Source organism: Streptomyces sp. JHA26 (genome assembly GCF_002005565.1).
In the GTDB taxonomy this organism is placed as follows: Bacteria; Actinomycetota; Actinomycetes; order Streptomycetales; family Streptomycetaceae; genus Streptomyces.
Window position 1 is genome coordinate 1 of record NZ_BDJC01000023.1, and the last position, 100142, is coordinate 100142.

At 72.2% G+C, this 100142-nt stretch carries 94 protein-coding genes, 5 tRNA genes, 2 pseudogenes and 1 riboswitch; of the genes and pseudogenes, 26 read left to right on the forward strand and 75 right to left on the reverse strand.

Annotation, left to right across the window (positions count from 1 at the left end; translation table 11 throughout):
- Positions 1-510: pseudogene (locus JHAT_RS15995) on the reverse strand (ATP-binding protein); the annotation flags it as partial.
- Positions 511-759: 249 nt separating this feature from the next.
- Between JHAT_RS15995 and gabT the strand changes: the two are divergent.
- On the forward strand, positions 760-2094 hold the full coding sequence (gene gabT, locus JHAT_RS16000) for a 4-aminobutyrate--2-oxoglutarate transaminase (protein ID WP_077798854.1): 1335 nt from the start codon (positions 760-762) through the stop codon (positions 2092-2094).
- Positions 2095-2538: 444 nt separating this feature from the next.
- On the opposite strand, the gene JHAT_RS35740 is transcribed toward gabT, so the two are convergent.
- Positions 2539-2673 carry a hypothetical protein gene (locus JHAT_RS35740; protein ID WP_290439806.1) on the reverse strand — a complete coding sequence of 45 codons (135 nt, stop codon included), beginning with the start codon at positions 2671-2673 and terminating at the stop codon, positions 2539-2541.
- Between the two features lie 59 nt (positions 2674-2732).
- On the opposite strand from JHAT_RS35740, the gene JHAT_RS16005 reads away from it, so the two are divergent.
- The gene (locus tag JHAT_RS16005; RefSeq protein WP_077798855.1) at positions 2733-3407 is read left to right on the forward strand and encodes a phosphatase PAP2 family protein; all 675 of its coding nucleotides are present in this window, start codon (positions 2733-2735) and stop codon (positions 3405-3407) included.
- Here JHAT_RS16005 and JHAT_RS16010 read toward each other — a convergent pair.
- The 8 genes from JHAT_RS16010 to JHAT_RS16045 form a co-directional block, all read right to left on the reverse strand.
- A complete protein-coding gene (locus tag JHAT_RS16010; RefSeq protein WP_077798856.1) occupies positions 3346-5172 on the reverse strand; it encodes a chitinase in 1827 nt (608 codons plus the stop codon). The two genes, JHAT_RS16005 and JHAT_RS16010, sit on opposite strands and share 62 nt — an antisense overlap.
- Before the next feature lie 87 nt (positions 5173-5259).
- Positions 5260-5718, reverse strand: a complete 459-nt coding sequence (locus JHAT_RS16015; RefSeq protein ID WP_077798857.1) for a hypothetical protein — start codon at positions 5716-5718, stop codon at positions 5260-5262.
- Positions 5719-5843: 125 nt separating this feature from the next.
- A complete protein-coding gene (locus tag JHAT_RS16020; RefSeq protein WP_077798858.1) occupies positions 5844-7271 on the reverse strand; it encodes an FAD-binding oxidoreductase in 1428 nt (475 codons plus the stop codon).
- A gap of 12 nt (positions 7272-7283) precedes the next feature.
- Positions 7284-8105: an ABC transporter permease gene (locus JHAT_RS16025; protein ID WP_077798859.1), complete on the reverse strand. Its 822-nt coding sequence runs from the start codon at positions 8103-8105 to the stop codon at positions 7284-7286.
- Positions 8106-9035, reverse strand: a complete 930-nt coding sequence (locus tag JHAT_RS16030) for an ABC transporter permease (protein ID WP_077798860.1) — start codon at positions 9033-9035, stop codon at positions 8106-8108.
- Positions 9035-10210 (reverse strand): ABC transporter ATP-binding protein, encoded by a 1176-nt coding sequence (locus JHAT_RS16035; protein WP_107481941.1) that lies wholly within the window; start codon positions 10208-10210, stop codon positions 9035-9037. Before JHAT_RS16035 ends, JHAT_RS16030 begins: the two co-directional genes overlap by 1 nt.
- A 5-nt stretch (positions 10211-10215) precedes the next feature.
- Entirely contained in the window at positions 10216-11463 is a 1248-nt protein-coding gene (locus JHAT_RS16040) for a spermidine/putrescine ABC transporter substrate-binding protein (protein WP_077798862.1), read from the reverse strand.
- Positions 11464-11518: 55 nt separating this feature from the next.
- Positions 11519-13054 carry a gamma-aminobutyraldehyde dehydrogenase gene (locus tag JHAT_RS16045; RefSeq protein WP_077798863.1) on the reverse strand — a complete coding sequence of 512 codons (1536 nt, stop codon included), beginning with the start codon at positions 13052-13054 and terminating at the stop codon, positions 11519-11521.
- Between the two features lie 245 nt (positions 13055-13299).
- On the opposite strand from JHAT_RS16045, the gene JHAT_RS16050 reads away from it, so the two are divergent.
- A complete protein-coding gene (locus JHAT_RS16050) occupies positions 13300-13875 on the forward strand; it encodes an NADAR family protein (protein ID WP_171990917.1) in 576 nt (191 codons plus the stop codon).
- Between the two features lie 117 nt (positions 13876-13992).
- Here JHAT_RS16050 and JHAT_RS35305 read toward each other — a convergent pair whose 3' ends face one another.
- Positions 13993-14928 carry a hypothetical protein gene (locus JHAT_RS35305; RefSeq protein WP_253195507.1) on the reverse strand — a complete coding sequence of 312 codons (936 nt, stop codon included), beginning with the start codon at positions 14926-14928 and terminating at the stop codon, positions 13993-13995.
- A 166-nt stretch (positions 14929-15094) separates the two neighbouring features.
- On the opposite strand from JHAT_RS35305, the gene JHAT_RS16060 reads away from it, so the two are divergent.
- The 3 genes from JHAT_RS16060 (at position 15095) to JHAT_RS16070 (ending at position 18214) form a co-directional block, all read left to right on the forward strand.
- A complete protein-coding gene (locus JHAT_RS16060) occupies positions 15095-16156 on the forward strand; it encodes an adenosine deaminase (protein WP_077798865.1) in 1062 nt (353 codons plus the stop codon).
- The gene (locus JHAT_RS16065; RefSeq protein ID WP_077798866.1) at positions 16156-16899 is read left to right on the forward strand and encodes a glycerophosphodiester phosphodiesterase; all 744 of its coding nucleotides are present in this window, start codon (positions 16156-16158) and stop codon (positions 16897-16899) included. The genes JHAT_RS16060 and JHAT_RS16065 overlap by 1 nt, the downstream gene beginning before the upstream one ends.
- A 124-nt stretch (positions 16900-17023) precedes the next feature.
- Positions 17024-18214 (forward strand): serine hydrolase, encoded by a 1191-nt coding sequence (locus tag JHAT_RS16070; RefSeq protein WP_077798936.1) that lies wholly within the window; start codon positions 17024-17026, stop codon positions 18212-18214.
- Positions 18215-18248: 34 nt separating this feature from the next.
- Here JHAT_RS16070 and JHAT_RS16075 read toward each other — a convergent pair whose 3' ends face one another.
- Both JHAT_RS16075 and JHAT_RS16080 read right to left on the reverse strand, forming a co-directional pair.
- On the reverse strand, positions 18249-18806 hold the full coding sequence (locus JHAT_RS16075; RefSeq protein ID WP_077798867.1) for an HXXEE domain-containing protein: 558 nt from the start codon (positions 18804-18806) through the stop codon (positions 18249-18251).
- Between the two features lie 172 nt (positions 18807-18978).
- Positions 18979-20418 (reverse strand): gamma-aminobutyraldehyde dehydrogenase, encoded by a 1440-nt coding sequence (locus tag JHAT_RS16080; RefSeq protein ID WP_077798868.1) that lies wholly within the window; start codon positions 20416-20418, stop codon positions 18979-18981.
- A 184-nt stretch (positions 20419-20602) separates the two neighbouring features.
- Here JHAT_RS16080 and JHAT_RS16085 point away from each other — a divergent pair, with 184 nt between their 5' ends.
- The 7 genes from JHAT_RS16085 to JHAT_RS16115 all read left to right on the forward strand — a co-directional run bounded on the left by JHAT_RS16085 (position 20603) and on the right by JHAT_RS16115 (position 27530).
- On the forward strand, positions 20603-21118 hold the full coding sequence (locus tag JHAT_RS16085; RefSeq protein ID WP_107481940.1) for an Lrp/AsnC family transcriptional regulator: 516 nt from the start codon (positions 20603-20605) through the stop codon (positions 21116-21118).
- A gap of 2 nt (positions 21119-21120) precedes the next feature.
- A complete protein-coding gene (locus tag JHAT_RS16090) occupies positions 21121-22494 on the forward strand; it encodes an aspartate aminotransferase family protein (protein WP_077798870.1) in 1374 nt (457 codons plus the stop codon).
- 236 nt (positions 22495-22730) lie between these two features.
- Positions 22731-23498 (forward strand): ABC transporter ATP-binding protein, encoded by a 768-nt coding sequence (locus tag JHAT_RS16095; RefSeq protein ID WP_077798871.1) that lies wholly within the window; start codon positions 22731-22733, stop codon positions 23496-23498.
- Positions 23499-24410: 912 nt separating this feature from the next.
- Complete coding sequence (locus JHAT_RS35955; RefSeq protein ID WP_375603566.1) at positions 24411-24941, forward strand: hypothetical protein; 531 nt, start codon at positions 24411-24413, stop codon at positions 24939-24941.
- A 120-nt stretch (positions 24942-25061) separates the two neighbouring features.
- A complete protein-coding gene (locus JHAT_RS16105) occupies positions 25062-25469 on the forward strand; it encodes a VOC family protein (RefSeq protein ID WP_077798872.1) in 408 nt (135 codons plus the stop codon).
- A 26-nt stretch (positions 25470-25495) separates the two neighbouring features.
- The gene (locus tag JHAT_RS16110; RefSeq protein ID WP_077798873.1) at positions 25496-26650 is read left to right on the forward strand and encodes an LOG family protein; all 1155 of its coding nucleotides are present in this window, start codon (positions 25496-25498) and stop codon (positions 26648-26650) included.
- Positions 26651-26819: 169 nt separating this feature from the next.
- Positions 26820-27530, forward strand: a complete 711-nt coding sequence (locus tag JHAT_RS16115) for an LAETG motif-containing sortase-dependent surface protein (RefSeq protein WP_077798874.1) — start codon at positions 26820-26822, stop codon at positions 27528-27530.
- A gap of 61 nt (positions 27531-27591) precedes the next feature.
- On the opposite strand, the gene JHAT_RS16120 is transcribed toward JHAT_RS16115, so the two are convergent.
- The 10 genes from JHAT_RS16120 to rpsB all read right to left on the reverse strand — a co-directional run bounded on the left by JHAT_RS16120 (position 27592) and on the right by rpsB (position 38417).
- On the reverse strand, positions 27592-28428 hold the full coding sequence (locus JHAT_RS16120; RefSeq protein WP_077798937.1) for a maleylpyruvate isomerase family mycothiol-dependent enzyme: 837 nt from the start codon (positions 28426-28428) through the stop codon (positions 27592-27594).
- A 24-nt stretch (positions 28429-28452) separates the two neighbouring features.
- Positions 28453-29472 (reverse strand): ABC transporter ATP-binding protein, encoded by a 1020-nt coding sequence (locus JHAT_RS16125; RefSeq protein ID WP_077798875.1) that lies wholly within the window; start codon positions 29470-29472, stop codon positions 28453-28455.
- 2 nt (positions 29473-29474) lie between these two features.
- Positions 29475-31076, reverse strand: coding sequence for an iron ABC transporter permease (locus JHAT_RS16130; RefSeq protein ID WP_077798938.1), 1602 nt, complete (start codon positions 31074-31076; stop codon positions 29475-29477).
- Positions 31077-31168: 92 nt separating this feature from the next.
- Positions 31169-32260, reverse strand: a complete 1092-nt coding sequence (locus JHAT_RS16135) for a thiamine ABC transporter substrate binding subunit (protein WP_077798876.1) — start codon at positions 32258-32260, stop codon at positions 31169-31171.
- A 79-nt stretch (positions 32261-32339) separates the two neighbouring features.
- Positions 32340-32445: riboswitch (TPP riboswitch) on the reverse strand.
- A 38-nt stretch (positions 32446-32483) separates the two neighbouring features.
- Positions 32484-33596 (reverse strand): 23S rRNA (adenine(2503)-C(2))-methyltransferase RlmN, encoded by a 1113-nt coding sequence (gene rlmN, locus JHAT_RS16140; RefSeq protein WP_253195508.1) that lies wholly within the window; start codon positions 33594-33596, stop codon positions 32484-32486.
- Between the two features lie 171 nt (positions 33597-33767).
- Positions 33768-34916, reverse strand: coding sequence for a phosphatidate cytidylyltransferase (locus JHAT_RS16145; protein ID WP_077798878.1), 1149 nt, complete (start codon positions 34914-34916; stop codon positions 33768-33770).
- Positions 34916-35473 (reverse strand): ribosome recycling factor, encoded by a 558-nt coding sequence (gene frr, locus JHAT_RS16150; protein ID WP_077798939.1) that lies wholly within the window; start codon positions 35471-35473, stop codon positions 34916-34918. The genes JHAT_RS16145 and frr overlap by 1 nt, the downstream gene beginning before the upstream one ends.
- Positions 35474-35654: 181 nt before the next feature.
- Positions 35655-36413, reverse strand: coding sequence for a UMP kinase (pyrH, locus tag JHAT_RS16155; protein ID WP_077798879.1), 759 nt, complete (start codon positions 36411-36413; stop codon positions 35655-35657).
- A 202-nt stretch (positions 36414-36615) separates the two neighbouring features.
- Complete coding sequence (gene tsf, locus JHAT_RS16160) at positions 36616-37452, reverse strand: translation elongation factor Ts (protein WP_077798880.1); 837 nt, start codon at positions 37450-37452, stop codon at positions 36616-36618.
- A gap of 95 nt (positions 37453-37547) precedes the next feature.
- Complete coding sequence (rpsB, locus tag JHAT_RS16165; RefSeq protein WP_077798881.1) at positions 37548-38417, reverse strand: 30S ribosomal protein S2; 870 nt, start codon at positions 38415-38417, stop codon at positions 37548-37550.
- Between the two features lie 271 nt (positions 38418-38688).
- On the opposite strand from rpsB, the gene JHAT_RS16170 reads away from it, so the two are divergent.
- Positions 38689-39312 (forward strand): murein hydrolase activator EnvC, encoded by a 624-nt coding sequence (locus tag JHAT_RS16170; protein WP_077798940.1) that lies wholly within the window; start codon positions 38689-38691, stop codon positions 39310-39312.
- 164 nt (positions 39313-39476) lie between these two features.
- Here the strand turns inward: JHAT_RS16170 and JHAT_RS16175 are convergent, their stop codons facing one another.
- From JHAT_RS16175 to JHAT_RS16255, 17 genes and pseudogenes are all read right to left on the reverse strand, one after another.
- Complete coding sequence (locus JHAT_RS16175; RefSeq protein ID WP_077798882.1) at positions 39477-40034, reverse strand: TetR/AcrR family transcriptional regulator; 558 nt, start codon at positions 40032-40034, stop codon at positions 39477-39479.
- A 116-nt stretch (positions 40035-40150) separates the two neighbouring features.
- Positions 40151-40993 (reverse strand): RNA polymerase sigma factor WhiG, encoded by an 843-nt coding sequence (gene whiG / locus JHAT_RS16180; protein WP_077798883.1) that lies wholly within the window; start codon positions 40991-40993, stop codon positions 40151-40153.
- 285 nt (positions 40994-41278) lie between these two features.
- Positions 41279-42454 (reverse strand): DNA-processing protein DprA, encoded by a 1176-nt coding sequence (gene dprA / locus JHAT_RS16185; RefSeq protein WP_107481942.1) that lies wholly within the window; start codon positions 42452-42454, stop codon positions 41279-41281.
- A 98-nt stretch (positions 42455-42552) separates the two neighbouring features.
- Positions 42553-44178 (reverse strand): YifB family Mg chelatase-like AAA ATPase, encoded by a 1626-nt coding sequence (locus tag JHAT_RS16190; protein ID WP_077798885.1) that lies wholly within the window; start codon positions 44176-44178, stop codon positions 42553-42555.
- The gene (locus JHAT_RS16195; RefSeq protein WP_171990918.1) at positions 44178-44540 is read right to left on the reverse strand and encodes a YraN family protein; all 363 of its coding nucleotides are present in this window, start codon (positions 44538-44540) and stop codon (positions 44178-44180) included. The genes JHAT_RS16190 and JHAT_RS16195 overlap by 1 nt, the downstream gene beginning before the upstream one ends.
- Positions 44541-44628: 88 nt before the next feature.
- Positions 44629-44937, reverse strand: coding sequence for a DUF2469 domain-containing protein (locus JHAT_RS16200; protein WP_003965949.1), 309 nt, complete (start codon positions 44935-44937; stop codon positions 44629-44631).
- 56 nt (positions 44938-44993) lie between these two features.
- A complete protein-coding gene (locus tag JHAT_RS16205; protein WP_077798887.1) occupies positions 44994-45515 on the reverse strand; it encodes an NUDIX hydrolase in 522 nt (173 codons plus the stop codon).
- Positions 45505-46281, reverse strand: a complete 777-nt coding sequence (lepB, locus tag JHAT_RS16210; protein WP_077798888.1) for a signal peptidase I — start codon at positions 46279-46281, stop codon at positions 45505-45507. The genes JHAT_RS16205 and lepB (JHAT_RS16210) overlap by 11 nt, the downstream gene beginning before the upstream one ends.
- 91 nt (positions 46282-46372) lie before the next feature.
- Positions 46373-47365 (reverse strand): signal peptidase I, encoded by a 993-nt coding sequence (lepB, locus tag JHAT_RS16215; protein ID WP_253195510.1) that lies wholly within the window; start codon positions 47363-47365, stop codon positions 46373-46375.
- Positions 47259-48338, reverse strand: a pseudogene (gene lepB / locus JHAT_RS16220) (signal peptidase I); the annotation flags it as partial. The pseudogene lepB (JHAT_RS16220) and the gene lepB (JHAT_RS16215), both read right to left, overlap by 107 nt.
- On the reverse strand, positions 48331-49059 hold the full coding sequence (gene lepB / locus JHAT_RS16225; protein ID WP_077798891.1) for a signal peptidase I: 729 nt from the start codon (positions 49057-49059) through the stop codon (positions 48331-48333). The gene lepB (JHAT_RS16225) and the pseudogene lepB (JHAT_RS16220), both read right to left, overlap by 8 nt.
- Positions 49060-49104: 45 nt before the next feature.
- Positions 49105-49455 carry a 50S ribosomal protein L19 gene (gene rplS, locus JHAT_RS16230; RefSeq protein ID WP_077798892.1) on the reverse strand — a complete coding sequence of 117 codons (351 nt, stop codon included), beginning with the start codon at positions 49453-49455 and terminating at the stop codon, positions 49105-49107.
- Between the two features lie 136 nt (positions 49456-49591).
- Positions 49592-50425 (reverse strand): tRNA (guanosine(37)-N1)-methyltransferase TrmD, encoded by an 834-nt coding sequence (trmD, locus tag JHAT_RS16235; protein ID WP_077798893.1) that lies wholly within the window; start codon positions 50423-50425, stop codon positions 49592-49594.
- Positions 50422-50973, reverse strand: coding sequence for a ribosome maturation factor RimM (gene rimM, locus JHAT_RS16240; protein WP_077798894.1), 552 nt, complete (start codon positions 50971-50973; stop codon positions 50422-50424). Before rimM ends, trmD begins: the two co-directional genes overlap by 4 nt.
- Before the next feature lie 86 nt (positions 50974-51059).
- Positions 51060-51299 (reverse strand): RNA-binding protein, encoded by a 240-nt coding sequence (locus JHAT_RS16245; RefSeq protein WP_005479813.1) that lies wholly within the window; start codon positions 51297-51299, stop codon positions 51060-51062.
- A 2-nt stretch (positions 51300-51301) separates the two neighbouring features.
- Positions 51302-51721 carry a 30S ribosomal protein S16 gene (rpsP, locus tag JHAT_RS16250; protein WP_077798895.1) on the reverse strand — a complete coding sequence of 140 codons (420 nt, stop codon included), beginning with the start codon at positions 51719-51721 and terminating at the stop codon, positions 51302-51304.
- A gap of 209 nt (positions 51722-51930) precedes the next feature.
- Positions 51931-52527 (reverse strand): hypothetical protein, encoded by a 597-nt coding sequence (locus JHAT_RS16255; RefSeq protein WP_077798896.1) that lies wholly within the window; start codon positions 52525-52527, stop codon positions 51931-51933.
- A 672-nt stretch (positions 52528-53199) separates the two neighbouring features.
- On the opposite strand from JHAT_RS16255, the gene JHAT_RS16260 reads away from it, so the two are divergent.
- Positions 53200-54066, forward strand: a complete 867-nt coding sequence (locus tag JHAT_RS16260; RefSeq protein ID WP_077798897.1) for a class I SAM-dependent methyltransferase — start codon at positions 53200-53202, stop codon at positions 54064-54066.
- Positions 54067-54142: 76 nt separating this feature from the next.
- Here JHAT_RS16260 and ftsH read toward each other — a convergent pair whose 3' ends face one another.
- From ftsH to JHAT_RS16290, 6 genes are all read right to left on the reverse strand, one after another.
- Entirely contained in the window at positions 54143-56086 is a 1944-nt protein-coding gene (gene ftsH, locus JHAT_RS16265; RefSeq protein ID WP_077798898.1) for an ATP-dependent zinc metalloprotease FtsH, read from the reverse strand.
- A gap of 106 nt (positions 56087-56192) precedes the next feature.
- Positions 56193-57743, reverse strand: coding sequence for a signal recognition particle protein (gene ffh / locus JHAT_RS16270; protein WP_077798899.1), 1551 nt, complete (start codon positions 57741-57743; stop codon positions 56193-56195).
- A 120-nt stretch (positions 57744-57863) separates the two neighbouring features.
- Positions 57864-60293, reverse strand: a complete 2430-nt coding sequence (locus tag JHAT_RS16275; protein WP_077798900.1) for a [protein-PII] uridylyltransferase — start codon at positions 60291-60293, stop codon at positions 57864-57866.
- Between the two features lie 28 nt (positions 60294-60321).
- Positions 60322-60660: a P-II family nitrogen regulator gene (locus JHAT_RS16280; RefSeq protein WP_077798901.1), complete on the reverse strand. Its 339-nt coding sequence runs from the start codon at positions 60658-60660 to the stop codon at positions 60322-60324.
- Positions 60657-61988: an ammonium transporter gene (locus tag JHAT_RS16285; RefSeq protein ID WP_077798902.1), complete on the reverse strand. Its 1332-nt coding sequence runs from the start codon at positions 61986-61988 to the stop codon at positions 60657-60659. The genes JHAT_RS16280 and JHAT_RS16285 overlap by 4 nt, the downstream gene beginning before the upstream one ends.
- Positions 61989-62344: 356 nt before the next feature.
- A complete protein-coding gene (locus JHAT_RS16290; RefSeq protein WP_077798903.1) occupies positions 62345-63838 on the reverse strand; it encodes a hypothetical protein in 1494 nt (497 codons plus the stop codon).
- Positions 63839-64294: 456 nt separating this feature from the next.
- Between JHAT_RS16290 and JHAT_RS16295 the strand changes: the two genes are divergently transcribed.
- Positions 64295-64966: a bifunctional DNA primase/polymerase gene (locus tag JHAT_RS16295; protein WP_077798904.1), complete on the forward strand. Its 672-nt coding sequence runs from the start codon at positions 64295-64297 to the stop codon at positions 64964-64966.
- Positions 64967-65080: 114 nt separating this feature from the next.
- Here the strand turns inward: JHAT_RS16295 and ftsY are convergent, their stop codons facing one another.
- On the reverse strand, positions 65081-66295 hold the full coding sequence (gene ftsY, locus JHAT_RS16300) for a signal recognition particle-docking protein FtsY (RefSeq protein WP_077798905.1): 1215 nt from the start codon (positions 66293-66295) through the stop codon (positions 65081-65083).
- A gap of 174 nt (positions 66296-66469) precedes the next feature.
- Here ftsY and JHAT_RS16305 point away from each other — a divergent pair, with 174 nt between their 5' ends.
- The gene (locus JHAT_RS16305) at positions 66470-67921 is read left to right on the forward strand and encodes a cytosine permease (RefSeq protein WP_077798906.1); all 1452 of its coding nucleotides are present in this window, start codon (positions 66470-66472) and stop codon (positions 67919-67921) included.
- Positions 67922-68664: 743 nt separating this feature from the next.
- On the opposite strand, the gene JHAT_RS16310 is transcribed toward JHAT_RS16305, so the two are convergent.
- The 4 genes from JHAT_RS16310 to JHAT_RS16325 all read right to left on the reverse strand — a co-directional run bounded on the left by JHAT_RS16310 (position 68665) and on the right by JHAT_RS16325 (position 75017).
- Positions 68665-70083, reverse strand: a complete 1419-nt coding sequence (locus tag JHAT_RS16310) for a sugar porter family MFS transporter (RefSeq protein WP_077798907.1) — start codon at positions 70081-70083, stop codon at positions 68665-68667.
- A 201-nt stretch (positions 70084-70284) separates the two neighbouring features.
- Positions 70285-73887 (reverse strand): chromosome segregation protein SMC, encoded by a 3603-nt coding sequence (gene smc / locus JHAT_RS16315; protein ID WP_077798908.1) that lies wholly within the window; start codon positions 73885-73887, stop codon positions 70285-70287.
- Between the two features lie 267 nt (positions 73888-74154).
- Positions 74155-74367 (reverse strand): hypothetical protein, encoded by a 213-nt coding sequence (locus JHAT_RS16320; protein WP_030188592.1) that lies wholly within the window; start codon positions 74365-74367, stop codon positions 74155-74157.
- A gap of 368 nt (positions 74368-74735) precedes the next feature.
- Entirely contained in the window at positions 74736-75017 is a 282-nt protein-coding gene (locus tag JHAT_RS16325; RefSeq protein ID WP_077798909.1) for an acylphosphatase, read from the reverse strand.
- A gap of 160 nt (positions 75018-75177) precedes the next feature.
- Here JHAT_RS16325 and JHAT_RS16330 point away from each other — a divergent pair, with 160 nt between their 5' ends.
- Together JHAT_RS16330 and JHAT_RS16335 are read left to right on the forward strand one after the other, a co-directional pair.
- Positions 75178-76359, forward strand: a complete 1182-nt coding sequence (locus JHAT_RS16330; protein WP_077798910.1) for a CAP domain-containing protein — start codon at positions 75178-75180, stop codon at positions 76357-76359.
- A gap of 73 nt (positions 76360-76432) precedes the next feature.
- The gene (locus tag JHAT_RS16335; RefSeq protein WP_171990920.1) at positions 76433-76825 is read left to right on the forward strand and encodes a helix-turn-helix domain-containing protein; all 393 of its coding nucleotides are present in this window, start codon (positions 76433-76435) and stop codon (positions 76823-76825) included.
- Here the strand turns inward: JHAT_RS16335 and mutM are convergent.
- The 9 genes from mutM to JHAT_RS16380 all read right to left on the reverse strand — a co-directional run bounded on the left by mutM (position 76822) and on the right by JHAT_RS16380 (position 85961).
- Positions 76822-77682 carry a bifunctional DNA-formamidopyrimidine glycosylase/DNA-(apurinic or apyrimidinic site) lyase gene (mutM, locus tag JHAT_RS16340; protein ID WP_077798912.1) on the reverse strand — a complete coding sequence of 287 codons (861 nt, stop codon included), beginning with the start codon at positions 77680-77682 and terminating at the stop codon, positions 76822-76824. The two genes, JHAT_RS16335 and mutM, sit on opposite strands and share 4 nt — an antisense overlap.
- A gap of 79 nt (positions 77683-77761) precedes the next feature.
- Entirely contained in the window at positions 77762-78592 is an 831-nt protein-coding gene (rnc, locus tag JHAT_RS16345; RefSeq protein ID WP_171990921.1) for a ribonuclease III, read from the reverse strand.
- 7 nt (positions 78593-78599) lie between these two features.
- The gene (gene rpmF, locus JHAT_RS16350; RefSeq protein WP_003951102.1) at positions 78600-78773 is read right to left on the reverse strand and encodes a 50S ribosomal protein L32; all 174 of its coding nucleotides are present in this window, start codon (positions 78771-78773) and stop codon (positions 78600-78602) included.
- A gap of 2 nt (positions 78774-78775) precedes the next feature.
- A complete protein-coding gene (locus JHAT_RS16355) occupies positions 78776-79420 on the reverse strand; it encodes a DUF177 domain-containing protein (RefSeq protein ID WP_077798914.1) in 645 nt (214 codons plus the stop codon).
- Between the two features lie 144 nt (positions 79421-79564).
- Positions 79565-80689, reverse strand: a complete 1125-nt coding sequence (locus JHAT_RS16360; protein WP_077798915.1) for an ATP synthase F0 subunit B — start codon at positions 80687-80689, stop codon at positions 79565-79567.
- A 131-nt stretch (positions 80690-80820) separates the two neighbouring features.
- On the reverse strand, positions 80821-81300 hold the full coding sequence (gene coaD, locus JHAT_RS16365) for a pantetheine-phosphate adenylyltransferase (RefSeq protein WP_077798916.1): 480 nt from the start codon (positions 81298-81300) through the stop codon (positions 80821-80823).
- A 26-nt stretch (positions 81301-81326) separates the two neighbouring features.
- Positions 81327-81914, reverse strand: coding sequence for a 16S rRNA (guanine(966)-N(2))-methyltransferase RsmD (gene rsmD, locus JHAT_RS16370; protein ID WP_077798917.1), 588 nt, complete (start codon positions 81912-81914; stop codon positions 81327-81329).
- Between the two features lie 55 nt (positions 81915-81969).
- Positions 81970-84180 (reverse strand): ATP-dependent DNA helicase RecG, encoded by a 2211-nt coding sequence (gene recG / locus JHAT_RS16375; protein WP_077798918.1) that lies wholly within the window; start codon positions 84178-84180, stop codon positions 81970-81972.
- A 50-nt stretch (positions 84181-84230) separates the two neighbouring features.
- The gene (locus tag JHAT_RS16380; protein ID WP_077798919.1) at positions 84231-85961 is read right to left on the reverse strand and encodes a DAK2 domain-containing protein; all 1731 of its coding nucleotides are present in this window, start codon (positions 85959-85961) and stop codon (positions 84231-84233) included.
- 263 nt (positions 85962-86224) lie between these two features.
- On the opposite strand from JHAT_RS16380, the gene rpmB reads away from it, so the two are divergent.
- Complete coding sequence (gene rpmB / locus JHAT_RS16385) at positions 86225-86410, forward strand: 50S ribosomal protein L28 (RefSeq protein WP_003993230.1); 186 nt, start codon at positions 86225-86227, stop codon at positions 86408-86410.
- Between the two features lie 190 nt (positions 86411-86600).
- Here the strand turns inward: rpmB and thiD are convergent, their stop codons facing one another.
- Both thiD and JHAT_RS16395 read right to left on the reverse strand, forming a co-directional pair.
- On the reverse strand, positions 86601-87404 hold the full coding sequence (thiD, locus tag JHAT_RS16390; RefSeq protein ID WP_077798920.1) for a bifunctional hydroxymethylpyrimidine kinase/phosphomethylpyrimidine kinase: 804 nt from the start codon (positions 87402-87404) through the stop codon (positions 86601-86603).
- Complete coding sequence (locus JHAT_RS16395) at positions 87401-88369, reverse strand: thiamine-phosphate kinase (protein WP_077798921.1); 969 nt, start codon at positions 88367-88369, stop codon at positions 87401-87403. Before JHAT_RS16395 ends, thiD begins: the two co-directional genes overlap by 4 nt.
- A gap of 226 nt (positions 88370-88595) precedes the next feature.
- Here JHAT_RS16395 and JHAT_RS16400 point away from each other — a divergent pair, with 226 nt between their 5' ends.
- Positions 88596-88829, forward strand: a complete 234-nt coding sequence (locus JHAT_RS16400) for an Lrp/AsnC family transcriptional regulator (RefSeq protein WP_077798922.1) — start codon at positions 88596-88598, stop codon at positions 88827-88829.
- A 20-nt stretch (positions 88830-88849) separates the two neighbouring features.
- Positions 88850-89332, forward strand: coding sequence for a DUF3515 domain-containing protein (locus JHAT_RS16405; RefSeq protein ID WP_077798923.1), 483 nt, complete (start codon positions 88850-88852; stop codon positions 89330-89332).
- Between the two features lie 30 nt (positions 89333-89362).
- Here the strand turns inward: JHAT_RS16405 and JHAT_RS16410 are convergent, their stop codons facing one another.
- From JHAT_RS16410 to JHAT_RS16420, 3 genes are all read right to left on the reverse strand, one after another.
- Complete coding sequence (locus JHAT_RS16410; RefSeq protein WP_077798924.1) at positions 89363-90520, reverse strand: D-alanine--D-alanine ligase family protein; 1158 nt, start codon at positions 90518-90520, stop codon at positions 89363-89365.
- Between the two features lie 92 nt (positions 90521-90612).
- On the reverse strand, positions 90613-91623 hold the full coding sequence (locus JHAT_RS16415) for an NAD(P)H-dependent glycerol-3-phosphate dehydrogenase (RefSeq protein ID WP_077798925.1): 1011 nt from the start codon (positions 91621-91623) through the stop codon (positions 90613-90615).
- Positions 91620-92414 (reverse strand): 1-acyl-sn-glycerol-3-phosphate acyltransferase, encoded by a 795-nt coding sequence (locus JHAT_RS16420; protein WP_077798926.1) that lies wholly within the window; start codon positions 92412-92414, stop codon positions 91620-91622. The genes JHAT_RS16415 and JHAT_RS16420 overlap by 4 nt, the downstream gene beginning before the upstream one ends.
- Before the next feature lie 143 nt (positions 92415-92557).
- Between JHAT_RS16420 and cofC the strand changes: the two genes are divergently transcribed.
- Positions 92558-93196 (forward strand): 2-phospho-L-lactate guanylyltransferase, encoded by a 639-nt coding sequence (cofC, locus tag JHAT_RS16425; RefSeq protein WP_077798927.1) that lies wholly within the window; start codon positions 92558-92560, stop codon positions 93194-93196.
- Positions 93197-93205: 9 nt separating this feature from the next.
- Complete coding sequence (locus JHAT_RS16430; protein WP_077798928.1) at positions 93206-93409, forward strand: hypothetical protein; 204 nt, start codon at positions 93206-93208, stop codon at positions 93407-93409.
- A gap of 94 nt (positions 93410-93503) precedes the next feature.
- On the opposite strand, the gene JHAT_RS16435 is transcribed toward JHAT_RS16430, so the two are convergent.
- From JHAT_RS16435 to leuC, 4 genes are all read right to left on the reverse strand, one after another.
- Complete coding sequence (locus JHAT_RS16435; protein ID WP_077798929.1) at positions 93504-94154, reverse strand: HU family DNA-binding protein; 651 nt, start codon at positions 94152-94154, stop codon at positions 93504-93506.
- Positions 94155-94290: 136 nt separating this feature from the next.
- Entirely contained in the window at positions 94291-94521 is a 231-nt protein-coding gene (locus JHAT_RS16440) for a hypothetical protein (protein WP_077798930.1), read from the reverse strand.
- A gap of 273 nt (positions 94522-94794) precedes the next feature.
- Entirely contained in the window at positions 94795-95388 is a 594-nt protein-coding gene (gene leuD / locus JHAT_RS16445; protein WP_077798931.1) for a 3-isopropylmalate dehydratase small subunit, read from the reverse strand.
- A gap of 5 nt (positions 95389-95393) precedes the next feature.
- Positions 95394-96824 (reverse strand): 3-isopropylmalate dehydratase large subunit, encoded by a 1431-nt coding sequence (gene leuC / locus JHAT_RS16450; RefSeq protein ID WP_077798932.1) that lies wholly within the window; start codon positions 96822-96824, stop codon positions 95394-95396.
- A 197-nt stretch (positions 96825-97021) separates the two neighbouring features.
- Here leuC and ndgR point away from each other — a divergent pair, with 197 nt between their 5' ends.
- Positions 97022-97738, forward strand: coding sequence for an IclR family transcriptional regulator NdgR (gene ndgR / locus JHAT_RS16455; protein WP_010984119.1), 717 nt, complete (start codon positions 97022-97024; stop codon positions 97736-97738).
- Positions 97739-97887: 149 nt separating this feature from the next.
- Positions 97888-98535 (forward strand): MerR family transcriptional regulator, encoded by a 648-nt coding sequence (locus JHAT_RS16460; protein ID WP_077798933.1) that lies wholly within the window; start codon positions 97888-97890, stop codon positions 98533-98535.
- A gap of 46 nt (positions 98536-98581) precedes the next feature.
- On the opposite strand, the gene JHAT_RS16465 is transcribed toward JHAT_RS16460, so the two are convergent.
- The 6 genes from JHAT_RS16465 to JHAT_RS16490 form a co-directional block, all read right to left on the reverse strand.
- Positions 98582-98654: transfer RNA gene (locus JHAT_RS16465), tRNA-Glu, on the reverse strand.
- 44 nt (positions 98655-98698) lie between these two features.
- A tRNA-Gln gene (locus JHAT_RS16470) sits at positions 98699-98770 on the reverse strand.
- A 21-nt stretch (positions 98771-98791) separates the two neighbouring features.
- Positions 98792-98864 (reverse strand) — tRNA-Glu (locus JHAT_RS16475).
- Positions 98865-98926: 62 nt separating this feature from the next.
- Positions 98927-98999, reverse strand: a tRNA-Glu gene (locus JHAT_RS16480).
- Positions 99000-99038: 39 nt separating this feature from the next.
- A tRNA-Gln gene (locus JHAT_RS16485) sits at positions 99039-99110 on the reverse strand.
- A gap of 93 nt (positions 99111-99203) precedes the next feature.
- Positions 99204-99938 carry an HAD family hydrolase gene (locus JHAT_RS16490; protein WP_077798934.1) on the reverse strand — a complete coding sequence of 245 codons (735 nt, stop codon included), beginning with the start codon at positions 99936-99938 and terminating at the stop codon, positions 99204-99206.
- Positions 99939-100142: the final 204 nt, after the last annotated feature.

The following is a 100142-nucleotide window of genomic DNA, read 5'->3' on the forward strand; positions in this document are numbered from 1 at the left end:
GCCGTAGCGGCGCCAGATCTCGCTCCAGCGGCCGAGCCGGCCGACGCCGACCATGATGACCGCGGCGACCAGGACGTAGTAGGCGTAGACGGCCACGACCGCGCCGAAGCTGTGGGGCTCGGCCCAGGAGTCCGGGATCATCGCGTAGAGGGGCAGCAGCCACCAGCCGCCGAGGTAGCCGTTCCACAGCAGGGACCAGATCAGCCAGCCGACGAGGAAGGCGATCAGCGCCCCGCTCAGCAGTTGCCGGGCCGGGATCCGCTCGGGTTCCTCCTGCGGCCTGGGCCGGTGCCCGAAGCGCCACACGCCGGGCAGCGCCTCGGGGCGCGGGGTGCGCAGCCAGGTCAGGAACGCCGATCCGTCCGGCATCGGGGGCACGGTCGGTGCCCCGGGCGTCCCGGGCTCCCGCGCGGGCCGCGGCGGCACCGCGGGCACCTCGGGCGGCCCCGCCGGACGCGGCACAGGATTCGCGTGCGCACCCCGCGTGTCCCGCATCCCGTCGCTGTCCATCGCCCTGCCCCCTGACCAGCCGCTCCGTCCACCGTCAGCGAGCCAATCTAACGCCCCGACAGGGCGAGTTCACCGCTTACGCGGCCGGGCCCGCGCCGACGTGTCCCCGTGTCCCCGCACCCGTCACCTGTCCACCGCGGACAACCGGCGGCGCGGACAACGCCCACATGGAGCATGCCCGCCCCCCGTTCCCGGTCCTAGCCTGCGAGAAAAGAAGGCAAGCGTCCGAAAAGATCCACAGGAGCCCCCATGACCGCACTTCCGCAGGAGCGCCGCGTCGTCACCGCCATTCCCGGCCCGAAGTCGCAGGAGCTGCAGGCCCGCCGGACCGCCGCGGTCGCGCAGGGCGTGGGCTCCACGCTGCCGGTCTTCGTCACGCGCGCCGGCGGCGGCGTCATCGAGGACGTGGACGGCAACAGCCTGATCGACTTCGGCTCCGGCATCGCCGTGACCTCCGTCGGCGCCTCCGCCGAGGCCGTGGTGCGCAAGGCCTCCGCGCAGCTCGCCGACTTCACCCACACCTGTTTCATGGTCACGCCGTACGAGGGCTACGTCGCCGTCGCCGAGGCGCTGGCCGAGCTGACCCCGGGCGACCACGCCAAGAAGTCGGCCCTGTTCAACAGCGGCGCCGAGGCCGTCGAGAACGCCGTCAAGATCGCGCGTGCGTACACCAAGCGCCAGGCCGTCGTCGTCTTCGACCACGGCTACCACGGCCGTACCAACCTCACCATGGCGCTGACCGCGAAGAACATGCCGTACAAGCACGGCTTCGGTCCCTTCGCGCCCGAGGTGTACCGCGTGCCGGTCGCCTACGGCTACCGCTGGCCGACCGGCCCGGAGAACGCGGGCCCGGAGGCCGCCGCGCAGGCCATCGACCAGATCACCAAGCAGGTCGGCGCCGAGAACGTGGCCGCGATCATCATCGAGCCGGTCCTCGGCGAGGGCGGCTTCATCGAGCCGGCCAAGGGCTTCCTGCCGGCGCTCGTGAAGTTCGCCAACGACAACGGCATCGTCTTCGTCGCCGACGAGATCCAGTCCGGCTTCTGCCGCACCGGCCAGTGGTTCGCCTGCGAGGACGAGGGCATCGTCCCGGACCTGATCACGACGGCCAAGGGCATCGCCGGCGGTCTGCCGCTGGCCGCCGTCACCGGCCGCGCCGAGATCATGGACTCCGCCCACGCCGGCGGCCTCGGCGGCACCTACGGCGGCAACCCGGTGGCCTGCGCCGGTGCGCTCGGCGCCATCGAGACGATGAAGGAGCTCGACCTCAACGCCAAGGCGAAGAACATCGAGTCCGTCATGAAGACGCGCCTGACCGCCATGGCCGAGAAGTTCGACATCATCGGCGACGTCCGGGGCCGCGGCGCCATGATCGCCATCGAGCTGGTCAAGGACCGCGCCACCAAGGAGCCGAACCCGGAGGCCACGGCCGCGCTCGCCAAGGCCTGCCACGCCGAGGGCCTGCTGGTCCTGACCTGTGGCACCTACGGCAACGTGCTGCGCTTCCTGCCGCCGCTCGTCATCGGCGAGGACCTGCTGAACGAGGGCCTCGACATCATCGAGCAGGGCTTCGCCCGCATCTGAGCGGAGCCCCGCGCGGACCCGGACGCTCGTGCACGTGCGCGAGCGTCCGAGCTGTGGTTCGCACGGCCGGCCCGGCGACCCGCAGAGCGTGTGAAGAACGTGTGCGGGGTGGATGTCAGGACGCCGATGCCCCTGTCCTGGGCCCACCCCCTGTCGTAGGTTCTACGCAGATGAGAGATACACCCCGCCCACGGGGAACCGTGGGCGGAAGCCCAGGCCGGGGCCTCCCCAGCTTCGACCTGGTCGTGCTTCGCGCACACAACCGGAACCCGCGGGTTCCGGGTCTCCTCACCGATCGGACGGTCGCTCGCCCCAAACCCCCCGGGGCGCGCGACGTTCCGGTCAGGACGCCGCCTCGGCACCCGGGACGGTGGTTCACCGAAGGGCCGGCACACTCCCCCCCCTTGCGCCGGCCCTTCGGTGCGTCCACACGCGCGTGTCCCCTCATCCGTCTCCGGTGATGCGGCCGAGCAGGGCGCGGGCCTCCCGGGTGCGCGGACGGGCCGGGTGCAGGTTCCGCTCGCAGTCGGCCGGCGCCTGCCGGGCGGAGGTCTCCTCGCGCACACGCTCGCGTGGCATCCGCATGCTCTTCATGGGCAGGGGGCGTACGTGATCCGGGGGCCTGTCAGGCTGGGAGCATGCCGGTCTCCTCGTCTCGCCCGTTCCGCGGCCCGTCCGGGCTGCTCGCCGTTCCCGCGCTGCTCTTCGCTCTGATCACCTGGCAGGTCGTCGCCGACGGGCCGCTGGTGGGGCTGGACGAGTGGGTGAGCCGGGCGCTCGTCCACCCGGACCGGTTCTCCGAGCTGCTGGCCGACCTCGGCGACGTGCAGGTGGCGGTGCCCGTCCTCGCCCTCGCGCTGGCCGGTGTCGCGTGGCTCGGGCGCGTCAGAGGTGTGGACCGCTGGTGGCTGCCGCCCCTCGTCGGGGCCGCGGCGATGGTCCTGGTGCCCGCGCTGGTGGTCCCGTTGAAGGAGTGGACCGACCGCCCCGGCACCCCGGCGGTGCCGCCGGCGGTCGGCTACTACCCCTCCGGCCACACCGCCACCGCGCTCGTCGCGTACGGCGCGGCGACGCTGCTGCTCCTGCGGCTGCTGCGCGCGCCGGCCGTCCGCCGCCTGCTCGTCGTGCTCTGCGCCGTCCTCGTCCTCGGCGTCTCCTACGGGCTGGTCCGCCGGGGCTACCACTGGCCGTTGGACGTGGTGGCCAGTTGGTGCCTGGGGGCGGTCCTGCTGACGGGTGTGTCGCTGCTGCTCAGCCGAAGTACGCGTCGAAGTTCTTCCGGAACTCCCCGTTCGCGTACCGGTCCCAGTTGATCGACCAGGCCATCAGGCCGCGCAGCCCGGGCCAGGTGCCGTGGGTGGTGTACGTGCCGCAGTCGGTCTTCCTGGTCAGGCAGTTCAGGGCCTTGGTGACCTCGGCCGGGGAGACGTGGCCGTTGCCCGCGCCGGTGGAAGCGGGCATGCCGATGGCGACCTGGTCGGGGCGCAGGGGCGGGAAGACGTTGTTCGCGTCGCCGGCGACCGGGAAGCCGGTGAGCAGCATGTCGGTCATGGCGATGTGGAAGTCGGCGCCGCCCATGGAGTGGTACCGGTCGTCGAGGCCCATGACCGGGCCCGAGTTGTAGTCCTGGACGTGCAGCAGGGTCAGGTCGTCGCGCAGGGCGTGGATGACCGGCAGGTAGGCGCCGCAGCGCGGGTCCTGGCCGCCCCACTTGCCGGTGCCGTAGAACTGGTAGCCGTTCTGCACGAAGAAGGTCTCCGGGGCCATGGTCAGCACGAAGTCGTCGCCGTAGGTGGCCTTCAGGGTCTTCAGGGCCGAGATCAGGTTGACGATCACCGGGGTCTTCGGGTTCCTGAAGTCCGTGTCGTCGGCGTTCAGCGACAGGGAGTGGCCCTCGAAGTCGATGTCGAGGCCGTCGAGTCCGTACTCGTCGATGATCTTCGAGACGGACGAGACGAACATGTCGCGGGCCGCGGTCGTCGACAGCTGCACCTGGCCGTTCTGGCCGCCGATGGAGATCAGCACCTTCTTGCCGGCCGCCTGTTTGGCCCTGATCGCCGCCTTGAACTCGGCGTCGCTCTCCACGTTCGGGCATTCGGTGACCGGGCAGCGCGTGAAGCGGATGTCGCCGGAGGTGACCGAGGTGGGCTCGCCGAAGGCCAGGTCGATGACGTCCCAGCTGTCGGGCACGTCGGCCATGCGGGTGTAGCCGGAGCCGTTGGCGAAGCTCGCGTGGAGGTAGCCGACCAGGGCGTGGGCCGGCAGGCCGGACCCGCCGCCGTCCTGGCCCTCGGCGGTGGTGGCGGTGACCGTGGCGGACCGCGCGGACTCACCGGCGTCGTTGACCGCCGCGACCTGGAAGGCGTACGCCGTCGACGGGGTCAGGCCGGTCACGGTGGTGGAGGTGCCGGTGACCGTGCGGACCCTGGCGCCGTCGCGGTAGACGGCGTAGCCCGTCGCGCCCGGGACGGGCGACCAGGACAGGGCGACGCTGGAGGAGGTGACGGAGCCCGCCGTCAGACCGGCGGGCGTCGCCGGGGGCCGGCTCACCTCGCCGCCGGGCCCGGTCAGGGAGATGTCGTCGGCGTGGTAGGTGCCGGTGCCGTACCAGCCGTGGGTGTAGATCGTGACCTTCGTGGTGGACGGACCGGTGCGGAAGGTCGTCGTCAGGTGCTGCCAGTCGGGGGCGGACTGGACCCAGGTGGAGGCGTCCGTGGTGCCGGTGCCGCTCGCGCCGAGGTACACGTACGTGCCGCGGACGTAGCCCGACAGCGTGTACGCGGAGTCGGGCTTCACGGCCACCGTCTGCGCGCAGCGGGCGTCGTCGGCGCCGGCCGGGGTGGCCTGCAGGGCGGCGGTGCCGCCGTGCACGGGTGAGGTCACGGTCGTGCCCGCCGTGCAGGTCCAGCCGTCGAGACCGGACTCGAAGCCGCCGTTCCTCGCGAGGTCCGCGTCGGCCGCACGGGCGGCCGACGAGAGCGCGGACGCACCGGACACGGCGAGGGCCGTGGCGGTGAGCAGCGTGACGAGGGGCCGTCGGGCGAGCGGTCCGGGGTGTTCCGCGCGTACGCGTTCCACAAGTACCTCCGGGCATGGGGGAGATGGGGAGGGTGGAGCGCGCCCAACTTGGTCCAGACCAATTCGCTTGTCAACCCCTCGCGCGGCTCACCGCTCCCCCTCCCCCGCCGCGAGACCCGCCGCCGCCTCGTGCATCGCCAGTTCCAGGAGCGCGGGGTCGGTGAGGGTGCCGGACCCGTCGGGCGGGATCAGCCAGTGGACGCCGCAGGCCGACGGCCGCCCCGGGTGCGGCACCACGATCCAGGTGCCGGACCCGGCCGTCCGGATGCCGGTGCCCAGCCAGCGGGCGGCGGTGCCGGGCGGCACGAGGAAGCCCGTGCGGGCGTCGCCGGAGCCGGCGAGCACGGGACCGGGCCGGTCCAGGACGCGGGACAGCACGTCCAGGGTCGGACAGCCGAGCCGGCGCGGCAGGAAGAGCACGTCCCAGGCCTTGCCGGCGGGCAGCAGCACGACCCCCCGGGGGTTGCGCTCCCACTCCCGTCGGCAGGACCCCGGATCCGGTGCGACGGATACCAGCCACGCGACCGCCGTCTTCGCACCAGGCATGTGAAGGCCTCCCTCTCTCTCGTGGACGCGGATGCGTCACGAGGGAGAGGGAGGCCCCGGGGCGGGCATTACGCGGGTCGCCGCGACTCCTTGGAGTGAACCGGGTCGCCCCCGGTCCGGCCGGGTCAGCTGTCGAAGCCCAGGCCCAGCCTGTCCATCGTCCGCAGCCACAGGTTGCGCCGGCCGTCGTGCGCGTCCGCGCGGGCCAGCGACCACTTGGTCAGCGCGATGCCGGTCCAGGCGAAGGGCTCGGGCGGGAACGGCAGCGGCTTGCTGCGGACCATCTCCAGGGCGGTGCGCTCGGTGCGCTCTCCCGCCAGCAGGTCGAGCATCACCTCGGCACCGAACCGGGTCGCGCCCACACCGAGACCGGTGTACCCGGCCGCGTAGGCGACCCTGCCCCGGTGCGCGGTGCCGAAGAACGCCGAGAAGCGCGAGCAGGTGTCGATGGCGCCGCCCCAGGCGTGCGTGAAGCGGACGCCCTCCAGCTGCGGGAAGCAGGTGAAGAAGTGGCCGGCGAGCTTGGCGTACGTCTCCGGGCGGTCGTCGTACTCGGAGCGGACCCGGCCGCCGTAGGGATAGACCGCGTCGTAGCCGCCCCACAGGATCCGGTTGTCGGAGGACAGCCGGAAGTAGTGGAACTGGTTGGCGCTGTCCCCGAGGCCCTGCCGGTTCCTCCAGCCGATCGAGGCGAGCTGGGCGTCGGTGAGCGGCTCGGTCATCAGGGCGTAGTCGTAGACCGGGACGGTGTAGGAGCGCACCCGCCTGACCAGGTTGGGGAAGACGTTGGTGCCGAGCGCGACCGTGCGGGCGCGGACGCCGCCGTAGGGGGTGCGCACCGCCATGCCGGCGCCGTGGGGCCGCAGGGTGAGCGCCGGGGTGTGTTCGTGGATGCGGACGCCGAGGCCGAGGCAGGCGCGCTTGAGGCCCCAGGCGAGCCTGGCGGGGTTGACCAGGGCCACGCCCCGGCGGTCGTACAGGCCCGCCCGGAAGGTGGGCGAGTCGACCTGCTCCCGTACGGCCTCGGCGTCCAGGTGCTCGATGCCGTCGGCGAGGCCCTTCGACCGGATCTCCTCGTACCACTCCGCCAGCTCGCGGGCCTGGTACTCCTCGGTCGCGACGTCGATCTCGCCGGTGCGTTCGAAGTCGCAGTCGAGGGAGTACCGGTCCACCGCGGCCTCGATCGCGTCGAGGTTGCGGGCGCCCAGCTCCTCCAGCCGGTGGATCTCGCCGGGCCAGCGGCTGAGCCCGTTGGACAGGCCGTGGGTGAGGGAGGCCGCGCAGAAGCCGCCGTTGCGGCCGGAGGCGGCCCAGCCCACCTCGCGGCCCTCCAGCAGCACCACGTCCCGCCGCGGGTCGCGCTCCTTGGCGAGCAGCGCGGTCCACAGTCCGCTGTAGCCGCCGCCGACGACCAGCAGATCGCAGGTCTCGGGGCCGGTGAGGGCGGGCTCGGGGCGGGGGCGGCCGGGGTCGTCCAGCCAGTACGGGACCGGCTGGGCGTCGGAAAGGGATTTCGTCCACTCGTTGCTGCGGCTCATGGCGCTCGGGGCCATGATCTCAACTCCCTACGAATGCACTGGTGCGTCGTGTGCCTTGCGGCGGTTCCGGCGGTTGCCGATGACCATGGAGACGAGGACGAACAGCACGGCGACGACGAACATGGCCGTACCGACGACGTTGATCTGCACGGGCGTTCCGCGCTGGGCCGATCCCCAGACGAACATGGGGAAGGTGACGGTGGAACCCGCGTTGAAGTTGGTGATGATGAAATCGTCGAAGGAGAGCGCGAAGGCGAGCAGCGCGCCGGCGGCGATCCCGGGTGCGGCGATGGGCAGCGTGACCCGGACGAAGGTCTGGAAGGGACCGGCGTACAGGTCCTGCGCGGCCTGCTCCAGCCGCGGGTCCATCGACATCACGCGCGCCTTGACGGCCGTGACGACGAAGCTGAGGCAGAACATGACGTGGGCGATGAGGATCGTCCAGAAGCCCAGCCGGGCACCCATGTTGAGGAACAGGGTGAGCAGGGACGCGGCCATCACGACCTCGGGCATCGCCATCGGCAGGAAGATCAGCGAGTTGATCGCGCCCCGCGCCCGGAAGCGGTAGCGGACCAGCGCGAAGGCGATCGCCGTGCCCAGCGCGGTGGCGCCGAGCGTCGCCCACAGGGCGATCCGGAGGCTCAGGGACAGCGAGCCGCACAGCCCGGCGACCCCGCACGGATCCTTCCAGGCGTCCGTGGAGAACTGCCGCCACGCGTAGTTGAAGCGCCCGTTCGGCTTGTTGAACGAGAACACCGTGACGATGACGTTGGGCAGCAGGAGGTAAGCGAGCGTCAGCAGTCCGGCGATCACGACCAGATTGCGCTTGAACCAGGTGACGAAGGCCATTCAGACCAGATCCTCCGTGCCGGACTTGCGGATGTAGACGGTGACCATGGCGAGAATCGCGGCCATGAGGATGAAGGACAGTGCCGCGGCCGTCGGGTAGTCCAGCACCCGCAGGAACTGGGACTGGATCACGTTGCCGATCATTCCGGTGTCGGCCGAGCCCAGCAGGGAGGCGTTGACGTAGTCGCCGGTCGCCGGGATGAAGGTCAGCAGCGTGCCGGAGACCACGCCCGGCATCGACAGCGGGAAGGTGACCTTGCGGAAGACCGTGGAGGGCTTCGCGTACAGGTCGCCGGCCGCCTCGTGCAGCCGGCCGTCGATCCGTTCGAGGGACGTGTACAGCGGAAGGATCATGAACGGCAGGAAGTTGTACGTCAGGCCGCACACCACCGCGAGCGGCGTGGCCAGCACGCGGTCCCCGGAGGTCCAGCCCAGCCAGCCGGTCACGTCCAGGACGTGCAGCGTGTTCAGGGCGCCGACCACCGGGCCGCCGTCCGCGAGGATCGTCTTCCAGGCCAGGGTGCGGATCAGGAAGCTGGTGAAGAACGGGGCGATCACCAGGATCATGATCAGGTTGCGCCAGCGGCCCGCCCGGAACGCGATCAGGTAGGCGAGCGGGTAGCCGAGCAGCAGGCACAGCACGGTCGCGGAGGCGGCGTAGGCGACCGAGCGCAGGAACTGCGGCCAGTACTCGGACAGGGCGTCCCAGTACGCGGCGAAGTGCCAGGTGACCTCGTAGCCCTCCTCCAGCGAGCCCGTCTGCACGGACGTGGAGGCCTGGTAGACCATCGGCGCGGCGAAGAAGACGACCAGCCACAGGATGCCGGGGAGCAGCAGCCAGTACGGCGTGAGGCGGCCCCGCCTGCGCGGGGGCTTCTTCTCCGGCGCGGCCGGGGCGAGCGGCGGCGGCGCCTCGGTGAGGGTGGACATCAGGCGGCCTCGCCCTCGGCCGCACCGGCGTCGCCCGTCGTCCCCGCGAGCACGGACTGGGAGGCGTCCAGGCCGAAGGTGTGCGCCGGGTTCCAGTGCAGGACGACGTCGGCGCCGGGGGCGAGCCGGGCGTCGCGGTCGACGTTCTGGACGTACACCGCGAACTCGGGGCAGGCCGCGCAGTCGACCACGTACTGCGTGGAGACGCCGATGAAGCTGGTGCTGCTGATCCTGCCGGTGACGCGGTTGCGGTTCTCGGGGACGGAGCCGGCGTCGTCCGCGTGCGTGAGGCCGATCTTCTCCGGGCGCACGCCCACCAGGACCTTGCCACCCGCCCGGGCCGGCGCGGAGCACCGGGCGGCGGGCAGGACCAGCCTGCCGTCGGCCGCCTTCACCACGAGGTCGTCGCCGCTCGCGGAGACGACCTCGGCCTCGATGAGGTTGGAGGTGCCGAGGAAGTTGGCGACGAAGGTGGTGCGCGGGTTCTCGTACAGGTCGGCGGGGGCGCCCAGTTGCTCCACGCGGCCGGCGTTCATCACGGCGACCTGGTCGGCCATCGTCATGGCCTCCTCCTGGTCGTGCGTGACGTGCACGAAGGTGATGCCGACCTCGGTCTGGATGCGCTTGAGCTCCAGCTGCATCCGGCGGCGCAGCTTGAGGTCGAGGGCGCCGAGGGGTTCGTCGAGCAGCAGCACCTCGGGGTGGTTGATCAGGGCGCGGGCGACCGCGACGCGCTGCTGCTGGCCGCCGGAGAGCTGGTGCGGCTTCCTGCGGGCCTGCTCGCCGAGCTGGACGAGGTCGAGCATCTCCTCGACCTGTTTCTTCACGCCCTTGATGCCGCGCCGGCGCAGACCGAAGGCGACGTTCTCGAAGACGTCGAGGTGCGGGAAGAGGGCGTAGGACTGGAAGACCGTGTTGACCGGCCGCTTGTACGGCGGGAGCGCGGTCACGTCCCGGTCGCCGAGGTGGACGGTGCCGGTGCTGGGCTCCTCCAGGCCGGCGATCATGCGCAGGGTCGTGGTCTTGCCGCAGCCGGAGGCGCCGAGCAGGGCGAAGAAGGAGCCCCGCGGCACGGCCAGGTCGAGCGGGTGCACGGCGGTGAAGGAGCCGTAGGTCTTGCTGATGCCGGTCAGGCGGACGTCGCCGCCGCCGTCCGTCGCGTCTGTCGTCTTCATCGTCGTCACGCCCCAGTGAGCTTCGCGAACTTCTCTTCGTAGGCCGCCTCTTCCTTCGCGCTCAGGGAGCGGAAGGCGCGGGATCCGGCCTGCATGGCCTTGTCGGGAATGATCAGCGGGTTGTTCGCCGCGTCCTCGTCGATCCTCGCGAGCTCGTCCTTCACGCCGTCCACGGGACAGACGTAGTTGATGTAGGCGGCGAGCTGCGCGGCCGGTCCCGGCTCGTAGTAGTAGTCGATGAGCCGCTCGGCGTTGGTCTTGTGCCGGGCCTTGTTGGGGACCAGCAGGTTGTCGGTGGACGTGATGTAGCCGCTGTCCGGGACGAGGAAGTCGACGTCCGGACTGTCCGCCTTGAGCTGGACCACGTCACCGGCCCAGGCCAGACAGGCCGCGAAGTCGCCCTTGGTGAGGTCGGACGTGTAGTCGTTGCCGGTGAAGCGGCGTATCTGGCCGCTGTCGACGCCCTTCTGGAGGCGGGCGACGGCCGCGTCGTAGTCGTCGTCGGAGAAGCGGGCCGGGTCCTTGCCCATGTCGAGCAGCGTCATGCCGACGGTGTCGCGCATCTCGGTGAGGAAGCCGACGCGGCCCTTGAGCTTCGGGTTGTCGAGCAGGTCGGAGACCGACGTGACCTCGATGCCGTCCAGCGCCTTCTTGTTGTAGGCGATGACGGTCGAGATGCCCTGCCAGGGGTACGAGTAGGCGCGGCCGGGATCCCAGTCCGGTTCGCGGAACTGCGGGGACAGGTTGGCGAAGGCGTGCGGCAGGTGGGAGGGGTCCAGCTTCTGGACCCACCCGAGGCGGATCATCCTCGCGGCCAGCCAGTCGGTGAGGACGATGAGGTCGCGGCCGGTCTCCTGGCCCGCGGCGAGCTGCGGCTGGATCTTGCCGAAGAACTCGCTGTTGTCGTTGATGTCCTCGGTGTACCTGACCTTGATGCCGGTCCGCCGGGTGAACGCGTCCAGCGTCGGGTGCCGGTCGCCGCTGTCGTCAACGTCCATGTACTCGGTCCAGTTGGAGAAGGAGACCTCCTTCTCCTCCTTCGACCGGTCCTCGGAGGACACGCCGCCCTCGCTCTTGCCGGCCGCCGGGATGCCACAGCCGCTCAGCAGACCGAGGCCGCCGGCCGCGAGCGCGCCGCCCGCCGAGGCGCGCAGCAGTGAGCGGCGGGTGAGGGCGGCCCTGCCGCTGGTGAAACTGCGCCGCACGGCGGCCGCTCGGGCCGGGGACGGGCGGTCGGGCTCGTACTGCTCCATGCGCGTGGTTGCCCTTTCGGGTGGGTCGGCCGTGGTCGGCGGCCTGGCGTGACGGCTATCGGTCCCCGAAGACGGTGCGGTGCCAGTCCTTGGCCGCCACCGCCGTATTGTCGAACATGACGTGCTTGACCTGCGTGTACTCCTCGAAGGAGTAGGCGGACATGTCCTTGCCGAAGCCGGACGCCTTGTACCCGCCGTGGGGCATCTCGCTGATGATCGGGATGTGGTCGTTGACCCACACGCAGCCCGCCTTGATCTCGCGGGTGGCGCGGTTCGCGCGGTACACGTCCCGGCTCCAGGCGGAGGCGGCCAGTCCGTACGGCGTGTCGTTGGCCAGCCCGATGCCCTCGTCGTCGCTGTCGAAGGGCAGGACGACCAGGACCGGCCCGAAGATCTCGGACCGGACGACCTCGCTGTCCTGGGCGGCGTCCGCGATGAGGGTGGGCCGGTAGTAGGCGCCGTCCTTCAGGTCGCCCTGCGGCGCCTCGCCGCCGCACACCACGCGCGCGGAGGAGCGGGCCCGGTCGACGAAGCCGGCGACGCGGTCCCGCTGCGCGTGGCTGACCAGCGGGCCGAGGTCGGTGCCGGGGGCGAAGGGGTCGCCGACGCGGACGGTGTCCATGAGGGCGGCGGTCCTCTCCACGAACGCCTCGTACAGGGGCCGCTGCACGTACGCGCGCGTGGCGGCCGTGCAGTCCTGGCCGGTGTTGATGAGCGCGCCCGCGACGGCGCCGTGGACGGCGGCGTCCAGGTCGGCGTCGTCGAAGACGAGGAAGGGCGCCTTGCCGCCGAGCTCCAGGTGGAGGCGCTTGACGGTGGCGGTGGCGATCTCGGCGACGCGCCTGCCGACGGCGGTGGAGCCGGTGAAGGAGGTCATGGCGACGTCGGGGTGGGCGACGAGGTGTTCACCGGCCTCCCGCCCGGTGCCGGTGACGATGTTGATCACGCCGTCGGGGACACCGGCCTCGGTCGCCGCCCGGGCGAACATCAGGGAGGTGAGCGGGGTGATCTCGGCGGGCTTGAGCACGATGGTGTTGCCCGCGGCGACCGCCGGGAGGATCTTCCAGGCGGCCATCTGGAGCGGGTAGTTCCAGGGTGCGATCGACCCGACGACGCCGATCGGCTCGCGCCGCACGTACGAGGTGTGGTCGCCGGAGTACTCGCCGGCCGACTGGCCCTGGAGGTGCCGGGCCGCGCCGGCGAAGAAGGCCGCGTTGTCGATCGTGCCCGGCACGTCGAACTCGCGGGTCAGCTTCAGCGGCTTGCCGCACTGCAGGGACTCGGCGCGCGCGAGGTCCTCGGCGTGCTCGGCGAGGACGGCGGCGAACCGGTGCAGGGCGTCGGAGCGCTCGCCCGGCGTGGCGCCGGACCAGCCGGGGAACGCCTCCCGCGCGGCGGCGACGGCCGCGTCGACGTCGTCCGCGCCGGCGAGCTCGTAGGTCAGGACCTCCTCGCCGGTCGCCGGGTCGACGACCGTGTGCGTGCGGCCGGAGGTGCCCTTCGCCGGGCGGCCCGCGATGTACTGCGCGCCGTCCGGGAAGCGCTGCCGGGCCGGGAATCGGTCCGGGATGGCGTTGCCCGGGTTGTGCATGTCGGCTCTCCTCGATGTCCCCGCGACGGGTCCTCGCGTCAGGAAGGCCCGCGACGGGAGTCCCCCCTAACGGGGCCGGCGTGGCTCAGGCTCGATGTGAGTGCCGATCCTGACAGAGCACCCAGTCCCCAACAAGTGATTCCGTTGTTGCCATTTGGTTACGCGACGGAATCTGTCGACCAGGTGTCGAGTCACCGTCGAAAAGGACGGACGGAGTGTCAGTGGCGCGTGCCAGACTCGCGTGCATGGAGAGGATCACGGGGGCGGCGAGGACGATCGACAGCGCGCAGGCGCTGCTCGGAGAGGTCCGGGCGGGCGGGCGGATCAAGTACCTCTGCTTCTGGGGACACCGGCCGCTGCCGGACGGCCGGATCGGGGCGAGCTGTCTGAGCCAGTGGTGGCCGTCGCCCTTCACCGTGGACGGGGTGGAGTACGCGACCGCCGAGCACTGGATGATGGCGGGCAAGGCGCGGCTCTTCGAGGACGCGGAGGCGGAGCGGCGGGTGCTGGCCGCCGCACATCCGGCGGAGGCCAAGAAGGCGGGCCGGCTGGTGCGCGGCTTCGACGAGGCGGTGTGGGAGCGGGAGCGGTTCCGGATCGTCGTCGAGGGCAGCGTCCACAAGTTCTCCTCGGACCCCGCCCTGCGGGCGTTCCTGCTGGGCACCGGTGAGCGCGTGCTGGTGGAGGCGAGCCCGGTGGACCGGGTGTGGGGCATCGGCCTGACGGCGGACGACGAGGCGGCGACGGACCCGGAGCGGTGGCGGGGCGCGAACCTGCTGGGCTTCGCACTGATGGTGGCGCGGGAGCGGCTGCGGGGGTGAGGCGGGCGCGATGGGTTCGGGAGCGGCGAGGCGGGCGCGGTGGGTCCGGGGCCGCCGCGGCGCCCGGGACGCCGGGCACTGAGCACTGAGCGGGCATCCCGCGGGGCGGCTCAGCGGCTACGTGAAGATCACCAGGGCACCGAAGCCGACGCCGAGCACGATGCCGGCGGTTCCGCAGATGATGCCGGCCAGGGCCTGCCCCGGGTTGGTGGCTTCGCCCCGGCGGGCCTTGCCGCGGCCGAGCGCGCCGAAGACGACGCCCAGAATGCCCAGGACGATCGCGAGCGGCCACAGGCAGAAGACGGCGGCCGCGACGATGCCCAGCACGAGACCGGCGGTGCCCATCCCGTTGCTCGGCATCGGTGTCATGCCGGGCCAGCCGTAGTAGCCGGGCGGCTGCGGCGCGGCGTAACCGCCCGGACCGGGGCCGCCGGGATAGCCGTAGGGGACCTGTCCGGGGCCGTCGGGGGCGATGGGCGGCGGGGGGACGGCCTGGTCCTGTCCGGCGTACGGCGGGACCTGGGCCTGGGCCGGGGCCGCGAAGGGGTTCGCCGCACCGCTCGCCGGCGCGGCCGCTGCGGGCGGCGCGAAGGGGTTCGCCGTGCCGTCCGCAGGGGCCGGGGCCCCGGGGGTCGCCCACGGCGGCGGCTGCGTGCCCATGGCCGGCAGGGACGTGACCGTCCGTTGGTCGTGGACGGACGGGGCCGACCACGGCGACGGCGCGTTCGACGCGAGGGTGCCGCCGGGGCCGCCGGGGCCGTCGGGCGCGGCGGCGTCCGCCGGCGGCGCCCACGGATCGGCTCCGGAAGGCCCCGTCCCGGGGCGCGGGTCGGCGCCCCGGCCCTCGGGCGTCGTCCGGCCGGAGGCCCCCGCGCGGTGGTCGGGCTTGCCGAGGTCCACGCCGGGTACCGCGTCCGCGGTCCCGCCGGCCGGCGCGGCCCGGGTGCCGCCCCGCTCCCCGTCACCCGGCGGCTGCGGCCGGGGCGCGGAACCGTTCCCCGCGGCCTTCGGCGCCTGCTCGTCGGCTCGCGGCGGCTGCGCCTCGTCGGACATGCGCGGGATCCCCTCTGTTCGAACGTCCCGTCATGCTACGGCCCGTCCCCGCCGGGCACGGCCCCGGCCTACGATGATCCCGAACCACCGATCAGCCGATCACCCGCGTCCCACGGGACCCGCCCGCCCCAGGGCGGCCCGGGACGCCGTTCCGGGGAGGAACCCCTTGACCGAGCACCTCGTCGACCCCGACGTCCCGCGCGACCTGCACGCCTTCATCGCCGGACTGCCCAAGGCCGAACTGCACGTCCACCACGTCGGCTCCGCCTCCCCGCGCATCGTCTCGGAGCTGGCCGCGCGCCACCCCGACTCCAAGGTCCCCACCGACCCCGAGGCTCTGGCCGACTACTTCACGTTCACGGACTTCGCGCACTTCATCGACGTGTACCTGTCCGTCGTCGACCTGATCCGCACCCCGGAGGACGTGCGGCTGCTGACGTACGAGGTGGCCCGGGACATGGCCCGTCAGCAGGTGCGCTACGCCGAACTGACCATCACCCCCTTCTCCTCCACCCGGCGCGGCATCGACGAGCGCGCGTTCATGGACGCGATCGAGGACGCCCGCAAGGCGGCCGAGGCCGAGTTCGGGACCGTGCTGCGCTGGTGCTTCGACATCCCCGGCGAGGCCGGTCTGGAGTCCGCCGAGGAGACGACGCGGCTCGCCACCGACGACCGGGTGCGCCCCGAGGGCCTGATCTCCTTCGGGCTCGGCGGGCCCGAGATCGGCGTCCCCCGACCGCAGTTCAAGCCGTACTTCGACCGGGCCATCGCCGCCGGCCTGCACTCGGTGCCGCACGCGGGCGAGACGACCGGCCCGCAGACGGTGTGGGACGCGCTCACCGAGCTGCGCGCCGAACGCATCGGGCACGGCACCAGCTCCGCGCAGGACCCCGGGCTGCTGGCGCACCTCGCCGAGCACCGGATCCCGCTCGAGGTGTGCCCGACCTCGAACATCGCCACCCGCGCGGTGCGCACCCTGGACGAGCACCCGATCAAGGAGTTCACGCGCGCCGGTGTCCTGGTGACGATCAACTCCGACGACCCCCCGATGTTCGGCACCGACCTCAACAACGAGTACGCCGTCGCCGCCCAGCTCCTCGGCCTCGACGAGCGGGGGCTCGCCGAGCTGGCGAAGAACGGCGTCGAGGCGTCCTTCCTGGACGGGCCCGGCAAGGCCCGGCTGCGGGACGAGATCGACACCTACACCTCCGCTTGGCTCGCCTCCTGATGCCCGCCGCCGTGCACGAGGTGACCGCCGTGGCCCACCGCGGCGACCCCTACCGCTTCCGCGAGAACACGATCGACTCCCTGCGCTCCGCCCTGGCCCGCGGCGCGGACGCGGTGGAGGTCGACGTCCGCCTCACCCGGGACGGCGTGCCCGTGCTCCTGCACGACGAGACGCTGAAGCGGCTGTGGGAGCGGGACCGGCCGCTGCGCTCCCTGTCGGCCCGGGAGGTGGGCGACCTGACGGAGGGCCGGGTGCCGACGCTCGCGGAGGCACTGACCGCGACCGACGGCAGCCGCGTGATGCTGGACCTGCCGGGCGGCCCCGGGGAGCAGGCCGTGCGCAGGGTGGTGGACACGGTGCGCGAGTGCGGCGCGGACGACCGCGTGTACTACTGCGCGGGCGCCGCCGCCATGCTCGCCGTGCGCGCCGCCGACCCGGCCGCCGAGATCGCGCTGACCTGGACGACGGCCGCGCCGCCCCGGCCCGCCCTGCTGGCGGCGGTCCGGCCGCGGTGGCTCAACTACCGGTTCGGGCTGGTGGACCGGGCGCTGGCCGAGCGCGTCCACCGCGACGGCCTGCTGCTGTCCGTGTGGACGCCCGACACCCGTCGCTCCATGCGCCGCCTGCTCGCCCTGGGCGTCGACTCGATCACGACCAACCGCGTCGACGTGCTGTGTGCGCTGCGCGACCGGGGCACCGCGCCGCCCGTAGGGGCGAACCCGGACAACTCCCGGGTCCGGTAAGGGAGTTACCCGATCCCCGGTCCAGGGTCCGGGCCCTCCTCGGCGAGGATCCGGCGTGCCGGGCGGCGCGACGAGGATGATCGACGACCGTCCCGCACTGAACCTGGAGTCGTCGATGCCGTCGATGCGTGTCCGTACCTCCTCCGTCCTCGCCGCGTCCCTGGTGCTCGCGCTGACCGCCGGGCCGCTGGCGGCCCCCGCGTTCGCCGCGCCGGCCACCGCCACCGGCGCCACCGCCACGCACCGGCCGGACGGGCCGGACGCGAAGGCGCTGCGCGCCGCCCTCGCCACGGTGCCGGACGAACACGCCACGGCCGCCCTCGTGCGGGTCGGCGGCAGCGACGGCGCCTGGCGCGGCAGCGCGGGCGTGCGCGACCTGGCCAGTGGCCGGCCGGCGCACCCGAACGCCGCCTTCCGGGCCGGCTCGATCACCAAGGTCGTCACGGCCGCCACCGTCCTGCGGCTCGCGGCACGGGGCGACGTCGACCTGGACGCGGCGGTGCAGGACTACCTCCCCGACCTGTTCACGCCGGAGTTCGACAAGCCGATCAGCGTGCGCCGACTCCTCAACCACACCAGCGGCATCCCGGCGGGCGACGGACTCGGCGACGACTTCGCCGAGTTGTACGCGCACCGCTTCGACACCCTCACCCCGCGGGAGGACGTGGCGACGGCGATCGCGAAGGGACCGGAGTTCGACCCGGGCAAGCAGCAGCACTACCTCAACGTCAACTACACGATCCTCGGCTTCCTGATCGAGAAGGTGACGGGACACTCCTACGCCGTCGAGGCCACGCGCCTGGTGCTGCGCCCGGCCGGCATGTCGCACACGTACTTCCCGGGCACCGACCCGCGCGTCCGGGGCCCGCACAACCGGGGTTACCAGGCGGTGAAGCGGCCGGACGGGACGACGGAGCTGCTCGACGTGACCGAGTGGAACCAGGCGGACCGCTGGGCGGCCGGCGACATGATCTCGACGACGGCCGACCTGGAACGCCTGATCACCTCGCTCTTCCGGGGGGAGATCGTGCCCAGGCCGCAACTGGAGGAGATGTTCACGACCCCGGCCGGCCTCCCGGAGGCGACCATGAGCGCGGGGCTGGAGTACAAGAAGGTGGGGGACCAGGTCTTCTGGGGCAAGTCGGGCTCACGCTACGGCTACAGCACGCTCATGGGCGGCACCCGCGACCTGTCCCGCACCCTCGTCTGCTCGGTCAACGACACGGACGCCAAGAGTACGGCGGGGAACCCGGTGCTCGACGCGATCACCGTGGCGGCGCTGAAGCAGTCCGCACCGGCCGGCAGTCGCCCGTGAGCCGTCGGCCGGTCGCTCCTCGGCCGCCGGCCGGTCACCCGTCGGTCGCACCTCGGCCGCCCGTCAGCCGCCGCGCCACCACGTGCGCCGCGACCGTCGCCGCCCCCGCGAAACCCAGGGCCACGGCGAGGTCGCGCGGGCGGGTGGCGCGCAGCACGCCGGCGCGGCGCAGCCGACCGCGGGCCCAGAGGGTGAACGGGACCACGACCAGCGGCGAGGTCGCCGACCCGGGGGTGTAACCGCGCACCAGCCCCGCCTGCGCGAGGTGGACCAGTCCGTGCAGGCCGAAGGCGTCGAGCGCGGTCTGGTAGGCGGCCGAGCGGCCGCCGGTCAGCCGTCCCGCGACGGACGCGGAGGCCACGACCGCGGCCATCGCGCCGACCGCCGCCGCGAACTCCCGCCCCTCCACCGCCCCGGCCCGCCGCCAGACGGCCTCCGGCACGGCCGGGTACCGCTCGCGCAGGCCGGGGAGGTGGCGCCGCCACCAGCCCGGCACGGTCGCCAGCTCCTCGAGGTCGTGCAGGGCCCAGGCGGCCAGCAGCCCCCACGTGACCGCGCCCCCGACCGCTTCGTCACCCGATGCGTTCCTCACCCGGTCAGCTTGCTGCACACCGGCGCACCGTTGCCACCGCTTCGCGCGTTCCGCCCGGGTCCGCGCCCGCCGGGCCGTGCGGCGACGTGCACGCACCGCGGCCCCGGCCGGAGGCCGTACGCCTCGCGTCCGGGGCCGCGTGCACCGGGTGCGGTCCGCGCACCGCCCGCGGTCACACGTCCAGCGACGTCATCACGTGCTTGATCCGCGTGTAGTCCTCGAAGCCGTACCCCGACAGGTCCTTGCCGTAGCCGGACTTCTTGAAGCCGCCGTGCGGCATCTCGGCCACCAGCGGGATGTGGGTGTTGATCCACACACAGCCGAAGTCGAGCTTCTTGGACATCCGCATGGCGCGGCCGTGGTCCTTGGTCCACACGGAGGACGCCAGCGCGTAGTCGACCCCGTTGGCCCACTCCACGGCCTGGTCCTCGTCGCGGAAGGACTGGACGGTGATGACCGGGCCGAAGACCTCGTTCTGGATGATCTCGTCGTCCTGCTTGAGGCCCGAGACGACGGTCGGGGCGTAGAAGTAGCCCTTGTCGCCGACCTGGTTACCGCCGGCCTCGACCTTGGCGTGGGCGGGCAGGCGCTCGATGAACCCGGCGACCTGCTTGAGCTGGTTGGGGTTGTTCAGCGGGCCGTAGAAGACGTCCTCGTCGTCCGGCTGCCCGGTCTTGATCTCGGACGCGGCCTTCGCGAGCGCGCTCACGAACTCGTCGTGGATCGACTCGTGGACCAGCACGCGGGTGGCGGCGGTGCAGTCCTGGCCGGCGTTGAAGTAGCCCGCCTCCGAGATGCCCTCGACGGCCTTGGGGATGTCGCTGTCCTCGAAGACCACGACCGGCGCCTTGCCGCCCAGCTCCAGGTGGACCCGCTTGAGGTCCTTGGAGGCGGACTCGGCGACGGACATGCCGGCCCGCACGGAGCCGGTGATGGAGGCCATCGCCGGGGTCTCGTGCTCGACCATCAGGCGGCCGGTGTCGCGGTCGCCGCAGACGACGTTGAAGACGCCCTTGGGCACGATCGAGCCGATGATCTCGGCCATCAGGACCGTGGATGCGGGGGTCGTGTCCGAGGGCTTCAGGACGACCGTGTTGCCCGCGGCGAGCGCCGGGGCGAACTTCCACACGGCCATCATCATCGGGTAGTTCCACGGGGCGACCTGCGCGCAGACGCCGATCGGCTCGCGGCGGATCATGGAGGTCAGGCCCTCCATGTACTCGCCGGCCGAGCGGCCCTCCAGCATCCGGGCCGCGCCCGCGAAGAAGCGGATCTGGTCGACCATCGGCGGGATCTCCTCGGAGCGGGTCAGCCCGACGGGCTTGCCCGTGTTCTCCACCTCCGCCGCGATCAGTTCCTCGGCCCGCTCCTCGAACGCGTCCGCGATCTTGAGGAGGGCCTTCTGCCGCTCGGCCGGCGTCGTGTCGCGCCAGGCCGGGAAGGCCGCCGCGGCGGCCGCCATGGCGGCGTCGACGTCCGCCTGCCCGGACAGGGGGGCGGTCGCGTAGGCCTCGCCCGTCGCGGGGTTGACCACCTCGGTGGTCCGTCCGTCGGCGGCGTCCCGGAACTCACCGTCGATGTAGTTGCGCAGACGACGCAGCTCGGTGCTCACTGCCGGCCCTCCAGGTTCGGGTGTCGATCGGATCTCTCGGTGTCCAAGCACTGAGACACCCACCCTAGACGGAGACCCGACGTTTTCAACACCCCCACTCACCCCCGGGTTGCGAAATCCGCAGACTCCAACCACCTAAACAACGAATTTCATCGATCCCGCCTTGCAAAACTGTCGATACGTCGTGCACAGTGAAGTCGTGGCCAGTCGAAGCGCAGACCCGAAGGACTCCCGCGAGTCCCGGAACGGCGGTCCCCAGTTGGACGCCGTCTCCCTCGCCATCATCGAACAGCTCCAGGAGGACGGCCGTCGGCCGTACGCCGCGATCGGCAAGGCCGTCGGCCTGTCGGAGGCGGCCGTGCGCCAGCGCGTCCAGAAGCTGCTCGACCAGGGCGTGATGCAGATCGTCGCCGTCACGGACCCGCTCACCGTGGGCTTCCGCCGGCAGGCGATGGTCGGCGTCAACGTCGAGGGCGACGTGGAGTCCGTCGCCGACGCGCTGGCGGCCATGTCCGAGTGCGAGTACGTGGTGATGACCGCGGGCTCCTTCGACCTGATGGTGGAGGTCGTCTGCGAGGACGACGACCACCTCCTCGAGGTCATCAACCGACGCATCCGGGCCGTCCCCGGAGTGCGCTCCACCGAGAGCTTCGTCTACCTCAAGCTCAAGAAGCAGACCTATATGTGGGGAACCCGATAATCGTGAGCACCGACAGCCCCCAGGACCTCAGCAGGACCGCCTACGACCACCTGTGGATGCACTTCACCCGCATGTCGTCGTACGAGAACGCCCCCGTCCCCACCATCGTCCGCGGTGAGGGCACCCACATCTACGACGACAAGGGCAAGCGCTACCTCGACGGTCTCGCGGGCCTGTTCGTGGTCCAGGCCGGACACGGCCGCCAGGAGCTGGCCGAGACCGCCATGAAGCAGGCGCAGGAGCTCGCCTTCTTCCCGGTGTGGTCCTACGCCCACCCGAAGGCCGTCGAGCTGGCCGAGCGCCTGGCGCACGAGGCCCCCGGCGACCTCAACAAGGTCTTCTTCACCACGGGCGGCGGCGAGGCGGTCGAGACCGCCTGGAAGCTGGCCAAGCAGTACTTCAAGCTGATCGGCAAGCCCACCAAGTACAAGGTCATATCCCGTGCGGTCGCCTACCACGGCACCCCGCAGGGCGCCCTGTCCATCACCGGCCTGCCCGGCCTGAAGGCCCCCTTCGAGCCGCTCGTGCCCGGCGCGCACAAGGTGCCGAACACCAACATCTACCGCGCCCCGCTCTTCGGCGACGACCCCGAGGCCTTCGGCCGCTGGGCCGCCGACCAGATCGAGCAGCAGATCCTCTTCGAGGGCCCGGACACCGTCGCGGCCGTCTTCCTGGAGCCCGTGCAGAACGCCGGCGGCTGCTTCCCGCCCCCGCCCGGCTACTTCCAGCGCGTGCGCGAGATCTGCGACCGGTACGACGTGCTGCTCGTCTCGGACGAGGTCATCTGCGCCTTCGGCCGCCTCGGCACGACCTTCGCCTGCGACAAGTTCGGCTACGTCCCGGACATGATCACCTGTGCCAAGGGCATGACCTCGGGCTACTCCCCGATCGGCGCCTGCATCATCTCCGACCGCCTGGCCGAGCCGTTCTACAAGGGCGACAACACCTTCCTGCACGGCTACACCTTCGGCGGCCACCCGGTCTCCGCCGCGGTCGGCCTCGCCAACCTCGACCTGTTCGAGCGCGAGGGCCTCAACCAGCACGTCCTCGACAACGAGGGCAACTTCCGCGCCACCCTGGAGAAGCTGCTCGACCTGCCGATCGTCGGCGACGTCCGCGGCAACGGCTTCTTCTACGGCATCGAGCTGGTCAAGGACAAGAACACCAAGGAGTCGTTCGACGAGGAGGAGACCGAGCGGATCCTCTACGGCTTCCTCTCCAAGGCGCTCTTCGACAACGGCCTGTACTGCCGTGCCGACGACCGCGGCGACCCGGTCGTCCAGCTCGCCCCGCCGCTGATCTCCGACCAGGGGACCTTCGACGAGATCGAGCAGATCCTGCGCGCCACGCTGACGGAGGCGTGGACGAAGCTCTGATCCCGCGGCGCCGTCGCCCGGCGCCGGCACCACGGAGCTCCGGTCATCCTTCCGGATGATCATCACCGGCCCCGGCACCGCCCGTTCGAGTGAGAAACGGCGGTCCGGGGCCGCGTGCTGTCCGGCCGCGCCCCGGCGACTGCCTACGGTGCCTCGTGACCGATCGGCCCCGCCTTCGTTCCCCCGGACGGGGGAAACGGCCGGGGAAAAACGGATCAGAACCGAGGTGTACGCCCATGGAGGCTCCGCCGGACAACGACGTGCTCTGGGCCCGCGCCCTGCACTTCCAGCACCACGACGGCTCGCCCGCGCTGCAGGGCGTCTCGCTCGGCGTCCGGGAGGGCGAGATCCTCGCCGTCAGCGGCCCGCGCGGCAGCGGCAAGACGACACTGCTGCGGTGTCTGTCCGGACTGCTGCGGGTACGGGACGGTGAGGTCTGGTTCAACAGCGTGCCGGTGCACACCATGGGCCCGATCGGCCGCGAACGGCTGCGCCGCGAACGCTTCGCCTGGATCGACCCCGCCCCCGTGCTCGTCCCGGAGCTCACCGTCTGGGAGAACACCGCCCTCCCCCTCATGCTGCGCGGCACCGCCCGGCGCCGGGCGAAGACGGCCGCCCTGGAGTGGCTGGAGCGCCTCGACGTCGGCGGCACGGCCCGCCGGCGCCCGCACGAGCTCCAGCAGGCCGAACGGCAGCGCGTCTGCATCGCCCGCGCGCTCGCCGTCGGCCCCTCGGTCCTGTTCGCCGACGAGCCGACGGCTCCCCTGCACCGTGCCGACCGCTCCCACGTGCTGCGGACGCTGACCACGGCGGCCCGCTCGCACGGCATCACCGTCGTCCTCGCCACGCACGACGCGCAGACCGCCGCGCTCGCGGACCGCACGGTCTCGCTGCTGGACGGCCGACGGGTCAGGACCGTGCACCTGCCGCCGGTGCCCGAGACCACCGTGGCCTCCGGGGGCACCGCGACGGAAGGCCGGGCAGCGTGCTCGCTCTCCGTCTGACCCTCCGCGCCCGGCTCGCCGTCCAGCTGCGCCGCCTGCTGGTCGCGGCGTTCTCGGCGGGCACGGGTTTCCTGCTGCTGTGCGCCCTCGGCCACGCGATCGGCCACCCGGGCACGCCCGGCGCCTCAGCCCTCCGCCTCGCCTGGTGCGCGGCCCCCCTCTGCGCCACCGTGTACTTCGCCGTCGCCGTGGCCCGCACCGACCCGGGCACCCGGCCCCGCTCGGGCCTGTCGGCGATCGGCCTCGGCCCCGGCCGGCTGATGGCCGTCTCCGCGACGACCACGGCCCTGTCCGGAGCGCTCGGCTCGCTGGCGGCCCTGTTCCTCTTCCTCCACCTGCGCGGCGACCTGACGGCCGCGCCCTTCGACGGTGCCGCGGCCGACTCCCTCGCCGTCGGTCTGCCCCTCCCCTTCCCCGCGGCCGTGACCCTCCTGACGCTGCTCCCGGCGACCGCGTCCGCCGCGGTGGCCCTGTCCCTCCGCCCCCGCGACGCGCCGCCCGCCCGCACCACCGGCACCCGCGGCTACGGCCGTTTCGGCGCGTACGGCTGGGGCGCGGCCCGCGAGACCTTCGGCGCCTACGGCCGTTTCGGCGCCCGCCGGGCCCCCAGGGCTGCCACGTCCCCCTCGGCCGCCGTTCCTCCGTCCGCCTCGGTCTCCCCCGCCGCGGCCACGGCCACCGCGTTCCCCGCCGACGTCCGCACCGCCGAGCCCGTGGGCGGCCACGCAGCCGGGGCGGCGACGGGCGGGCGCCGGGGGTGCCCCCTCCGAGGGAGGCGCCCCGTACGCGCCGGCAGGCGATCCCCACCCCCCGGCCCCGGCGGACGGCCGGCCGCACACCCCGGGGACCACGCGCCGCCAGAACGCCACCACCCTCCCCTGGGGCGTCGCCGTCCTCACCGCCGGCCTCGCCGTGGAGGCCTACGCCCGCACCACCACGGCCGCCCCCGACACCACCCCCTCCGCCGGCGTCCTCCTCGGCTGGATCCTGACCGCCCTGGGCCTCGCCCTCGCCGGCCCCGGCCTCACCCACCTGTGCGGCCGTCTCCTCCAGGCCGTCCGCCCCGGCGCCCTGCGCCTGCTCGCCGGCCGCGTCCTCATGGAGGAGTCGAGCCGCATCGGCCGCCCCCTGGGCATCGTCTGCGCCGTGGCCTGCGCGACCTACGCCGCGGTGGTCCTGTACGGCACGGACGGACCGGCGTCCCATCCCCTGGGCGCCCTCGGCCTCCTGGTCGTGGCGGGCTCCACGGTGGCCACCCTGCTCACCGCGGCCGTCGAGGCCAAGCACACCCGCACCGACACCACCGGCGCCCTGCTGCGGCTGGGCGCGTCCCGGACGACGCTGCGCGTCGCCGCCGCCCTACGGGCCGCCGCACTGCTGGCCCTCTTCGGTCCGCCGACCCTCCTCGTCGCGGTCCTGGCCGCGCTGCCCCTGGCCCGCTGAAGAACATCCCGCGAGATTTCCTCCGGACCGCCGATGATTTCCGCGCCGTCCTCCCGTCCAACCTGTGAACGGCACGACACCGGCGCGACGCCGGCGCGGCACCGACGGGAGAGGACCCCCATGTACCAGCAGATGATCTTCGTGAACCTGGCGACGAACGACCTCGACGCCTCGAAGAAGTTCTTCACGGAGCTCGGCTACACCATCAACGCGCAGTTCAGCGACGAGACCGCCGCCTCGGTCGTGATCAGCGACACGATCATCGCGATGCTGCTGACCAAGGAGAAGTACGCGCAGTTCACGAAGAAGGAGATCGTGGACCCGACGAAGGCCAGCGAGGTGCTGATCGCGCTGAGCGCGGAGAGCCGCGAGAAGGTCGACGAGCTGGTGGAGAAGGCGGTCGCCGCGGGCGGTTCGGTCTCCGGCGAGACCCAGGACCACGGCTTCATGTACGGCCGGGCCTTCGACGACCTCGACGGCCACACCTGGGAGGTCGTGTGGATGGACCCGGCGGCCGTCGAGGGCTGACCCGGACGCGGACCTAGCATGGGCGGGTGGATCCGACACCCGCCCAGCCCCAGCAGCCGTCCCCGTCCCAGGCGCAGTCCCACCACGCCTCGCACGACCGGGAGATAGAGACCCTCGCCGAGTTCGACGAGGTCGTCTCCGCGCGCGGCACCCTCGCCCACCACCGCGTCCAGGCCGTCGACCTGACGGACCGTACGGACGCCCTGCTCTCCACGGACCCCACGGGCGCCGTCTTCCTCGGCTGCCCGATGGCCCCCGAGGCGGCGGCCCGGGTGCGCGCCGCCGGGGCCCTGGTCTTCCCGCCGATACCGGGCCTGCCCTTCGACCCGTACCGCGGACACGTCTACTCCCCCGACGAGTTGTACGCCTCCCTCGCCGACGGCTACGGGGCGACACCGGACGCGCTGGCCTACGACTGGTTCCAGCACACCAAGGCGGACGGGGACGTGTTCGCCTCCATGCTGCGCGCCGTCCACGACGACGCTGTCTCGGACGCGCTCGACGAACTCCTCGTCGGCGCGCGGGTGGTGGGCGTCATGGGCGGCCACGCCATGGCCCGCGGCACCGGCGCCTACGCGGGCGCCGCGCGTCTGGGGCGCGAGCTGACCCGCGCCGGGTTCACGGTGGCCACCGGTGGCGGACCGGGCGCCATGGAGGCCGCGAACCTCGGCGCGTACGCGGCCCCGTTCCACGACGGCATGCTGGACGACGCCCTGTCGCTCCTCGCGAAGGTCGCCTCGTTCACGCCGTCGGTCACCGACTGGGCGCGCTCCGCCCTCGAGGTGCGTGAGCGCTGGCCCGGGGGCGGTGCCTCGGTCGGCATCCCGACCTGGTTCTACGGCCACGAGCCGCCGAACGCCTTCGCGGCGCACATCGCCAAGTACTTCGCCAACGCCACCCGCGAGGACGGCCTGCTGGCGCGCTCGACCGCGGGCGTGGTGTTCCTGCCGGGCGCCGCCGGCACCGTGCAGGAGGTCTTCGACAACGCGACGCCGAACTACTACGAGTCGCGGGGCGAGCCCACCCCCATGGTGCTCGTGGACCGGGCGCACTGGACGCGGACGCTGCCGGTCTGGCCGCTGCTGACGTCACTGGCCGAGGGGCGGTCCATGGAGTCCCGGATCACCCTGGTGGACCGGATCGAGGAGGTCCCCGACGCGCTGAAACGTCTCGGCGGTTAATGAGAGAGTAAAGCCAACACCCTTGACAGGCATATGCGTTGACATTGCTTATACACCGCTTATAGACCAGTGAGGCTCGTGGGTGTGCCGGTGGCGTCCGAGCAGACATCGGCGATGGCACCGGCACCCTCTCCACCCCCCGCATCCGCGATTCCCGTAAAGGAAAAACGTGGCAGTCCTGTCCATACTCAGCCGCACGGCGTCCCGCCGTAGCGTCCGTGCCCTCGGCGTCGCCTCGGCCACGGCGGCCCTCGCGATCGGCGCCGCCGGCAACGCCTTCGCCTGCAACATCGGTGAGTTCTCCGCCGCCGCCACGTGCGACGGCGGCAAGGGGGTCATCACCGTCACCGACGTGGACCCCGCCGGCATCCCCGCCACCGTCACCGTGTACCTGGAGAACAACGGCGGCGACGCGCAGAAGATCGACGAGCAGGTGGTCAAGGGCTCCCGCGAGGGCAGCACCCTCACCTTCGCCGCGGACTGGAAGCCGAACGCCGAGTACCGCATCCACGTCAAGGCCGGCGGCTACGTCGACGAGGACATCAAGCCGAACCTCGTCACCCCGTCGACCCCCTGCACGACCGAGGACACGCCGTCCCCGACCCCGTCCCAGAGCTCGTCCGCCCCGGCCGAGGAGACGGAGACGCCGGCCCCGGCCCCGTCGCCGTCGGCCCCCGCCGCCTCGCAGAGCGAGAGCAGCGCCCCGGCCGCCGTGCCGAGCAACGCCCCGTCCCCGGCGGCCGGTGAGTCCAACCTCGCCGAGACCGGTGCCAACTCCAACACCGGCATGATCGTCGGCATCGCGGCGGCCCTCGTCGTCGTCGGTGGCGGCGCGGTCTTCTTCGGCCTGCGCCGTCGCGGGGCGAACAGCAGCAGCTGACGTCCCGTAGGAACCGTGCGAACGGTGGCCCGTCCCCGGCCGGGGACGGGCCACCGGCGTGTCAGCCGAACGAGGCCCGCTCCAGCCAGAACTCCAGCAACTCCCGCTCGCCGAGCACCTCGATGCCGGGGGCGTCCAGCGGCAGCCTGCGGTAGAAGGCGAGCATGACGTCCGTCAGGGGCCCCCGCAGGGCGACCGTCGCCTTCCCGTGGCCGCGGCGCCAGGTGAAGCCGTCCTCGTCGAGCTCGATCAGCCTCCCCCACCCTTCGGCCGGGGGGACCCCCGTCCCGCTCCGCCCGGCGTTCGGCCCGGGGTCGGTGTCGGTGGCGTGCAGGTGGATGCTCCGGCCGGGCCCGCGCAGTTCGTTCGCCTCGGGGTCCGTGCCGGTCCGCCGTACGAACTCCACGATCTCCAGCCACTCGTCGATCGCGTCGGCGGCCACGTCCGGCGCGACCCGGTAGGGCCGGCCGACGGTGAGCACGGCGTCCGCGCGGTGGACGGTGATCTCGTGCGTCATCCGGCGCGCCCAGAAGCCCGCGTCGTGCCGCCACCCCCACGACCACACCTCGGCGTCCGGCCCGGCCTCGCGCAGCGCGTCGACGACCGCCTCGCCCGACTCCGCCAGCCAGGCGTCCAGCGCGGCCGCGTCGCCCCGGGCGTCGGGCCCCGTGGCGCCCGGCACCTGCTCGTCGGGGACGTTCTCCCGGGCCCGGGTGCGCACCAGCAGCTCCACCCAGCGCAGGGCGCCGCCCGTGTGCCGGAGCAGGTCCTCCAGCGACCAGTCCGGGCAGGTCGGGACGGTGGCGGAGAGATCGGTGCCGGAGGTCACCAGGTCCCTCAACTGCCCGACCTGGTGGGCTATCTCGTCGCAATAGCGCTCGTGTGCCAATGACGTCATGCGCCGCATCCTAGGAGCGGACGATCACCCGAGCACCACGGTTTCCGCCCCGTCGAACTCCACCCCGACCGTGTCCCCGACCTCCGGGGCGGCCCGCAGCGCGCACGCGGCCTCCAGGCGCGGCGCGTCCCCGGGCTGCAGGAGCACGGAGACGTGGGTGCCGCGGAAGGTGCGGGCGGCGACCGTGCAGCGCAGGCCGGCGCCGGCGGGCACGATCCTGACCCCGGCGGGCCGCACGAGCACGGTCCGCGCGCCCTGGGGGGCGTCCTCGGGGACCGGCACCTTGCCCCAGGGGGTGGCCGCGACCTGCCCGGCGACGGTCGCCTCCACCACGTTGTCGAAGCCGAGGAAACGGGCCACGAAGGCGTCCGCCGGCCGCTGCCACACCCGAAGCGGCGTCCCCTCCTGGGCGATCCGCCCGTCCCGCATCACCACCACCCGGTCGGCGAGCGCGAAGGCCTCCGACTGGTCGTGCGTCACGGCGAGCACGGTGGTGCCCAACAGGCCGAACAGTTCGCGCAGTTCCACCACCAGCCGCTCCCGCAGCGACCGGTCGAGCTGGCCGAGCGGCTCGTCCAGCATCAGCAGCCGGGGCCGGGGCGCGAGGGCGCGGGCCAGTGCCACCCGCTGCTGCTCACCGCCGGAGAGCGCGGCGACGGACCGGCGGGCGGCACCCGGCAGACCCACCAGCTCCAGCAGCTCCCGTACGTCCTGCTGCTGCCGGGCCCGCGACGCGCCGCGCATCCGCGGCCCGAAGGCGATGTTGCCGGCCACGTCCCGCTGCGGGAACAGCTGGTGGTCCTGGAACATCAGCCCCACCTCGCGCTTGTGCGCGGGCACCCCGGACTGGTCGCGCCCGTCCAGCAGCACCCGCCCGGCGTCCAGCCGCTGCAGCCCGGCGACCGCGCGCAGCAGCGTCGACTTGCCGCTGCCGCTCGGCCCCAGCACGCAGACGACCTCGTGCTCGGCGACATCGAGGTCGACGGCGTCGAGCACGGCCCGCCCGCCGAAGCGGACGGTCGCGTCCCGCAGACTCAGCAGCATCGCTAGAACTCCCCGCTCCGGTCGGTCCGCAGCCGCTCCAGCACCACGAGGGCCACGGCGCACACCACCATCAGAATCGTCGACAGGGCCATCGCCTGCCCGTAGTTCATGTCCCCGGGCCGCCCCAGCAGCCGGGCCACGGCGACCGGCAGCGTCGGGTTGTCGGGCCGCGCGATGAACACGGTCGCCCCGAACTCCCCCAGCGACACCGCGAAGGCGAACCCGGCGGCGATCAGCAGCGCCCGCCGCACCATCGGCAGGTCGACCTCCCGCCACACCCGCCACGGCGACGCCCCGAGCACCGCCGCCGCCTCCCGCAGCCGTACGTCCACCGCCCGCAGCACCGGCAGCATGGTCCGTACGACGAAGGGGACGCCGACCAGCGCCTGGGCGAGCGGCACCAGGATCCAGGAGGACCTGAGGTCCAGCGGGGGCTCGTCCAGGGCGATCAGGAACCCGAAGCCGACCGTCACGGCGGACACGCCGAGCGGCAGCATCAGCAGCGCGTCGAAGCCGCGCACCAGGCGGCCCGCGTCGCGCCGGGTCAGCGCGGCCGCCGCCAGGCCGCCGACGACCACGGCGACGGCGGTGGCGGCGACGGCGTACCGCAGGGAGTTGCCCACCGCCTCGATCGGCGGGACGAGGAACGTGCCGCCGTCCTCGTGGGTCAGGGCCCGGTAGTAGCCGAGCCCGCCGGCACCGAACGACCGCTGGACCAGCACGGCGAGCGGCAGCACGACGAGGACGGCGACGGTGACGAGCACGCCCGTCAGCAACGCCCACTGCCCCGCCCCGCGCGGCCGGTGCGCGGTGCGGGAGGCGTCCACCAGCCGCAGGGCCGTCTCGCGCCGCCGTACCGTCCAGGCGTGCACGGCGAGGATGACGCAGACCGCGGCGAACTGGATCAGCGTCAGCACGGCGGCCGCGGACAGGTCGAAGGTCTGGGAGGTCTGCCGGTAGATCTCCACCTCCAGGGTGGAGAAGGTGGGCCCGCCGAGGATCTGGACGACGCCGAAGGAGGTGAAGGTGAACAGGAAGACCATCAGCGCGGCGGCGGCCACGGCGGGCGCGAGCGCCGGCAGGGTGACCCGTCGCCAGGCCCGCAGGGGCGAGGCGCCGAGCATCCGCGCGGCCTCCTCCTGCCGCGGGTCGAGCTGCGCCCACAGCCCGCCGACGGTGCGCACGACGACGGCGTAGTTGAAGAAGACGTGCGCGAGCAGGATGGCCCACACCGTGGTGTCCAGCCGGACGCCCCACAGCTCGTCGAGCAGCCCGCCCCGCCCGACGAGCGCGAGGAACGCCGTGCCCACCACGACCGTCGGCAGTACGAACGGCACGGTCACCACGGCCCGCAGCACCTGTCTGCCGGGGAAGTCGAGGCGGGCGAGGACGTACGCGCCGGGCAGGGCGACCAGCAGGGTGAGCGCGGTGGACGCGAGGGCCTGCCAGGTGGTGAACCACAGCACGTGCCGGACGTCGGGCTGGGCCAGCACGTCACCGATCCGCCCGAACCGCCAGACGCCGTCGACCTCCAGACCGCGCGCGACGATCGCGGCGACGGGATAGGCGAAGAAGACCGCGAAGAACGCCACCGGCACCGCCATGAGGGCGAGCCGTGCCGCGTTCCCGCGCACGGTCCCCGCCGGCTTCACCGCCGCCGTCTTCACCGCCTTCGCCGCCTGCTTCTCTTCGCGGCTCACTTCAGGACGAGCGAGGTCCACGACTTGACCCACCGGTCGCGGTTGTCGGCGATCTTCGCCGGGTCGAGGGTCTGCGGGTCCTTCGCCTGCGGCCCGGACTTCGAGAACACCTCGGGGACCCGCGCGTCCTTCCGCACCGGGTAGACGAACATGTTCAGCGGCATGTCCTCCTGGAAGGACTTGCTCAGCAGGAAGTCGAGGAGCGCCTTGCCGCCCTCGGGGTTCTTCGCGTTGCTGAGCAGGCCCGCGTACTCGACCTGCCGGAAGCAGGTGCCGTCGGCGACGCCCGTGGGGGCGGTGGCCGGCTGCGGGTCGGCGTAGACGACCTCGGCGGGCGGGGAGGAGGCGTAGGAGACGACGAGGGGACGGTCGCCCTTGGCCTTCTTGCCGCCGGCCGAGCCGGAGAACTCCTCGTCGTAGGCCTGCTCCCAGCTGTCGACGACCTTGACGCCGTTCGCCTTGAGCTTCTTCCAGTAGCCCTCCCACCCGTCGTCGCCGTACTTCGCGGCGGTGCCGAGCAGGAAGCCGAGGCCGGGCGAGGAGCTGCCGGCGTTCTCGGTGACGAGCAGGTCCTTGTACTCGGGCTTCACCAGGTCGTCGAAGGACCGGGGCGGGGTCAGCCCGTGCTTCTCGAAGTACGCCTTGTCGTAGTTGACGCAGATGTCGCCGGTGTCGACGGGCGTGACCCGGTGCTCGTCCTGGTCGGTCCGGTACTCGGGCTCGACCTGGTCGGAGCCCTTCGCCTCGTACGGCTGGAACAGGCCGTTGTCGAGCGCGCGGGACAGCAGGGTGTTGTCGACGCCGAAGAAGACGTCGCCCTGCGGGTTGTCCTTGGTGAGGATGGCCTTGTTGACGGCCTGGCCCGCGTCGCCGTCCTCCAGGACCGTGACCTTGTAGCCCGACTCCTTCTCGAAGGCGGCGATGACGTCCTTGGAGGCGGCCCACGAGTCGTGACTGACGAGGGTCACGGTCCTCGAGCCGCCGGAGCCGCTGCCGTCGGCGTCGTCGGACGACGATCCGCAGGCGGCCAGCGTGCCGACCATGCCGAGTCCGACGGCCAGGACACTGACCTTCTTGGTGATGCTCACTGGATTCCTCCTGGGTGACCAGGAGAAGACGCGGCCCCGCCCGGGACCCCTGGCGAGGGTCCCGGGCAGGGCGCAACAGCTCGAGTGGTGACCGATCTCCCTACCCAGAATGACCTGGGCCAGGTTCGGAGGGTCTGCGGCCGGTGCCGCACTCTCAGCGCTGTGGCGCTCCCCTGTCGGAATATGAAGATGTGACTGTACTGGCGTACTTCCGCCGGTCAGGTTACCGCTCGCTCGCGGCGAGCTGACCACACGCCCCGTCGATCTCCTGTCCACGGGTGTCCCGGATCGTCACCGGCACACCGTGCGCCGCGATCGCCTCCACGAACGCCTTCTCGTCCTCGGGCCGCGAGGCGGTCCACTTCGAACCCGGCGTCGGGTTGAGCGGGATGAGGTTGACGTGCACCGGCTTGCCCTTGAGCAGCCGGCCGAGCCGGTCGCCGCGCCACGCCTGGTCGTTGATGTCGCGGATCAGCGCGTACTCGATGGACAGCCGGCGTCCGGACTTCGCCGCGTACTCGAGGCCGGCGTCGAGGACCTCGCGCACCTTCCACCGCGTGTTCACGGGGACGAGGGTGTCGCGCAGCTCGTCGTCGGGGGCGTGCAGGGAGATGGCGAGACGGCACTTGAAGCCCTCGTCGGCGAACCGGTGGATCGCCGGGACCAGGCCGACCGTGGAGACGGTGATGCCCCGCTGGGACAGCCCCAGCCCGTCGGGTTCGGGGTCGGTGAGGCGGCGGATGGCCCCGACGACCCGGTTGTAGTTGGCGAGGGGCTCGCCCATGCCCATGAAGACGATGTTGCTCAGCCGCGCGGGGCCGCCGGGGACCTCGCCGTCCCTGAGCGCCCGCATGCCGTCGACGATCTGGTGCACGATCTCGGCGGTGGACAGGTTCCGGTCGAGGCCGGCCTGTCCGGTGGCGCAGAAGGGGCAGTTCATGCCGCAGCCCGCCTGGGAGCTGATGCACATGGTCACCCGGTCCGGGTAGCGCATGAGCACGGACTCGACGAGCGTCCCGTCGAACAGCTTCCACAGCGTCTTGCGGGTGGTGCCCTGGTCGGTCGACAGGTGCCGGACGACCGTCATCAGCTCGGGCAGCAGTGCGTCCCGCAGCCCCTCGCGCGAGCCGGCGGGGATGTCGGTCCACTGCTCGGGGTCGTGGGCGTACCGCGCGAAGTAGTGCTGCGAGAGCTGCTTCGCGCGGAACGGCTTCTCCCCGATCGCGGCGACGGCCTCCTTGCGCTCGGCAGGCGTGAGATCGGCGAGATGCCGCGGCGGCTTCTTGGCTCCGCGCGGGGCGACGAAGGTCAGCTCACCGGGGACGGGACGGGCCACTGTCGGACAACTCCTCATGACGACGGGCCTGTGGCAACCCCGCGTCGGCGGGGACAACGGCAGGGCCATGCCGAAGCCAGGAGACCTCAATGGGACGTCCCCGCGTCGGCGGAGACGATGGAAGGGCCCGCGGCCGTACGCCGCGGGCCCTTCCAGACTACCCGACCGTCGTCAACCCGCCCCGACGAAGATCACCAGCAGCAGCCACACCACCGGCGCCGTCGGCAGGAGCGAGTCCAGGCGGTCCATGATGCCGCCGTGGCCCGGCAGCAGCGTGCCCATGTCCTTGATGCCCAGGTCCCGCTTGATCATGGACTCGCCGAGGTCGCCCAGCGTGGCGCTGGCCGCGACCGCGAGGCCGAGCAACAGGCCCTGCCACCACTGGCCGTCGTCGATCAGGAACTGCACGCACAGCGCGCCCGCCGCCATCGCGAAGGTCACCGCTCCGAGCAGGCCCTCGCGGGTCTTGCCGGGGCTGATGCGCGGGGCGAGCTTGGTCCTGCCGAAGCGCCAGCCGACCGCGTACGCGCCGGTGTCGCTGACGACCGTCAGTATCAGGAAGACCAGCACGCGCCAGGCGCCGTCGTCGGCCGCCAGCATCATGGCGACGAACGTGGCCAGGAAGGGCACGTAGAAGGCCGAGAACAGGCCCGCCGTGACGTCCTTGAGGTAGCCCTCCGGCGGTCCGGTCATCCGCCACGCGAGGACCGCCAGCGCCGTGAGCGCCATGGCGACCCACGCGCCCTCGGCGCCGCGCACGTACCCGGCGACGACCATCGCCGCGCCGCCGACCGCGAGCGGCACGAGGGGCGCCTTGATGTCCTTGCGCTCCTGGAGCCGTGTGGTCAGCTCCCACAGGCCCACCACGACGGCTGTCGCGATGACACCGACGAAGACGGCCTTGACGACGAACAGCGACGCGATGATCACCGCGCCGAGCCCGACGCCGACCCCTATCGCGGCGCCCAGGTCGCGCCCCGCGCTCTTCTTCTGCGGCTGCGGCTGCGGCTGCGCCGGCTGCTGGGCGTCGGGCATGGGCTCCGGATTCTGCGGCACCGCCGCATACGGCTGCGCCGACGGGGTGTCGTCGCGGAACGGCTCGTCTCGGAACAGGGGGCCGCTCAGCCGAGCGGCCCCCTGGTCGTCATCCTGGTCTCCGCCGTGTTCGGGCACGTCGGGCACGATGGGCATGGGGCGAGTCTGCTGCGCGTTGTACGCATCGTACGCGGGACCCGCCGGGGCCGTCCCCTGGGCAGGCCCCTGGTCGGACGGCCCCCAGTACCCGGCTTGTGGCGGCGCTCCCCAGGAAGAGTCGTTCATCAGACCTCGAGCAGTTCGGCTTCCTTGTGCTTCAGGAGCTCGTCCACCTGGGCGACGTACTTGGCCGTGGTGTCGTCGAGCTCCTTCTCCGCGCGGCGGCCCTCGTCCTCGCCGACCTCGCCGTCCTTGACCATCTTGTCGATGGTGTCCTTGGCCTTGCGGCGCACGGAGCGGATGGACACCTTGGCGTCCTCGCCCTTGGCCTTGGCGACCTTGATGTAGTCGCGGCGGCGCTCCTCGGTGAGCTCGGGGAACACCACCCGGATGATGTTGCCGTCGTTGCTGGGGTTCACGCCCAGGTCGGAGTCGCGGATCGCCTGCTCGATGTTGCGCAGGGCGCTCTTGTCGAACGGCGTCACCACGGCCATGCGCGGCTCGGGCACGGAGAACGAGGCCAGCTGGTTGATCGGCGTCAGCGCGCCGTAGTAGTCGGCCACGATCTTGTTGAACATCGCCGGGTGCGCACGGCCGGTGCGGATCGCGGCGAAGTCCTCCTTGGCGACCACGACGGCCTTCTCCATCTTCTCCTCGGCCTCGAGGAGGGTCTCTTCGATCACCACTTGCTCCTGCGTGTCTTGAGTAGGCCCGGCTGCGGATCCTGTCGGAGCCGCGGCCGGCTGCGTCGCGTCTTCTTCCTGCACGGTTCCCGACCGGCGGGACATTGTCCATCCCCCGGCCCGGCCCCGTCCCGTCCGTCCCCCGGACAGGCGGCGTCCGTGGACAGGGGGTGTTCTCCGGTCAGTCCCGGTTTCCTTGGTCGCCCACCAGCGTGCCGATCTTCTCACCCTTGACGGCGCGGGCGATATTGCCCTCCTTCAGCAGCTCGAAGACCACGATCGGGAGGTCGTTGTCGCGGCAGAGGGTGATGGCCGTGGCGTCGGCGACCTTCAGGTCGCGGGTGATGACCTCGCTGTAGCCGAGCGCGTCGAACTTCACGGCGTCCGGGTTGGCCTTCGGGTCGGAGTCGTAGACCCCGTCCACGCCGTTCTTGCCCATGAGCAGTGCCTCGGCGTCGATCTCGAGGGCGCGCTGGGCGGCGGTGGTGTCGGTGGAGAAGTACGGCATGCCCATACCGGCGCCGAAGATGACCACGCGGCCCTTCTCCAGGTGGCGCACGGCGCGCAGCGGGATGTAGGGCTCGGCGACCTGGCCCATGGTGATGGCGGTCTGCACGCGGCAGTCGACGCCCTCCTTCTCCAGGAAGTCCTGGAGGGCCAGGCAGTTCATCACGGTGCCGAGCATGCCCATGTAGTCGGAGCGGGCGCGGTCCATGCCGCGCACCTGCAGTTCGGCGCCGCGGAAGAAGTTGCCGCCGCCGATGACGACGGCGATCTGCGCCCCGTCGCGGACGACGGCCGCGATCTCGCGGGCGATGGCGTGCACCACGTCGGGGTCGACGCCCAGGCCCCCACCGCCGGAGAAGGCCTCTCCGGACAGCTTCAGCATGAAGCGGCCGCGTACTTTGCCGTCGTCGCTCTTCTCGGCCTTGGTGGTCATGGAGATCTCGCCTCTTTTACGTGGTTCACACATACGAAGAAGGCCATTGCCGGTGGATGGTTCACATCCCGTGCGCGGCAATGGCCTCCTCGTCAGTTCTGCTGTCGCCCGCCGCCGCGCGCGTGTGCCCGACGGCAGACGGCAACGGCACGGACGACTGCTGTCGACCCTACCCGGGTCGCGCGTCCGTCGCGGTACGGACTCAGATGCCGACCTTGATGCGCGTGAAGCGCTTCAGGGTGACACCGGCCTCGTCCAGCACCTTCTGGACGGACTTCTTGTTGTCGAGCGCGTAGGGCTGGCCCAGCAGCGTGGCGTCCTTGAAGAAGCCGTTGAGGCGACCCTCGACGATCTTCGGCAGGGCGGCCTCGGGCTTGCCCTCGGCGCGGGTGGTCTCCTCGGCGACGCGGCGCTCGGACTCGACGACCTCGGCCGGGACGTCGTCCTTGGAGAGGTACTTCGGCGCGAAGGCGGCGATGTGCTGGGCGACGCCCTTGGCGATCTCGGCGTTCGGCTTGTCCAGCTCGACGAGGACACCGATCTGCGGGGGCAGGTCGGGCATCGTGCGGTGCATGTACGCGCTCACGAAGCCGCCGGAGAACTGCGCGAAGCGGTCCAGGACGATCTTCTCGCCGAGGTTGGCGTTGGCCTCGTCCACGAACGCCTGGACGGTCTTGCCGGGCTCGATCTCGGAGGCGAGCAGGGCCTCGAGGTCGGCCGGGGAGGCCTTGGCGACGTGCTCGGCGATGGCCTTGGCGACGGTCTGGAACTTCTCGCCCTTGGCGACGAAGTCCGTCTCGCACTTCAGCTCGACGAGGACGCCCGAGGTGTTGTCGTCGGAGATGATCGAGACGACGGCGCCGTTCTCGGCGGAGCGGCCCTCGCGCTTGGCGACGCCCTTCTGGCCCCTGATGCGGAGCGCCTCGACGGCCTTCTCGACGTTGCCCTCGGCCTCGTCCAGCGCCTTCTTGCAGTCCATCATGCCGGCGCCGGTGAGCTCACGAAGCTTCTTGACGTCGGCGGCGGTGTAGTTCGCCATGATTCCGGAATCTCTCTCGAAGTCTGAGGATCTACGGGCCGGACGGCGGGGACTGGTGTGGTCCCCGCCGTCCGGCACCCGAAGGTGGTGAGGGGTCAGGCCTGCTCGGCGTCCGCGGCAGGGGCCTCGGCGGCGGCCTCGGCGGGGGCTTCGGCAGCGGCCTCGGCGGGCTTCTCGGCCTCGTCGGCCTTCTTCTCACCCTCGAGCAGGTCACGCTCCCACGCGGCCAGCGGCTCGCCCGCGGCCTTGTCGCCCTTGCCCTCGGTGGCGGCACCGGAGCGGGCGATGAGGCCCTCGGCGACGGCGTCGGCGATCACACGGGTGAGCAGGGTGACGGAGCGGATCGCGTCGTCGTTGCCCGGGATCTTGTAGTCGACCTCGTCGGGGTCGCAGTTGGTGTCGAGGATGGCGACGACCGGGATGTTGAGCTTCCGGGCCTCGCCGACCGCGATGTGCTCCTTCTTGGTGTCCACGATCCAGACGGCGCTGGGCACCTTCTGCATCTCGCGGATACCGCCGAGGGTCTTCTCCAGCTTGGCCTTCTCGCGGGAGAGGACCAGCAGCTCCTTCTTGGTGAGGCCGGAGGCGGCCACGTCCTCGAAGTCGATCTGCTCGAGCTCCTTCAGGCGCTGCAGGCGCTTGTAGACGGTCGAGAAGTTGGTGAGCATGCCGCCCAGCCAGCGCTGGTTGACGTAGGGCATGCCGACGCGGGTGGCCTGCTCGGCGATGGCCTCCTGCGCCTGCTTCTTCGTGCCGACGAACATGACCGTGCCGCCGTGGGCGACGGTCTCCTTGACGAACTCGTAGGCGCGGTCGATGTACGACAGCGACTGGAGCAGGTCGATGATGTAGATGCCGTTGCGCTCGGTGAAGATGAAGCGCTTCATCTTCGGGTTCCAGCGACGGGTCTGGTGACCGAAGTGGACGCCGCTCTCCAGCAGCTCCCGCATCGTGACGACGGCCATGGCCGTATCTCCTCGAGTTTCTCGGTTGTGCCGCGGAAGCCGGACGGCTCCCGCGCCTGACGCCCGCGATGCGCCGTGCCACTGGGGACCGAGGGGCGCTGACACGAGCCCGGAGGGCTTCGTGTCGGGGCGTGCGAAGTCGACCCGGTCACCCGGGTCGCCATCAGAAGTGTACGGGACCCGAGGGGCGCCGGGTGACGCAGCTGTCCACAACCGGCGAGTGGCCCACAGACCCGGACGGCGGGTGGCACCGGTGCGGGACGGTTCCCGCATGCGAGCGAGGCGATGTGCGGGTGCGTGTACGTGGGTGGCGGTGCTGCTGGCCGTCATGGCTTTGGGGCCGCCGCGGCCGGAGCGACCGGCACCGTCGGTGACACCGGCGGCGGTCTCCGTGGCGGGTCCCCGGCGGGGACCGGGCCCTGCGGTGCCGGCCGTCGCCCGGTTCTGGCCGGTCGGCACCCGGCCCGCGGTCCTGCGGGGCTGGGAGCCCCCGGCGACGCCGTACGGCCCGGGGCACCGCGGCGTGGACCTCGCCGCGCCGGCCGGGGCCCCGGTGCGGGCGGTGGCCGCGGGGAGGGTGGTCTTCGCGGGGCGGGTCGCGGGGAGAGGCGTCGTCTCGCTGGAACTGACGGGGACGGGCGAGCCGCCGCTGCGGACGACGTACGGGCCGGTGCGGGCGTCGGTGCGCGGGGGCGACGAGGTCGCCGCGGGCGAGCCGCTGGGCACGGTGGAGCCGGCGGGGCCCCACTGCTCGGCGTGTCTGCACTGGGGGGTGCTGAGGGGAGACGTCTACCTGGATCCGCTCGCGCTGCTGCCGCCGTGGCTGCTCGGGGCGGGCCCGTCGAGACTGCTGCCGGTGCTGGGAGTCCCCCTCCCCGCCGGGCCGCGGCCGTAGGCGCCTTCCCGCGGCCGAACGGACCCGGGAGGTACTCCGGCAGAGGTACGGCCGGGCGCCGCGGGCCCTCCGGGGCTGCCCCCGTGACACCGGGGCCGTGCGCCCGGCCGGGGACACGCCGCCGGGCACCCGGTGCGTGCCGGGTCCTCGACGGTCCCGGGCGGTCAGCCCCGGACGCCTCGCAGCGCCATGGAGACGGCCGCCTCCGTGACCACCGCCGGTTCCTCGGCCGCTCCGAGCTCGATCCGCCGCACCGCCGCGTCCACGACGCCCTGGAGCAGCATCGCCGCCAGCCGCGGCTGCCCGTGCCCCATCTCGCCCAGCGCCTCGACGATCATCGCGACCAGGCCGCCGTGCGCCGCCCGGATCTTCTCGCGGGCCCCGGCGTCCAGTTCGCTCGCGGAGATGGCCACCACGGCCCGGTGCCGCCGGTCCCCGACCAGGTCGAGCTGCCGGCGCACATACGCCTCGACCTTGTCCTCGGGTGTCGTCTCACGCTCCATCGCCGCCTCGACCTCCGCCGCCCAGACGGGGAAGTCGACGGCGCACAGCTCCTCGACGACCGCCGCCCGCGACCGGAAGTACTCGTAGACGGACGAACGGGCAAGCCCCGTCCGCTCGGCGAGGGCGGGGAAGGTCAGCGCCTCCGTCCCGCCGTCGGACAGCAGGGAGCGTGCCGCGTCCAGCAGGGCGGCACGCTGCATCGACCGGTGCTCGGCCACGGAGGCCGCTCGAATCCTTGGCACGCCACCACTGTACGGAGGCGTTCGTCCGGACGGGAGTCACCCGTCCGCCCGCGTGACCGCCGGCGCGGCCGAACGGGGGCCGTCGGGGCAGGTCAGCGGCCGAACGCCGCCAGCTTCGCCCGCAGCTGCAGCACGGACTTGGTGTGGATCTGGCTGACCCTGCTCTCGGTCACGCCCAGCACGTTGCCGATCTCGGCGAGGGTGAGTCCCTCGTAGTAGTACAGGGTGACGACGGTCTTCTCCCGTTCGGGCAGCGTGTTGATCGCCCGCGCCAGGAACCGCCGCAGTTCCCGGTCCTCGGCGACCTCCACCGGGTTGTCGGCGGCGGTGTCCTCCAGGGTGTCCATGAGACTGAGCCGGTCCCCGCCCTCGCTCCCGGCGTGCAGCAGCTCCTCCAGGGCCACGACGTTGGCCAGCGACAGCTGGCTGAAGACCGCGTGGAGGTCCTCCACCGCGATCCCCATCTCGCCGGCCACCTCGCTCTCCGACGGGGTCCGCCGCAGCCGCGCCTCCAGCGTCGCGTAGGCCCGCTCCACGCTCCGCGCCTTCTGCCGCACGGAGCGCGGGATCCAGTCCAGCGCGCGCAGCTCGTCGATCATCGCGCCCCGGATCCGGGTGATCGCGTACGTCTCGAACTTGATCTCCCGGTCGACGTCGAACTTCTCGATGGCGTCGATCAGTCCGAAGACCCCGGAGGAGACGAAGTCCGCCTGCTCGACGTTGGGCGGGAGCCCCACGCTCACCCGGCCCGCCACGTACTTCACCAGGGGCGAGTAGTGCAGGATCAGCTGTTCCCGCAGCCGCTCGTCCCCCGTCGCCTTGTACGACCGCCACAGCTCGTCGAGCGTCGAGGGGGCGGGCGGTCGCACGCTGCCACCGTCGCGGGCGGCTGGGGGGAGCGCCGCCCGGTCGGACCCGGAGGTGTGCTGGGGCATTCGTCGCCTTGTGCCGTTCTGCCGTGATGTGGTGTGCCTGAGGAGAGGCCGCCGGTCTGTTGTCTGGTTGTCGCCTGTGGTCGCCTGCCTGCGCGGGGGCATCGTGAGCGTAGCGTGACTGGACTGTCGCGGTGTGCGAAGAACGGCCGGGAGATCGTACGCAGATACGTTCCGCTGGACGCCCCACAGGGGGGATGCCGATCGCTCAGCGTGGTCATTCGAATCCCCCAACTGCGGGAATCCCCAAGGGCGTCGGGCTTCCCCCGGACGGCCGAACACGCTCGGTCAGCACGGGCTCCGGCCCCCGCGGACCGAGATAATCGCCTGGCGTGTCAACTTCCAGCCGTCGCCATGTCGTTCGACGTAACCCAGTGCTCGAAGCTCGTACAGTCTCGCGACCGCGTCGTCCTCGGTGGTCTGTGCGCGGCGCGCGACGTCGGCCGCCACCGCCGTCCCCCGCGCCGGGAGCCAGGCCAGCACCTGCCGGGCCCCAGGTTCCAGCAGGTCGGTGGGCAGCACCGGGCCTCGCCGGTCGGGGGCCAGCTCACCCATGTCGCCGACCAGTTCGACGACCTCCGCGGCGTCGGTGACGAGTACGGCGTCGCCGCGCAGCAGCTCGTGCACTCCCGCGGAGAGACCGCTGGTGGCCGGCCCGGGCACGCCCATGGTGTGCCGGCCCAGGCGCTGTGCCGCGCGTGCCGTGACCAGCGAACCGCTGCGCAGGGCGGCCTCGACGACGACGGTGCCCCGGGTGAGCGCGGCGATCACGCGGTTGCGCAGGACGAATCTGCTCGGTGTCGGGTGGTCGCCCGGCGGCAGCTCCCCGACGACCAGTCCCTGCTCCGCGATCCTGGTGATCAGCCCGGTGTGTCCGGGCGGGTAGGGACGGTCGACGCCGCAGGCGAGGACGGCCGCGGTGGCGCCGCCCGCGCCGAGGGCACCCCGGTGGGCGGCGCCGTCGACGCCGTAGGCCCCGCCGGACACCACGACCCAGCCGCGTTCGGCGAGGCCGGCGGCGAGGACGGCCGCCATGTGGGCGCCGTACTCGGTGCAGGCGCGGGCGCCCACGACCGCCACCGACCGCAGCGCCCACATGCGCAGGCTGGGCCGGCCGCGGACCCACAGTCCGAGGGGCCGGGCGTCCCCCAGGTCGTCGAGCTGCCGGGGCCACTCGGCGTCGCCGGGCACCACGAACCGCACCCCGGCCGCCCGGGCGACGGCGAGGTCCCCGCGCGGGTCGGCCCGGGCGGCCCGGGCGCGGAGCCCGGCCCACCGTTTCCCGCTGACCCCCGGCAGGGGGCGTCCGCCCTCGCGCAGCCGCCGCGCCACCCCCGCGGCCCCGCGTTCCCGCACCCACCGTCCGCCGGTCTCGTCGCCGGGCTCGATGACCCGGGTGAGGAAGACCCGCCCGAGCCGCTCGCCCTCCGCGGTCTCGTCACCTGCCCGTTCCCCCCGGTCCACGCCGCCCGCGCCGTCCCCCGTGCTGCCGCCGCCGTTCCCGTCCACGCCGTCGTCCTCCCGGCCGGGCCGGCCGTTCCCGGCCGCCCTCTCCTTCCCGTTCACGTCAGTGCCCCCAGCGCCATGGGAACGCCGCGCGGCACCCCCGTGCGGAGCTGGAGCGCCAGGGCGACGTCCCTCGCGTCGGGCCGGTCGTGGCCGACGAGGTCCGCGACGGTCCAGGCGACGCGCAGGACCCGGTCGAGGCCCCGTGCGGTGAGCACGCCGCGTTCCAGGCAGCGTTCCGCGTCGTCCAGCGCGCCGGGCGCGGCGAGCCAGCGGCTGCGCAGCTCCCGTCCGGGCACCTCGCTGTTCGAGCGCCACGGGGTGCCGGCGAGTCGGGCGGCGGCCCGTTCACGCGCCCCGCGCACCCGGTCGGCGACCGTCGCGGTGCAGTCGCCCCGGCTTCCGTCCCCCGCGAGCTCCCTGCGCGTGACCCGGTCCACCTCGACGCGGAGGTCGACCCGGTCGAGCAGCGGGCCGGACAGCCTGGCCTGGTAGCGGCGGATCGACGAGGGCGAGCACTCGCACAGGTCGCCCTTCCGCGAGAAGAGCCCGCACGGACAGGGGTTGGCGGCCAGCACCATCAGGAAGCGCGCCGGAAACCGCACCACGCCCGCGCTGCGCGCGATGACGACGTGCCCGGACTCCAGCGGCTGACGCAGCGCGTCGAGGGCATGGCTGCTGAACTCGGGGGTCTCGTCCAGGAACAGGACGCCCCGGTGCGCGAGCGACACGGCGCCGGGCCGGGCCACGCCGGGGCCGCCGCCGACAAGGGCCTGCATCGTGGCGGAGTGGTGCGGCGCGCAGTAGGGGGCGACGTCGATGAGGGGTCTGCCCGGCGGTAGCAGGCCCGCCACCGAGTGCACCGCGGTGACCTCCAGCGACGCCTCCCGGTCCAGCCGGGGCAGGACGGCGGGCAGCCGCTCGGCGAGCATGGTCTTGCCGGCCCCGGGCGGCCCCTCCAGGAGAAGGTGGTGCCCGCCGGCCGCCGCGACCTCCACCGCCGTGCGGGCCGACGTCTGGCCGACGACGTCGGCGAGGTCGTGCCCGTGGTCGCGCTGGGCCGCGCCCACGCCGTGCGTCCCCGTGGCCGCGTCCGTGCCGGGCATGCGCAGGCCGGCCGTGAAGGGGTCGGGCCCGCCCTGCCGGTCCTGCTCCTCCTCCGGCACGGGTTCGTCGGCGAGGACGGCGATCAGCTGGCGCAGGCTGCGCACGCCGAGGACGGAGACACCGGGCACCAGGGACGCCTCGGCAGCGGCGCACTCGGGCACGACCACCTGCTCGTATCCGGCCTCCGCCGCGGCCAGGACCGCCGGCAGGATGCCGCGCACCGGCCGCACCCGTCCGTCCAGGCCCAGTTCCCCGATCATCAGGAGGTCGGCCAGCGTCCGCGGGTCGATCCGTTCGGCGGCACCGAGCACGGCCGCGGCGACCGCCAGGTCGAACCCGCTGCCGCTCTTGGGCACCGAGGCCGGGCTGAGCCCCACCGTCAGCTTCTTCTGCGGCCACTGGGCGCCCGAGTTCACCACCGCCGCCCGGACCCGGTCCCGGCTCTCGGTCAGGCTCTTGTCCGGCAGCCCCACCAGGGTGAAGGCCGCCACGCCCGGTTCGAGGTCGGCCTGGACCTCGACCACCACGCCTTCGACGCCGACCAGCGTCACGGAGCAGGTACGCGCGAACCCCATCACGCCACCCCCCGCGCGTGCTCGACGACCGGCGCGCCGCGCCGCGGCAGGAGCACACCCACCAGGTCGATGCGGACGCCTCCGGGCGGGGCTCCCCCGTGGGTCTGGATCCAGCGCTCGGCGAGCCGGTGCAGTCGCTCCGCCTTGCCGGGGGTCACCGCGGCCATCGGGTGCTCGAAGGCGCCGCCCCTGCGGGTCTTGACCTCGCAGACGACCAGGACGTCGCCGTCCCGCGCGACGATGTCGATCTCACCCGTCCTGCCGCAGCGCCAGTTGCGTTCCAGGACCGTCAGTCCGGCCTCGCCCAGCCGGCGTGCGGCGAGCGCCTCGCCGTACCTTCCCAGCGCACCTCGTGCGTTCATGTCGGCACCACCTCCGGCGCCAACGATCACGCAGACGGACGGATCCCGTCACGCACGGTGAACTACTCACCGGTTGTGGAAAACCCCGTCACCCGCCGGGAAGCTCCAGGTCGCTCTTGTTCAGCTCCTCGATGTTCACGTCCTTGAACGTCAACACCCGCACCTGCTTCACGAAGCGGGCCGGCCGGTACATGTCCCACACCCAGGCGTCGGCCATGGAGACCTCGAAGAACACCTCGCCCTGGACCGAGTGCACCTGCATCTCGTAGTCGTTGGTGAGGTAGAAGCGTCGCTCGGTCTCGATCACGTATTTGAACAGACCGACGACATCGCGGTACTCCCGGTAGAGCTTGAGCTCCATCTCGGTCTCGTACTTCTCGAGGTCCTCGGCGCTCATGGCATGTTCCCCTTCAGCCGTGCGATCCCCCCATTGTGCGCCAGTCCCGTGCTCCCTTAGACGATTTCGGTGTCCAGGGTCACCGGTCCGGCCGGGGGACCCTCGTCGAGCAGCGTGCGCAGCAGCTCGGCGAGTCTGGTCGGATACACCGTCTCATGCGCGCGGGTCAGTTCCGCACACGTCCACCAGCGCGCTCCGGCGACGCTGCGCCGCTCCAGCTCGGTCAGGCCCGCGGCCCGGATCGTCGTCTGCGTGGTGCGGGCCAGGTAGTACCACTCGTCCTGGTCCCAGCGACGGCCCGCGAACGGGAAGGAGCACCGGCGCCGCCACAGCACGGGACCGAGTTCGACGTCGGTGATGCCGGTCTCCTCCTCGAGTTCCCGCCGGGCGGCCTCCTCGTGGGTCTCGTCGCCCTCCACACCGCCGCCGGGGGTGAACCACCAGCGGTCGACCGGGTCGTCCGGCTCGTGGCCGTGCAGCAGCAGGATGCGGTCCTCGGGGTCGAGCAGCACCACCCGGGCGACCTTGCGCAGCCCGACCTCGTGGGTGTCCCGGTCCGCCGGCGTCTCAGCGGCCACCGGTGGGCTCCGTACCGGTCCGGGCGCGGGAGGCGGCGGTCCGTTTGGCGATCGGGCCGTACGCGGCGCCGCCGAGGATCAGGACGGCTCCGGCGATCACCAGGGCGACGACCGTGCGCAGCGGGCCCGGCGAGGAGAGGCCGCCCAGCGCCTCGAAGCCCGTCGGTCGCTCCAGCATGCCGTTCATGGGCCACACGACGGCGTCCACGCGGGCGTCCACGGCACCGCGCGCCACGGTCCCGCCGGCGGCGTCGGTGAGGTGGGCGGTGGAGTCGACGGAGGTGTCGCGTTCGTCGCCGAGCAGGAACAGGCGGCCCTCGGGGACGGTCACGGTCGGGAAGTTCGTGATCTCGGCAGGCGTGCCGGCGGGCAGGTAGGGCTCGTCGATCACCTTGCCGTTGACCTTGAGCTTGCCCTCCTGGCAGCAGGAGACGGTGTCCCCGCCGACGGCGACCACGCGCTTGACCATGGGGGCGTTGGCCCAGGTGGCGTCCTTGAAGACGACGACGTCGCCGCGGCGGACGTCGCCGCCGTCGATGCGCTGCGCCAGCACCCGGTCACCGGCGTGGATCGTCGGCGTCATGGAGCTGGTCGGCACGGTGTAGGGCCGGTAGACCACCGCTCCCCAGGCGAACCCGCCGAGGAACAGCACCAGGCCCAGCGCCACGGCGATGCCGGACAGCCGCTGCCCGGTCCTGCCGGCCGCCGGGGCCCTGCTCGAGCCGCCGCCGTGCGGGGCCGTACGTGTCGTGCTCTCGCCACCCATGGATCCGCACCCTACCGGGCGGTACCCGAACGGGGCAGCCCCTCCCGGCGCCGGGGACCGGCCGGCCCGGGGGGACGGGGGCCGCGCCGCTTCAGCGGGTCTCGGCGGGGGCGGTCCGCCTGCGGCGCCACCAGACGACCGGGAGGACACCGGCGAGGGCGAGGCCCTCGGGTGCGACCGTGAGCGCTGCGGCGGCCGACGGCGGGTTCTTCAGACCGTCCTGGTCGAAGGTCTCCGGGACCGGCAGGGTGTCCCAGTGGTTGACCGGCCAGGCGACCACGATGGCGCGGCCGATGACCTCCTTCACGGGGACCATGCCGCCGTGCTTGTCCGACTGGTTGTAGCGGGAGTCCGCGGAGTTCTGCCGGTGGTCGCCCATGACCCAGATGGAGCCCTCGGGGACCTTCACCTTGAACCGGCCGCCCTGGCCGTCGTCGCTGCACGGCGTGTTGCCGGGGTAGACGTACGGCTCGTTGAGCGCCATGCCGTTGACCTTGAGCGGGCCCGTGCCGCTGCACTCGACCGTGTCGCCGCCGACTCCGATGACGCGCTTGATCAGGTCCTTCTCGTCCGCGGACGGCATCAGGCCGATCCAGCTCAGGACCGTCTGCAGCGCGTTCGGCTCGGGCGTCGGCTCGCCCGCCAGCCACTGGTCGGGATCGTGGAAGACGACGACCTCGCCGCGCTCGGGCTCCGAGCCGAACCAGGGGGTGAGCTTGTCGACCAGGACCCGGTCACCCTCCGTGAGGGTGTTCTGCATCGATGCGGACGGGATCGAGAACGCCTGCACCAGGAAGGTCTTGATCAGCAGCGCGAGCACCAGCGCGATGCCGATGAGGATCGGCAGTTCCTTCCAGAAGGAACGCTGCTTCTTGGCCGCCGGACGTGCCGTGGGCGGGGTCCCGCCCACTCCCTCGTCCTCGGCCCCGTTCTGTTCGTCCGTCACCCTGCCGTCCTCGACCGTCCCGGAGTCGTGCGCGAAGGCCCGGGCGTCGTCCGAGGGCGGGCCGGCCGCTTCCGCGGGGCGTTCCGGGCGTTCCTCGCCGTCGTGACCGGACCGTGCGCCAACCGCCACATCCCCCACGCCAACTCCTTACTCTCTGCCACCGCCTGCCCCGTGCACGGCGCAGGCCCACCACTCCCATAACGAGCGGGAGTTCCGCAGGGGTCGGGAGTTGAATCATTGCGTTCGGATCGTCGGGGGCAACCCTATGCGACGGCGCGGGGGCAGCGGCCGAACCGGAGGCCGAGTCGGGCACGGACGCGTACGTTTTCGGTTCGTCCAGAGTGATCCAGTGATCGAACGGCCAGGCGATCACCATGGCCCGCCCCACCACTTCGTCCTCGGAGACCGTGCCGTGGTCGGTGTCCTGGTGGACGCGGGAGTCGGCGGAGTTGGACCGGTGGTCGCCCATCACCCACAGCCGTCCCTCGGGCACGGTGACGTCGAACGGCGTCGTGGAGGGGACGTCGCCGGGGTACAGGTAGTCCTCGTTCAGGGGGACGCCGTTGACGGTGATCCGCCCCTGGGCGTCGCAGCACGTGACGTGGTCCCCGCCGACGCCGACGACCCGCTTGATGAGGTCCTTCTCGTCGTCGGACGGCAGCAGGCCGATGAAGGCGAGGCCCTCCTTGACCTGCTTGACGACGACGGGGTCGTCCTTCTTGACGGTCTGCTCGCCCTGGAGCCAGCCGCCGGGGTCGCGGAAGACGACGACGTCCCCACGCTCCGGCCTGGAGCCGAACCAGGGGGTGAGCTTGTCGACCAGGACCCGGTCGCCGATCCGGATCGTCTGCTCCATCGAGCCCGACGGGATGACGAAGGCCTGCACGAGGAAGGTCTTCAGGACCAGCGCGATGAGGACGGCGACGCCGATGAGGAGCGGTATCTCCTTGACGGCGCTGCGCCGGCGGCGCCGCTTGACCTTGCGCTGGAGCTTGCGCCGCTCGGCACGGGACCGGCCGCCGGACGGGGCGGTGGCGCGCCGGGTCCCGGTGGGCAGGAGGTCCTCCGCGGGGCTGCTGGGCGCACCGCGCGGCCTGCCCCGGCTACCCATCGGCGCCCTCGGCGGCCGGCGCCGGTGCGGGCACGCGCGCGTAGGCGTCCGGCCGGTCGAGGTGGGTGGCGTGGCCGAAGGGCCAGACGATCCAGTCGGCGCGGCCGATCACCTCGTCCACCGGGACCATGCCGCCGCCCGGCGAGCCCAGGTGGTCGCGGGAGTCGCTGGAGTCGCCGCGGTGGTCGCCGAGGACGAAGAGGGTGCCGTCGGGCACCACGACGTCGAAGGACACGGTGGACGGACGGTCGCCGGGGTACAGGAACGCCGACTCGTCGACCGAAAGGTCGTTCACCCGGACCCTCCCCTCCTTGTCGCAGCACACCACGTGGTCCCCGCCCACACCGACAACGCGTTTGATGTAGTCGCCGTGCCCGAACAACCCGGTGCCGTCGAAGACGACGACGTCGCCCCGCCGCGGCCGGTCACCGAAACGGTACGCCAACTTGTTCACGAGAACCCGGTCGCCGATCCTCAATCCTCGCTCCATGGATCCGCTCGGGATCTGGAACGGCCGCAGCACGAAGGTGCTGAGCAGCAGCAGGAACAGCAGGAGGACGAGCAGGGTCACGGTGATCCGCCCGCCCGGCACCCAGTCGGCGAGCCACGCCGAGAACGCGGAACGCGACCGGTCCTCCGGACCCGCCGGGTCCGAGGTCTGCTCGGCGCCGGAGGGGCGGGAGGAGCGGTCGCGCTCCGTGGGCTGTGCTTCGGTGTCCATCGGAGCCAGATGTTATCCGGCTCCGCCGTGGACCTCGGAGTGCGCTCAGCTCTCGCGCTTCTCCTTGATCTTCGCGGCCTTGCCGCGCAGCTCGCGCAGGTAGTACAGCTTGGCGCGACGGACGTCACCGCGGGTGACGAGCTCGATCTTCTCCACGATCGGGGTGTGCACCGGGAAGGTGCGCTCGACGCCGACGGAGAAGGAGACCTTGCGGACCGTGAAGGTCTCGCGCACGCCGGCACCCTGGCGGCGGATGACCACGCCCTTGAACTGCTGCACGCGGGAGCGGTTGCCCTCGATGACGCGGACGTGCACGTTGACGGTGTCGCCGGGACGGAAGGCCGGGATGTCGCTGCGCAGCGACGCGGCGTCGACGGTGTCGAGCAGGTGAGACATTTCGTCTGCTTTCCTCGCTGATGCCACAGGTCATCAACGGAAACTAGGTGTGTCGGAATCAGGGCTGTGCGGGTCGGGACGGGCGTCGTGTCCCCCTGTGGCAGGGGCGCGCTCCGGACGGACGCACAACAGCGGCCTATTGTTCCACGCCCGGCGTCCTGCGCCAAAATCGGCCGTACGGTTCCCCGTCCGGGTCGGGCTCCCAGCCCAGGATGGAGAGCATCTCGCGGTCCTTCTTGTCGAAGGCCTTAGGGTCGCACCGTTCGATCAGGTCGGGCCGGTTGGCGGTGGTGCGCCGCAGGGCCTCGTCGCGGCGCCAGCGGGCGATCCTGCCGTGGTGGCCGCTGAGCAGCACGTCCGGGATGCCGCGCCCGCGCCACAGGGGCGGCTTGGTGTGGACGGGGCCTTCCAGGAGGCCGGCCATGGCGCCGGGGGCGAAGGAGTCGTCCCGGTGGGACTCGGCGTTGCCCAGGACGCCGGGCAGCAGCCGTGCCACGGCCTCGGTGATGACGAGGACGGCCGCCTCGCCGCCGGCGAGGACGTAGTCGCCGATGGACACCTCGTGGACGGGCATCCGGGTCGCGTACTCGTCGACGACGCGGCGGTCGATGCCCTCGTAGCGGGCGGGCGTGAAGATCAGCCACGGGCGCTCGGAGAGGCGGACGGCGAGTTCCTGGGTGAAGGGCCGACCGCTGGGCGTCGGCACGATGAGGGTGGGCTCGCCGGAGCCCGTCTCGTAGCCGTCGGCCAGGACGGAGTCCAGCGCGTCGCCCCACGGCTCGGTCTTCATCACCATGCCGGGGCCGCCGCCGTACGGGGTGTCGTCGACGGTGTTGTGCCGGTCGTAGGTCCAGTCGCGCAGGTCGTGCACGTGGACGTTCAACTGCCCGCGCGCGCGTGCCTTGCCGACGAGGGAGACGTTCAGCGGGTCGAGGTACTCGGGGAAGATCGTGACGACGTCGAGCCTCATGCGCCGGCGTCCTCACCGCGGGAGGAGGCGATCTCGGCCCGGTCGTCGATCAGTCCCGGCGGGGGGTCGATGACCGCGCGCTGCTCCTCGAGGTCGATCTCGGTGACGATCTCGGACACGAAGGGCACGTAGACCTCGCTGCCGTCGGGGCGCTCCACGACGAACAGGTCCTGGGTGGGCAGGTGGGAGATCTCGGTGATGCGGCCGACCTCCTTGCCGTCCCCGGTCACCACGTCGAGGTCGATCAGCTGGTGGTCGTAGTACTCGTCCTCCTCCTCGGGCAGCTCGTCGGGGTCGACGTCGGCGATGAGGAGGGTGTTGCGCAGCGCCTCGGCCGCGGTGCGGTCGCTCACCCCGGCGAAGCGCAGCAGGAGGCGTCCGCTGTGGACCCGTCCGGTCTCGATGGTGAGCGGTCCGACGGAGGCGGGGTCGGTGGTCAGTACGGCACCGGGTCCGAGCCGCAGTTCCGGCTCGTCGGTGCGGACCTCGACGGTGACCTCGCCCTTGATCCCGTGGGCGCGGCCGATGCGCGCGACTACCAGCTGCACTGTGCTTGATCTCCTGTCATACGACTGCGGGCCGGGGACGGCCCAGTGGCCTTCCCCGGCCCGAGCCGGTGCTGCGTTGCGAAGCGTCAGCGGACGTGGTCCACGTCGACGAGGTCGACGCGGACACCGCGGCCGCCGATGGCGCCCACGACGGTACGCAGGGCGCGTGCGGTGCGGCCGTTGCGGCCGATCACCTTGCCGAGGTCGTCCGGGTGGACCCGGACCTCGAGCACGCGTCCGCGGCGCAGGTCGCGCGAGGCGACCTGCACATCGTCAGGGTTGTCGACGATGCCCTTCACGAGGTGCTCGAGAGCCTCCTCGAGCATGCTCAGGCCTCGGTCGACTCGGACTCGGCCGCGGCCTCGTCCTTCTTGTCGGCCTTCTTCTTCGGGGTGATGGCCTCACCCTTGCCCTCGTCGTCGCCACCGAGCGCCTCGAAGGACGGACGGGCCGACTTCTCGGCCGGCTGCAGCAGCGGCGCCGGGGCGGGCTCGCCCTTGAACTTCTGCCAGTCGCCGGTCTTCTTCAGGATGGCGAGCACGGGCTCGGTCGGCTGGGCGCCGACGCCGAGCCAGTACGCCACGCGCTCGGCGTCGACCTCCATCACCGACGGGTTGTACGTCGGGTGGTACTTGCCGATCTCCTCGATGGCCCGGCCGTCACGGCGGGTACGGGAGTCGGCGACGACGATGCGGTAGTGAGGCGAACGGATCTTGCCCAGACGCTTCAGCTTGATCTTGACTGCCACGGGAGTGGATTCTCCTGGATTGACGTGGTTGGGCACGGCGAGAGAGCCGCGTGGGGTTGCGGTACCCGAGTGCCCGACGGACGCGTCAGCCGGAGGAGAGAGGGGTCCTGTTCGGCTGTCGAGTACAGCTAGCCATTCTGCCACACGCCGCCGACCCTCCCGACCGGGGGCACTGCTCCACGGTCCGGCCGCCACGAGCAGCCGGCCCGTCAGCCCGCCGCCGCGCCCACCGCCTCCACGATGCGGAACGGCTTGCCGCAGCCGCCGCACACGATCGGGGCCTGCGCCAGGACCGACGGGACGACCCGGACGTTGCGCCCGCAGTCGCAGACCGCCTTCACCCGTACCCCGCCCCCGGAGGAGCCGTGGCGGGCGGCCGGGCCGCGGAAGCTGCGGGCCGTGTCGGTCGCGGTGGCGGCGGTGTGTGCCTTCAGCGCGCGCTGGAGGCGTTCGATCGTCGGACGGTAGCGGCGCTTCGCCTCGGGGGTGAGCGTGACCAGCGAGAAGCCGCTGCTGGGATGCGGCTCCTCGGGGTGGTCCAGGCCCAGCTCCTCGGCGATCGCGAGGAATCGTCGGTTGTGGTAGCGGCCGGCGCGGGAGGTGTCGCGCACTCCGCGCGCGGCGGCGATGCCGTGGACTGCCTCGTGAAGCAGTCGTTCGAAGGAGAGTTCGTGCCCGCAGGCGGACGACGACTCTCCGATCAGGGACTCGGGCGCGGCAAGATCGGGCAGCTCGGGGTGGTGCCGCTGAATGTCGGCCCACGCCTGCGCCAGCTCTGCGGCGAGAACAGGTGGTGTCGTGCTCACGTAATGACAACGAGCCGGGGTGCCGCTGTGTTCCTATTCCGGGGCATCCCAAATAATTTGCACGTACCCGTCAGTTGCCGCTGATGCGTCCCGACGAGGGCGGGTGCGCTGATCTGCGGAGAAGCCTCACAGCTCGTACCAAGCTGGTGCGTAGTCCGGCGTACGCGCCGGCGCGTAGCCCCCGTCCACGCGCCGGGGTGCGTGGGGCTCGCGGACGCGCAAGGGGCGTTTCGGCCGCCGTCGGAACGGAGGGACGCCGTCCGAGCGGGCGTGTCGACGGGCCCGACGTTACCGGGTCGGCCGACGGCGTGCGGCACCGCCCCGCCCCGCGGCCGTTCCCGGCGTCCGGGGGGCGGCCGCGGGGTCCGCCGGTCCTGGCCGAAACGGCCTCCGCGGCCCGGCCGCCACCCGTTGTCATCACCGACCGACACGATCAGGCCATCCGCCACGGGGCCCGGGAAGGGACCACCGGGCGTACCGCGCGGCCGGGCGCACGTTGCCGGGAAGTGAAATCTCGCCACTCGGGCGGGGATCGGGCAAAGCGGCCCTCTCCACCACTGGACGTCACGGCGAGCCCGGAGTTACCTGACATACGGGGGGAGTGCGAGCGCACTGCACGGGGGCCATGGAACCGGGCACATCGGCAACGGTCGGCGATTGGGGCACTTTCCTATGACACCTACGCTCGTGCGGCAGCACTCGTCCCACGCGAGGGCGACGCCCGCCGTGGACCTGGATGCACGCGCGCGTGACTGGTCCGAGATACAGGAGCGGATGCTCGTACCGCTCTACGAGGCCGTCTACGAGCGACTGGACGTCGGCGGCGGCACACGGATGCTGGGACTGGGCTGCGGTTCCGGGCTGGCCCTGCTGATGGCCGCCTCGCGGGGCGCGGCCGTGACCGGCGTCGACTCCGGCTCCCCGGAGCGCCTGGCCCTCGCACGGCAGCGGCTGCTGCCCGAGGCGCCCGCGGCGCAGGACGCACCCGCGCGTGCGGACGCCCGGATCGTCGACGGGGTCCCCCGTGACGCGCAGGACCCGTCGGCGCCCGCGTTCACCCTGGTGACCGCCTTCGAGCCCATCGGATGCCTCGCGGGCGACACGGAGGGCCTGGGCGAGCTGCTGGCGCAGGCGACGCCGCTCGCCGCGCGGGGCGCGGCCGTGGTGCTGGCGGGCTGGGGCCCGCCGGAACGGTGCGCCACGACGTCCGTGCTGCGGGTGGCCACCAAGCTGGCGGATCCGCTGCGCGGCGCGGGCAGCTGGCGCCCGGCCCTGCGCGACGATCTGGAGGAGGTCGCCCGCCGGACCGGACTCGCCCCCGACGGGTCCGGCCGCGTGGCGTGCGCGTTCGGGTACGCCGACGTCGACAGCGCGGTGCGCGGGCTGCTGTCGACGGGGCTGTTCGACGCGGCGATCGCCGCCGCCGGCCAGGAACAGGTGGACAAGGAGCTGGCCGAGGCCCTGCATCCCCACCGGCGGCCGGACGGGACGGTGTGGATGCCGAACGTGTTCCGGTACCTCGTGGCCCGCACGCGCTGACGGTCCCACCGCGCCGCGGCTCGCCCCGTCCGCCCCCCCCACCCCGGACCTCACCGGGTGCGGGGGCGGGGGGGACTCAGGCCTGCGGGTCGTCCTTCGTCAGCCGGGTGATCCCGGCGATCCGGTAGGCGTCCGCCTCGTCCAGCGTCTCGTTGGCCAGCAGCGCCTCGGCGAGGGCGTCGAGCTGCCCGCGGTGGTCGCGCAGCTTGCGGACGGCCTCCGCGTAGCACTCGTCGACGACCCGGCGCATCTCGTCGTCGATGGCGTCCAGGGTGCCCGGGGCGGCGGCCAGTCCGTAGGCCTGCTGGGCGTCGCCGGGCAGCGCGGAGAGCCGGCCGACCTGTGGGCTCATGCCCCAGCGGCCGACCATGCCGCGCGCGATCCGGGTGACCTGTTCGAGGTCGCTCTCCGAACCGGTCGTGATCACGTCGTACACGACCTGCTCGGCCGCCATGCCGCCGAGCGCGCCGATGATCCGGCCCCGCAGGTACTCCTCCGTGTACGCGTACTTGTCCGCGTCCGGCGTCGACAGCGTCACGCCGAGCGCCCGTCCGCGCGGCACGATGGTGATCTTGCGTACCGGGTCGGCGCCCGGCTGCAGCATGCCCAGCAGGGCGTGTCCGCTCTCGTGGTAGGCGGTGCGCCGGCGTTCCTCCTCGGGCATCACCAGCGGGCGTTCGGCGCCGAGCTGGACCTTCTCCAGGGCCTCGGAGAGGTTCGCCTGCGTCACCCGGTCCTGTTTCCGCTTGACCGCGAGGAGGGCCGCCTCGTTGGCGAGGTTGGCCAGCTCGGCGCCCGTCATCCCCGGCGTCGTACGGGCGACCTGGGCGAGGTCGACGTCCGGGGCGAGCGGGATCTCGCGGGTGTGGATCTCCAGGATGGCCTTCCGGCCGCTCCTGTCCGGCGGCGAGACGCTGACCACCCGGTCGAAGCGGCCCGGGCGGGTCAGGGCCGGGTCGAGGATGTCGGCGCGGTTGGTGGCGGCGATGACGATGACGCCCTCGGCGCCCGAGAAGCCGTCCATCTCCGTGAGGATCTGGTTCAGGGTCTGCTCGCGCTCGTCGTGGCCGCCCATGCCGGAGCCGCCGCCCCGGGACCGGCCGATGGTGTCGATCTCGTCGATGAAGATGATCGACGGCGCCACCTTGCGGGCCTCGGCGAACAGCTCCCGCACCCGGGAGGCGCCCACGCCCACGATCATCTCGATGAACTCGGACGCCGACGCCGAGAAGAACGGCACCCCCGCCTCGCCGGCCACCGCGCGCGCGAGCAGCGTCTTCCCGGTGCCGGGCGGGCCGGTCAGCAGGACGCCCCGGGGCATCCTGGCGCCCATCCGGCGGTAGGCGCCGGGGTTCTTCAGGAAGTCGACGACGTCGTTGAGCTCGCCCTCGACCTCGTCGATGCCGGCCACGTCCGCGAAGGTGGTGCGCGACTCGCCCGCCTCCAGCTCGACCGGTCTGGGCGGCGCCTTGCGGCCGAGCATGCCGCCCGCGCCGCCCATCGCCCCGCGCATCCGCCGCGCGACGACGACCCACAGGACGACCAGGATCAGCATCGGGGCCAGCGAGATCAGCAGGTTGGCCAGGAAGCTGCGGTGCTGGACCACCGGCTCGGCCGTGACGGTCACGTCGTGCTCGGTCAGATCCGCCCAGAGCCGGTCGTCCGCGAAGGTCGGCCGCTCGGTCGTGAACTTGGTGTACGTCCCGTCGCCCTCGGGATCGTCGCGGGCCTTCTTCAGCTGGCCCTGGATCGCGTCGCCCTTGGCGTAGATCTTGCTGACGTTGCCCTCGTCGACCTGCTTGCTGAACTCGGTGTAGGAGATCGTCGGCTCGTCGCCCTCGTTGAAGAACGACAGCACCAGGTTGGCGACGAGGTAGACGACCAGCGCGGCGAGGACCAGGTTCCACCAGCCACCGCGCATCCTGCGTCCGCCGGACGGAGGCTTCGGCCGCTCGTCGGGCGTGCCCTCGGTGCGCCAGGGCGGCTCGGGGGCCTTGCGCGGCGGGGAGGGGTTGGTCATACCGGGACGTTACGACAGGAAGGCCCCGTGGGCATGCGGGTGTACGTCACCGGGGGCGCCCCACGCCGCTGCGCGGGACGCCCCCGGTGACACAGGGACCACGGCGTCAGCCCATGAACTTCTTGAACTCGTCCGGCAGCTCGAAGTCCTTGCCGCCCTGCTGCGGCAGTCCGAAGGCGTTGCCGCCCTCGGCCGCGGCGGCGCGCCGGGCGGCCTCCTCCTGCTCCTGCTGCTTGCGCTTCATCGGGTTGCCGGAGCGCTGCTTGCCCTTGGCCTGCTTCTGCTTCTTCTTCTGCCGGCCCGGGCCGCCGCCCATGCCCGGCATCCCCGGCATCCCGGGCATGCCGCCGCCCTGGGCCATGCGGGACATCATCTTGCGGGCCTCGAAGAACCGCTCGACCAGGCCCTTCACCGCGCTGACGTCGACACCGGAACCCTTGGCGATACGGGCGCGGCGCGAGCCGTTGATGATCGTCGGGTCCTGGCGCTCGCCCGGCGTCATCGACTTGATGATCGCGGCGGTACGGTCGACGTCCCGCTCGTCGAGGTTGTTGATCTGGTCCTTGATCTGCCCCATGCCGGGCAGCATGCCGAGCAGCTTCGAGATGCTGCCCATCTTCCGGACCTGCTCCATCTGGGCCAGGAAGTCGTCCAGGGTGAAGTCCTGGCCCTTCTTGGACGCCAGCTTGGAGGCCATCTTCTCGGCCTCTTCCTGGCTGAACGTCTTCTCCGCCTGCTCGATCAGGGTGAGCAGGTCACCCATGTCGAGGATGCGGGAGGCCATCCGGTCCGGGTGGAAGGCGTCGAAGTCGTCCAGCTTCTCGCCGTTCGAGGCGAACATGATCGGCTTGCCGGTCACCGAGGCGATCGACAGGGCCGCACCACCGCGGGCGTCGCCGTCGAGCTTGGACAGCACCACGCCGTCGAAGCCGACGCCGTCGCGGAAGGCCTCGGCGGTGTTGACCGCGTCCTGACCGATCATCGCGTCGACGACGAAGAGGATCTCGTCGGGGTGGACCGCGTCACGGATGTCCGCGGCCTGCTGCATCAGCTCCTGGTCGATGCCCAGGCGGCCGGCGGTGTCCACGATCACGATGTCGTGGACCTTGGTCCTGGCGAACTCGATGGAGTCCTGGGCGACCTTGACCGGGTCGCCCACGCCGTTGCCCGGCTCGGGCGCGTAGACCGCGACGCCGGCGCGCTCGGCGACGACGCTCAGCTGGTTGACGGCGTTGGGGCGCTGGAGGTCGCAGGCGACGAGGAGCGGGGAGTGTCCCTGGTCCTTGAGCCACTTGCCGAGCTTGCCCGCCAGGGTGGTCTTACCGGCACCCTGCAGACCCGCGAGCATGATCACGGTCGGCGGCTGCTTGGCGAAGCGCAGACGACGGGTCTCGCCGCCCAGGATGGTGATCAGCTCGTCGTTGACGATCTTGACGATCTGCTGGGCGGGATTGAGCGCCTTGGAGACCTCGGCACCCAGGGAGCGCTCCTTGACCTTCTTGATGAAGGCGCGCACGACGGGCAGGGCCACGTCGGCCTCGAGGAGCGCGATGCGGATCTCGCGGGCCGTGGCGTCGATGTCCGCCTCGGAGAGCCGTCCCTTGCCGCGCAGGTTCTTGAAAGTCGCTGAGAGGCGATCGGAAAGAGTGTCGAACACGGCGGCGTCGGTCCTCGGGGTCGGGGGCAGTCTGAGCGTCTTCCAGGGTATCCGGCCACGCAAGGCATTCGTCCCCGCCCGCCGTGTTCGGTGTGCGCGAGGCGTGCCGCGGGGGCCGCGTCACCCCCGCAGCGCGTCCTCCAGCGCGCGCGCCACGTCCGCCGCCTCCTCCAGGGGCAGCCGCTCCCCCTCGGGTCCGGTGACGTAGAAGGCGTCCACCGCGTTGGAGCCCAGCGTCGACACGTGTGCGCTGCGCACCCGCACCCCGGCGCCCTCCAGTGCCCGTCCGATGCGGAACAGCAGGCCGGGTGCGTCCTGGGCGCGGACCTCGATCACCGTGGCGTGGCGGGACGCGGCCGGCTCGACGCTCACCCGGGGCGGGGGCGGGACCACGCCCCGGCGGCGCGGGTAGGCGGCGTCCCGTTCGGCGAGGCGGCCCGCGACGTCCAGGGAGCCGTCCATGGCCCGGACCAGGTCGGCCCGGAGCCGGGCGGCCTGGGGCAGGGAGCCGTACTCGGCGGCGACCCGCCAGGCCAGCAGCAGGACGGAGCCCTCGACGCCGTCCGGCAACGGCAGGGAGCGCAGCTCGGCCGTGCGGACGGTCAGACGGTGCACGGCCAGGACACCGGCGACGGCGGGGAGGACGCCCGCCTGGTCGGGCACGGCGATGAGCAGCTCCACGCCGAGGGGTTCCTGCTCGGTGGCCGGCGGCTCGGTCTGGGCCCGCAGGGACAGCACCGGGCCGCCCGTGCGGAGCGCCTCGACGGCGAGCCGTTCCTGCTCGGCGGTGGGCGCCGGGGCCTCGGGTTCCTCCAGCGGCTCCCCGGCGAGGGCCGCCGAGACGCGTTTGACCAGGTCGGCGACGAGGGAGGCGCGCCAGGCCGACCAGGCGGCCGGCCCGGTGGCCAGGGCGTCCGCCTCGGTCAGGGCGTGCAGCAGCTCCAGGGTGCCCTGGGTGCCGACCGCCCCGGCGACCGCGCGGACGGTGGCCGGGTCGTCCAGATCGCGCCGGGTGGCCGTCTCGACGAGCAGCAGGTGGTGGCGTACGAGGGTGGCGAGGACGGCGGCGTCGGCGTGGTCGAAGCCGATGCGGGTGGCCATGTCCCGCGCGATGGTCTCCCCCGCCAGCGAGTGGTCGCCGGGCCAGCCCTTGCCGATGTCGTGCAGCAGCGCGGCGACCAGCAGCAGGTCGGGCCGGTGCACGCGGCGGGTGAACGCGGAGGCGCGGACGGCGGTCTCGATGAGGTGCCGGTCGACGGTCCACAGGTGCACGGCGTTGCGCTGCGGGCGGCAGCGCACCCGCTCCCAGTCGGGCAGCAGCCGGGTGACCAGCCCCTCGGCCTCCAGGGCCTCCCACACGTCCACGGTTGGCCGTCCGGAGCCCAGCAGCGTCACCAGCTGTTCGCGCGCCTCGGCGGGCCAGGGCGCGGGCAGCGGGCGCGCGGTGGCCGCCAGGCGCCGTACGGCGTGCAGGGAGAGCGGCAGTCCGGCCTGCGCGGCGGCGGCCGCGGCGCGCAGCGGGAGCACGGGGTCGCGTTCGGGGCGTGCGGTGCGGGCGAGCACCGCCTCCCCGTCCTGCTCGACGACGCCCTCGGCGAGCGGGGAGCGTTCGACGGTCTGCTTGCCGCCCAGCATGGCGCGCAGGCGGGGCCGCACGGACCGCGAGCGCAGTACGCGCCCCACCTCCCGCCAGGTGACGTCGCCGGCGTACGAGATGACGCGTGCCGCCTCGTAGACCTGCCGCAGCAGTGCGTCGGCGTCCAGCAGGCCCAGCTCGGCCGCCACCTGGTCCTGCTCCTGGAGGGCCAGCCGGTCGGTCGCCCGGCCCGTCGCCAGGTGGAGCGCGTCGCGTACGTCGAGCAGGCGGCGCCGGGCGTCGGCGAGGCCCTCGCGGGGGGCGTCGGCGAGCCAGGAGGCGGCGACGGCGCGCAGGGCGGTGGCGTCGCGCAGGCCGCCGCGGGCCTCCTTGAGGTCGGGTTCGAGCAGGTACTGCAGCTCGCCCTGGCGTTCGGCCCGCTCGGCGCAGAGCTCCCGGAGCTCGGGGAGGCGCCTGGGGGCCTGGTTGCGCCAGTCGGCGAGGACGGTGGTGCGCAGGGCGGCGGTCAGTCCCGGGTCGCCCGCGAGATGGCGGGCGTCCAGCAGGCCCAGGTGGACCTTCAGGTCCTCGCCCGCCGTCTTCCGGGCCTCCTGGGGGGTGCGTACGGAGTGGTCGAGGGTGAGCCCCAGGTCCCAGACGGGGTACCAGAGGCGATCGGCGAGGGCGGCGACCGCCTCGTCGTCGCGGCCGTCGTGCAGCAGGAGCAGGTCCAGGTCGCTGCGCGGGGACAGCTCGCCGCGTCCGTAGCCGCCGACGGCGACGAGCGACACCCCCGCGCGTCCCCCGGTGCCCGCGCCGAAGAGGCCCGCCAGCCAGTCGTCGGTGAGTGAGGCGAGGGCCGCACGGCGCGGCGGCCCGGACCGCGCCTCCTCGGTGAGGAGGCGCAGCCGGGCCGCCGCGTAGGTGCCGGGTCCCGATTTCCCTGCTTCTTCGGTCGGTTCGGTGTGCGTCACCCGGCGGCTCCTGTTCCGTCGTCCTGGTTCAGAGCGCGTCGGGGCCGCGCTCGCCGGTGCGGACCCGTACGGCCGTGTCGACCGGGACCGACCAGACCTTCCCGTCGCCGATCTTGCCGGTCCGGGCGGCCTTGACGATGACCTCGATCAGCTGGTCGGCGTCGTCGTCCTCGACGAGTACCTCGATGCGGACCTTCGGTACCAGGTCGACGGTGTACTCGGCGCCGCGGTAGACCTCGGTGTGGCCGCGCTGGCGGCCGTAGCCGCTGGCCTCGGTGACGGTGAGGCCGTGGACCCCGAAGGTCTGGAGGGCCTCCTTGATCTCGTCGAGCCGGTGCGGCTTGACGACGGCGGTGATGAGCTTCATGCGTCCACCTTCTTGCTCGGGGCCTGCGCGGCCGGTGCGGCGGTCCGGGCGGCGCCGCCGCCGGCGCCGCTGAAGTCGTAGGCGGTCTCGGCGTGCTCAGCCCGGTCGATGCCGCTCACCTCGTCGTCCTCGGGGACCCGCATGCCGATCGTCCGGTCCAGGGCGAACGCCAGGACCGCGGAGACGACCAGAGAGTAGGCGAGGACGGCGAAGACGCCGGCGCACTGCTTCCAGAGCTGGTCCAGTCCGCCCCCGTAGAACAGGCCCTGGACGTCGGACTGGCCCTTGCCGGTGGCGAAGAGGCCGACGAGCAGGGAGCCGGCGATGCCGCCGACGAGGTGGACGCCGACGACGTCGAGGGAGTCGTCGTAGCCGAGCCGGTACTTCAGGCCGACGGCCATGGCGCACAGCACACCGGCGATCGCACCGACGGCGATCGCGCCGAGCGGGGAGACGGCGCCGCCGGCCGGGGTGATGGCGACCAGGCCCGCGACGGCGCCGGAGGCGGCGCCCAGCGTGGTGCAGGCGCCGTGGCGGATCTTCTCGTAGGCGAGCCAGGCCAGCATGGCCGCGCCGGCGGCGACCTGGGTGTTGACGAACATCAGCGCGCCGACGCCGTCGTCGTTGCCGAGCCAGGAGCCCGCGTTGAAGCCGAACCAGCCGAACCACAGCAGGCCCGCGCCGAGCATGACCAGCGGCAGGCTGTGCGGGCGCATCGGGTCCTTCTTGAAGCCGATCCGCTTGCCGATGACGAGGATCACGCCGAGCGCCGCGGCACCGGCGTTGATGTGCACGGCCGTGCCGCCGGCGAAGTCGATCACGCCCAGTTCGAAGGCCCAGCCGCCCGCGCCCCAGACCCAGTGGGCGACCGGGAAGTAGACGACGGTGGCCCACAGGGCGATGAACAGCGCCCAGGCCGTGAACTTCACGCGGTCCGCGAGGGCGCCGCTGATGAGCGCGGGGGTGAGGACGGCGAACATCATCTGGAAGACCAGGAAGACGAAGACGGGGATGGTGTAGCCGTCCCACAGCTCGGTCAGGCCGATGTCGCTGAGGCCGACCCAGTCGGAGTTCCAGCCGATGATGCTGCCGGAGTCGGTCCCGAAGGCCATGGAGAAGCCGTACAACACCCACAGCACGGTGACGATGCCGAGGCTGATGAAGCTCATCATCAGCATGTTCAGAGTGCTCTTGACACGGACCATGCCCCCGTAGAAGAAGGCGAGGGCCGGGGTCATGAGCATCACCAGGGCGGAGCAGATGAGCATGAATCCCGTGTTGGCGGCGGAGAGCTGTGTCTCCGCGGCGAGCGTGATGGCTGGAGCCATCGGCGTCTCCTCGTCGTTGTACGGCCCCGTGCGGGCGAAGCCTGAGCGGCATGAGGGGTGGGTCGGTTATGCGCCATGAGATTGGCGCAGCGCCGTTTCGTTGGGCGCCCCACGTTGTTTCGCCACCGTGACGAAGGCGCCGTGCGTGTTACGCGTGAGTGAACAGCCGGGTCGCCGATCACCGCGATGCGGCCTTCCGGCGATCACCGCAACCGTCGAGCGAGCGCCCCCGCGGGAGCGGCGCCGGCCCGGGCGCAGAAGAAAGCCCGGCCGCGGCGGCCTTCCGAGTGACCTGGCATGGGGGAGCCGAGTCGGGCAGTTCGGGAGGGCCGGCCGCGGCCGGGGGCTGTGGGTGGTCAGACCGCTTCGGCGGTCTCGGGCAGTTCGGCGGCGAGCCGTGCGGTGAGGTCCGTGACCTCTGCCAGGTCACCGAAATCGCGTACGGCCGTGTCGACGGTCTTGCGGATGCGGGTGTTGACGCGTTCGGAGCGGACCTTCTTGGCGACGGCCATGGCCTCGGTGGCGAGGACGGTGCTCTCCTCGGGCTCGCGCCGCAGCAGGTGCACGGTGGCCATGCCGATCAGGTTGAGCGCGTAGGAACGCTGGTGTTCCTCGTCCTTGGCGAAGAGCTCCACGGCCCGCCGCATCAGCGGCTCGGCCAGGGAGGCGTAGGTGGGGCTGCGGCCGGCCACGTAGGCGAGGTCGCGGAAGGAGTGGCTGTTCTCGCCGTACAGCTCGGCCTCGGAGAAGAAGCGGATCCAGTCGGGGTCCGGCTCGTCCCACTCGTCGGCCTCGGTGAAGGTGTCCTCGGCCATGCGCACCGCCCGCTTGCAGCGGCCGGGCTGGCCCATGTTGGCGTAGGCGCGGGCCTCCATCGCGTACAGCATCGACTGGGTGCGCGGGCTGGCGCAGTCCCGGCTGCCGTACTGCGCGAGGTGGATCAGTTCCAGGGCGTCGTCGGGCCGGCCGAGGTGGATCATCTGGCGGCTCATGCTGGAGAGGATGTAGGAGCCGAGCGGCCGGTCGCCGGCCTCCTTGGCGGCGTGCAGGGCGAGGACGAAGTACTTCTGCGCGGTCGGCTGGAGTCCGACGTCGTACGACATCCAGCCGGCCAGTTCCGCGAGCTCGGCGGCGACCTTGAAGAGCTTGGCGCGGGTGGTCTCCGTCTGGGGTTCCTGGAGCAGGTCGGTCACCTCGTGCAGCTGGCCGACGACCGCCTTGCGGCGCAGGCCGCCACCGCACTGGGCGTCCCAGCGGCGGAACATCACGGCGGTGGACTCCAGCAGCTCCAGCTCCGGCCGGGACAGCCGGCCGCGCGCACGCGTGGCGGGTGCCGTGTCGCGTTCGGACGGGGAGGCCGGCGGCGAGGGGACGAGCCAGCGCTGCATGGGTTCGATGAGGGACGGGCCCGCGGAGAGGGCCAGCGAGCTCCCGAGGAAGCCGCGCCGCGCCAGCATCAGGTCGCTGCGCGAGAACTCGCTGAGCAGGGCCACGGTCTGCGGGCCCGTCCAGGGCAGGTCGACGCCGGTCACGGAGGGCGACGGGCGGGTGGCGCGCAGGCCCAGGTCCTCGACGGAGACGACGACGCCGAAGCGTTCGGAGAACAGCTCGGACAGGATCCGGGGGATCGGTTCGCGCGGGTTCTCGCCGTCGAGCCAGCGGCGTACGCGCGAGGTGTCCGTGGAGATGTGGTTGGCGCCCAGTTGGCGGGCCCGGCGGTTGACCTGCCGGGCGAGCTCGCCCTTGGACCAGCCGCTGCGCGCGAACCACGAGGTGAGCAGCTCGTTGGGGCGTTTGTCAGCGTGCGTCGCGCTACTCGCGCCCGTGCCGCCTTCGCCGTTGCCGCTCACTGGAACGCCCCCATCCCTGAGACCACCTGTCGCCGAGTGCGCCAAGCCTTATCAGAATGCCGGTGACCCGGCCCCTCCGTCCGGCGTACGCCACCCTCCGAACGGAATACCGAGTTGCCTCCGGCATACCCACAAGTGCATGTGCCCCAAGGCTCCATGCACACAAAGTAATACCACGATCACTGGCCCTGCCATGGTGATGCGGGAATCGCCACCATTCGCCACCCCTTCGGATGAACTACCGGTGGCCTGCGCACGATTCACTTGACACAGGCCGACCACGAGGTGGTGCAACGGTGCTCGTCGGGGCGCGCACCATCGGGCACGCCCCCCGGAATGCCTCCGGGCGCTGCCTGAAACGCACCGGACCGGGGAGTGGGAAACACAGAGGCAACTCAGAGTCACGTATGACGTCCGCTGCGTAACCGTCGCTGCGTCGGACCCGTTGGAGGGGGCATGGGCTTCACGATCGGCATCGGGACCAGTCGGGGCGCGCGCGACGTCCGGTCCGGCGCGCGCCGTCGCGGCCGCGCCTCGGAGGTCACCGCGGTGGCCGAGTTCACGGGACTGTGGGGCTGGGACGTGGTGCCGGGGGCGCGGGCCGCCGCGGGTGCCTGTTCCTGCGGCCGGCGCGACTGTCCGGCGCCGGGCGCGCATCCGCTGGTCTTCGCGCCCGAGCTGCCGGCCGGATCGACGCTGGACGAGGCGGGCGCGGCCTGGGCCGAGTTCCCGGGTGCCGCGGTGATGCTGCCGGTGGGGCGGACGTTCGACGTGATCGAGGTGGCCGAGGCCGCCGGGCGCCGGGCACTGGCGCGGCTGGAGCGCATGGGCCTGCCTCTGGGGCCGGTCGCGGCGACCCCCGAGGGCCGGGCCCACTTCTTCGTCGCCCCCGGTGCCGCCGCCGAGCTGCCCCGGCTGCTCTACCGCATGGGCTGGGACGATCCGGCTTCGCTCGACCTGCACGGGCTCGGCCCCGGTACGCACGTCACGGCCCCGCCCTCGGACCGCGGCGGTCTCGGCCCGGTGCGCTGGCTGCGTCCGCCGGCCCTCGACTCGGCGACGAAGCCGCCGGCGGCGCGGCTGCTGCTGGGCACGCTGGCGTACGTGGCCCACCGGTCTCGGGCGTAGGCCGGCGGGCCGCCCGGCCCCGGCACGCGCCCGGCACGGCGAAGCGCCCGTCCCCCGACTGCACCTCGGGGGCGGGCGCTTCTTCGCGTGCGCGCCGGCGCGGGCCGGCGGGTGTCACTCGCCGATGAGCGCGTCCACGAACGCCGCCGGCTCGAACGGCGCCAGGTCGTCGGGGCCCTCGCCGAGCCCGATCAGCTTGACCGGGACGCCCAGCTCGCGCTGGACCGCGATGACGATGCCGCCCTTGGCGGTGCCGTCCAGCTTGGTCAGGACGATGCCGGTGATGTTGACCACCTCGGCGAAGACACGGGCCTGGATCAGGCCGTTCTGGCCGGTGGTGGCGTCGAGCACCAGCAGCACCTCGTCGAGCGGGGCCTGCTTCTCCACCACGCGCTTGACCTTGCCGAGCTCGTCCATGAGGCCGGTCTTGGTGTGCAGGCGGCCGGCGGTGTCGATGAGCACCACGTCGGCGCCGACGTCCTTGCCCTCCTTGACCGCGTCGAAGGCGACGGAGGCGGGGTCGCCGCCCTCCGGGCCGCGCACGGTGTGGGCGCCGACCCGCTCGCCCCAGGTCTGCAGCTGGTCGGCGGCGGCCGCGCGGAAGGTGTCGGCGGCGCCGAGGACGACGCTGCGGCCGTCGGCGATCAGGACCCGGGCGAGCTTGCCGGTGGTGGTGGTCTTACCGGTGCCGTTGACGCCGACGACCATCACGATGCCGGGCTTGCCGGTGGCGGGCTCGGTCTTGACCTCGCGGTCCATGTCGGGGCCGACCAGCGTGATCAGCTCCTCGCGCAGCAGGCCGCGCAGCTCCTCGGGCGTGCGGGTGCCGAGCACCTTCACGCGCTCGCGCAGCCGCTCGACCAGCTCCTGGGTGGGCCGCACACCGACGTCGGCGGTGAGCAGCGTGTCCTCGACCTCCTCCCAGGTGTCCTCGTCGAGGTGCTCGCGGGAGAGCAGGGTGAGCAGGCCCTTCCCGAGGGCGTTCTGCGAGCGGGAGAGACGGGCGCGGAGGCGGACCAGACGGCCGGCGGTGGGCTCGGGGACCTCGATCTGCGGGATCTCGAGCTCTTCGACGACGGGCGGCTCCTCGACACCGACGGGAGCGGTGCCGCCGTCCGGGAGGTCGACCTCCTCTATCGTCCGGCGCGTTTCGTCGCGGGGCGTCTCGGCCTCTTCGCCGACGTGCGGCTCGGCCGGAGGGGCGGTGATGTCGGGCGTCGAGGGAGGTGGCGGAGGCAGCTGCTTCTTGCGGCGACTGCCCACGACCAGCCCGCCGAGCGCGCCGATCACGACCACGGCGATGACTACAGCAAGGATGAGGATTTCCATAACCCGACCAGTATCAGTCATGGGCTGCCGGGACACCCGATTGTGGCTTCCTCCAAGGGACAAAGGCCCCTGGAAGGACGGAGTCGGACCAAAGTACGATGGAAGAGGCCGCGTCAACGCGCGTAGAGTCCCGAACGCATTCTCTTCCACACGATCGAGGCACGGACCCCCCACATGAGCAAGACCGCCGAGACAGAAGGCGCCCTGGAGACCCGGGGCATCGAGCAGGTGCCCGACCACGAGCGCACCGCCCGGACCCGCGAGCTCTTCCCGACCTGGGTCGGCGCCAACATCAGCGTGCTGCTGCTCACCATGGGTGCGAGCCTCGTCGTGGCGTACCACCTGAACTTCTGGCAGGCCCTGGTCGTCGCGGCCGCCGCGCCCGCGGTGTCGTACGGCCTGGTGGGCCTGATCGGCATCGCCGGCAAGCGCGGCGGCGCCCCCGGCATGGCGCTGTCCCGGGCGGTCTTCGGTCAGCGGGGCAACCTGCTGCCCGGGGCGCTGATCTGGGTCGCCCGCTGGGGCTGGGAGACGATCAACGCGGTGACCGGCGCCTACGCCGTGCTGACCGTGCTGGACATCGTGTTCGGCATCGAGGCCAACAGCGTGCTGGACATGGTGACGCTGCTCGTCTTCGTCGTCGCGACGTTCGCGATCTCCGGACTGGGCATCAACGCCGTGCAGAAGTGCAACAAGTACGCGGCGTACCTCTTCGGCGCCTTCTCGGTGCTGGTGCTGGGCTACCTGGTCGTCGACACCGACTGGTCCGCGGTCTTCGACCGGTCCGCCGGTTCGGTGGCCGCGATGGTCACCGGCGTGGGGCTGATCGCGGCGGGCGGCGTGAGCTGGATCCCGTCCGCGCCGGACTTCACGCGGTACCTGCCGCGCACGGCCTCCTCGAAGGGGATCGTGGGGGTCACGGTCGGCGGTGCGGGGATCGTCGTGCTGCCGATGGTGCTGATGGGCGCGGTCATGGCGGTCTCCACGCCGGACCTGGCCTCGGCCGCCGACCCGGTCTCCTTCCTGGGCGAGATCCTGCCGACGTGGATCGCCGTGCCGTACCTGCTGATCGCGCTGATCGGCATGCTGCTGATCAACTCCATGTCGATGTACTCGGCGGGCTTCACCGCCCAGACCCTCGGCTTCAAGGTCCCGCGGCACTGGGCGGTCTCGGTGAACGCCGTGATCTCACTGGTCTTCGGCGGCGTGCTGATGCTGGTGGCGACCAGCTTCATGGGCTCCTTCATCGCCTTCCTGTCGCTGCTCGCGGTGGCCTTCTCCGCCTGGGTCGGCGTCTTCGGCGCGGACATGCTGCGCCGCAGGGAGTACGACGGCGAGGCGCTGGCCGACACCGGCCGCACCAGCGCCTACTGGTACCGGGGCGGCTTCTCCCCCGCCGCCGTCGCCGCCTGGGCGGTGGGCCTGGCCGCGGGCCTGATGTTCACGACGTCCGACTGGTTCACGGGTCCGCTCGCCACGAACAACGTCATCGGCGAGTACGGCCTCGGCTGGGTCGCCACGGTGGTGATCTCCGGGCTGCTGTACGCGGTGCTGCCGAAGCCGGCGGTGGTCGTCCCGGCGGCGCCCGTCGAGCGGGTCGAGCAGCCCGAGACGCTCGGCGTCTGACACCGCGTTCCCGCCCTCGTCCCCCTCCGCCCGCCCGGCGGAGGGGGACGTTCGCGTCGGCGGCGCCACCCGGTCCGCGACCGCCCACCGGTTCCCGGGCGGGGCCGCCCGGGGCCGGTGAGTGGTCGCCGTCCCGCCGGCGGACCGCTGTCCCGGCCTGGCGGGCGGTTGCCGTCCTCGCCGGGGCCGAGCGGGTCCTTCCAGCGCGCTCGCCGCCGAAGACCCGGCGGTCCGTCCCGCTCACCCCGCGCCGGGCCCTCCGGTCGGCCCCTCCCGCTCATCCTGTGCCGAACTCTCCGGTCGGCCCCTCACGCTCACCCCGCACCGAACTCTCCGGCAGGCCCCTCCCGCTCGCCCCGCGCCCGCCGGGCCCGGTTGTCCCTCCGCCGCCCGTGCCACCCCCCGGGGTGCCTCCCCTTCGCTCCCCCGCCGGGTCTTCGCTGACCCCACCCGTGCCGGCCGTGGACCGGGCCGGCTGTGGACGGTCCGGCCGTAGACGGTCCGGTCGAGGACGGCCCGTCGGCGGGGACGCCGCACCGTGCCGGTGCGGACGGCGGCCGGTCGGCCGGCCGCGCAGCCGGGTGCGTGCGCGCCGCCGTACGCGCGTCGCGACCCCGGCCCCCGGCACCGGACCGCAGAACGCCGCCGCCCCCGTCCGGAGGGGACCGGACGGGGGCGGCGGCACGATACGGGGAGAGGGGCAGCGGGGATTGGGCCCTTCCCCCCGAACTCGGGGAGGGCGGTCAGCCCATCTCCTCCAGGGCCTTGCCCTTCGTCTCCTTCACGTACTTCAGCACGAACGGGATGGAGAGCGCGGCGAAGATCGTGTAGATCACGTAGGTGGCGGACAGGTTCCAGTCGGCCAGCGACGGGAAGCTCGCGGTGATCGCCCAGTTGGCGATCCACTGCGCGGACGCGGCCACGCCCAGGGCGGCGGCGCGGATCCGGTTCGGGAACATCTCGCCGAGGAAGACCCACACGACCACGCCCCAGGACAGGGCGAAGAACAGGACGAACACGTGGGCGGCGATCAGGGCGACCCAGCCCTGGGTGGCCGGGAGCTTGCCGTCGACCAGGTCGAAGGAGAAGGCCCAGGCCTCCAGCGCCAGACCGATCACCATGCCGACGGAGCCGATGAGGGCGAGCGGCTTGCGGCCGACGCGGTCCACGAAGATCATCGCGATCACGGTGCCGATGATGTTGATGATCGACGTCGTGAACGAGTAGAAGAACGAGTCCGTCGGGTCGACGCCGACCGACTGCCACAGCGTCGAGGAGTAGTAGAACGCGACGTTGATGCCGACGAACTGCTGGAAGACCGACAGGCCGATGCCGATCCAGACGATCGGCTTGAAGAAGAAGCTGCCGCCGAGGAGGTCCTTGAAGGAGGACTTCTCCTCGCTGTGCATGGCGTGTTCGATCTCGGCGACGCGGGCGTCGAGGTCCACGTCCTTGCCCTCGACCTCTTCGAGGATCTGCTTGGCACGCTGGTGCTTGCCCACGGAGATCAGGAAGCGGGGCGACTCGGGGATGGCGAAGGACAGCAGGCCGTACAGGACGGCCGGGATCACCATGACGCCGAGCATGACCTGCCAGGCCTCCAGGCCCATCAGCTCGCCGCGCTGGTCACCGCCGGCGGCGTTGAGCAGGCCCCAGTTGACCAGCTGCGAGACGGCGATGCCGATGACGATCGCGGCCTGCTGGAAGGAGCCGAGCCGGCCGCGGTAGGCGGGCGGGGAGACCTCGGCGATGTAGGCGGGGCCGATCACCGAGGCCATGCCGATGGCGAAGCCGCCGATGATGCGCCACATGGCGAGGTCCCACAGCGCGAAGGGCAGGGCCGAGCCGATGGCGCTGACGGTGAACAGGATGGCGGCGATCTGCATGCAGCGGATGCGGCCGATGCGGTCGGCGATGCGTCCGGCGGTCGCGGCGCCGATGGCGCAGCCGATCAGCGCGACGGCGATGACCTGGGCCAGCAACGCGGAGCCGACGTCGTAGCGGTCCCGGATGGCCTCGACGGCGCCGTTGATGACGGAGCTGTCGTAGCCGAAGAGGAAACCGCCCATCGCGGCCGCCGCCGCGATGAAGATGACGTGCCCGAGATGATCGGGATGAGCCGTCCTGGCTCCTGGATTGGGTGCCTGCGCTGTGCTGGCCACGTGTACTCCTCGGGCTTCCGGCAACGCTGCCGGGGCGGTTCGCCTTCGAGGTGCCACCAAAGGAACCTGAAGGTAAAAGCAACGTTGCAGAGACTATGCCTTCAAGTTTCGAAGTCAATAGGGCAAGAGATGTGAGTTATCCGATGCCCTCGACATCGATGTGTTCAACAGTTGAAGCTCACGTGCCCGGCTCGTGACGTCCTACACAGGCTCGCGCAGGCGCTGACCGATGACCTTCGACACGCCGTCGCCCTGCATGGAGACGCCGTACAGCGCGTCGGCGACCTCCATCGTCCGCTTCTGGTGCGTGATGACGATCAGCTGCGAGGTCTCCCGCAGCTCCTGCATGAGCCGGATCAGCCGCTGCAGGTTGGTGTCGTCGAGCGCCGCCTCGACCTCGTCCATGACGTAGAACGGGCTGGGCCGCGCCTTGAAGATCGACACGAGCAGCGCCACGGCGGTCAGCGAGCGCTCCCCGCCCGAGAGCAGCGAGAGCCGCTTGACCTTCTTGCCCGGTGGCCGCGCCTCGACGTCCACACCCGTGGTGAGCATGTTGTCGGGGTCGGTCAGCACCAGGCGTCCCTCACCGCCGGGGAAGAGCCGGCCGAACACGCCCTCGAACTCCCGGGCCGTGTCCCGGAAGGCCTCCGTGAAGACCTGTTCGACGCGTTCGTCGACCTCCTTGACGACCCGGAGCAGGTCGGCGCGGGTCTTCTTCAGGTCCTCGAGCTGCTCGCTGAGGAATTGGTGCCGCTCCTCCAGCGCCGCGAACTCCTCCAGGGCCAGGGGATTGACCTTGCCGAGCTGCTGGTACGCCCGTTCGGCAGCCTTCAGCCGCTTCTCCTGCTCGGCCCGTACGAAGGGCCGGGGGCGGTTGCGGGGATCCTCCCCCGCGGTGGAGCCGCTGTCGGATTCGGCCTCCGGGGGCTGCTCGCCCTCGGCGGGGGGCGAGGGCGGCACCAGTTGATGCGGCCCGTACTCGGCCTCGAGCCCCGCCGGTTCCACACCGAGTTCCTCCAGCGCCTTGGTCTCCAGCTGCTCGATGCGCAGCCGCTTCTCGGCGCCGAGTACCTCGCCCCGGTGAACTGAATCCGTCAACTTGTCCAGCTCGGCCTTGAGGTCGCGCCCCGCGGTGCGCGCGGCGGTCAGTTCCTGCTCGCGCCGGGCCTTGACGGCCTCGGCGGCGGTGCGCTCCTCGTCGGCGCGGACCAGGGAGACCTCGACGTGCGCCAGCAGTTGCCGGGCGCCCTCGGCGACGGCTCCGGCGACGGCCGCCTCGTGCCGCAACCGCGCGCGCCGCTGCTCGGCACGTGCGCGTGCCTCGCGTTCGGCGCGGGCGGCCCGGTCGAGGGAGTCGGCACGTCCGGCGAGCGCCTTGACCCGCTCCTCGTGCGTACGGGCCTGGAGGCGGGCCTCCATCTCGGTCTGCCGCGCGTTGGCGCCGTCGGCGGCGAGCCGGTCGCGGACGGAGGTGTCGGGTTCCTCCTCTCCCCCTTCCCCGAAGGGAGCGCTCTCCTCCGCGACCGCGAGCCGCTCGGCCAGTTCCTCGACCTCCATGAGCGCCCTGTCCAGCGCCTCCTGCGCCCGCTCCGCCGCGGCGGCGGACCGCTCGGCCTCACCGGCCGCGCCCCGCGCCTGTCCGGCGAGCCGCCCCAACTGCTGGGCGACGGACGACTTCTCCCGCTCGGCGGCCCGGCGCCGCTCCCCCAGCTCCTCGACGAGCGCGGCACACTCCCGGCGCCGTTCGACGGCCGCCTCCTGCGCCTCGGCCAGCTCCGCGCACCGCACGTCCAGCTCCGCCAGCTCGGCGGCGGCCTCGTCCACGGACGCCTGCACCTCCAGCAGGCTGGGCGCCCCGGCCGACCCGCCCTGTGCGAAGTGGGCCCCCAGCAGGTCGCCCTCGGCCGTGACGGCGGTCAGTCCGGGGTGGGCGTGGACGAGGTCCTCGGCCTCCTCCAGGGTGTCGACGACGACGGTCCCGCGCAGCAGCCGCCGCACGGCGGGCATCAGGTCGTCGGGCCCTTGGACGAGGTCGGCGGCGTACGGCGGTCCGTCGCCCCGCGGCTCGTACGGCACGTCGTCGGGGGCGCCGGCGAGCAGCAGCGCGGCGCGGCCCGCGTCCTGCTTGCGCAGGTGCCGGATCGCGTCGGCGGCGGCCGCCGGGGACGCCGCCACCAGGGCGTCGGCGGCGGCCGCGAAGGCGGCGGCCAGGGCGATCTCGTGGCCCGGCGCCACGGTGAGCAGTCCGGCGGCGGGGCCGAGCAGTCCGCCGAGGCCGTCCCGCGCGGCGAGCAGCGCACCGGTACCGTCCTTGCGGCGCAGGCCCAGGGCGAGGGCGTCGTGGCGGGCCCGCGTCGCCGCGCGCTCGCGCTCCGCCGCGGTGGCCGCCTCGCGGGCGGCGTTCCGGGCGGCCTCCGCCTCGGCCAGCCGGCGCTTGGCGGCCTCGTGCCGCTCGGCGAGTTCCTGGTCCCCGGCGTCGAGTCCGTCGACCTCGGCCCGGAGCGCCTCGTACTCCTCCTGGGCGGCGGCGGCGCGTTCCCGGGACTCGTCCCGGGCGGCGACCAGCCGCTCGACCTCCGCCTGGGCGGAGGCGGCACGGGAACGGGCGGCACCGACCTGGCCGCTGAGCCGGGCGAGCCCCTCGCGGCGGTCGGCGATGGCGCGGGCGACGTCCTTGAGGCGGCGCTCCTCCAGGGCCAGCTCGCGTTCGAGGTCGGCGCGGTGGGCGACCGTGTCCTCCAGGGCGCGCTCGGCCGCCTCCAGGGCCGCCTCCAGCTCGGCCTCCTGCTCGCGCACGCGGGCGGCCTCGCGCTCCAGGTCCTCCGGATCCCGGCCGCGCCGCTCCTCGGGCGGCGCGGAGGTGGCGCTCTTCACGCGGGCGTCGGCCAGCGAGATCGTGCCGCGCACCCGCTCCGCGAGCTGGGACAGCTCGTACCAGGTCTGCTGGGCCCGCTGCAGGCGCGGGGCGAGCCGGCGCACCTCGTCCTCCAGGTCCGCCTCCCGCCGCAGCGCCTTGCCCAGCTCCCGTTCGGCGGCCTCCTTGCGCTCCTTCAGGGCGGCCTCGTCGGCGATCTCGGCCCGGAGCGCCTCGCGCAGCCGTACGAGGTCGTCGGCGAGGAGCCTGAGCCGGGCGTCGCGCAGGTCGGCCTGGATGACGGCGGCCCTTCTCGCCACCGCCGCCTGCCGGCCGAGCGGCTTGAGCTGGCGCCGCAGTTCGTCGGTGAGGTCCTGTACGCGGGCGAGGTTGGCCTGCATCGCGTCCAGTTTCCTGAGCGCCTTCTCCTTGCGCTTGCGGTGCTTGAGGACGCCCGCGGCCTCCTCGATGAAGGCGCGGCGGCCCGTGGGGTCTGCGTGCAGGACGGAGTCGAGCCGGCCCTGGCCGACGATGACGTGCATCTCGCGGCCGATGCCGGAGTCGGAGAGCAGTTCCTGGATGTCGAGCAGGCGGCAGGTGTCGCCGTTGATCTGGTACTCGCTGCCTCCGTTGCGGAACATGATCCGCGTGATGGTGACCTCGGCGTACTCGATGGGCAGGGCCCCGTCGGAGTTGTCGATGGTGAGGGACACCTCGGCGCGGCCCAGCGGCGGTCGGCCGGTGGTGCCCGCGAAGATGACGTCCTCCATCTTGCCGCCGCGCAGCGACTTGGCGCCTTGTTCGCCCATCACCCAGCTGAGCGCGTCCACGACGTTGGACTTGCCCGATCCGTTGGGGCCGACGACGCAGGTGATGCCGGGCTCGAACCGGAACGTGGTCGCCGAGGCGAACGACTTGAACCCGCGGAGGGTCAGGGCCTTCAGGTGCACGCCGCCGGACTCTACCTTTCGGGGGTGTCCCCCTTCATGAACCGGTGAACCGACGCGGTTTCACGGATGAACATGCAGGGCACATCAGACGTTGAAGAGAGTGAAAGGATGCACGGGGGAAGGGTCGGGCCGGGCAGGAGCCGCGGACGGGACGGACGGGCGGGGGAAAGAAAGAAGGGACGCCGAAGCGTCCCTTGCAACTCAGACAACTGAGCGGTTGTACGGGCGGCCCAACCACTGCTGTGCCGTCGTGGAGCGATGCAGTGATCAGGTGAGCGCAGGCTCCGCCTGGTGTGCGTCAACGCTCTCCATGCTCTCCATGATCCTGTCGTGAGAAGCGGCAGCCGCCAACGCGTCCTTCTCCGCCTGGATCCGTCCGAGCTCGGATTCCAGGTCCTGGACGCGCTGCTGGAGCCGTCGCATCTCGGCGAGGAGTCGAGGGTCGGAGCCGCCGACGTAACCGAGAAGCGCCTTTGCCATGATGGATGGTCCTCCACAATGAGTGACCGACCGAAGCGGTGTGGGTCGTGAGGGATTCGCACCCGCGGTGCTTGGCACTCTTCAGTTTTTACTGCCGTTCAACCATGCCAAACAGCTAAGGTGCGCGGGGCTTTCAGCGTCTCACCAAAAAGTTTGACGGTCAACACGATCACGCCCCGTATTGACGGGTGCCCGGGGCGCGCGGCCGGGAAACGGCGGCGCGGCGACTCCTGCGGGCCCCTGGGGGCGTGGCGATCATCCTGGGTGAGGAGCCTGCCACGAGGTCGGCGTTCTCCGCAACCACCTGCTCGTTCTCCTTCCCCCGCCCCCTCGCTCCGGGCGCCGGGCCGGCTCCGCGCGGTGCCGCGTCAGCGGATGGCGAAGCCCTCGTAGCCGCCGCGGGGTGTGGCCCAGATCTCGGTGACGCCGTCCACGCGTCCGGGCGTGTCGCCGGCCCGCAGCCAGTCGAGGAGCCCCTCGCACCGCTCGCGCGGGCCTTCCGCGACCACCTGGACACGCCCGTCGGCCAGATTGAGAGCAAAACCACTCACATCGCCGAGTTCCAGCGCCCTGGCCCGCGTGAACCAGCGGAAACCCACGCCCTGGACCTGCCCGCGCACCCACGCGACCAGCCGTACATCCTCGCTCATGAGTGCAACCTAACCAGTCAATGTCTCTCCGGGCACTTCACCCCCTGACACCATGCGGTACCGTCCCCACCCAATGAATCCCATCTGAAACTCACCCGTTCGTGTGAGTACTGGGTGAACGCCAGGACACGTCGACCGTGAGGACGAGGAAGGCCAGGACATGGGACGCCACCGACGCTCCGCCGCCGGCCGCGCCGCCACCGGCCGCGCCGCGGAGGGCCGCCGGACGGACGGCTCCGCGGAACAGGGCCGGCACCCGACGGTCCCGGGCCGGGACGTCCGTCCCACGATGGGCATCGCGCCCTACCTGAACCCCGAGGCGTACGCCGAGACCCTCGCGAAGAGCGACGCCTACCTGTTCGGGCCGGACGACCGGGACGGCGAGGGCCACCCGGGCGCGGGCCGCACGGTCCCCTTCCCCAGCGAGGGCTTCACCCCGGACGACGGTCCGCGGCGCGCGGGTTCGCGGCGCCGCGGGAGCCGGCGGAAGAAGGCCGTCGCGCCGGTCCGCACGGGGCTGCTCGGCGTCTCCGCCGCGGTCGCGCTCGGCACGGTCGTCATGGCCACGGGTGCGGTGCCCGGCCTCGACGACTACCGCTTCGGCGGTGTCGGCGGTGGCGACCGGGTGCAGTCGGCCGACGTCCCGACCAACAACCCGGCCGAGCAGGGCGGTGCCTACGGCAGCGCGGACACCGGCCCCGACGGCGGCGCGTCCGCGAACCGTGGCACCGGCCGCTCCGCCCCGCCCTCCGCCCCCGCGCCCTCCTCCTCCTCGCCCTCGGCCTCCGCCTCCGCCTCCCCGTCGACGTCGGCATCGGCATCGGCATCGGCCGCGCCGACCGGGACGCCGACGAAGACGCGGGAGCCCGAGGCGTCCACGCCCAGCCGGAAGCAGCCCGCGCCGTCGCGCACGGCCACGGAGGCGCCGGAGCGGACCGGTGCCCCCGCCGGCTCCGTGACCGAGCAGGCCGCGGCCGAGGCCCAGGTGCTCGAACTCGTCAACGACGAGCGGGCCGAGGCGGGCTGCAGTCCGGTGGCCGCGAACAGCGCGCTGCGCGAACTGGCCGAGGACTTCAGCGCGACCATGGCGGCACAGGACTTCTTCGACCACACCGACCCCGCCGGCGCCACGCCGTGGGACCGGGCCGAGGCGGTGGGGATAGGCAACCTCGGCGGCGAGAACATAGCCCGCGGACAGGCCGACGCCCAGGCCGTGATGGACGCCTGGATGGACAGCCCGGGGCACAAGGCCAACATCCTGAACTGCGACTTCCGGACCCTGGGCGTCGGCGTCCACTTCGGCCCGGGCGGTCCGTGGTGGACACAGGACTTCGGCTACTGAGCGACGCGCCGGGGCGCTGTCGCGGGGGCGGCGCGTTCTGCGGGGTGGCGCTGTGCTCACGTACGCTGGGGACATGTCGACCACGCAGGAGCGCACGGAGGAACAGGACCTCCCCTACGACGTGTTCTCCCGGGCGTGTCCCTCGCGCGACACCCTGGAGCACGTCACGGGACGCTGGGGCGCGCTGACGCTCGGCGCGCTGTACGAGGGGTCCTTCCGCTTCAACGAACTGCGGCGCCGTGTCGACGGCGTGAGCGAGAAGATGCTGTCCCAGACCCTGCACGCGCTGGAGCGCGACGGTCTGGTGCACCGCGAGGCCCAGCCCACCAACCCGCCCCGCGTGGACTACGAACTCACCCCGCCGGGACGCGAGGTGGCCGGGCGGCTGATCGCGCTCATCCAGTGCCTGGAGGGGCACATGGACGAGGTGCTCGCGTCACGTGAGCGCTACGACGCCCGGAACTAGGACGCCGCGCGCGGCGGGCGCTGGCACTTCGGGCAGAAGTAGCTGGAGCGGTTCATCCACGGCCGACGGCGCATCGGCGTCGCGCAGCGGCGGCAGGGCAGGCCCTCGCGGCCGTACGCGTCGAGCGAGCGGTCGAAGTAGCCGGACTCCCCGTTGACGTTGACGTACAGGCTGTCGAAGCTGGTGCCGCCGACGGCGAGGGCCGCGTTCATCACGTCCCGGACGTGGCCGAGGAGTTCGGCGGTGCGGGGCCGGGTGAGGGTGGCCGTCGGACGTTCGTAGTGCAGGCGGGAGCGCCACAGGGCCTCGTCCGCGTAGATGTTGCCGACGCCGCTGATCAGGGACTGGTCGAGCAGGGCCCGTTTGACGGTGGTGCGCTTGCGGCGCAGGGCCAGGTGGAACGCCTCGTCGTCGAAGAGCGGGTCGAGGGGGTCGCGGGCGATGTGCCCGATGACGTCGGGCAGTCCGTCCGCGGTGGTGTCGTGCAGGGACAGGCCGCCGAAGGTGCGCTGGTCGACGAAGCGGAGTTCGGTGCCGAGTCCGTCGGCGAAGCGGACGCGGATGCGCAGGTGCTTCTCGTCCGGTGCCTCGTGCGGCTGGACCAGGAGTTGGCCGCTCATGCCGAGGTGGGCGAGGACCGCCTGGCCGGTGTCCTCCAGGGGCAGCCACAGGTACTTGCCGCGGCGGCTGGGCGTGCCGATGCGGTGCCCCTTCAGGCGCTGGGCGAAGTCGTCGCCGCCGGCGACGTGCCGACGCACGGCACGCGGGTGCAGGACTTCGGCGTCGGCGACGGTCCGGTGGGCGACCCAGCGTTCCAGGCCGCGCCGTACGACTTCGACCTCGGGCAACTCGGGCATGACTTCCCCTCGGGCGGTCCGGTGGACGGCCCGACGCGCCCGGTGCTGGGGCGGGCGCTCGGGTCGTGCTGTGCTGTGGTCAGGCGGATGCCGACGGCACGTCGGTGTTCGGCTCGGTGACGACGTCCGCGGCCGACGGGGTGTCCGTGGCCTTGGCGCGTTCGTCCGCCGCGGCGCGGATGGACCGCCACGCGGATTCCGCGGCCTGCTGCTCCGCCTCCTTCTTGCTGCGGCCGGTGCCGGTGCCGTACGAGACGCCTCCGACGCGGGCGGCAGCAGTGAAGGTCTTCTCGTGGTCCGGGCCGGTCTCCGTGACCAGGTACTCGGGGACGCCGAGTCCTTCGGTCGCGGTGAGTTCCTGGAGGCTGGTCTTCCAGTCCAGGCCGGCACCGAGGTTGGAGGACTTCTCGATCAGCGGGTCGAACAGGCGGTGCACCAGTTCGGAGGCCGCGTCGAGGCCCTGGTCGAGATAGACCGCGCCGATCACCGCTTCGAGGGTGTCGGCGAGGATGGACGCCTTGTCCCGGCCGCCCGTGCCCTCTTCACCGCGGCCGAGCCGGATGAAGGAACCGAGGTCGAGCCCGCGGCCCACCTCCGCCAGCGCACGCGAGTTGACCACCGCGGCCCGCAACTTGGCCAGCTGGCCCTCGGGCAGGTCGGGGTGGGTGCGGTACAGCGTGTCCGTGACGACGAGGCCGAGGACGGAGTCACCGAGGAACTCCAGCCGCTCGTTCGTCGGCAGACCGCCGTTCTCGTACGCGTAGGAACGGTGGGTCAGCGCACGCACCAGAAGGGCGGACTCGAGCTGATAGCCGAGCCGCCCTTCCAGAAGCGTGTGGGACGAGGCCTGGGTGTCCGCCTTCTTCTTGGCGTCTTCCGCCTTCTTGGGGACTGACACAGTGCCTCTCACCAGCCGCTCAGACCTCGAGGACCTGGCGCTTGTTGTAAGTGCCGCAAGACGGGCACGCGATGTGCTGCTGCTTGGGCTCGTGGCAGCGCTCGCACGCAACCAGGGTGGGGACCGCAGCCTTCCACTGCGACCGGCGGTGGCGCGTGTTGCTGCGCGACATCTTCCGCTTCGGAACAGCCACGGCTACTTCTCCTGCTTCTCGTCGACGCCCGGTTCGGCGCCGCTCATCTCGTCCTTCTCGCCGTCTTCGAGTGAACCGGCGAGTCCCTGCAAAGCCGCCCAACGGATGTCGACGGCGTCATGGTGGTGGTCCGGGTCGTCCGCCAGGCGTGCTCCGCACTCGGAGCACAGACCCGGGCAGTCTTCCTGGCACACCGGCTGCATCGGCAGTGCGAGCACCACCGCATCGCGCAGCACGGGTTCGAGGTCGATCAGGCCGTCCTCGACGAAGAGCCTGTCCTCGTCTTCCTCGGCGTCGTCGGCCGGTTCCGCCTTCACGCGGCCCCGGTCGTCGGCGTCAGGGTACGAGAACATCTCCTGGAAGTCCGCTTCGAGCTGCTGCTCCAGCGGCTCCAGACACCTTACGCACTCCCCCTCGGCCTTGGCACGGGCGGTGCCTGTGACGAGCACCCCTTCCATGACCGACTCGAGCCGGAGCTCGAGCTCCACCGGGGCGCCTTCCGGCACTCCGATGACTCCCGCGACACCGAGGTCCCGGGGAGCGTCGATCGTGCGGTTCAAGCGCTGCAGCGCACCAGGACGCCGTCCCAGCTCGTGCGTGTCGAACACGAGAGGGTTCCGGTGGTCGAGGCGGGCGTTCAGAGCCATTCCTGCTTTCGATCTTCGAGCTGAGGGAACGCCGCCCTGCGGTGTCCCCGGGCAGCGTTGATCGCGGACGTACGCGCGACCGAAGAGCCAGGATACTGGACCTTTCGCTCTCGGCCCAATCCGGCCCCGGGGCCGGTGCCCGGACTAGTGCCCGCGGCCCTGCTCGTAGGCCCTCAGCTGCTCGGCACTGATCATGCTGGTGTCGAAGAGGCTGGTCTCGTCGAGGGCCCCCGGCTGGGCCGGCGGCAGCTGCGGGGGCTGCTGGGGCTGGGCGTAGCCCTGGGCGTCGTAGGCGGGCTGCTGGGGGTCGTAGGCGGGCTGCTGGGCGTCGTAGCCCTGATACGCGTAGGGGTCGGCGGTCTGCTGCTGGTAGCCGTACGCGTCCTGCTGGTCGCCGTAGGGCTGCTGGTAGCCGCCGTACGGGTCGGGCTGCTGCTGGGCGTAGCCGTACGCCAGCTGCTGCGACGGCATCTCCGGTACGGCCGGCGCCTGCGCCGCCGCCGGCTGCTGCTCGCCGTACTCCCGCTGCCGGGGCTGCTCGGCGGGGGCGTCCGAGAGGGCCGCGAGGCCGGCGAGGTAGTCGGCGTCGCTGGAGTGCTGGACGGTGCTGAGGTCGTCGGCGAGGGCGCCGAGGTCGTCGGTGGCGATCCGGCCGTGCAGCTTCTGGCGGCCCCGGCCGACGGCCTCCAGGGTCTTGGCCAGGACCGCCTCGAAGGCACCGAGCTTGGTGTCGACGTAGGTGTCCGCGTCGCGGCGCAGCGTCTCGGGGTCGTGGCTGCGCTCGGGGGCGTCCTCGTCCTCGTGGCCGTTCTCGTCGAGGCCGGGTCCGGTGCCCAGCAGCTTCTCCCGGCCCCGGCCGACGGAGCCGAGGGTCTTGGTGAGGACGACCTCGAAGTTGGCGAGCTTGGAGTCGACGTAGTCGTCGGCCTCGGCGCGGATCTCCTCGGCCTCCTGACGGGCCTCGGCGAGGATCCGGTCGGCCTCGGCCTGGGAGCGGCGGGCCACTTCCGTGTCGGCGATCAGGGAGCCGCGTTCGGCGTGCGCGCTCTCGATGATCCGCTCGGCCTCCTGGCGGGCCTGCTCGACCAGCTGATCGCGGTCGCCGATCAGCTCCTGGGCCCGGGCGAGGGAACCGGGGAGCTCGGCGCGCAGCTCCTCCAGCATGGAGAGGAGCTCGGCGCGGTTGACCACGCACGAGGCCGACATGGGCATGGCGCGGGCGCCGGAGACCATCGCGGTGATCTCGTCGAGCTTCTTCTGCACGTCCACCGTGTGCTCGCCACTCTCTACAGCTGTGTTGGAGACGGACGGGACGACTGTACGACCCCGGGGTGTCGTGGGGACACCGGGTGACGGATCGTCGGTCTCCGCAGGCGGCGCGGGAGCGTGCCGGGGCGCGCTCAGTCCTTCCTCAGGCGTTCCGAGAGGGCTTCGAGGACCAGCGGCGGCACCAGGTGGGAGACGTCGCCGCCCCAGGTCGCGACCTCCTTGACCAGGGAGGACGACAGGAAGCTGTAGGTGGGGTTGGTGGGGATGAAGAGGGTCTCCACACCGGAGAGGCCGTTGTTCATCTGGGCCATCTGCAGCTCGTAGTCGAAGTCGCTGACCGCACGCAGGCCCTTGACGATGGCCGGGATCTCGCGCTGCTTGCAGAAGTCGACGAGGAGGCCGTGGAAGGCCTCCACGCGGACGTTCCCGTACTCGGCGGTGACCTGGCCGATGAGGTCGATCCGCTCCTCGATCTCGAACAGGCCCTTCTTGGCCTGGTTGATCATCACCGCGACGTAGACCTCGTCGTAGAGACTGGAGGCCCGGGCGATGATGTCGAGATGTCCGTTGGTGATCGGGTCGAACGACCCGGGACAGACGGCGCGGCGCACTTGATTTCCCTCGCTCTCCGGTCCGGTCATCGTGCGTCTTCGCACGTAGAGGCGGCGCGACCGTACCAAAACGTTCCCTCGCCGTAGCGACGGGCCCTGATCGCCTCGAAGCCGTCGGGCCAGCCGAACGTCCCGCCTCTGGTGCTGCGCTCCACGGTGACGAGCGCTTCTTCGGTGAGCCAGCCCTCCGTGCGGAGTGTGAGCAGGATCTCCCGAAGATCGTCGTCGGAGACGGCGTACGGCGGGTCGAGGAAGACGATGTCGTACGGCTCGGCCGGGGCCGGGGTGCGGATGACCTGTTCCGCTCTGCCCGTCCTGACCTCGGCGCCCGGCAGGCCGAGGGACGTGGCGTTGTCCCGGACGGTGCGGGCGGCGCGGGCGTCGGCCTCGACGAGCAGGACGTGCCCCGCGCCCCGGGACAGCGCCTCCAGGCCGACGGCGCCGGATCCGGCGTACAGGTCGAGGACCCGTTCGCCGTCGAGGGGGCCGCCGAGCAGGGACTGCCAGGTGGAGAAGAGTCCCTCGCGTGCGCGGTCGGAGGTGGGGCGGGTACCGGTCCCTGGCGGGACGGCGAGGCGGCGCCCGCCGGCTTTGCCGGCGATCACGCGGGTCATCTCTGTGTCCTTGTCGGTGTGCTCGGGTGGACGGACGGTGTCCGGTCCCAGTCTGTCAGCCCTTCTCCAGGTACTGCTCCCTCTCCTCGTCCAGGAGGGCGTCCAGGGCCGTCCGCAGGCCGGGGAGGCTCGTCAGTTCCGGGTCGGCGGCGACCACCGCCGCCGCCTCCTGCCTCGCCTCGGCGATGATCTCCTCGTCCTCGATGACCGCGAGGACGCGCAGGGAGGTGCGGGCGCCGGACTGGGCCTGGCCGAGGACGTCGCCCTCGCGCCGCTGTTCGAGGTCGATGCGGGAGAGCTCGAAGCCGTCGAGGGTGCCGGCGACGGCGCCCAGCCGCTGCCGGGCCGCGCTCGCCTCGGGCATCTCGGTGACCAGCAGGCACAGGCCGGGTGCGGAGCCGCGGCCGACGCGGCCGCGCAGCTGGTGGAGCTGGGAGACGCCGAAGCGGTCGGCGTCCATGATCACCATCGCGGTGGCGTTGGGGACGTTGACGCCCACCTCGATGACGGTCGTGGCGACCAGGACGTCGGTCTCCCCGGCGGCGAAGCGGCGCATGACGGCGTCCTTGTCGTCGGGCTGCATGCGGCCGTGCAGCACCTCGATCCCGAGGCCCTGGAGCGGGCCCTTCGCGAGCTGCTCGGCGACGTCGAGGACGGCGAGCGGGGGCCGCTTCTCGGCATCGTCGGCGGGTGGCCTGCCCTTCTTCCCGGGGGCCTCGTCCTCGTCGCCGATGCGCGGGCAGACGACGTACGCCTGATGGCCGTTGGACACCTCCTCGCGGACCCGTTCCCAGGCGCGCGCCAGGAAATGCGGTTTGTCGGCGGCCGGGACGACGTGGCTGGCGATCGGGGAGCGGCCGGCCGGGAGCTGGTCCAGGACGGAGGTCTCCAGGTCGCCGAAGACGGTCATGGCGACGGTGCGCGGGATGGGCGTGGCGGTCATGACGAGCAGGTGCGGGGGCTGTTTGCCCTTGCCGCGCAGGGCGTCGCGCTGCTCGACGCCGAAGCGGTGCTGTTCGTCGACGACGACCAGGCCGAGGTCGTGGAACTGCACCTTGTCCTCGATCAGCGCGTGCGTGCCGATGACGATGCCGGCCTCGCCGGTGGCCAGGTCGAGCAGGGCCCGGCGGCGGGCGGCGGCGCCCATCGAACCGGTGAGCAGCACCACCTTGGTGGCGTGCTCGGCACCGCCCAGCATGCCTCCCTCGGCCAGCTCGCCCATCATCTCGACGACCGACCGGTGGTGCTGCTGGGCGAGCACCTCGGTGGGCGCCAGCATCACGGCCTGCCCGCCGGAGTCGACGACGGCGAGCATGGCGCGCAGGGCGACCAGGGTCTTGCCCGATCCGACCTCTCCCTGGAGCAGCCGGTGCATCGGGTGGTCGGTGGCGAGGTCGTCGAAGATCTCGCGGGACACCTTCCGCTGGCCGTCGGTGAGGGTGAAGGGGAGGCGGTCGTCGAAGGCCGTCAGCAGGCCGTCGGGGCTCGGTTTCCTGGGGACCGCGGGGAGTTGGGTCTCGGCGTGGCGGCGGCGGGCCAGGGCGACCTGGAGGACGAAGGCCTCGTCCCACTTCAGGCGGGCGCGGGCGTCCTCGATGTCCGCCTTGGTGTGCGGGCGGTGGATCTTCAGGAGGGCCTCGGGCAGGGAGACCAGGCCGCGGCCCTCGCGCAGCGAGTCGGGCAGGGGGTCGACGGCCTCCTGGGCGCTGGGCAGGATCGTCTGGACCGCCTTGCCGATCTTCCAGGACTCCAGCTTGGCGGTGGCCGGGTAGAGGGGGATCAGGGCGCCCGCCCAGGACTCGACGGGCTCGTCCCCGTCCTCGGTGCCGCCGCGCAGCAACTCGTACGCCGGGTGGGCCAGTTGGAGGCGGCGGTTGAAGACGGAGACCTTGCCCGCGAACATCGCCCGCGTGCCCGGCAGGAGCTCCTTGTGGGGCTTGTGGACGCCGTTGCCGAAGAAGACCAGCTGGAGACGGCCGCTGCCGTCCGTGATGGTCACCTCGAGGCGCTGTCCCTTGCCGCGCGGGGCCTTGGACGAGGCGAAGGTGTGCAGGCGGGCGTCCGCGACCTGGGCGACCACCGTGACGTGTTCGTCCATGGGGAGGTCGGCGAGGTGGGTGAGCTGGCCGCGCTCCTCGTATCTGCGGGGGTAGTGGTGGAGGAGGTCGCCGACGGTGTGCAGGCCGAGATGCTCGGCCATCACCTTCGCGGTGGCGGGGCCGAGCACCTTCTTGAGGGGTTCTTGCAGTGCGGGCACGGGGTCCATTGCACACCACGCCACTGACAACGCCGCCCGCCCCGCCGGGAAGGGGCGCGCTACTCCACGCCGATCAGGAGCAGCGCCCCTTGCCGGCCGCCTCGGTAGACGACCGTGTCGACGGCGAGGTAGGCCCCGCGGACCCGTGCCTCCAGGGTGTCCGCGAGGGGCTCCGGGGCGTCGTCGCCGAGTACCAGCGTGACCAGTTCGCCGCCCGCCGCGAGCATGCGGTCCAGCACCGTCCCGGCCACGGTCGTGACGTCCGCGCCGATCACGGCCACGTCACCGTCGATGAGGCCGAGGACGTCGCCGGCCTGGCAGATGCCGGCCGTCGTCCAGGAGCGGTGCTCGGCGACGGTGACCTCGGCGTAGCGGGTGGCGCCGGCCGCCGAGGTCATCGCCACGACGTCCTCGTCGAAGCGCCGCTCGGGTTCGTGCACGGCGAGCGCGGCGATGCCCTGGACCGCGGAGCGGGTCGGGATCAGGGCGACGCGGACGCCCTCGGTGCGGACCTGCTCGGCCGCCGCGGCGGCGGTGTGGCGCAGCTCGGCGTCGTTGGGCAGCAGCACGACCTCGCGCGCGTGCGCCCGCCGCAGGGCCTGGACGAGCTCCCCGCTCGCGGGCGGCTCCCCGGCGCGCGCGAGCACCGCGGTGGCGCCGGCCTCGGTGTACAGCCCGGCCAGTCCCTCGCCGGGCACGACGGCGACGACGGCGCGCTGGGCCCGTTCCCTCGGCGGGCGCTCGGCGCCGGTGGTGTGCACGTCGCCGTGTCCGAAGTGGGTGATCCGGATCCGGTACGGCCGTCCGGCCTCGATGCCCGCCTCCACGGCGGCGCCGGCGTCGTCGACGTGCACGTGGACGTTCCACAGCCCGTCGCCGCCGACCACGACGAGCGAGTCCCCGAGGGCGTCGAGCCGCTGCCGCAGCCGCGTCACGGCGGTGTCCCCGGCCTCCAGGAGGTAGGTCACCTCGAAGGCGGGGCCGTCCGTCGCGGGGCACTCCCCGGTGGTCTCCCGGCCGGCGTGGTCCACGCGCGCGGGCGGCACCGCCGTCGCCGCTCCCGCCGCCGGCGTCCGCCCGGTGAAGGTCTCGACCAGGGCGGCGAGCACGGTCACCAGGCCGTGCCCCCCGGCGTCGACCACTCCGGCGCGTTCCAGGACCGGCAGCTGTCCGGGGGTGGCGGCGAGGGCCGCGCGGGCGCCCTCGTAGGCGGCGTGGGCCACGGCGGCGCAGTCGCCCTCGGCCCTCCCGGCCGCGTCGGCGGCGGCCGAGGCGACCGTGAGGACGGTTCCCTCGACCGGATGGGCCACGGCCTGCCGGGCGGAGTCGGCCGCGTGCCGCAGGGCCAGCCGCAGGCCCGGGCCGTCGGTGTGAGCGGACTCACCCGGGGCGGTGAGCACGTGGGCCAGGCCGCGCAACAGCTGGGCCAGGATGGTCCCGGAGTTGCCCCGGGCGCCGATCAGCGCCCCGTGCGCCATGGCGCCGACGGCGTCGGCCAGCGTGGGGCCGTCGGCCGCCCCGGCCGGGTCCGTGTCCGGGTCTCCCGGGTCCGTGTCCGTGTCCGGTCCGGCCGGTGCCCGGCCGACCTCGTGGGCCGCGAACACCGCCTCCACGGCGGCGGCGGCGGACTCGACGGTCAGGTAGAGGTTGGTCCCGGTGTCCCCGTCCGCGACTGGGTAGACGTTGATGGCGTCGATCTCCTCGCGCGCCCGCCCGAGTGCGCGCAGCGACAGGCCGCACCAGGTGCGCACCGCCAGAGCGTCGAAGAACCTCTGCGGCACCTGCGGCACCTGCGCCTCCCTGAGCTGCTGGACGTGGCAGGCAGCGTAGACCCCGGGTGGGTGCCCGCCGGAAGAGGGCCGGGGGCGGACCGCTGAACCGCCGTGGTAGTTTCGTTGTACGGGAGCAGCCGTTGTATGCTGCTCCGGTTGCCCGATCCGATCGGGCTCTCCCCCTGGCACCGCCACTCAGATCACGGACCGTTCGCGCTCGAGATCCTGTCCCGGCATGCCGGGATCAACCGTAAGTGCATCTGAAGTCTTTGGAGTGACCCGTGGCTGCCAACTGCGACGTCTGCGGCAAGGGGCCGGGCTTCGGCAACAACATCTCGCACTCGCACCGCCGTACGTCCCGCCGCTGGAACCCGAACATCCAGCGTGTGCGTACCGTGGTGGGCGGGACGCCGAAGCGCGTGAACGCTTGCACCTCGTGCATCAAGGCCGGCAAGGTCTCGCGCTGACGCGTCAGCTGAGCGCGCGGCCACTGTCCGGTCCGCTGCACTGAGCCGGTCCACTTCGGTGGGCCGGCTTTTTGCCGTGCCCGGATCCTGCCGTGCCCGGATTCTTCGGGGAGCACCGGCGTCTCCCGCTCGCTTCCCGCGCGCCGACCGCCCTCTTCCGGCGGCCGGCGCGGAGGGACGCCCCCCGGTGTCACGCCGAGAGCGTGTCCCGCCGCAGCTCCCAGCCGTGGTCCACGGGACCGATGCCGCCGCCGAGCGCGAATCCGGCCGCGATCGCGCCGGTGACGTACTCCTTGGCGGCCGTCACGGCCCGGGGCACCGTCTGCCCCTTCGCCAGGCCGCAGGCGACGGCCGACGCGAGGGTGCAGCCCGTGCCGTGCGTGTGCCGGTTGTCCAGGCGCGGGGCGCGCAGCCAGTGCTCCTCGGAGCCGTCCGTGAGCAGGTCCACGGCGTCGCCCGACAGGTGCCCTCCCTTGATCAGCACCCACCGCGGGCCGAACTCCAGCACGGCGGCGGCGGCCCGGCGCAGGTCGGCCTCGGACTCGACGCGCACGCCGGTGAGTTGCGCGACCTCGTCGAGGTTGGGCGTGGCGACGGTGGCCACCGGCAGCAGCTTGGTGCGTACGGAGTCCAGGGCGGAGGCGGCGAGCAGCGCGTCGCCGTGCTTGGAGACGCCGACCGGGTCGACGACGGCCGGGGCGTCGGTGGAGCCGATCAATTCGGCGACCGTCTCGACGAGTTCGGCGGAGGAGAGCATCCCGGTCTTGACCGCCTGCACGCCGATGTCGTCGACGACGCTGCGGTACTGGGCCCGGACCGCCTCCACGGGCAGCTCCCAGGCGCCCTGCACGCCGAGGGAGTTCTGCGCGGTGACGGCGGTGAGCACGCTCATGCCGTGCGTGCCGAGGGCGAGCATCGTCTTCAGGTCGGCCTGGACGCCGGCGCCGCCGCCGGAGTCGGACCCGGCCACGGTGAGGACCAGGGGCGGCCTCACGCCTCGGCCTCCCCGCCGAAGTGGTCCCAGCCGCCCTTGCTGGTCCAGGGCGCCCCGTCGACGGTCACCTGGGGCAGTGCCGAGGGGTTGAGGACCTCGCCGATGACCTTCCAGCGGGCGGGCAGCTTCACGTCGGGCGGGAAGGTCGCCACGATCGCGTGGTCCTCTCCGCCGGTGAGCACCCACTGCATCGGGTCCACGCCGACGGCCTGACCGATGTCGTTCATCTGGGACGGGATGTCGATCTGCCCCGAGCGGATGTCGATCCTGACCTTGCTGGCCTCGGCGATGTGGCCGAGGTCCGCGATCAGTCCGTCGCTCACGTCGCACATCGCGGTGGCGCCGAGCCCCGCGGCGGCCGGGCCCGCGTGGTACGGCGGCTCGGGGCGGCGGTGGGCCTCGACGAAGGCGCGCGGCGAGCGGAAGCCGCGGGAGAGCACGGCGAAACCGGCCGCGGACCAGCCGAGCCAGCCGGTCACCGCGACGAGGTCGCCGGGCTGGGCGCCGCCCCGGGTGACGGGCTCCTGGTTGCGCAGGTCGCCGAGGGCGGTGATGGACACGGTGATGGTGTCGCCGCGCACCACGTCGCCGCCGACCACGGAGGCGCCCGCGACCTGGCACTCGTCGCGCAGTCCGTCCATCAGCTCGGTCGGCCAGGTCACCGGGAGTTCGGCGGGCACGACCAGGCCGAGCAGCAGCGCGGTCGGCACGGCGCCCATCGCGGCGATGTCGGCGAGGTTCTGCGCCGCGGCCTTGCGGCCCACGTCGTACGCGGTCGACCAGTCGCGCCGGAAGTGCCGCCCCTCGACGAGGATGTCGGTGCTGGCCACGACCCGGCGGTCGGGCGCGGCGACCACCGCGGCGTCGTCGCCGGGACCGACCCGGACCGCCGGGGTGGAGGTGAGCCGGGAGGTGAGCTCCCTGATGAGCCCGAACTCCCCGAGCTCACCAACAGTGCCCTTCATTGCCTTACGCCCCTTCTGTCCCTGTCCGTGCCCGGTCGCGCGTCATCTCTGTCCTGGTTACGGTCGACATGGCCGTTGTCACGGTCGGCGTGTTCGTCGGCCCGTCCCATCACAACACCCCGGCGCGCGGGCCCGGCACCCCGCGGGTCTCCCCGCGGGGAGCGACGACGCGATACCGTGGCGTTCCTTTTCCCCACATGATCCTCGTGGCCGCTGTGGAGGTTCCGTGGTACAGGCGTACATCCTGATCCAGACGGAGGTCGGCAAGGCGTCGGCCGTCGCCGAGACGATCAGCAAGATCCCTGGAGTGATCCAGGCCGAGGACGTGACGGGACCCTACGACGTCATTGTCCGCGCCCAGTCCGACACCGTCGACGAGCTGGGCCGCATGGTGGTTGCCAAGGTCCAGCAAGTGGACGGCATCACCCGCACCCTGACCTGCCCGGTCGTTCATCTCTAGCCCCCGTCTACGCTGGGCCGGTGAACTCCTACCGTCACCGGCTCCTCCGCCTGCCCGCTCTCGCGTTGTTGATCGCCGCCGCAGGCTGCTCCTCGGCAGACGACAGCGTGTCGGCGGCGGTTCCCAGCCCGGACGCGAAGGTCACCGAGCTGTGCCAGAACCTGGACGAGGCGCTGCCGTCGACGGTGGACGGCCTGAACCGTGAGGATCCCGAGCCCGCCTCCGCGCTGACGGCGGGCTGGGGAAACCCGCTGATCATACTGCGTTGCGGGGTGGAGCGGCCCGCGGAGATGAACGATCCGGAGGCCGACGGCGTCGAGGTCGACGGTGTGGGCTGGCAGCTGCAGAAACAGAAGAACGGGGCGTTCCGGTTCACCACGACGCTGCGCGAGGCGTACGTCGAGGTGACGATCCCCGAGGAGCGCGCCGGGGACGGGATGGCGCCGTTGGTCGACCTCGCCCCCGCCGTGAAGAAGGCGATCCCCGAGGGGATCGCCTTCTGAGACGTCTGGGACGGCGGGATCCGTCGTGGGTCAGCGCAGGCCCGTGGGGCGCCGCAGCGCCGCCTGGACCAGCCGGTCCACCAGCTCCGCGTAGTCGATGCCGGTGGCCTCCCACATCTTGGGGTACATCGAGATCGGCGTGAAGCCGGGCATCGTGTTGATCTCGTTGATCACGAACTCGCCGTCCTCGGTGAGGAAGAAGTCCGCGCGCACCAGTCCTTCGCAGGAGGCCGCGTCGAACGCCCCGACGGCCAGCCGCTGGACCTCGGCGGTCTCCTCGGGCGTCAGCGGGGCGGGCACGACACCGGGCGTGGAGTCGATGTACTTGGCCTCGAAGTCGTAGTACGCGTGGGCCGAGGGCGGCGGGATCTCGGCGGGGACGGAGGCCCGGGGGCCGTCCTCGAACTCCAGCACCCCGCACTCGATCTCCCGGCCGCGCAGGGCCGCCTCGACCAGGATCTTCGGGTCGTGGCGGCGGGCCTCCTCGATCGCCTCGTCGAGCCCCGCGAGGTCGTCGACCTTGGTGATGCCGATGGAGGAACCCGCGCGGGCGGGCTTCACGAACAGCGGCCAGCCGTGCTCGCCGGCGAAGTCCACGATCCTCCCGCGGGCGCCGGAACGGTCCTGCTCCCACTCGCGCGGCCGGATCACCACGTACGGGCCGACCTTCAGCCCGTAGGAGGTGAACACCGCCTTCATGTACTCCTTGTCCTGGCCGACGGCCGAGGCGAGCACGCCCGAACCGACGTACGGCACGCCGGACAGCTCCAGCAGACCCTGCAGGGTGCCGTCCTCGCCGTAGGGGCCGTGCAGCACGGGGAAGACGACGTCGACCTCGCCCAGCGCCTTGGGCACGGAGCCGGGTTCGCTGTAGACGACCTCGCGGCTGGCGGGGTCGACGGGGAGCACCACGGTGCCCTCGGCCGACTCGGCGAGCTGGTCGACGCTCGGGGTGCGCCGCTCGGTGATCGCCATGCGCTCCGGCTCGTCGGCGGTGAGCGCCCAGCGCCCGTCCTGGGTGATGCCGATCGGCAGGACGTCGTACTTCGTCCGGTCGATGGCCGCGAGGACGGCGCCGGCGGTGACCACGGAGATCCCGTGTTCGGAGCTGCGCCCGCCGAACACGACGGCCACACGCGGTCTGCGAGGCGGCTGCTCGGGGCTCTGGGGGAGGTTCTCGGTGCTCATATCGCGTCGAGAGTACCCGCCCGCGGTGCCGCGAGACAGCGTCGGCGGGGCCGCGTGGCGCGGGCGGCACCCGGGTGCCGGTCCGGCGTCGCTCAGCGTCGCTCGGGCTTCGCGCTGCGCGACATCAGCTCCTTGAGCGCGACCGACGGAGCCTTGCCCTCGTGCACGATGCCGACGACCGTCTCGGTGATCGGCATGTCGACGCCGTGCCTGCGCGCCAGGTCCAGCACCGACTCGCAGGACTTGACGCCCTCGGCGGTCTGCCTGGTCACCGCGACGGTCTCCTCCAGGGTCATGCCCTTGCCGAGGTTGGTGCCGAAGGTGTGGTTGCGGGACAGCGGCGAGGAGCAGGTCGCCACCAGGTCGCCGAGGCCGGCGAGTCCGGAGAAGGTCAGCGGGTCGGCGCCGAGGGCCATGCCGAGCCGTGTGGTCTCGGCGAGGCCGCGCGTGATGAGCGATCCCTTGGCGTTGTCGCCGAGGCCCATGCCGTCCGCGATGCCGACGGCCAGCCCGATGACGTTCTTCACGGCGCCGCCGAGCTCGCAGCCGACGACGTCGGTGTTGGTGTAGGGGCGGAAGTACGGGGTGTGGCAGGCGGTCTGCAGGCGCCGGGCGACGGCCTCGTCCGGGCAGGCGACCACGGCGGCGGCCGGCATGCGGGCGGCGATCTCCCGGGCCAGGTTGGGGCCGGTGACCACGGCGATGCGCTCGGCGCCGACCTCGGCGACGTCCTCGATGACCTCGCTCATCCGCATCGCGGAGCCGAGTTCGACGCCCTTCATCAGCGACACCAGGACGGTGTCCGGTGCCAGCAGGGGCGTCCAGTCGGCCAGGTTGGCGCGCAGGGTCTGCGAGGGGACCGCGAGGACGGTGAAGTCGGCGTCCCGGGCGGCCTCGGCGGCGTCGGTGGTGGCCCGCAGGTTCTCGGGGAGTTCGATGCCGGGCAGGTAGTCCGGGTTGGTCCGGGTGGAGTTGACGGCGTCGGCGAGTCCGGCGCGGCGCCCCCACAGGGTCACGTCGCATCCGGCGTCGGCGAGGACCGCGCCGAAGGCGGTGCCCCACGACCCGGTGCCGAAGACGGCCGCCTTGACGGGCTTGCTCACGTTCCCTGCCCTTCCGCCTGCTTCCCCTGCGGCGTCTGCGTCCGTGCCGCCCGTGCCTGCGCCTGTGTCCGGCGGCGCTGCTCGATCCGTTCGCGGCGGGGGTCGTACGGGGTCTCGGGCGCCTTCTCGCCGCGGATCTCCTCCAGCTGGCGGGTGACGGCGGCCATGATGACCTCCGTGGCCTCCTTCAGCAGGTCGGCGGTCATCTCCTTGTCGTAGAAGCGCGACAGGTCGACCGGGGGTCCCGCCAGGACGCGGTGGGTCTTGCGCGGCAGCAGGTTGGGCTTCTTGGCGTACGGGGGCAGCAGTTCGTTGCAGCCCCACTGGGCGACCGGGATCACCGGGCACTTGGTCTGCAGGGCGACGCGCGCGGCACCGGTCTTGGCGGTCATCGGCCAGCCGTCGGGGTCGCGGGTGAGGGTGCCCTCGGGGTAGAAGGCGACGCACTCGCCACGCTCCACGGCGTCGATCGCGGCCCGGAAGGCGCTGAGCGCGTCCGTGCTCTCGCGGTAGACGGGGATCTGCCCGGTGCCACGCATCGCGGCGCCGACGAATCCCTTCTTGAAAAGGCCGCTCTTCGCGAGGAATCGCGGCACGCGCCCGGTGTTGTACTGGTAGTGGGCGTACGCGAAGGGGTCGATGTGGGAATTGTGGTTCACGGCGGTGATGAATCCACCGTCGGCCGGCATGTTCTCCATTCCCCGCCAGTCCCGCTTGATCAGAACCACCAGCGGCGGTTTGCAGATCACCGCGGCGAAGCGGTACCAGAAGCCGATTCTGCGGCGGGGCACGCGGACACCTTTCCTCCAGGGCCTGGGGCCGGACAAGTGTCGCCCCGGGCCGCCCGTCTGTCGAGAACACCGTACGCCCCGGCGAGTGGACCGCCAGATCCCCCAGGTGACAATGGCGGCGACGAGAGAAGGACGGAACGCTCGTGCAGTGGACCTTGGTCGTGCCCGTGAAGACCCTCGCCCGGGCCAAGAGCAGACTGGCCGACACCGCGGACGACGGGGTGCGGCCGGGTCTGGCGCTGGCGTTCGCGCAGGACACCGTGGCGGCCGCGCTGGCCTGCCCGGCGGTGACGGATGTGGCAGTCGTCACGGACGACGTCCGGGCGGGCCGGGAGCTGGCGAACCTGGGCGCCCGGGTCGTTCCGGACGAGCCGGGCGGTGGTCTGAACGCCGCTCTGGCGCACGGGGCGGCGGCCGTGCGGGCGGCCCGGCCCGAAAGTCCGGTGGCCGCCCTGAACGCCGATCTTCCCGCTTTGCGACCGAGGGAATTGACGCGGGTACTGGGGGCGGCCGCGCAATTCCGGCGCGCCTTTCTCCCGGACGCCGCGGGAATCGGCACGACCTTGCTGGCCGCCGCGCCGGGCCGCGAATTGTCCCCCGCATTCGGCCCGGATTCCCGGGCCCGCCACCATGCGTCGGGCGCGGTGGAACTGTGCCTCGACGCGGTGGATTCCGTACGGCAGGACGTCGACACCGGCGGTGACCTGCGGACCGCGCTGGCGCTGGGGGTGGGACCGCATACGGCCGCGGTGGCGGCGCGGTTGCTGATTCCCGGGCAGTAGGCTGCGGGCATGCAGGCGACCGCATACACGTACGACCCCGACAGCCGCAGCGGGCAGGTACTGCTCGACGACGGCACTCCGGTGCCCTTCGACGCCGCGGCGTTCGACGCGGGGGGCCTGAGGCTGCTGCGGCCCGGGCAGCGGGTGCGCGTCGAGACCGAGGGAACGGGTGCGGACCGCCGGATCACGCTGGTGACGCTCCAGACGTTCTGATCCGCCGGGCGTCGCACGGCCCCGGACACGCCGCGGGCCGGACTCCCTGGGGAGTCCGGCCCGGCGCGTGGGTGCCCCTCGGCCCCGTCGCCCGTCACTTCTTGCGGGCGGTGGCCTTCTTGGCGGTGGTCTTGCGGGCGGTCGACTTCTTGGCCGGGGCCTTCGTGGCCGTGGCCTTCTTCGCGGGCGCCTTCTTGGCCGTCGTCTTCTTCGCGGCGGCCGTGGTGCTCTTGGCGGCGGACTTCTTGGCCGGGGCCTTCTTCGCCGTCGCCGCGCCGGCGGTCTTCTTGGCGGTGGTCTTCTTCGCCGCCGCGGTGGTCTTCTTCGCCGCGCCCGTGGTCTTCTTCGCCGCTCCGGTCGCCTTCTTGGCGGCGGCCTTCTTGCCCGCGGCCTTGGCGATGGTGGGCGACGGGCCGGACAGGCTGCCCTTGGGGGCCTTCTTGACCGCGATGTCGTTCTTCGGGAGCTTCTTCGAGCCGCTCACCAGGTCCTTGAAGCCCTGTCCCGCGCGGAAACGCGGCACCGAGGTCTTCTTGACCCGAACCCGCTCGCCCGTCTGGGGGTTGCGGGCGTAACGGGCCGGACGGTCGACCTTCTCGAAGGAACCGAAGCCGGTGACCGAGACCCGGTCCCCAGCGACCACCGCACGGACGAGGGCGTCCAGGACCGCGTCGACAGCGTCGGCAGCCTGCTGCCTGCCGCCCAGCTTGTCGGCAATCGCTTCTACGAGCTGCGCCTTGTTCACGTCTTCCCCTTCGGAGACATCGCCAGAACGAATCTGTTCAAGCCTTTTCGCACGTTAGGCAGATATATACCGCAAATCAAACACGAAACGGGCTAATCACCCTTGTGCCGCAACGGACTCGGTGATCTCGGCCTGTTCAGCGTTCCCCTTCGGGGAATCGCCCCTCGTCGAGGTCCGCGGTGAACCGGTCCAGACGCCTTGCCGCACCGGCGAGATCGTGTTTGGCCGCGGCCGTAATGACCAGCAGCTTCCGGGTCAGCGCCATCCGTACGCCCTCCGGGACTTGCAGTGCGCGCACTCTTGTGTGCGCTTCCTTGAGCCGGACCGCGACCGCCGCATAGAGCTCGAGTTGGCCGTCGTTGTCCATGCACAGATTGTGCCATCTGGGGCGAGTTGTCGCCTGCGCAGGGGGCAACTGCCGTCCCGGACGACCTTCCGGGCTCACGCGGAGTCTGGGGTTCCACGACGCGTGTACCCCACCAATCACATCCGTAACGTGGGAAGTTGACCATCCGGCCGAGGGCTCCGGGTCCCGTCCGGGCCCCGACACGGCCGTACCCCCGATCGGACCGATCGGGGGTACGAGGAGAGCGCCGAGTGGCCGAAACTCGACCGTGTGCGCAGCCGGATCGGCCGCGGGTCAGACCTGGAGCGTCTGCGGCTTGAACGACGGGCGCTTCGCCTCGTAGGCGGCGATGTCCGCCTCGTTCTGGAGGGTGATCGAGATGTCGTCCAGCCCGTTCAGCAGCCGCCAGCGGGAGTTCTCGTCCAGCTCGAAGGAGGCGGTGATGCCCTCGGCGCGCACCTCACGGGTCTCGAGGTCGACGGTGATCTCCGCCTCGGGGTCCTTCTCCGTGAGCTCCCACAGCGCGTCCACGATCTTCTGGTCGATGACCACCGTGAGCAGGCCGTTCTTCAGCGAGTTGCCGCGGAAGATGTCGGCGAAGCGGGAGGAGATCACGGTCTTGAAGCCGTAGTTCTGCAGTGCCCAGACCGCGTGCTCGCGGGAGGAGCCGGTGCCGAAGTCGGGGCCGGCGACCAGCACGGTGGCGCCCTGCCGCTCGGGCCGGTTGAGCACGAACTCCGGGTCCTTGCGCCAGGCCTCGAAGAGCCCGTCCTCGAACCCGTCCCGGGTCACCTTCTTGAGCCAGTGGGCGGGGATGATCTGGTCGGTGTCGACGTTGCTGCGGCGCAGCGGGACGGCCCGGCCGGTGTGGGTGGTGAATGCTTCCATGACTCTCAGACTCCAGCGGGCGTGGGGGCGTCGGCGGCGGACAGGTCGGCCGGGGAGGCCAGGTGGCCCAGTACGGCCGTCGCGGCCGCGACCTGCGGCGACACCAGGTGGGTGCGGCCGCCCTTGCCCTGTCGTCCCTCGAAGTTGCGGTTGGAGGTGGACGCGGAGCGCTCACCGGGGGCGAGCTGGTCCGGGTTCATGCCCAGGCACATCGAGCAGCCCGCGTGCCGCCATTCGGCGCCGGCCTCCTTGAAGACGACGTCCAGGCCCTCGGAGACGGCCTGCAGGCCCACCCGGGCGGAGCCGGGGACGACCAGCATCCGTACACCGTCGGCGACTTTGCGGTCCTTGACGATCTCGGCGGCGGCGCGCAGGTCCTCGATGCGGCCGTTGGTGCAGGAACCTACGAAGACGGTGTCCACCTTGATGGAGCGCAGCGGCTGACCGGCCTCCAACCCCATGTACTCCAGGGCCTTTTCGGCGGCGAGGCGCTCCGAGGCGTCTTCGTACGAAGCCGGGTCGGGGACGGCGGCGGAAAGCGGCGCGCCCTGGCCCGGGTTGGTGCCCCAGGTGACGAACGGCGACAGCTCGGCGGCCTCGATGACGACCTCGGCGTCGAACTCCGCGTCGTCGTCGGTGCGCAGCGTCTTCCAGTAGGCGACCGCCGCGTCCCAGTCCGCGCCCTCGGGGGCGTGCGGGCGGCCCTTGAGGTAGGCGAAGGTGGTCTCGTCGGGGGCGATCATGCCCGCGCGGGCGCCGGCCTCGATCGACATGTTGCAGATGGTCATCCGGGCCTCCATCGAGAGCTTCTCGATGGCCTCGCCCCGGTACTCCAGGATGTAGCCCTGGCCGCCGCCGGTACCGATCTTCGCGATGATCGCGAGGATCAGGTCCTTGGCGGTGACGCCCTCGGGCAGCTCACCGTTGACGGTGATCGCCATGGTCTTCGGGCGGGCCATCGGCAGCGTCTGGGTGGCCAGCACGTGCTCGACCTGGGAGGTGCCGATGCCGAACGCCAGCGCGCCGAAGGCACCGTGCGTGGAGGTGTGCGAGTCGCCGCAGACCACGGTGGTGCCGGGCTGGGTCAGACCCAGCTGGGGGCCGACGACGTGCACGACGCCCTGCTCGACGTCGCCCAGCGGGTGCAGCCGGACGCCGAAGTCCGCGCAGTTCTTGCGCAGCGTCTCCAGCTGGGCCCGGGAGACCGGGTCCGCGATGGGCTTGTCGATGTCGAGCGTCGGGGTGTTGTGGTCCTCGGTGGCGATGGTCAGGTCGAGCCTGCGCACCGGACGGCCGCTCTTGCGGAGGCCGTCGAAGGCCTGCGGGCTGGTCACCTCGTGCAGCAGGTGCAGATCGATGAAGAGGAGGTCGGGCTCGCCCTCGGCGCGCCGGACGACGTGGTCGTCCCAGACCTTCTCCGCGAGTGTCCTACCCATCGCTTTCCCTTCGGTCGGCGACGAGGCGCCGACCCAACTAGTGATCTTGGGGAAGCGGTGCCCGCACCCCTGTGATTCCGGGCAACCGCCACCAGGCCCGTGCGTCACGGGCCGTTGTGACTTCCTGCCGTCCAGAGTGGCGGGTTCCACGGAAAATTGAACTTGCGTTTCACAGAGTGAGACGGGAGTATCGTTGCATGGACAACAGTAGCGGCGTCGGCGTTCTGGACAAGGCGGCCCTCGTCCTGAGCGCTCTGGAGTCCGGTCCGGCCACCCTCGCGGGGTTGGTCGCGGCGACCGGACTGGCACGACCCACGGCCCACCGCCTGGCCGTGGCGCTGGAACACCACCGTATGGTGGCGCGCGACATGCAGGGCCGTTTCATCCTCGGCCCGCGCCTGGCCGAGCTGGCCGCGGCGGCCGGCGAGGACCGGCTGCTCGCCACGGCGGGCCCGGTGCTCACCCACCTCCGCGACGTCACGGGCGAGAGCGCCCAGCTCTACCGCCGCCAGGGCGACATGCGCATCTGCGTGGCCGCGGCCGAGCGGCTGTCGGGCCTCAGGGACACCGTCCCGGTCGGCTCCACGCTCACCATGAAGGCCGGCTCCTCGGCGCAGATCCTGATGGCCTGGGAGGAGCCCGAGCGCCTCCACCGCGGCCTTCAGGGCGCCCGTTTCACGGCGACCGCCCTGTCCGGCGTGCGCCGCCGGGGCTGGGCCCAGTCGATCGGCGAGCGGGAGCCCGGCGTCGCGTCCGTCTCCGCCCCGGTGCGCGGCCCCTCCAACCGCGTGGTGGCCGCCGTCTCGGTCTCCGGTCCCATCGAGCGTCTGACCCGCCACCCGGGCCGGATGCACGCCCAGGCGGTCATCGACGCCGCCGGCCGCCTCTCCGAGGCCCTGCGCCGCACCGGTTGACCGCACCCCGCCGGCATTCGGCCGGGAACGGGCCCGCCTCAACGCCGCGGCAGTCCCGTCCCCGGCCTCACGCCTTCCGTGCCGGTGAGCGGCACCCGCCCGGCGCCGCATGTTTGGATAGTGTCGGTACCCGAGGAAGGGCGCAAGGGATGCGACTGGCCGATCTGAGCAAGCGCAGCGGGGTCTCCACCGCGACGATCAAGTACTACCTGCGCGAGGGCCTGTTGCCGCCGGGCCGGCAGGTCAACGCGACCACGGCCGAGTACGACGAGGGGCATCTGCGCAGGCTGCGTCTGGTGCGGGCGCTGATCCAGGTGGGCAAGGTGCCGGTGGCGACCGCGCGGGAGGTGCTCGGGCACGTCGACGACGACTCCCTGGGCCGCACGATCCGGCTGGGGGCGGCCCTGTGGGCGCTGCCGCAGGACGCCGAGCCGGACGAGGAGGATCCGGCCGTGATCGCGGCGCGGGCCGAGGTGGACCGGCTGCTGGAGATGCTGGGCTGGGAGACCGCCCGGGAGATGGCGCCCCTCTCCCCCGTGCACCGTTCGCTGGTGGTGGCGGTGGCGGCGCTGCGGCGGCTGGACTATCCCTGGGACGCGGAACTGATGGCCCCGTACGGGGAGTTGATGCACGAGGTGGCTCGGCGGGACCTGGATTTCATGGAGAGCCGGGCCACGGAGGAGAAGGAGAAGGTCGAGCTGGCGGTCGCGGCGGCGGTGCTCTTCCAGCCGGTGCTGCGGGCCCTGCACCGGCTGGCGCAGGAGGAGGAGTCGGCGCGGCGGTACGGCATCGAGTGAACGCCGAAGGGGGCTCCCGCCTCAGCGGGAGCCCCCTTGGGACTCGTACCCCCGACCGGATTCGAACCGGCGCTACCGCCTTGAGAGGGCGGCGTGCTAGGCCGCTACACAACGGGGGCGTGGACCCTGCAAGCGTTGAATATTACATCGCCGCAGGTCCGAGCTGGTCTACCTGGACTCGAACCAAGACTAACTGAACCAGAATCAGTCGTGCTGCCAATTACACCATAGACCAATGATGGTTTAGACCAGTCAGTACCCCCGACCGGATTCGAACCGGCGCTACCGCCTTGAGAGGGCGGCGTGCTAGGCCGCTACACAACGGGGGCCCTAGCGATCCTGCGTCGAGGTCAGCGGGAGCTACCCTGACTGTCCTCGCGGGAAGGATCTGTACCCCCGACCGGATTCGAACCGGCGCTACTGCCTTGAGAGGGCAGCGTGCTAGGCCGCTACACAACGGGGGCTTTGCGGATGATCTCCGCGGTGCAGATGAGCTCTGCGAGCTGGCCTACCTGGACTCGAACCAAGACTAACTGAACCAGAATCAGTCGTGCTGCCAATTACACCATAGGCCACTGGAACGCAAGCCCCAAGGGGGATCTTGTTCTAGCGTTGCGCTTCCGGTTCCCGGCCCTTTCGGCCCGCTCCCCGGCGGCGCAGGAAGAACATTACCCGAAGGTGGACGGGGCTCCAAAACGAGTAGCGGCGTCGAGGAGCGCGGGGAGTTCGGAGAGGGACGCGATACGGCGTGGTCCGGCGGGCGGGTCGACGGTCGCCCGGGCGCCGCCGCGGTCGATCCAGACCGACAGGAGCCCGGCCTCGTGGGCGCCGCGCCCGTCGATCTCCGGGTGGTCGCCGACGTAGGCGACCTCTCCCGGGGGCAGCGACAGGGCCTCGCAGGCCGCCAGGAAGGCGCCGGGCTCGGGTTTGGAGACGCCCAGCTCGGCGGCGCACAGGACGGCCTCGAAGCGGTCGTGCACACCGAGGATCCGCAGCTTGCGGTCCTGGACGGTCACGCTGGAGTTGGACAGCACGGCGTGCCGGTGGGTGCCGGCGAGGGCGTCGAGGACGGGCATCACGTCCGGGAAGAGGGACCAGGCGGCCTCGTAGTGGCCGACGTAGCGCTGGAACCAGTCGTCGGCCTCGGCGTCCGTCAGCCCGGGGCGGCCCAGGAAGACCCGGACGCGGTCGCGCCGCTGCGTGACGAAGTCCACCTCGCCGGCGGCGAAGCGGGCCCACTGCCGTTCGGTGGTCTCCCGCCAGCGCACGAGGGCCTCATCGGCCGATCCGTACCCGGCGAGCAGGCCCTCGGCCGCCAGGTGGGCGCGCATGCCCTCGCGGTCGGCGGTGGTGTAGTCGAAGAGGGTGTCGTCCACGTCCCAGACCACGGCGCGGATGCTCATGATCCGACGGTAACGCGCGGTACCGGGGCACGTCCGGTGATCGCCTCGCGCGGGCCGGCCGGTCGAGGACGTCGGACGGGGCCACGAAGAAGCAGGTGACCTCGCCGTCGGCCCCGCGGCCCGTCCAGGTGGGACGACCCCGTCGCCCCGGCCGGAGGGGTGGTCGAACGTGTCGCCCGGCGTGAACGGCCGGGTGTGGTCGCG

Excerpts from the sequence above, each read along its gene's own strand:
- gabT (WP_077798854.1), top strand. The coding sequence starts at position 760 with ATGACCGCACTTCCGCAGGAGCGCCGCGTCGTCACCGCCATTCCCGGC.
- JHAT_RS35740 (WP_290439806.1), bottom strand. The coding sequence starts at position 2,673 with ATGCCACGCGAGCGTGTGCGCGAGGAGACCTCCGCCCGGCAGGCGCCG.
- JHAT_RS16005 (WP_077798855.1), top strand. The coding sequence starts at position 2,733 with ATGCCGGTCTCCTCGTCTCGCCCGTTCCGCGGCCCGTCCGGGCTGCTC.
- JHAT_RS16015 (WP_077798857.1), bottom strand. The coding sequence starts at position 5,718 with ATGCCTGGTGCGAAGACGGCGGTCGCGTGGCTGGTATCCGTCGCACCG.
- JHAT_RS16020 (WP_077798858.1), bottom strand. The coding sequence starts at position 7,271 with ATGGCCCCGAGCGCCATGAGCCGCAGCAACGAGTGGACGAAATCCCTT.
- JHAT_RS16025 (WP_077798859.1), bottom strand. The coding sequence starts at position 8,105 with ATGGCCTTCGTCACCTGGTTCAAGCGCAATCTGGTCGTGATCGCCGGA.
- JHAT_RS16030 (WP_077798860.1), bottom strand. The coding sequence starts at position 9,035 with ATGTCCACCCTCACCGAGGCGCCGCCGCCGCTCGCCCCGGCCGCGCCG.
- JHAT_RS16035 (WP_107481941.1), bottom strand. The coding sequence starts at position 10,210 with ATGAAGACGACAGACGCGACGGACGGCGGCGGCGACGTCCGCCTGACC.
- JHAT_RS16040 (WP_077798862.1), bottom strand. The coding sequence starts at position 11,463 with ATGGAGCAGTACGAGCCCGACCGCCCGTCCCCGGCCCGAGCGGCCGCC.
- JHAT_RS16045 (WP_077798863.1), bottom strand. The coding sequence starts at position 13,054 with ATGCACAACCCGGGCAACGCCATCCCGGACCGATTCCCGGCCCGGCAG.
- JHAT_RS16050 (WP_171990917.1), top strand. The coding sequence starts at position 13,300 with ATGGAGAGGATCACGGGGGCGGCGAGGACGATCGACAGCGCGCAGGCG.
- JHAT_RS35305 (WP_253195507.1), bottom strand. The coding sequence starts at position 14,928 with ATGTCCGACGAGGCGCAGCCGCCGCGAGCCGACGAGCAGGCGCCGAAG.
- JHAT_RS16065 (WP_077798866.1), top strand. The coding sequence starts at position 16,156 with ATGCCCGCCGCCGTGCACGAGGTGACCGCCGTGGCCCACCGCGGCGAC.
- JHAT_RS16070 (WP_077798936.1), top strand. The coding sequence starts at position 17,024 with ATGCGTGTCCGTACCTCCTCCGTCCTCGCCGCGTCCCTGGTGCTCGCG.
- JHAT_RS16095 (WP_077798871.1), top strand. The coding sequence starts at position 22,731 with ATGGAGGCTCCGCCGGACAACGACGTGCTCTGGGCCCGCGCCCTGCAC.
- JHAT_RS16105 (WP_077798872.1), top strand. The coding sequence starts at position 25,062 with ATGTACCAGCAGATGATCTTCGTGAACCTGGCGACGAACGACCTCGAC.
- JHAT_RS16120 (WP_077798937.1), bottom strand. The coding sequence starts at position 28,428 with ATGACGTCATTGGCACACGAGCGCTATTGCGACGAGATAGCCCACCAG.
- JHAT_RS16125 (WP_077798875.1), bottom strand. The coding sequence starts at position 29,472 with ATGCTGCTGAGTCTGCGGGACGCGACCGTCCGCTTCGGCGGGCGGGCC.
- JHAT_RS16130 (WP_077798938.1), bottom strand. The coding sequence starts at position 31,076 with ATGGCGGTGCCGGTGGCGTTCTTCGCGGTCTTCTTCGCCTATCCCGTC.
- JHAT_RS16145 (WP_077798878.1), bottom strand. The coding sequence starts at position 34,916 with ATGAACGACTCTTCCTGGGGAGCGCCGCCACAAGCCGGGTACTGGGGG.
- pyrH (WP_077798879.1), bottom strand. The coding sequence starts at position 36,413 with ATGACCACCAAGGCCGAGAAGAGCGACGACGGCAAAGTACGCGGCCGC.
- tsf (WP_077798880.1), bottom strand. The coding sequence starts at position 37,452 with ATGGCGAACTACACCGCCGCCGACGTCAAGAAGCTTCGTGAGCTCACC.
- rpsB (WP_077798881.1), bottom strand. The coding sequence starts at position 38,417 with ATGGCCGTCGTCACGATGCGGGAGCTGCTGGAGAGCGGCGTCCACTTC.
- JHAT_RS16170 (WP_077798940.1), top strand. The coding sequence starts at position 38,689 with ATGCGAGCGAGGCGATGTGCGGGTGCGTGTACGTGGGTGGCGGTGCTG.
- whiG (WP_077798883.1), bottom strand. The coding sequence starts at position 40,993 with ATGCCCCAGCACACCTCCGGGTCCGACCGGGCGGCGCTCCCCCCAGCC.
- JHAT_RS16190 (WP_077798885.1), bottom strand. The coding sequence starts at position 44,178 with ATGGGGTTCGCGCGTACCTGCTCCGTGACGCTGGTCGGCGTCGAAGGC.
- JHAT_RS16195 (WP_171990918.1), bottom strand. The coding sequence starts at position 44,540 with ATGAACGCACGAGGTGCGCTGGGAAGGTACGGCGAGGCGCTCGCCGCA.
- JHAT_RS16200 (WP_003965949.1), bottom strand. The coding sequence starts at position 44,937 with ATGAGCGCCGAGGACCTCGAGAAGTACGAGACCGAGATGGAGCTCAAG.
- lepB (WP_077798888.1), bottom strand. The coding sequence starts at position 46,281 with ATGGGTGGCGAGAGCACGACACGTACGGCCCCGCACGGCGGCGGCTCG.
- lepB (WP_077798891.1), bottom strand. The coding sequence starts at position 49,059 with ATGGACACCGAAGCACAGCCCACGGAGCGCGACCGCTCCTCCCGCCCC.
- rplS (WP_077798892.1), bottom strand. The coding sequence starts at position 49,455 with ATGTCTCACCTGCTCGACACCGTCGACGCCGCGTCGCTGCGCAGCGAC.
- trmD (WP_077798893.1), bottom strand. The coding sequence starts at position 50,425 with ATGAGGCTCGACGTCGTCACGATCTTCCCCGAGTACCTCGACCCGCTG.
- JHAT_RS16245 (WP_005479813.1), bottom strand. The coding sequence starts at position 51,299 with ATGCTCGAGGAGGCTCTCGAGCACCTCGTGAAGGGCATCGTCGACAAC.
- JHAT_RS16260 (WP_077798897.1), top strand. The coding sequence starts at position 53,200 with ATGACACCTACGCTCGTGCGGCAGCACTCGTCCCACGCGAGGGCGACG.
- ftsH (WP_077798898.1), bottom strand. The coding sequence starts at position 56,086 with ATGACCAACCCCTCCCCGCCGCGCAAGGCCCCCGAGCCGCCCTGGCGC.
- JHAT_RS16280 (WP_077798901.1), bottom strand. The coding sequence starts at position 60,660 with ATGAAGCTCATCACCGCCGTCGTCAAGCCGCACCGGCTCGACGAGATC.
- JHAT_RS16285 (WP_077798902.1), bottom strand. The coding sequence starts at position 61,988 with ATGGCTCCAGCCATCACGCTCGCCGCGGAGACACAGCTCTCCGCCGCC.
- JHAT_RS16295 (WP_077798904.1), top strand. The coding sequence starts at position 64,295 with ATGGGCTTCACGATCGGCATCGGGACCAGTCGGGGCGCGCGCGACGTC.
- ftsY (WP_077798905.1), bottom strand. The coding sequence starts at position 66,295 with ATGGAAATCCTCATCCTTGCTGTAGTCATCGCCGTGGTCGTGATCGGC.
- JHAT_RS16305 (WP_077798906.1), top strand. The coding sequence starts at position 66,470 with ATGAGCAAGACCGCCGAGACAGAAGGCGCCCTGGAGACCCGGGGCATC.
- JHAT_RS16320 (WP_030188592.1), bottom strand. The coding sequence starts at position 74,367 with ATGGCAAAGGCGCTTCTCGGTTACGTCGGCGGCTCCGACCCTCGACTC.
- JHAT_RS16325 (WP_077798909.1), bottom strand. The coding sequence starts at position 75,017 with ATGAGCGAGGATGTACGGCTGGTCGCGTGGGTGCGCGGGCAGGTCCAG.
- JHAT_RS16330 (WP_077798910.1), top strand. The coding sequence starts at position 75,178 with ATGGGACGCCACCGACGCTCCGCCGCCGGCCGCGCCGCCACCGGCCGC.
- JHAT_RS16335 (WP_171990920.1), top strand. The coding sequence starts at position 76,433 with ATGTCGACCACGCAGGAGCGCACGGAGGAACAGGACCTCCCCTACGAC.
- mutM (WP_077798912.1), bottom strand. The coding sequence starts at position 77,682 with ATGCCCGAGTTGCCCGAGGTCGAAGTCGTACGGCGCGGCCTGGAACGC.
- JHAT_RS16355 (WP_077798914.1), bottom strand. The coding sequence starts at position 79,420 with ATGGCTCTGAACGCCCGCCTCGACCACCGGAACCCTCTCGTGTTCGAC.
- rsmD (WP_077798917.1), bottom strand. The coding sequence starts at position 81,914 with ATGACCCGCGTGATCGCCGGCAAAGCCGGCGGGCGCCGCCTCGCCGTC.
- recG (WP_077798918.1), bottom strand. The coding sequence starts at position 84,180 with ATGGACCCCGTGCCCGCACTGCAAGAACCCCTCAAGAAGGTGCTCGGC.
- JHAT_RS16395 (WP_077798921.1), bottom strand. The coding sequence starts at position 88,369 with ATGAAGGGCACTGTTGGTGAGCTCGGGGAGTTCGGGCTCATCAGGGAG.
- JHAT_RS16410 (WP_077798924.1), bottom strand. The coding sequence starts at position 90,520 with ATGAGCACCGAGAACCTCCCCCAGAGCCCCGAGCAGCCGCCTCGCAGA.
- JHAT_RS16430 (WP_077798928.1), top strand. The coding sequence starts at position 93,206 with ATGCAGGCGACCGCATACACGTACGACCCCGACAGCCGCAGCGGGCAG.
- JHAT_RS16440 (WP_077798930.1), bottom strand. The coding sequence starts at position 94,521 with ATGGACAACGACGGCCAACTCGAGCTCTATGCGGCGGTCGCGGTCCGG.
- leuD (WP_077798931.1), bottom strand. The coding sequence starts at position 95,388 with ATGGAAGCATTCACCACCCACACCGGCCGGGCCGTCCCGCTGCGCCGC.
- leuC (WP_077798932.1), bottom strand. The coding sequence starts at position 96,824 with ATGGGTAGGACACTCGCGGAGAAGGTCTGGGACGACCACGTCGTCCGG.
- ndgR (WP_010984119.1), top strand. The coding sequence starts at position 97,022 with ATGGACAACAGTAGCGGCGTCGGCGTTCTGGACAAGGCGGCCCTCGTC.
- JHAT_RS16460 (WP_077798933.1), top strand. The coding sequence starts at position 97,888 with ATGCGACTGGCCGATCTGAGCAAGCGCAGCGGGGTCTCCACCGCGACG.
- JHAT_RS16490 (WP_077798934.1), bottom strand. The coding sequence starts at position 99,938 with ATGAGCATCCGCGCCGTGGTCTGGGACGTGGACGACACCCTCTTCGAC.